The following is a 115,343-nucleotide window of genomic DNA, read 5'->3' on the forward strand; positions in this document are numbered from 1 at the left end:
TTGCCCTGCAGAATAAAAAGCGGTTTCCATGCAGTTTTTGACGAAACCGCTGCGGTTATTGCTTTGAACGATGGCGTCTCTAATCGAGTTTCCGATTCCTAAGAGGTCGAGGCTGATGTTGAGATTAATAGCGGAAGTTTTAAACTGTTGTTTTTCCTGGTCCAATGACTGATTGAGAGATGTGGATATAGACATAGAAGGCAAGGTTGTAACAGAACTGTCCGTATGCTTTGATTCTTTCGCTTCTGATAAGTACGGCAAACAAGTCAAACCGAGCATTAAGGCTGTAAAGAAAGCAAACATTTTTTTCATGATTTACCCTCCTAAAATAAATTTGCCATTTTCGAAAAACTGACCGGCTGAATCAGACAAACATCGACAGTTTATTCATTTATTCCCTCCCTTCTTGTAGAATAGCTTAACGAGTTTTGGAATTAGAAGAATGAGGAAAAACGACTATTTTCCAAATAAATCAAAAAATGTTCACATTCCATACTTAAGGCACAAATTTGGGATATATTGATAGACTGTTGAGATTCAGTATTTCATAAAGGGATGATCAAAATAGCAGATTCAGAAGGATGTATGGTTGTGGGGGTTCTCTTCCGACCCCTCCTTGCCAATCTCCGTGTAGCGGCCTTAACAATCCTCAAGAGAAACTGGGATATTTAAACTTTTATTTGTTATCTTATTACAGACGATAGAGGGTTTAAGGGATATAGATACGGTATTGAGAGTGATAAGGTATCGGCACTTTCGCTCGATTCGGCCAGTGTCGACGGCTGCCTGGCGCAGAGAAGAGAAAGGTGCGAGAGGAAAGGCTCGTCCGTTTTTTGAGGCAAGGCTTTGACGGGGAGGCCGATGTCGGGCGCAACTACCGAAACAAAAGAGGACTTCAGTAGTTGAAGTCCCGCCATTGAATTTGAATCAGAAGGGCTCCCATAGAACGCGCTTTGCTGTCGCAAACCGCCTTTCAGGTTCTCTCCAGTCAACGACATTCCACCAATTATCGACGTATTTTGCCCTTTCATTTTTATATTGAAGGTAGTATGCGTGTTCCCATACGTCGAGCGGGAGAAGGGGGATCACATCCCATTGGCTCATCAGCTGATGTTTTTCTGCGATCAGAATTTCCAAGCGGTGCGAGCGAGGCGCCCAGACAAGGATCGCCCAGCCCACGCCTTCCACCTTTTTCGCCGCTTCGGAAAATTGTTCTTTAAAGGCCGAATAGCTGCCGAAAGAACGGTTAATCATTTCCAGCAATTCGCCTGTCGGCCGCCTTTTTCCTTTTGGATGCATCGCGTACCAAAATATCGTGTGCAAATAGTGCCCGGCTCCGTGGAAGGCGAGCTCTCTTTCCCAGTGGTTTACAAGGTCGAATTGTTTGGTTTGCCTTGCTTTCTGCAGTTCTTTTTCAGCTTTGTTCAAGCCGTCGACATAGCTTTGGTGATGTTTTGTATGATGAAGAAACATAATTTCTCTTGAAATATAAGGCTCAAGGGCTGAATAAGAGTAGGGCAGGCTTGGCAGGCGATGGCCTCCGATCGGCACTGTTCTGAATGGCTGCCGACCTGCTTGAGACGCATCACTGCGGGAGATGGCTTGATACACGGCTTCTGCCTGTTCATACCATTCCTGTTCGGTCGCACGAGGATCATCCAGTGATTGAAAAAGTTTTTCTAACTGGCTTTCTATAGAAGGATCATCTTTCATCTGGTCTTTCAGACCTTTGGCCCATGACGCTATTTTTTCTTTGTAAGCATTCAATATGTCTCCCTCATTTCCGCTTTTTTAATAAATGCGCTTGAAGCGAGCAATGAAAACACAAAAGGATAACTGTGATAGCGGATGTAGAATTGTTTCGGCAGCCCGATTCCCGTCGGGTATTCGAGTCGCTCAGGCGAGCTTTCGTGATCATCGGTGAGAAAACGAATCCCTTTTAAGATCTTAGGGTCATCCGGACGCTCATATTGCAAAAGCGCCTCCAGCGCCCATGAAGATTGAACAACTGTTCCAAAGTGAAGAGGGACAAAACGCTTCGCTTCCCAGCTTTTGCAAGATTCTCCCCAGCTTCCGTCTTCAAGCTGGATCGATTTAAGCCAGGAGACCGCTTTTCTGACAGACGAGTGATTGTGGGAAATTCCGACGGCTTTCATTCCGGTGAGTGCGGCCCATGTCCCGTAAATAAAGCAGACGCCCCATCTGCCATACCACGAACCGTCAGCTTCCTGATGGTGATCAAGCCACCTTAGAGCGCGTCTGACTGCGGGATGGTCATCTGTCAACCGCTCTTTAAGTCCGAGCAGATGAAGAATGCGCCCAGTCAAGTCTGCCGTTGACGGATCGACTGCTGCGTCAGCGGCAGATTCGAGCGGCAGATTTCGGATGAGCGGATGGTCAACGTTTTTTTCAAATGCTGAAAACCCCCCATCCTTGTTTTGCATTGATATAAGCCAGGTGAGCCCCCGGTTCCAGGCAGCCGGACGCCTTTGATACGGAATTGCTTTTAATGCCGCAGCGGTATCGTCCAAATCGGGATTGTTTGTATTGATGTGTGAAAAACCCCACCCTCCCGGTGCCGCTTGAGGGTTTGAGACCGCCCAGTCCGCTTTTTTCACATGCTGTCTTTTGAGAAGGTAGTCCGCTGCCGATGAGATGGAAGAATGTTGTTCAGGTATTCCGGATTCCTGCATGGCAAAGCTGATGAGCGCGGTGTCCCAGACAGTGGAAGTTGAGTTTTCCAAATGGAAGCCTTCCTCTCCGCATGAGGAAATAAGGCTTTTGATTCCGCCGACTGCTTTTTTAACAACGGGGGCGTTTTTTGATATTCCCATCGCTAGCAGGCTGTAAATCATGAACATGGTCGCGCTCGCATAGCTGTATAGTGTTCCGTCTTCTTCGATTCTGTCCAGCATATATTTTTTGCCCGCTTCAAATCCGAGCTGATGAACATAAGCCGGCCATTGAAAGAGCTGTTTCCATTGCAGATTGAAAGAATAGAAGGTTCTCTCGTCAAAAGAGCGGATGTTCAGCCATTCGAGAGGATTTTTTGACATGGCTTCATCCAGATGCCGAAGCGAGCCGATTTGGTTGTTTTTTAAAGAGAATCGTCGATTAAACGTAATGGCCATCGGGACAAAATGAATTCTTGCGTATGTGCTGAAATGGTAAAAATGAAGCGGGAAATAGGGCGGGATCAGTAAAAACGAAAGCGGAATATAGGCTCTCGGCCATGGATACAGCCCGTTGGCAGCGAGCATCCACTTCGTCATAAAGTGCACATTCTTCAAACCGCCTGTTGCCTTAATAAACGCCTCGGCTTTCTGCATATGCGCATCTCTCCGGTCATAGAGCCCCGAAGCCAGCATCCCGGTATAGCCCTGGACTGTCGCGGTCAAATTGCCTGCCGTTTCATCCGGATGATTGCGAAACGCACCGTCTCCGCTCTGCTTCGAACGGATTCGTTCAGCAAGACTTGTGATGAGAGAAGAGTCCTGATCGCCAAGTGAGGTCAGCATCAAAATGAAAAAGCTGTCTGTCATCACGGGCCCTTCAAAACAAAACCGCCATGACCCATCAGGTCTCTGTCTATTTTGAAGCTTTGCGAGCGTCTTTTGTCTGAAAGCTTTCACGTCTTCTAGTAAAGAACGCAATCTTCTCATCTCCTTCATTTTACTGTATTCATTTCGGAAATGTGTCATGCCAACCGGATGAAAACAGAAGAACAGCGATTTTGAATATGTGATGAGCATACAGAGGCATTCGTCAGCGCGGGCATGCGTGAGCATGATCAGGAAATCATGAATATCTTCGTTTACCTCTGTTCCATTATCAGGTATTGTAAAAAGAGAGACCTTAGAAACAATGTTTGGGGGATGTTGCTGAATGAATATTGAACAGATGCTGTATGACACCGCAGTCGAATTGATCAAAAAGAGGTATCCGACCGGATGGGGCGGGGCAGCCGCCATGTATACCGAAGACGGGAGAATCTTGACGAGCGTAGCGCCGGAAGTAATCAACGCTTCAACCGATTTATGCATTGAAACGGGTGCCATTCTCGAAGCCCATAAATATCAGGCAAAAATTACGCACTCTGTTTGTGTCGTGAGAGATGATGAACATTCCGAATGCAAGGTATTAACGCCGTGCGGGGTATGCCAGGAAAGACTTTTTTATTGGGGGCCAAATCTTAAAGCAGCTGTAACTGTACCGGATGGGCGTCTGCTTTATAAATCTTTAAAGGAAATACAGCCATACCATTGGTTTGCTGCGTATCAAAAGTAGCAGGGGAGGGGCGTTCGATGTTCGAGTGCCGCAAGGTTTATCTCAGACCTGTTGAAAAAGGCGATATGGAGAGCTTTTACAAAGCTGTTCAAAATGAAGACATCAGATATATGACGGGCACGACGCGCGAATTTACGATGGAAGACCTTTATGAGCACTACGAGAGAATCACAAGCGATGAGACGCGCTATGATTTTGCCGTCTGCTTAAAGGAGGACGATCGTTTGATAGGCGATCTGTCCATCATTGACATCGACCGGACGAATCGAAAAGCAGGGTTTAGAATCGCTTTGCACAGCCCCGCTTATTTGAACAAAGGCTATGGTCCTGAAGCGGTGCGGCTGGCCATGCAGTTTGCATTCGAAAGGCTCGATCTTAACCGCCTTCAGCTCGAAGTCTTTTCACACAATAAGCGCGCGCTGAAAGCATATGAAAAAGCCGGGTTTAAAAGGGAAGGTACGGTCAGGGAGGCTCTTTATATGAATAAACAGTACTCAGATGAAATCATTATGGGGATATTGAAGCGGGAATACGAAGAGCTGATATCCCGCTGAATCAGAGGGCGCGCAGCATGTTATTCTACTGAGCGCCGCTTTGTTCATTCTTATTTTCAATCTTTGCTGAACGGCTGTAAATGCCGCCGGCAATCAGCGCCATTGTCATCGAATATCCACAGCAGCTTCATCGTTCTATTTGCCTTGCAGACTGGCTGTACGTTCTCACATCCCGCACGAAAAATGTGACAGCGGCTGTTCCGGCATATAATACAGCGGCAGCGATAAATACGCTTTGGATCCCGATCAAGTCTGCCAAAGCCCCCATAATGGCGATTGTTAAGACAGACCATGCAGTCAAAATGGTATTTTTGGCGGCGGTGACCGGTGCACGCTCTTCATCTGTCAACGTATCTTGAAGGATAACCGTCTGGCTGACGTCTCTTACTTGATAAAGCGGACCCATCATGATACAGAGGATGACCGAAAGGAGGGGATTTGACGAATAGGCGAATAAAAGCGTTGTGATTCCCATTGAAACAGAACCCAAGACAATCATGAGGCCAAGCCTTTTTTTGAGCTGGTTGGAAAAGAGCACAGCGAGAATGCCGCCCAAAATCGCTCCCAAAAAATAACCGGCATTGATGAATCCCCACCAAGCCTCCCCTTTATTTAGCACCTCTTTCGTAAAAGCCAGCAAAACGGCGGAAGTCCAGACCGCATTTGCTAAACCTTCTGACATGTCCATCATCGTAAGCAGCAAAACGGTTTTCTTCCTGTATACAGTGCGCCAGACTGATTGTGTGCGGGTTTTTTGACGAGGGATAACCGCTGTTTTCAAATCCGGCAATTTGATTAAAAGTCCTGATGCGAAAAAGAGTCCTGCTGTAAACAATGTCAGCGTGTGAGTTTGGGCCAAAACGGTTAAATAGCCGCCGAGCCCCCAGCCTGCTGCCTGAATAAACTGGTTGACCGTTACGATGCTTCCCGATGCCGCCACGTAATCGCGCTTTTTAATCGCTTGATACAGTAAACCTAACTGTGCGGGGGAATACCAGGAACCGACAAAGCTTTGCAAAAACAGCAGCACATAAATGATATAAGAGGGTAAGCCCAGCGATTGGCATAAGCCGATGCATAATGCGCAGACCGCTCTGAACCATGTTGAACAAGCCGCTGTTTGAAGCAGGTCGAGGCGCTGAATAGCAAAAGAAGCCATCGCACCGCCTAATACACTGCCGAACGAGGATAAAGCCAAGACCAGACCCGATCCGAATACAGAGTTCGTTTCCTTAAACACATCGACCATGACGATGATCGTCATCAAAATCGACCCGACAGCCTGTGCTGTTTGTGATGCCCATATGTATCTAAAACTTTTTTGATTCCAGAGGGTTTTGCCAAGAGAGGAAGAAAACACGATTCTATCATTCCATTCGACTTAAACTATCATCCATTTTACCATATGTGTCTATAAATGTTTATTTCTATAAAAAAGAAAACCGCCCTGATCGACAGGGCGGCTGCAGAAACTCATATCGTGCGTTATTCGCCTGTATGAATCCAGACGCTTTTTACTTCTGTATAGTTATCCAGAGCGTATGAGCCCATTTCACGTCCGAGTCCCGACTGTTTGTAGCCGCCGAATGGGGATGCGGCGTCAAAGGCATTATAGCAGTTGACCCAAACGGTACCGGCTTGCAGACGGTCGGCGATATAGTGGGCGTTTTTCAAATTTTCCGTCCATACGCCAGCAGCAAGGCCGTATTCGCTGCGATTGGCCCGTTCGATGACTTCATCTACCGTTTCATAAGGGATCGCCGCCAAAACAGGACCAAAGATTTCTTCTTTTGCTATTGTCATCTCGTCTTCGACATTGGTGAATACAGTCGGAGAAACAAAGTATCCCTGCTCATAAGGGCATGTTCCGCCGGCTGCGATTTTCGCACCTTCCTGACGTCCTTTTTCAATATACGAGAGGACGCGTTCGTGCTGCTCTTTGCTGACAAGCGGTCCCATTTGCGTGTCTTCATGAAGGCCCGCACCCTGGCGGAGCGACTTGGAATATGCGGCCATTTCATCGACGACTTTGTCATATTGGTCTTTATGGATGAACACGCGCGATCCCGCACAGCACACTTGGCCTTGATTGAACATGACGCCGGTTAGTGCGCCTGGAATCGCTTTCTTCAGATCGGCGTCAGGAAGGATGATATTCGGCGACTTTCCGCCGAGTTCAAGGGTCACCCGTTTAACCGATTTGGCCGCTTTCTCCATAATTTTTTTACCGATTTCCGTTGACCCTGTGAATGCCAGTTTGTCGACAAGGGCATGATCGGTCAGAGATTCTCCGGCCGTCTCACCGAAGCCAGGAATGATGTTGATGACGCCTTTCGGGAAGCCTGCTTCATCGATCAGTTCCGCCAAATACAGAGCGGAAAGCGGCGTTTGTTCCGCCGGTTTTAAGACAACCGTACATCCGGCTGCAAGAGCGGCTCCCATTTTCCACATGGCCATCAGAAGCGGGAAGTTCCAAGGGATAATTTGCCCGACAACTCCGACAGGCTCATGTCGTGTATAGTTAAAATAAGGTCCGTTAACAGGAATCGTCTGTCCGGTTATTTTCGTCGCCCAGCCGGCATAATAACGCATATGTTCAATTGACAGCGGAATATCGCCTGCGGTCGTTTCGCTGATCGGCTTCCCGTTATCCAGCGTTTCAAGCTGAGCCAGTTCCGTTTTGTGTTCCTCCATCAGATCGGCGAGTTTGTACATCAGCCGGCTTCTTTCGGCCGGGTTCATCGTCCGCCACTCACCGCGGTCAAAAGCTTCCCGCGCGGCTTTCACCGCTTTGTCCACATCCTCGGGACCTGCTTCATATAAGGTGGCGAGCGTTTCACCAGTCGCCGGGTTTGGGGTCTCAAACGTTTTGTTTGAGGCGCTGGCTACAAATTCCCCGTTAATATAGAGCTTCTTTGTTCCCTGCAAAAATACCTCCAGCTTTTTACTGACCTGCATTGTTAATGAACTCATGTTTGTCAAACAAACCTCCTTTGAAATTTTGGTCTGTCTTCGGGTGAGTTGTCTTGGTGCTGGTTTGTCTTTTGATTTGGTCATTGCGCGGATGAAAGAGGGATATATTTCTGATTTTGGAACTATACACCACCATTCTATAACAGGGAATGAAACCAAATCAATATCCATGCTCTTTAAAATCACATTCGCCTCCAGATCGCATTGCATTTCGGCGAAAAAACGCTACAATGGAAACTATACACGTATGAAAAAGGAGACATCCGCATGATTCACGAAAAATGGCAGAACAATAACACCATTAAAAAAGTAAAGTGCATACATACCGATGCCAAAAAGTACATCGTCAACAGAGCGCTGACCGTAGGCAACGTATACGAGGTCAAAAACGAAACGGAAGAGTTTCTGTTTATCATCGATAATACAAACAAAGTCGGCGGCTATTACAAAGAGTACTTTGAAGAAGTAAAAGCCTGAATCAATTTGCACGGGTCATCAACAGCAATGAATGGTAGTTGAACAAACACCCGCACGCATTCATAAAAAATCGGCTGACTGAATCAGTTGCTTGACCGAAGCAGAAGCAAGTGCCTGATATGTGCATATCAGGCATAATAGTCAGAAGAGAACCGCAGAGGAAGAACATCCTGCTGCGGTTTTTTGTTTTATCCGTTATCCACCTTTTGATTGGTAGCAAACGAAAAATAAGCTGAAAAAACTGATAAAAAGTTGAAACCTCCCGCGTCCGCCGGGCGTATTAATTGATAGTAAAAACAAACATATAGCGTTAAAGAAATGTAATCTGCTCGTAATTGTTTATAAATCAGGGTTATCGTATCCTTATTAGTAACTGACAAGTATACTTTGCCTTGTGCATAAACATAAATTGGATATACAGAAAGAGGGGTTTTGATTGGGCGTTTTTTCAGCAAGCAAGACAGCAGACGGCAAAAAATTTGAACCGCTGCTCATAGAAGGAGAAAAAATTGAATCGGTTTGCAGACTGAGGATAGATCAAATTTGTTTTACGAACAAGCGGATTATTTTTTTTGATAATAAACTGTTTTCCAAAAAGAAAGTCCGCGTCTTTCTGCCATACAGATCGATTGAAGGCTTTGCGATTAGAGAAGTCAGCATGTTCAATCCAGACAGTTCTCTTTCTCTGATGACCAGCAGCAAAATCTTTGACCTGGAATTTACGAAGGATACCGACATGCTTGAAATTCAAGCGCTGTTATCAAAATACTTATGTGCATAAACCGTAAAGGCTGTTCACCGCTTGCCCGCGTCTGAACGGCCTTTTTATTTTGGAAAGGCGGGTTTTTCTCCCACGAAATCGGGAAAGGAAGAAGAAAGGAGGAGGATCAGCCATGCCATTAACACAAAAACAAAAAGACCATCTCTACCATAAATTAATTGACTTAAAACAAAGCCTTTCCCCTGCAGAAGGAACAGATCAGTCGATGGCGGAAGAAACGGGCGAGCTTTCAAACGGAGTTGACAATCATCAGGCTGACCATGCCAGCGTTTATTTTGAACGAATGAGAGAGCAGACCTTCCGGCAGACGGACAGAAATTTATTAAAAGAAGTGGAAGACGCCCTCAAGCGATTGGAAGACGGCACATACGGAATATGTGAAGCAACAGGTCAAGAAATACCATATGAGCGCCTCGAAGCCGTTCCATATGCAAGAAAAACCGCGGAGACTCAAGCTGAAACAGAAAAAAGAAATCAAGAGGGGGAAGGATATGACGAGCAATTTACACGGCAAATGAAGGATTTGACAAACAGAGAAACGATGGATCAAAAGCGTTCATATGCTTACGAACGTCTTGATGAGGAGCAGGATTCAAAATAAGCACCCGCAAAAACAGGGTGCTTTTTTCTATGGCTCTGTTTGTTAAAAGAGATGTCCTACAACTGTCGACGGGGAGTCAAGTACTCGACACAATAAAACATTTATCAGTTATCGGAGGTTTAATTGCAGCTATTGATATTCTAGAGAAAAATCCGGACATCCAGGAAAAGTTACACGAAAACGAAAAGTACTTAAGAGACGGCATTCAACAAATAGGTCTTAATGTATTACATAGTGAATCACCTATTATTCCAATTATTCTTCCAGATCGCGACACAACTTTACGTTTTGCAGACTCACTTCATCAAGAAGGTGTCTACGTTAACCCAATTCTCCTCTTCGCATACCTGTTTCTAAAGCTACTAAGACGAGCACATGAAATTCTTCCTCTGTGTGTGCTAGTAGATATGTTCTTAGCTTTTGGAAGTCCGTAATGGATAACGCTTTGTTTCGTTTCGATAACTCTTTCCCACGAGGTTTGACAAGTTCTGCGAAATCATTCGTGAGATAACCACGAGCGTAAGCGTCACGAAGTGCCATTTTGACTTTTATTAACAAGCTGCGAGTGGTACTGTGAGAACGCTTCTTTGCGTATTCATCAATTTTTCTTTGCACAGCAATGTCATTCATATCTTTTAACTGAATATTTCCGAATAACTTTCTAATAATCCCTGACGCTTCTAGGTATCTTTGAAACATAGCTTTTTGTATATCATTTTTCTTCACAAGATATATCCAGTGTTAGTTGTTTAAAAGAATCTACATGCCTAAGTCAAATCTCTTTGTTTCTTCCATCAATCTGATATAAAAGTCTTTTTTTATCACCTTTTTTATCCAATTCCTTGATATGTCCGCCACAAAATTCCAGCACAGGACATCATTTCCCTTACCGTATCAACGGATTCCATACTATTATTCTCTATTTCCTACCTCCCTGTTAGATATGGAGAGGTAGAATGGTGTCGTTGCTACGCAACGACACGCACACCGCTTCCACTTGCTCGCTTTTGCTGCCGCTTGCGGAAGCGGTGTCACTTCGGCAGTTTTTCATAATTTCTCCATGCACTCACTTCCATTGTGAAAAATGAAGCACTATTTCTATTTATCTCGCTAACCGTTCGTATTCGGTATCTCGGCGCTTATCAATCGCTCTGGAATAGGCTTCCATCATGGCGATATATAGTAGATTGTTTTTACAATCATTAGTCTACATAACAGCTTTTACGGTCAATACTGCTCGCTGTTTTATCAACTACAATGTTTAGAGACTGCTTGTACGTCTCGCTTGAAACAAGTCATCTTAGGTTTCCATTCATGAATGTAGTAGTTTCAAACTTCTGTATTTAGTTGTATGGGAGTATTTTTAAATAATTCCTTTCAAAGACAGCTTATGAAGTGATTTTTCGCATGTAGAAAGGTTTTAGTTTGGCTATTCTCACAAAATAAATATCACGATATGCAATGTTGTTTTTTAAAAAAATAGCTCTTCATACATCGCTCTTTCTCATTTTTATTTTCTCGCTTGCTAAGTTTCTGTCTATATCTTTGTTACGGTTAATATCATATTACGATTTGTATTGGAGTTGTAGGGGGGGGGGGGTGCAAAATAAATCTTTATTTGTTCAATGTTATTATCGCATGATGTGTTGTGATATTGTGTAATATCCTTATCATATCAACTATTAGAGAGGGAGAAAAAAGTATCAAATTCTGCAATGAAATTCTTGCTGCAATAAAATTCTTGCGGACATATTGTCATAGGGGCATAATCGATGTTGAGTGAGAGACAGAACGCCGATAAAGTATAATATCTGGATATAAAACGAAGAAACAATTGCTTGATGGATTGTAGACATGAAAGCATTGAATATACACCTATCAAAATCTTTTACATTAGCAGAAAAATAAGGAGATTTACATATAATCATGTTTAATATGTAAATTTCTCTATTATGTTTATCAAAGATAAGGTAATAGTTTTTACGTACTGCGCCATAACTTAATCTATCTTTTTCCATTTTATTAATCTCATTACATATTCAGAAATAACCTTTTCCCTTGTATAATCGGTATAATGTGTCTGCTTTGAAATGAAAAAATATAGTGGCATCATGATCACAGATAGCGAGTCAATATTTTATTACTGGGGGTGTCTCATGGGAAGTAAGATGATAATTATAACAATAATCACAGTATTTATGTTGTTTGTTGGATTTAACACCTCAGCCTATGCATTGACAGAGGAAGAGTCTGTTGCAATCCAATCATTATTAGAAGATGCTAGGCGTATATCTGGCACACCGGGCATGTCAGTTTCAATACAATCAAGGGATGATACCTATTTCTTTTCATCCGGCTATGCAAACTCTGAGGAAGGGATTTTGACCAATGAAAACACCATATGGGAGTTAGCCTCCGTCAGCAAAGCTTTTACTGCTTTAGGAATTTTACTTTTGGAAGAGCAGGGATTTTTGTCTATGGACGATTCGGTTGTAGAGTATTTACCTTGGTTCTCATTGCGATATCAGGGACAGCCCGTTGACATGCAGAGTGTTACTTTGAATCATTTCCTTCATCATACTACAGGGTTAATCAATAGGTATCATACTCAGCATATCCCAGAGGGAAATACACCAGATATGTTGCAAAAGACCGTTGAAATGTTAATAGATGCCGAAGTGGTATTTCCACCTGGCGAAAGATATGAATATGGGACGGTAAATTATGATGTGCTGGGCTTGGTGATAGAAACCGTATCGGGGCAAAGCTTTGAGGATTTTATGGAAGAACAAGTATTTCGACCACTGGGGTTGTATGAAACTTATGCGAATAGAGGTAAGGTACAAGCGACAGGTCAGTTGGCACAGGGCTATCGTTCCGCTTTTTTCATGACGCTGCCATATGATGCACCGGAATTTAGAGGAAACACACCTGCTGGGTATCTGTTTTCGTCCTCTCAAGACATAGCCCGTTGGATGGGAATTCAATTGGGAATTGTTGAAGATATTCCGGAAATCTTTCAAGGGCTGATTGCAAAATCACATGAGGGCAATAGGTCTGTTGCGGCTGTGGATGAACTGTACTATGGGGCGGGGTGGGTCGTGAATGCAGATCAGACATTCATCCAACACGCAGGTGGTAATCCAACGTTTGCAACAAATATATTCTTATTCCCAGAAGAACAGCTAGGTATCTCTCTATTATCCAATAGTGCCAGTACAAATATTGATATGTTATATAATATTAAGGATATTTTAGACGGAAACATCTCCCAAAGCTATCAAATGAGTTTGATGCAGATTTCCGATATCGCCCTATCTTCCGCTACAATTGCTCTAACATTACTAGCAATTCTATTTTTCTTTTTAGGGGTGCGTAGAAAGAAACAGAATAGGAAATTACCGTTAACGAAAAAGAGATTGATACTCATAGCTTTTTGGCTTGTGACTACAATTTTTATAGGTATCCTATGCCTAATCCTCCCCACAATATTTGGGGCTAGTTGGAGGTCATTTCTAGTTTGGCAAACGTATAGTTATCTAACCGCACTGATTGCGTTGTCTTTACTAAGTGCAAGTATCACTTGGTTTGTATATTGTTATCGATATAAATGTTCCTAATGAGATGTGCCATTGTAACCTAAACGAAAACTTTTTTATTTGCTTCGCAGCATATTCCTACCACGCATAAATATGCTACATAATATAATATTTTATGCTTGAACTTAAATAATGTTGTATTATCCGAACGAAAGTTCTTGCTGATATGAGCAATCGTTTGTTTTTTATCAAATATGAACAGGGCTTTTTTGATAGAAACATCTTTTGGCATCAAAATAAATGAGTTGACTTTCTATTTAAAAGAAAGTAACATACTATTTGTAAGTAAATATTGAAACGTTAGCACGGGAGGAAAATAGAATGTCTAAAGTATTGTTTGTTAAAGCTAATGACCGTACTGCTGAAGAAGCTGTATCTGTAAAACTTTATGATGCGTTTCTTAACAGCTATAAAGAAAATCATCCAAACGATGAAATTGTAGAGCTTGATCTTTACAAAGAAAACCCGCCGTACCTGGGCAGAAATGCTATTAACGGGACATTTAAAGCAGGAAAAGGCATGGAATTGAACGAGGAAGAAAAAGCAGCTGCAGCTGTAGCGGACCGTTACTTGGACGAATTCGTCAAAGCCGATAAAGTTGTTTTTGCTTTCCCATTGTGGAACTTTGCTGTTCCAGCTGTACTTCACACTTATGTGGACTACTTGTCCCGCGCAGGAGTGACGTTTACATACACTCCTGAAGGACCTAAAGGCCTGATGGGAGACAAGAAGGTTGCTCTGTTAAATGCCAGAGGCGGCTTCTATTCTGAAGGACCGATGGCTGCAATGGAAATGTCATTGAACTACATGAAAACCGTCATGGGCTTCTTCGGTGTTCAAGACCTGCATACCGTTGTCATCGAAGGACACAACGCTGTTCCTGACGACGCTCAAAAAATCATTGAAAACGGCTTAGCAGAAGCTAAAAAACTTGCAGCATCATTTTAATTGTGAAACCCTTGTTCCAAAAGCGGAACAAGGGTTTTTTATTTATGTCGGCTGCTTCATGCTTAATAAATAATAAACATAGTCAGTCGGCACACCCGCTTCACCCATTTGCCTCAGCATCGCTGAAATGTTGCCTCTGTGGTACGTGCCGTGATTGACCACGTGATGAAGGAGTTCGCTAACAGGCGTTTTGATTTCGCCGAATGCCGGATGTGCAATCGTGATTTCACCATCGGGGTCTTCAAGATTTTCAAAAAACGTTTCATATTGAAGCGCCGTGTCTTGAAAAATGGAGACGAAGTCATCAATCTTTTTTCCCTTTAACATTTCTTTCAGCCGCATGCCGGTTTCCTTTGCTTCCTCGTAAGCGGCTCCGGATATTACTTTCAGCCACAAGGCGTCGGCCACGCACATATGGGTAACGACCTCAGATACAGATTGAAAAACGCTTTGGATTTCCCGGGTGAACAGCTCTTCAGGCAGGCTTTTCAGGTGGCTGAGCACCCTTTGATTCGCCCAGTTGTGATAATCTAAATGCTTTAGTGCGCGATGTGTCATATTTTTAGCCCTCCTCACTTTTTTATTATCAATTCGTGAAAAAGATCGATATTCCTTTAAATGAGGAAAAAATACCTCGGGGCATAAAAAGTAAAAAACCTGCCGATCGGCAGGTTTTTGTGCTTAGTCTTCGTCCTGTTTTTTAGATGGGGTAACCGGGTAAAGTTCTTCCGATGCTTCACTTTGATACTGCAATGAGCCTGGCTTTTCCCGTTTTTCGTTTTCCGTTTCGCCCAAAACGTTGGCTTCCATATAGCGGTGGAAGAAATATTCGAACACTGTGACGCCGATTGCTGACACGATTGAAGCTGCAGCAAGCGAACCATACGGCGGATTATTTTGCATGGCGAGAATCGCCCAGATCAATACGAGGGAAAGGCCAAAGTCTCCCATTGTTGCAGTTGTATTGTTTGTTCTCGGCAGAAGAAGAAGATCTCCGATCAGATAGGAGATCACACCTAAAAACAATGTCAAAACAAACATTTCGCCAAATGGAACGCCAAAAAACAGAGTTAGCACCACATATAAGAGGACAAGGCTCACAATAAATTTTAAACACAATGCTCTTACATGCTTCATTTCGTTTCCACACCTTTCAGCTTATTTTAAAGCATTCCTGTTTTGTTGCTGTTTATTGCTTTTGTTATCCTGCTGGAATGCGCTTTCTGTTTCGTGGTCGTTTTTCAGCTGCTCGAGGCTGCTGTTTTGAATGCCTTTCTTCTGCATGGTCTCACCACCTTTTTCACTATATTTTGGATTATTTTTGATTTCTTATACATACCACGAAAAAAGCAAAAAAGAGGGTTATCCCTCTTCCTGAAAGCCTGTCATTTTTTTCTCAGTCCTGCCGCGTATGCAGGGCCCATCCCAGTTATTTTTGATAAAATGAGCGCCATATCATGCGGCGTCTCTTTCATGCCGTTTTCCAGCCATTGCTGCATGACGCTGATATGAGCGCCGGTTATATAGGAAATCAAGTAGTCCTCCGGTACGATCGGATCCGCCTTGATCGCTTTTTTCAGCCGTTTTAAATTGATGCTCAAAACCGATTTGAATTTCAAACGGAAAGAACCCGGGCCTTTCGGGCCTAAAATTGCCTTCATAAAAACCTCGTTTTCTCTTATATATTGAAAAATATCGACGACAAACGTTAGCGGATGATCAATCACATCCTGATTTAATATGTCCATTGAGTGAATCGAGCGTTTAGCAATGTTACTGATCTCTTGGATAATTTCCTCCTCGCTTTGTTCCAGCAAATCGTATTTATCTTCGTAATGCAAGTAAAACGTGCTGCGGTTAATATCGGCTTTCGTTGTAATGTCCGTGACGGATATCTCTTCAAACGTTTTATTTTTCATCAGTTCAGAAAGTGCGTCTCTAATCATTTTTTTCGTGCGCTTTACCCTGCGGTCTTTTTTTTGTCCAGTCATACAAATCCTCCTGAGGTCCATGAAAATCAACAATGTCCATGTTTGTGTTGAGAACTTAACATTTGCTGATTGATTGTTCATTGCATTCGCCTTTTGTGCAATTATAATAAACATGATGAATATTAATCAACACAGTGTTCAATATTTGTGTATGAAAAAGCATGCCTCATAAGACAAAGTGTGTTGAAAGTCCGGCCAGGGCAAAATCAATCGTCCAAAATGAGGCGTGGAATTTCAAAAAGCGGCTCTAAGGAGAGGATAGAATGGAGAAATATGTGCTGTATTTCAATGAAATCGATCAATTTGCTTTGCCCTATGTCGGCGGAAAGGGGGCGAACCTCGGGGAAATGACAAAAGCGGGTTTTCCCGTTCCCGAGGGGTTTTGCATATCAACTGCCGCCTATCGCGCGTTCATACAAACAAGCGGCATCATCGACAGCCTGCTCGACCAGCTTGGACAGCTCAAGCATGATGATCTGGAACAGATTCGGATTGCGGGGAAGCAGATTCGCGAGCATCTTGCCCAGATTCCCATACCTGACGAGATCAAATCGGCGATACTGGAAGGCGTTGATACGACCGGCAAAGATAAAGCCTATGCTGTCCGCTCCAGTGCTACGGCAGAAGACCTGCCGACAGCTTCATTTGCGGGGCAGCAGGATACCTTTTTGAATGTCTGCGGAAAAGATCAGCTTCTTGATGCGGTAAAACAATGCTGGTCCTCTCTGTTTACGGACAGGGCGATTTCCTACCGCGCGAAAAACGGTTTCGATCACCGCTCTGTTTTTCTTGCAGTTGTCGTGCAAGAGATGGTTTTTCCCGAGGTGTCCGGTATTATGTTCACTGCGGACCCGATCACGGGGCACCGCAAAACGGTTTCCATCGATGCCAGCTTCGGCTTGGGTGAAGCGTTGGTGTCCGGAATTGTGAGCGCTGATCTGTATCAGGTTCAGTCAGGTGAAATCGTCAAAAAACAACTTTCGAAGAAGGAATCGGCCATTTACTCCGTTCCAGAAGGAGGAACCGTTCAGAAAACCCTCTCTCCGGAAGAACAACAAACACAGGCTTTGCCGGATCCAAAAATCGTCGAATTGGCAGAACTGGGGCGCAGAATCGAGGCTCACTACGGTAAGGAACAGGATATAGAATGGGCTTTTGCCGGCGGCAGCTTTTACATTCTTCAAAGCCGGCCGATCACATCCCTATACCCGGCCGTACACGTTTTTGATGATAAGCCGCATGTATTGATTAATTTTGGCTATATCCAAATGATGACCGATCCAATGAAACCATTGGGTGTATCGGTGATCAGCCAAGTTCTCCGATTTTTAAAAAAAGACCCTTCGGCACAGCCGATTCTTCGCGAAGCGGGAGGAAGAGTGTTCGCCGATATTACGGGTGCTCTTTCCCTCAGATCCGCCCGAAGCCGGCTGCTTAAAGTATTAAATGGTATGGATCAGCTGATGGCATCTGCTGTATCGGAGGCAGTCAAGCGCAAAGAACAACAGTTTAATTCCATTTCGATAAAAGGCATGTTTCATATTGCCGGGAGATTGATGCCGATTTTGATTCCGGCAGCATTAAAGGTTGTCGGAATCCTGCTGATGAAAAACCCCGATAAAGCCGAGAAAAAAGCGGAATTGATCATTGAAGCGATCGTGACGGACACCGAGGAGAAGCTTAGCCGGACTTCCGGTGCTGAGACGATCCGCGTCATCCAAAAAGGAATGGAAAGGATGTTCCAAGACGTGCTTTCAAAAGTCGCTGTATATGTCTTCAGCGGAATGATTGCAGCCGGAGCGCTCGAAAAAAAGCTGAAAAAAAAGCTGGGGGACGAAAAAAGCGCTATTTTACTGGGGAAATTGTATAAATCCCTGCCTCATAATGTCACAACGGAAATGGGTCTTGAGTTGGGGGATCTTTCCGATCAAGCAAGGAAGTATCCTGAAGTCATTGACTATTTCAAGCGTGCAGACAGCGAAAACTTTATGGAAGAATTGCTCAAAATCCCCGGCGGCGCCGAATTGAAGGCGAGTTTAGATGGTTATCTCAAAAAGTACGGGATGCGGTGCGTGGGAGAAATCGATATGACAAGGCCAAGATGGGCAGAGGCTCCGGTTCAGCTCGTTCCGTCCATACTCAGCCATATTCGGACGACTGCCCAAGGGGAACACAGGAGGAAATTTAAACAAGGCGAAATGGAAGCGGAAGAAGCAAAAAAGGAAATCATCTCTCAATTTCGTTTCACGGAAAAAAAGAGAATCTCCCGGCTCGTTCATATGTATCGAAGCCTGATGGGAATGCGGGAGCATCATAAATTTACACTTGTAAAATTGATGTTTTTATACAAAAAAGCCATTCTTAAAGAAGCCCGCCACCTCGTTGAAAAAGGAATCCTCAATTGTGAAGACGATGTTTTTTACTTGACGCTTGAAGAGCTTATCGCGCTATTGGAGAATCGCAGCATCGGGAATATTCCGGAATGGTTAACAGACAGAAAACGGCAGCATATGTCCAATCAAAAGCTCACATCCCCCCGCGTGATGACAAGTGAAGGGGAGATCATCACAGGGAGGCTGCGAAATGCAAAAAGTCCCGAAGGAGCTCTCACAGGGACACCGGTTTCTGCGGGCATCATTGAAGGGACCGCCAGAGTTGTGAAGAGCCCTGAAGACGCGAAGCTGAATCAAGGGGACATCTTAGTGGCGCCGTATACTGATCCGGGCTGGACTCCGCTTTTTACTTCAGCGGTTGGACTGATTACGGAGGTGGGCGGCATGATGACTCATGGTTCAGTAGTGGCAAGGGAATACGGCATTCCTGCGGTCGTCGGAATTGACAAAGCGACAGACATCATAGAAGACGGCGCCTACATCCGAATCGACGGAACAAACGGGTTTGTTCAAATATTGAACAGTGACGGCTCATGAGCGCTTATATTGATGTTTGATGCTTATACCAGATATAATAAAAACAGAACAAGAGTTCGGTTTGATTCTCAAGGTGAGCAAAGCGTTGAGAGCTTTCAATGAACAAAGCAGATTCATGAAAGAAGAAGCCAGTCAAACCAATGAAAATGAAGGAGAAATGGATGTCGCAAAATGGAATTGTTTTAGTAGCCAGTGTATCAATCTTACGGGATGATAAAGTCTTGATGATAAAAGAGAATAAGCCTACCGCCGTTCATAAGTGGAACTTTCCGGGTGGACGTATCGAATATGGAGAGGACATTCTCCATTCAGCTCGAAGAGAAGTTAAAGAGGAAACTGGATTGGACATAAAACTGATTGCGGCTGCTGGTGTATATAATTTTATCAGCAGGACGAAGAATCAAGTTATTTTATTTCATTTTATTGGTGAAGTTACCGGAGGTTCTATCAAGCTCGAAGAAGATGAAATTTCAGACTGCAAGTGGATAAAAGTAAGTGACCTTGTAACATTTGAGAACGAAGACTTACGAGAACCAAATGTAATAAAGCAAATCATTGATAACCTATTAAAAGAGAATGTACACTCAATGAGTGTGTATAATGAGCAACTGATTCAATAGTTCTTATCCAGCTAACAGAGACGTTAGTTGAACAAGTATAGAGGAAACCCTAATCATAGGATTTCCTCTATTTTCATGCAATATCAACATTAAAATTCAACAGAGCCTAAATCAAAAAAGCCAGCCTCTTAAAAAGGCTGACGAAGTCGTTCTTACCAGCTTGCTTTTTTAACGCCGGGGATATGCCCTTTGTAAGCAAGCTCACGGAAGCAGATGCGGCACAATTTAAACTTCCGAATCACGGAATGCGGTCTGCCGCAGCGTTCACAGCGGGTGTACTCTCTGACTTTGAACTTTTGTTCCCGTTTTTGTTTGACAATCATTGAAGTCTTGGCCATCTTTTTACCTCCTTCATTTTAAATTCATCGATTTATATAAATAAAAATAGAATTTATTTCTGTAAACAATTTATTATAACATTTAAAATATCATTTGTAAATAAATTCAAAAGACTCGCTTTGCAGATAAAAAGCGAAAATGAATCTCATTGATTAAAGCAATTAAACGATCCCGTTTCTCCTTAAAAAGCGGCATGTTCTATCAAAAAAGACCCACGCCCATCGATTGACTGATCTGCCATCCCTAAGATCGATGTGTCCGCTTTGCTCGATCTGATGATTTGGATTGAGCGGAAAATAACCGATTTGCATCATTACGAAGCAGCGGGAAATTTGTATACTGGCTTCAAAGAAAGGGGGGAAGGATAGAGAACAACGGTATTTAGATTTTTGTCTCATTGTCTGACACTCCACTATACAATGAAACGAAGGAAGAATCTAACACAGCAAGAAAGCGCTGCAGAATTTGACAGTCTTGTGATTCGACTCCAGCCAAAGAAACAAATCACTTCGATTCCGCAACACCAGCTCCCGCTCCAGATCAAGCTTGAAAACGAATCACGGAATGCAGGGCTGTTCATTTTCACATGAACCTCGATGTTCTAGGGATGACATTGCCGCTGTGTCCTTTATAAGCGGTAAAATCGGGAAAAGGTGTGCCGGCTGCACACCTTTTTTTCAGCGGCTACCTTTGGCTGACCGCTATTTTAAGCCCGATCAAAGCGAATAAAGACCCTTCCAGCAAATGAACTTTTTTGCGGCTTGCGGACTTCTGCGCAGCCGGTCTCCGACTTTTTCCGCAAACAGGCTGATCATCACAAAGATCACAAACGCTTGAATTAAAAATAACATGCCGTAAACGAGCATTTGCGTTGTCACGCTGAAGGTGCCGGGATGAATAAATTGCGGAAGAAAGGCAAGGAAGAACAAAGAGACCTTCGGGTTTAATAGATTCATCACAACGCCTTTTTGGTATAAAGCTCTGCGGTTCAATGAATCTTTAGCTTCAAGATTGAAACCAGCACTTTTTCGCCGGAAAGACTGGTAAGCTAAAAACAACAGATAGGCTGCACCTGCATATTTCACGATCGAGAAGGCGACAGCTGATTGATAGATCGCAGCAGAAATACCTGCTGCAGCAGCTGTGATATGGACGACTAACCCTGTGCATAGCCCGCATGCGGTTGCTGTACCTGCCGATTTTCCCTTTGAGATGCTCTGTGCCAAAACGAACAAGTTGTCAGGGCCCGGCATAAGTGTAAGCAGTACAGCCGCACCTAAAAAAGAAACGATCGATATCACATCCATCTGTCCAACTCCATTTTCATTAGTATTTTTTTATTATACTATCAGAGAAACTCTTTTTTGAGTGAAAAGGCGGGGAAAATGGACGGTTTTTTAGTTTCTTGTATTAGTACAAGTTTGTGCTAATCAACATATTTTGATAATGAAGAATGAAACTCAAGGAAGGGAGAAGTGCTTATGTCTTACTGCAAACCGCGCGTTCTGCCGCCAGTTGTGCATCCAACCAGGTACTGTGAGGATCACAGATACTCTAAAACGATCGTTCCTCACATCCATCCGCAGCATATTAAAAAAGTGGATCATCAGAAATACGAGCATGTTCACTATTATCCGCATTCTTATTCAAACTATAAGCCGGTTTATCATGATCACTCTTACTGCGGTAAACCTTGTAATCGCTACGAAAAATACTAACCTTTCCGGAAGAAAAAGTTCTTCTCATGAAAAAAAGGCCGTAAGAAGCGTCCTAATGGTGCTTCTGCGGCCTTTTTTTCATTTAGTTCCTGCAACCTTGCAAAGTCCCCTGCAAAACAGCTCGGCCGGCCTTTTTCGTCTTCGAATTGAAAGGACGCACTTCGACTCGGGTATTCACAGTCAGCTCTGACGATATTTCGTCAAATTTGCCCGCCCAAGGACTTCCGCCAAACCAGCTTGGCGCGTCTTCCCGGACGAGATGCATGGTGAAGCGCCAGCTGATCTGGTCCGGTATCCGGGCCATTCCTTCATATTGATCATAATCTCCAAATGAAGCAGGGGCCGGAAGCCAATCGGCGTAGATGCCGACGCTTCGCCGTTCCCTGACTGGACTGTCAGGTGCTTCGGTATACGGTTTTTTCACTTTTGCAATTAAAGCCGTTCCACGGGCATTGGGAATATCCTGGGCTGGATGAAGAACGACGCTGCATGGATAAGGTATTGGTGCGGCAGGCTGCGCTTGGATCGCCGCCGCAGGCAGCATGAGGACAAGCGACAGAGCAAGACTTCCCAAGCGTTTCATCATTGAACCACCTCCGTATCTTGAAATAGTCTAACCAGTCACACCTTTTCAAATTCTTCACCTTCAGCCGCCAGGACATTCACCTATTGACATTTTGGGAGTACCTTATGGTAAAAGACACCATGATTGGGGGCGACGGCATGGGATACTTTGTTCAGGCAGAATCAGGCGTTAACCTGTACGTAGAAGACATCAATCCTCAAAGCCGCAAAACAATTGTATTTTTGCACGGCTGGCCATTAAGCCATCTGCAGTTTGAATATCAATTTGACGATCTTTCACAAAAGGGATACCGCTGTATCGGCATTGACTGGCGGGGATTCGGGCGTTCGGATAAGCCGGCGACGGGCTACAATTACAACCGTTTGGCTGACGATATCCGCGCTGTCGTTGAGACGCTTCAACTAAACCGCTTCACGCTTGCTGGTCATTCAACCGGCGGCGCCATAGCACTTCGCTATATGTCGCGATACAGGGGTTCCGGGGTCTCAAAGCTGGTTTTGATCGATGCAGCGGCACCTGTGGGATTTACAGAAGAGACGGCAGCCAAATTGCTTCAGCAAGCGTCTCACGATCGTCCTAAGATGATGCGTGAAGTGACCGACACATTTTTCTTTCAATATATTACACAACCGTTCTCGGACTGGTTTTTTCAATTGGGATTGCAGGCGGCAGGCTGGTCAACAAAAGCGGTCATCGACATGCTGAGAGATGAGAAACTGTATGATGATCTTGGAAAAGTCGCTGCTCAGACCTTGATCATTCACGGTGTTCAAGACAAGGTGATTCCGTTTGCACAAGCAAAGGAACTCAACCGCAAAATAAGAAATTCATATCTTGTTCCGTTTCAATACAGCGGACACGGTCCGTTCTGGGAGGAACGCGAAATGTTCAACCGTATTTTAACGCAGTTTATCGGTTGATTCTATACCGAGGAGCTGCCGCCACATAATGTTCAAAAAGCAGAAAGGAATATTTTGGATAACGTGTTATGATGATAATCACCGAGACTGCTTCTACAGTTTGTAGCGTAAAAATACCCGAATAATTTTGCATTCCAGGGAAGAGAAGAATCGCAATTTTTACTAGGGTGAATCTCCGTTTTGCGCAGAAGCAGAAGGAAGCATGACGTTTCTTGAGGGGGAATGGAATTTAATGAAGTCAATTCAAGCAATCACCGTTCATTCAAAGCAATATATTGTAGGTGAGCCATGCCATCCGCCAGGATTTAAAGACGAAGCGACCGTTATGAAAATTACAGAAAAAAACAAGTTCTATGGATTAATCAGAGGCTTTGTTGTTCATTTCGATACAAAAACAGAGCTGCATATTCATACAGAGCCCGTCAAGGTATATTGGAGATGAAGGACTTTAAGCGAACATTTAAAGTATTCGTTTAGTGTGTTTTTTAACTCCGGAAGCAAGGGGTATTCAACCGGCGGATGCTTCAGGGTAATCAAGCAGATTTTCCAAACACGATCTTCAGAAAATGAACGGGCAAAAATAGGGACAAAGTATAGGTACTTATGCAGTCAGGCTTTAGCTTTTCAGCATAATGTACTAGTGAATCTATAAAATGAAAGGAGCGTGTACACATGTACTGCAAAAAACATCATGAGCCGCATGTTTACCCTACGAAATATTGTGAGGATCATAAGTATTCAAAGTCTGTCGTTCCTCATATTCATCCGCAGCATACTAAAAAAATTGACCATCACAAATATGAACATGTTCATTACTATCCGCACACTTATTCACATCATAAAGACGTTTCGCATGAACACTATCATTGCGGAAAACCTTGCAAAGGCTATGAAAAAAAGTCGGACTATGGCCATTGCTATTAATAAAAGCTTGATTATACCATATTTTGATCGCAGTTAAATATACGTTCACTCATTTCACAGACCATAGCTTTTTTATGGTCTGTTTCCATTTGGGAGGTAGTAACCGTATATCGTGATTGCGAGCAGTATGAAAGCAGAATTTACGATAAATACACAACGCATCATTGCAATTTAAACAACCGCTGTTTCCTGCAATTCACCTTTCTTCTTTTTCTAACGTGATCGTGTACTGCATCTCTTCCATCTAGCTCAGAAGGCGGATTTTCAAGTCGCACAATACATATTAATATCATTTATACCTTTTTTATTTTAAAATGGTACATATAGGATGTTGTTTTTTCTAGTTGGCTGGGAAGAAAGGAGAACCGTTATGAAAAAAACACTTTTTCAAAATGCAACGATTGTAACTCTTGATCCGCAGCTTCATACGATCGAAAAAGGGGACATGCTGATTGAAGGCTCCTTCATTCTAGACGTTGCCGAGTCGATTGCACCGGGAGACGCTGAGATTGTTGATGCCTCCAACATGCTGATCATGCCTGGATTTGTCGATACACACCGCCACGTATGGGAATCTGTGATCCGCGGAATCGGAGCCGACTGGTCCCTGCAAACCTATTTAAACCGGATTTATTATGGCAATTATGGATCAATGAGAAGGCCTGAGGATGATTGGGTCGCGAACTATTTAGGAGCGCTTGAGGCGCTTGAGGCAGGGGTCACAACTTTGCTGGACTGGACGATGATTGAATCGCCTGATCATACGGACCAGCTGATTGCGGGACTGAAAGACGCCGGCATTCGCGCAGTATTCGCTTTCGGAACATCCGGTGATGCCGAATATTGGGACAGAGACAGTGATCTTTCGAATATGAACGAAGCGAAACGGGTAAAAAAAGCATATTTTCAATCGAAGGATCAGCTTTTGACGATGGGGCTTGCCATTCGCGGTCCGGAGTTTTCTTCATGGAAGACATCTGTGTTTGAAATCGAAACGGCCCGGGAACTTGATGCCTTATGCAGCATGCATATTGCGTTTGGCAACTGGGGAGCGAAAGATCGTTCGATTGAGAAGCTGAATCAAGCCGGGCTGCTCGGTCCCGATTTAAATATGGTGCATGCCAATGCGATGAGTGAAGAAGAAATGAAAATGCTTGCGGCTCACGGAAGCTCGATTTCTGTGACACCAGAAATTGAGATGATGATGGGGCACGGCTATCCTGTTACAGGGCTCGCCCTAAAAAACAGGGTTCTTACTGCACTTGGGGTTGATGTTGTGACATCGACGGGAGGTGACCTTTTCGCACAGATGAAATTTGCCCTTCAAGCAGAGCGTGCAAAGCGCAATGAAGAGCTGTTGAAAGAAGGGATCATGCCTGGTCCCGAATTGAGCATATCGGCCGAACAAATCTTGAAAGCAGCGACCATTGACGGGGCGAGGGCATTAAGGCTCGATCATAAAATCGGCTCGCTTTCCCCCGGCAAAGAAGCTGACTTTATCATGGTGAAAACGGACAGCGTCAATTTGCTCCCTTTGACTGATGCGGTGGGGGCCATCGTCCAAAGCGCGCACACCGGAAATGTAGATTCCGTATATGTCGCAGGAAAAGCAGTGAAACGAAACGGTCGATTGGTTGATGCAGATCTTGAAAAGGTGAGACAAAAAGCGCTGGAAGCTAGAGACCATATCTTATCCCGATCCCCTGAAGGCGCCTATTGATCTTTCCTTTGAAATTCAGTGATAAACTTACCTTGCTTGACTTCAGAAGGCCGCTCTTCGGGAATTTTGTCTGTTTGAAGACCAGCTTTTTGGTTTAGTTTTCAGAGAAGAGTATGTATGGAAAAGGTTATGATGATGTTATAACCTTTTCCTGTCGCTTATAAGTTTTGATTAAAAGGGGATATAATTCACGCCATTAAGCATTTCTCTCCACAGATGATCATTAGACTGCCAGATTTCACGATCTGGAAGTGTAACCGCGCATATTCTTTTTAATGGCCAATTCTGCTCGACAATTCCTTTAACTTTTGAGTGATTGATAAGGAGTACCCTGAAGTCGTTTTGTACTAAATCCGATAATACGGACTCCAGTTCTTGAGCCTCCTTGTAGGTTCCGTTAGTTCTGACAAAAAGGATCCGATTAGCGGTTGACATCTTTTCATAAAATCTGTTGATTCTTCTATTGAATTTTTCCATCACTTCATTGTATGTGGCAAGATGTTCGAGTGTATTTTTATCTGCTTTAAAATCATGAGCTGAATCGACATGATAATAATCATCTGTTAAAGAGATATAACGGTCAGTAGTATAAACACCTGTTGAGTAGCCTGTTACCCTTAGATTTTGGGGTGCCATAAAATTTGAAAAGCGATTCTTTAAAAGACGGTTCAGTTCGGTCAGGGAAGAGGTACCGACCCAGTCTAAAGGACCTGCATACGGCCTTAAATTGTTTTTCCTAAGCTGAAGAGCAGTTAAACAGAGGTGGCCTAATCCGAAAATGGCATTATAGTCTCCTTTTATATCATTCAAATTCATAATCTTAACTCCTTTTGTGGATTAATTTCCAACAATCTATTTAGTATTCTATGTTTTATAAAAGGGTTGAGTAACAACAGTTGCCTACATTGAGGTCTCGGAACAGGAGAGTTTAAAGAATGGGGCGGAAACATAAATAAAAAACAACGTAAAAGTTGTTTTTTAAAGGGAATCTTTTATCTGTAATAAAAGGATGTCTATAACAGAGTCATTCAAATTCTTTAGAATAGCTGAAATGTCTAAAACCAGCCTTCTTGTTTGTTCGTTATCAAGGATTAAATCTTTATGATGTGAAATAATAGATTCCAAAACAACGGCAAGTTCGACACCATTGTCAATATTTGCTATCAATGAACTTTCTTTTATTTTTGTCAGAAGCCAATTTAAATCATCTAAACCTTCAATAGGGTAGTAATGAATCTGATACAGATCGGCTGCCGAATTTTCAGTCAGAATCTGTTCCGCTTTTTCTTTTGTGATGGCATCTTCCGAATAGACATAGGGAATATCTGCATTCCCAGAATGTATGCCTCCCGTATGTCCGTAGCGGTCATCGTCAATGGAGTCATCTGTATAAAGTTTAGAGAGAAATTCTCCAAATGAGCCGGCTAATCTAAAATTCTCTTCAAATTCTGAGTCAAAATAGTGAACGGGCGGATTTTCTTTCGTCTCCCTGTAGTCAAGCGCTATCCACGTATGGCCGTCTCCATGAATAAGGACCAGGTTGTCAGGCAGTCCCCATTCTTTAATAAAGGCTTTACTCTCGAGAATTCCATCCTTTTTCCCTATGCCTAATAAGTAGTCAAACTGGACATGATCTTTAGCCCAGGAGGTGGGCCGTTCAGAAGGGAAGGCGTTAAAATTGATATAGCCACCATTTTGTTCAAGAATAAGCGCTTTATATTCCTCCGGAAGTCTCACACCTAACTTTTTTTCAGCTTTCAGAATGCCTCTCTCTGATATGCTTTTTAAAGTGTACGGATCTTCGTCTTCGTATATCCAAAAGTTTTTCAAATGATACCCCCACATTCGTTTATATCAGTATCTATCATGCAAAATGCTGCTCGGGCCTTTATGCTTGTATTGCCTTCCTGCAGTCTGTTATAACGGCTATCTTTGGCTGAAGACCGAGAAATTATCATACGTTTGCGGAATAGCTCCGTATGTTCCTTTAATACGAATATCTTTACATTCACCTTCGGTATTCTCAAAATAAAGCCTGTAAGTCCTAGGCATCAATGTGATGACATCCTGAGCAGTTCGATCAGGCCAGTTCCCTTCAAAATCTTTAATGCTTAAACTCATAAACCTGCCGGAAAGATGCATCATCTGAATTTTAATCGTTGTTTTGCAGTTTTCTGCATTAAAAATCGTAAACTTGTAGCCAATATGCCAGTGAGAAACGTTAGAGTCGCTATAGGGAATGTCCTCCACATGAGTTCCCGTAAACGTAAGATTCAGCTTGTGCGGGAACGAATAAGCTTCAGCACTGCTCCCAAAACTGAAAAATCCACAAAATAACACCATGACCAGCAAAAAGCGTTTCATTCAAAACCCCCTCCTTTTTCCATTTTATTGTAGCATAGATGAGTTGAAAAAGATGGAAGTTTTTTGAGGGAGAAGCACAAAACCAAAAATCGCGTATGGCTTTGATAGGGTGTAAAAGCCTCTCCAACTTTTTTTAACCGGATGGTCGAGCAGCCATGAAATTGAAGATCTTGGTTTGACTTTTGCTGTAGGGGTTGATGAAGGCCGAGAGACTCCCCTTGAAAAAATTTATTTAAATGGGCGTCAATGATCCAAAGAAAGATCGAATTACCTTGACATACCAATATGTTAATCCGTACACAGCAGGAGCCCAGATTGCCGGGCATGATGAATGCTGGAACGAGCTATTTGCTTCAAACGTTATCGGTGTCAATAGGGAAATCAAATATGCAGGAGCTGCAGCCATTAACGGAAAAACAAATAGGCTCCTTGGTTTACTAGATGAAAAAGATGTAGACGGGATCATGTGGATCAAAGGGAAAGGGATAGGCGGTACTGTCAAAAACTATGAAAAACAAAAAACTGACGGTCATGGCAGTCAGTGAAAGGGATAGAAGGAATGGGTGGAAAGTTGATCATAAACAGCAAGTGACTGTTCAGAAAATTGATTTGTGGGACTAGGGGGCTGCCGATTTCACCTTTGGCTCCCCCTAGATTGTTGATTGCAAGAAACAGCTTCTTGTCCTACCGACGAAGGAAAAGAAATATGGAACATGAAAAATCAAAGAATTTTAAAAAATGTCGATCCGGCCGTTTATATTATTCTCCTTCAATAGGGAAAAAACGGTTTTACCGTAATTTCAAAATGACCCGCAGGTCTAGATTTTCCGTTTAAATTAGCCTTCCCGTGTTTGGAGAGGCTTATGTTGGCTATGTCCAAATAGTTTATTTAATCTGCCATTCTTTAATGACAAGTGTTGAAGAGCCGCTGTCAACAATCGGATCAGAATTTCCGATCTCTGTTGCTTCCTTGAGAGACTCTGCGCTGATAAGATAAGCGCCCCCGGAAGCATCGCTGAAAGGGCCAAACATTTCCAAGCGGTTCTCGGCTTTAAGCCTGTCCAAAAATTGATAATGGGCTGGCACATATTGATCTTTAAAATTCTCGGTTCTGGTTGTTATGAGTAAATATTTTTTCATCGTAGCACGCCTTTCTGTCAAAAGATGACTTTATCTTAGCACAAATATATAGAAGATTCATATAAAAGTTCGATCGGCGGAAGGCGTAGCTGCTTTCCTTTCGATTGCGCCACATTGGCAATGATTGAAAGTGATTTTGAAGTAAAGGAGCGGAAGACCAAGGAGACGGGATTTGAATTTCATAAAAAGAGTGGCACGGATAATAATAGGGAAACAGGGAATAAAAAAATAGATATTTTGTTATTCGGCCATCACTTTTGATGTTACTGAATGATTAATTTGGGACTTGAGAACATCGATACTTTGTTAATCTAAGCGGAACTAACTTACTTTTTAAGTTAGTTCCGCCGTTCAAATGACTAATCCAGATTTTGATCGATCGTTCCTTCAAAATAGTCATCACTGACTTGTTCATGAGTTTCAGCCAATCCTTTTTCCAACTGCGTGGCTCCTTCATAATCCGAGGGGTCAAAATATTCTCCTGCCACATCCGTGCTGTCATTCATGTTTTCTTTGTTATCAGTTTCAGTATTAACGTTCTCTGTCTTAGCATTGCTGTCTAACGATTGCTGAGAATCGTATTCCTTGTCTGCTGAAGAAAATCTTTTGTAGTCATCGGGTCTGTCTGCTCCATGTTTTTGCGTCACGTTTATCACTCCATATTATTGAATTTTATGTTTCCTTTAAAATAGAAAGGGGCATTTTCAGTCTGATGATCATTCAATACAATGGTTTCACTCCTTTGCGAATTGTGCTGAAATATCAACTCTTTTTATTGTGTCTGTTGAGGTGGTATTCATTCGCTTTTTCGGGAAATCAATCTTCAACCCTAGGGGAAAGAGAACAGGCGCAAAAAAATCATAAAGCAAAACCGGGCGTGCAGGAACGACGCCGATCCTTTCAATGGCAGACATCAAACAGGATAACTTCTCATTCGATATTTAAGACTTATGTATTTAAGAACATGTGAACTTGCTTTTATTCGTTGGGCGCCTTCACTGGGGGATATATTTTCCTGCCTGTTTATGTTTTTTTGTTTCTATATGATGAAATGGTTGTTTTCAATGATGCATATGAACCAATAGCTGCGTAACCATAGAATCCGCCCATAAATACTCCAGCTATGAGGCTGTGTCGATGGCTTATGCAAACAGATATGATTAAGCCTAGTGCGATCGCAATTGATGGGACATACTTTTTGGGAACCTTGAGAAAAATTTTAATTATCTGTGTGACGATCAAAATAATTGGCACTGCTATAACAGCATCCCAAAAGTTTGTATGAATGATTGGAAAATTCAAAAAAGACACCACCTTTTTCATCAGTATTTCTTGATTTGCTGAAAAATATTTAACCCAAGCAGCAGAAAAGCTCACGCAGTATACCAGCTTCAAGAAACATCACAACCCGCTCTCAGTCATGGTGTTGTTGTTTAGCTTAGAAATAAGTTTTGAATTATCTTTTTGCAGCCGTTTCATTAGCGGCATTTTTTATGCGCTTGAAATTCTTGATTAAAGAATAGTTGAAAGGATTTATTCACCAATTCCTTTCCGTATAGTGGTAAACTCTTAGTTGGTCATTACTTTTGTCATACATTTTTCGGGAAGCGAGGTATTGCATATGATCGGTTCAATACTTGGAGAAACGCTGGCTTTAGATATCATGAAAGTTGATTTATCGATGAAGAAAGAATTTTTGACAGAGCTGAAAGCTTGCCGCAAAGAGTTAGAAAAAGACAAAACGGAGTTCTCTGATTCTAAAAAGACGATCACCGAACCACAGTTGTCGTCTCATTCGTGGCAAGGCAGTCTTGCTGACTCCTTTAACCGTATTCGAGGCCTGATGAAGACTGCCTACAATGACATCAGCGGAAAACAGCTTTCTGATGTTTTAAGCAAAATCGATGAACGAATCAAATCTTTAGAAGAGGATATTCACTCGCTCAGCCATAAAGTTCGTTCTTTAGAGAAAAAGATTGAGAACGCGAAGCGAGAAGCGCGAAACAAGGAGTAAATGAAAAATGGGTCAAGAAATAAAAGTAAATACCGGGGAAGTCAAACAAGCGCTTTCTAAAAAAATTCCCTAATGAACTAAGAGAGTTTTATTTAAGAGTAGGGTATGGTTTTATTTGTAATCTTGATAAAACCCATAGAGATAGAGTAATGGATCCCCATGAACATGTTAGTCTTTTTTGAAGGGTGAGGGGACATATCTTACTCTAGATTTAGAACGGGAAGAAGAGAACGGTATTTGTCCAGTATATTATTTTGACAAGAAAATAGCGGCCATCACTCGAAGAGTTTTTGAAGAAAATGGATGAAGAACCAGACTATTATATTCGTGCTTAAATTGACTTGAGAATTGATTAACTTTGAAGGATTACCTTGATTGGCTATTGCCTTTCAAGGTTTTTTATATTTACTCCGAAAAAAATCGAAAAAAGGGGCATAGAATGGGAGACACACCTATCCCTGATCAAATGATGTATTGAATGATAATGAAGTCGTCATCTTCACAGAGCAGCGAATGGAGTCTATGCAGTATTGCGCGTGATCGTCATTACAAAGCGTTACGGTCCCATGGGTATGATAAGTCTTTCAATTTCTTCAATGCTTTCTTCTTTCTTTTTTAAAAATTATATGTCATAGTACCGATATAATGATTAAGTAGAATTGAAAGAGTGATGTCCATTGTTATCTTTAGGAAATATTATAACAATAGAATTTGAAAACGAAATTCAAGAATATGTCCTTGCGAAAAGCAAAGTACTATCAATTGAAGACAATGTTTTAAGAGTGCATTATCCTGTTGATGAAGAAACGGGGAGAACTGTTATTATTCCAACAAATACAGCGGCAACAGTTCATTTTATAAATGAGCAACAAGTCCCATATAAATTTAATAGTGTAATAAAAGGCCGGGAAATTTATCAGGATATACCTGTACTAAATATGTATTTACCTGAAGAAGTTCAAATGAAAAAAGTTCAAAGACGGCAATTTTTTAGAGTCAATACAACGCTTCCCGTCACTGTTCGCTCATATGGATCTGGCTCAATGTTTAAAACATATACAGCAAATATCAGTGCTGGAGGCGCTGCGTTAATCATTGAAGAAACGCAAAAACACGAACCGGAAGAAGATTTGAATCTAAGTATCCATCTGCCAAATGAGGGACATGATGAAGATGTGATTGACGTCCATGCTCAAGTTAAACGCACTTACATTGATCGCAGAACAAACAAACAGCTCATGACAGTTGAATTTATCAAGATGAATGAACATGATGAGCAAACCCTTGTACATTATTGCATAAAATTGCAATTGACAGAAAGAAGGAAATTGAAAACTGAATGAATGGAAGTTTAGGAATACAGTGATCTGCCTGATATCCCTCAATTAATTCAGAGGAGATGTTTCGTCCCCGCCATATACATTTATGGAAACCTGTTGGCAAGTTGGCGTCCAACTCTGCCAACAGAAGTCATCAACTGCACTGAAGTGTAGTGATCCTTCATATGTAACAGATATTCTGCATGAAAACGGCAGATCGACAAGCAACACCGTCGGTGAAGCAGTGGAATCCTAGGCTGCGCCGGCCGATTTCAAGGTCAAAAAAGAAGCTTGAGTTCTCGTCGCATAAGCTTGGAATGCGTTATCAAAAAAGGTGACATAACCGGGATTTAATGGTCGCGACCGCTGAACCAACGAAAAAAAGAGAAGCCTTTTTTCTTCTGCCAATGAAGAAAAAGGGCTTTTTAATTTGCTGAAAAACTTCTTTTTTTGAAGCAAAAGTACCAAACACCAGTAGAAAAAGGCGGTCGTAAGATTTCTGTGAGCTCTCGTCTGGCAGAATCGAATACGAATTGAAAAAAGGTTGAGAAATTGCTTGATGACAAATTAAAACCGATCAAGACTTAATTAAAAAAGGCCGTTTGGGATGGCTTATTTTAAAAGGAAGATTACGATGAGAAACCAGGAGATTATCAAAAAGGCAGAAATAACGTTTGCTATTCTTAAAAGCGGTGGACTGGTGATTCCAGCTTAAGTATCAACGTGATGATGGCCGTGTCATTCGGATGGACCATGATGCCCAGAAATCCTGAGAAGAACGGTTTCTGGACTGCGTACCATAAGAGCTGGTGTGAAGGAAATTGAAACCTAACATTATTTAATTCGTATCTATAGTAATTTGAACATTATAGGGAGTGTTAAATTGAAGATTGCACTATTGATTATTGCAGGTATAATAATTTCTCTTGGTTTAGTAATAGCAATCGGTATTCTTATGTTTCGGAGGGAAATAAAAAAGTTAAATCCAGAGTATATTGTACAGTTTGTTAAAGCAAAATCAGGAAGCGGGAATGTCTCATTATCCATAAAGCACAACGATGAGAATTGGGTTGATGTTAACGTAAACGAGCAACTCCCTCTGGCAAGTACTGTGAAAATCATCTTAGCCATTGAATATGCACAACAAGCAGCAGCAGGAAAAATCGATCCGCAAAAAGAAGTAAGATTAAAGGAATTAGAGAATTTCTATATCCCAAAAACAGACGGCGGTGCGCATGAGGCTTGGATTATTCAATTGAAAAAAGACAAAGAGATAGATCGTGTTCCATTATGTGAGGTAGTCAACGGGATGATTGCTTACAGTTCTAATGCAAATACTGAATACTTAATTGAGGTGCTGGGGCTTCAAAACATCAATCATGTTCCAAAGAGCTTAGATATGTTAAAGCATGAGCCTATGTATCCCATTGTAAGTGCACTTTATATACCTACCCAACTGATGAATGAAAAGAACTTATCGAAAAAAGAAGTCCTAGAAGTAATGAAAAACATGGATATGCATGAATACCGTAATAAAGCGATTGAAATTCATAATAGATGGCTGAGCCAACCACTAACTGATCAAGAAAAAAAACAATTAAGAAAAACTTTGGACAATGATTTTCAAAAAATTTGGTCCGACCGTTTGCCCCGGTCAACGACTAGAGATTATGTATCTATTATGAAAAAGCTAAATAGCAAAGTATATTTTAGTGAAAGTGTATATCAATATCTTGATCCAGTAATGGAACAAATAATGAGAAATCCAAACAATTGTGAATGGCTTGTTCATGCGGGACAAAAGGGAGGATCTACCGCGTTTATTCTTACAATTGCAATGTATGCGACAGATAAAGATGGAAACCAGACAGATATTGCATTTTTTGCAAATGATTTAACTCCAGTCGAGAAAGCAAAACTTTCTCGAAATATGAATGGGTTCCTGCTGAAATTTTTAAAAGACTCTAAATTCCGCGCCCATATCAAAAAAGAATTATCTATTTTAGATTTGCCTGGTTCACTTTCATGACTATCCCCCATCGGAAACCACGCTCGCGGTCTTTACCGTATTTGGCCAAAATATAATTTCAATTCTTGGTTTCTCGAAATCAATAATCTTAGCTGTTTACTCTCAGCTTAATAGAGACACGCAGCGTAAAGAGTTTATCAATGTTGAAGTGCTACTTCCTTCGTTCAGATTTGATCAATTTTACGCTACTGAAGAATTCAACATCAAATTGCAATCGGTATTTGTGAATGCGGGCTGAGACTCATGTTAAAGGTCGTTGGAAATATCAAAGAGGAAGAGGTCAATTCCGTTGGGGATGATAGTGTGTTTCAACAAGTTGTTGCAAAAACAGGAGTTGCTTCAGTGGCAAACGTACAAGTGCCAAATCCAGTCGTCTTGGCTCCATCATATAGAACGTTCGCCCAAGTTGAGCAAGCCAGAGTCAGAATTTATATTCAGAATGAAGAATGGTCCAATCTGTGCACTTTTTGAGGCTGATGGTGATACATGAAAGATCAAAGCGATGGACTCAATCAAATATTATGTCGCAACTGCTTTGAGTGAAGAAATCAAACAAAAGAAGTCCAAGTCATCGCGTAATGGGCAAGAGAAAAAAGCGGTGGTACGGAACAGCTTACGAAGCTAAGGCACCGGAACATGGAAAAACGATCATTGAAACGGTGAAGGGTGAATTTCCTCGTGTTGATTACAGAATGGGTTACAAGATTAAGTAGGAAATTTATAAAAGGATTTAAATTCTTCTTTTGTCATACCAAAATAGATTTCATCAAAATATGAACCATTTGTATAAATCATATTTCGTAACCTACCTTCTTCAACAAAATTAAGATTTTTGTGAAGAGTTATAGATTCATTGTTAAACGAGTAAACACAAATGGTTGCCTTTTGATATCTAAGTTCAAAGAAATAGTATCTCAACACAGTTAAAATCATATCTTTACTAAACCCTTTCCCTCTATAGCTAGGGAAAACAGATAAGGCATAAGAAAATGTACCATTTTTAATATCACAATCAAATGTTTCAATCGTGCCGATTACATTTTCATTTTCATCTTCAGCAATAAAATAAAAATCGTCACTTTCATTTAGGGGAGTTTTTGAAATAGTATCAATCCATTCTTGAATTTGTATTCTGGTTCGAGGAAAAGAAATTGAATTCAGATTCTTTAATATGTCACGATCCAAAGTATCAAATATATGTATGTCTTCTTTTAAAGGTGCTCTTAACTTAATTGTATTACCGAGCCAATAAGCTGATTTCATTAAGTCTCATACCCTTCCATAAAAAAATGAATCAATCAAATTATACCATTTTAAAATTTATTGGAAAGGATTAAAAGAATTATATAAAGACAATCATCGTTAATTCAAATACCTTATTGTGGGCGAACCATGCCCCCAAATGGGATTTAAAGATGGGGCTACTGCTTTGAGGATTACAGAAAAAATTCTTTGGTTTGTTCAATGGCTTTGTGGTTCACTTTGACACGAAAACAGAGCTGCATATTCCAATCGTATGATGTCATTGTTCATTAAAGATGATTATTTATTATATTAATTAAATTTTGGAGGTAATATTTTGAGACTAAAAGAATTGAAACTACATTTTAGTTCAGAAGGTCTAAAAGTTGATATAATGGGGGGAGAGGAAAACTTTGCGATTTTGTTACATGCAATAACCATTTGACACGTTGCTGCTCTATTGGAATACATACCGTTTGCTTTAAAACTCTCTAATGCTCTTTCAGCATGATTTAAGGAAAAATAATTTTGCCGAATTTCATAGTATGCAATGGCAACTTGATAATTAAACTCTGCCCTTTCGATTTCATCAGGGATTTTATGTAGATGACTTTCAGCAATTCTATAAAAATTAATAGTTTGGGTGAATCTTTTCTTATAAAACTCATACAACCCGGAAAAGAAATAGTACTGAATCATATCATCAGTACAGGATTCTAAAGCTATTGATTTGATATCGTTTAACAGATCTCCAGATTCTTTGTAATTCTCGGTCATCAGTTTAAAACGGAATCTATAAGGTTAAAATATAACAGCACATTTTGATTTTTTTTCATATTAGGCAGTATATTTTTAATTTCTTCCCGCAGTTTAGTAGCATTTTGAATATTGTTTTGTCTAATAAAGCAATACCAATCATTAAGCATTTTACCGACTTTCTCAAACGCAACTTAGCTTCCAATGCCCCCAGCATCCTTTCATATAGTTGATTTTAAATATTCGAAAAATTAAACCTTGTCTTTTTCTGCATATGATTCATTTTACATAAAGGATCATTTTTTTACAATGATTTTCCTTTTTTGGAATCTGAAAAAGGTTATGCCGAACGTGTCAGGGTATAAGACCTGCTCAATAAGATTCATTTTCATGGATTGGCAGGATTTATTCACCAATTCTTTTCTATAAAGTGGTAAAATATTTTGTGGTATGTCACTTTAGTATTAGAGGAGAATGCTATGAAGACTCTTGATGTTCAGGCGTTGCACAAAGCTATTGATCAAACGTTGGAACAATTAAAACATCAATCAGACGAATTCGACAAAGTCCAAAAAAGCGTTGAGGAAATCGCATCACTAGATGATGCTTTAAAAGGAAAAGGTGGCGACGCGATCCGTGCCTTTTACAAAGAGTGCCACACCCCTTTTCTACAGTTCTATGATACTTTCATAGAGGAATACAGTTCCACGCTGAAGAAAATGAAAACCGCATTGAATTCGCTGGAACCAAACCATAACGGGTTTATTTCGCAAACCTTTCTTGAGCACGAGCTAGAACAAGGATTGAATGCGGCCAATCGAACAACCAAACACCTGGTGTCTAAATCGAACGCCACGATCGCGAAGGTCAGTCATATTGTCGATTTCCCTGATTTGAATGACACCGATTTTCATGAACAGAATCAGAAATCCTTAAAGGAAATCAATCAGACAATTGAAAAGCTGCATACGTTCGACAGGGAACAGACAAGCGCTCTAAAAACCGCAGAAAACGACCTGGAAACGATGCAGAGATACATAAGTAGGCTTGAAAAGATGTACACAGGCCCTAAAATTGAAATCACCGGTTACCAAAAGGGCTCGATTTTAAAGCCAGATGAGATGGATGCTTTACGTGGTGGCCAAGACACAGCGATGGGCGTCATGTTGGATAAGCTGGATAAGAGATCAAAGCTTGAAAAAGAAGTTAGCGAGGTTAGCAAACAGGATAATAAAATTTCTGAACTCAAGAAGAAGCTTGATGATTTCAATTTTTCAACGGCTTCAGAGTTTTATGAGATGGCTGCGGAAATAGGGTACGAAAACCTTTCCCCTTGGCAACAGCGATATTTCAATCAAATTGAAGGCGCTCGTGATTTTGGCAACGCAATTAAAGGAAGTGCTGAAGGACTCAAAAATGCAGTCGTCGATACTGCGGTAGGCCTATGGGACATGGTCGTTCACGCAGACGAAACGATTGAGGGCATTAACTTTACACTTCATCATCCTGATGTCACATTCAATATTATAAAAAAAGGAATTGAAGACTCGTATCAACGAGATGTCGTCAATGGTGATTCTTACACCCAAGCCAGATGGTTTAGCTATGCCGTTGGAATGGTCGGGACATCGATTGTTGGTTCTAAAGGCGTTGACAAAGCAGCAAAAGCCGCCAAAGCGGGGAAGGTAGGGCAGGTCGCTGCCAAAGCAACTAAAGCTTCTAAAAAAGTATCGAAACAAGCTTTGGAAAAAAGCGTAGCGTCTTTCAAGAAATCGATGCAAAGGGTTGCTTCAAACATAAAAGGGATTCAAATACACAACCCTTTTGCGCCGCAAATTCAGCTTGCAGGCGGAGGGAAAGTTCCTTATCATGCACTTAATGGGGAGCATATAAAAGACAGTCTTATTCAGTTTGCGAAGAAAGTCTCTGATATAAGCAGAAAACCGTTTACAGGAAAAAATATAAATCTACCTTGGTTAAATAAAAAACGGTATGAAGCTGTTGAAATAGAAGGACACGTAAAGACAAAAGGAGAGACTAAAAATGTAAGCCGGAGAGTGTATATGTTTAAGGATGTTGATATTAATAGAATTGATCCTAAAAGTGGAAAGACAAATTTACAGTTAATGAAGGAAGGAAGACCACCTTTTGCAAATGATGGTACTCAAATTAACCTACACCACCTAATACAAGAAGAACCTGGCGCTATGGCAGAGATTCCAAATAGCTGGCATACTAAATATAGCAAGGTATTACACGGGCTAAAAGGAAATGGAGAGAGTTTTCGAAATGATCCTGTTTTAGAAAGTCAGTATGATAGGTTTCGGGATAGGTACTGGAAATGGAGAGCTAAACAATATTTAAAATGATTAGAGGTGTTGTAATTGTTAACCGAAAAAGTAGAAAAATTAATTGATGAGAACAAAGACCATGCGACAATTACAGGAGGAGTTTCTGAAGAAAAGGTTAAATTTATTGAAAATGAACTTAATGTTAATCTTCCGGAGAGCTATAGATGGTTTTTAAAAAAATATGGTTCTGGAGGGATCTACGCTGCTAACATTTTAGGCTACGATCTGGTAAGTGCATCTGTAGTTGAAAAAACTAAAGAGTATAGAGAGCTTTACAACCTAAATGAAGGATTAGTAGTGATAGAGGATATCGATATCTTTGCCTACTGCCTAGATACGAATAAAATGATTGATGGAGAATGTCCTGTAGTTGTTTGGGCAACTCAAGGAGGTTATGGAAGAACTGTTGAACAAGATTTCTTAACTTTTCTTTTTGAAAGACTAAAAGAGAAAAAAGAAATTTGGGAAGAAGACGAAGATTGGGACGATGAAGAATAATTTAATATATTCAAGCACTTAATCTCTGATTGAGTGCTTTTTTTTATTGTTCAATTTCCGAGAAAAATCCGACAAAAAGGGGGATAAAATGGGGGACTTTTTCTATTCCACTTTGTCATACGATAGAGACAAGAAAAATGAACGTATACCTGAGTCCAAGAAGGAGAGCCTGCGGACACTGATCTTTTGCACACGGATGTTGTGCAGCTGATTGGTGGCCGCTTTTTTATTGGCCAGAATGGGAGACGCACCTTTCCCTTATCAAGGGTGAACTCGGATGTATCGAATGATGATGAAGGTCGTCAGCTTCACAGGAGGAGCGGCTGGAGTCTATGCAGGATTGCGCGCCTTCAGTTACGGTGTTTGTCGGTGTTGAAAAGGACGGCGCCCCAAAGCCGGAAAGAGAGCCTGTCAGTGCTGCTGCCACGGTTAGAACAGACATTGTTTTTTTCATGCTGATCCCTCTTTTTCATCTACCCTCTCGTTTCCCGGTGAGGATGCAATAAAACATGTGAGTGCGCTTTGTATGTTTTATTGATCCCTTGCAAGGGAAGAGAAATGGGTAATTCGGTATATACACAAGCAAGAAAGGGGAATGGAGATGGCTGACAAGAAAAAAATCACAATAAACGGCGTTGAAATGGAAGCGTCCGAGGAACAGACGGTGCTGCAGCTTTTGAATAACAGCTCGATTGAAGTGCCGCAAGTTTGCTATCATCCTAGCTTAGGGCCGATTGAAACATGCGATACGTGCATCGTCAGCATCAATGGCGAGCTGAAGAGGTCGTGCTCCGCTGAATTAAAGGATGGCGACGTCATTGATACGCTTTCGTCTGATGTGAAAAAAGCGCAGGTTATCGGGATGGACAAGATTTTATATAATCATGAGCTTTATTGTACAGTTTGCGATTACAACAATGGGGGATGTGAAATACATAATACGGTGAAAGAAATGAAAGTCAATCACCAAAGCATCCCGTTTGATCAGAAGCCTTACCATAAGGATGAATCAAATCCGTTTTACCGGTACGATCCGGATCAATGTATTTTGTGCGGACGCTGTGTCGAAGCGTGTCAGGATGTTCAGGTAACTGAAACACTGACCATAGACTGGGAGCGGAAACGCCCGCGCGTCATTTGGGATAATGATGTGCCGATCAATGAGTCATCTTGTGTATCATGCGGACACTGTTCTACCGTCTGTCCATGTAATGCGATGATGGAAAAAGGAATGGAGGGGGAAGCCGGATATTTAACAGGAATCGATGACGAAACGCTGCGTCCGATGATCGAGATCACAAAAGGCGTAGAAACAGGGTACGGCTCGATTCTCGCCATTTCCGATATGGAATCTGCCATGCGTGATGAACGAATCAAAAAAACGAAAACCGTCTGCACATACTGCGGCGTCGGCTGCAGCTTTGATGTCTGGACAAAGGGCAGAGACATTCTGAAAGTCGAGCCGCAGGAGGAAGCGCCGGCCAACGGCATTTCTACTTGTGTAAAAGGAAAGTTCGGCTGGGATTTCGTCAACAGCGAGGAACGCCTGACAAAGCCGCTGATCCGAGAAGGCGACCATTTCCGCGAAGCTGAATGGGAAGAGGCGTTATCGCTGATCGCCAGTAAGTTCACGGATTTAAAAGAGGAGTTTGGCCCGGATTCGCTTGCCTTTATTACATCTTCTAAATGTACAAACGAAGAATCCTACCTCATGCAAAAGCTGGCCAGAGGGATCATCGGCACAAATAATGTCGACAACTGTTCGCGCTATTGCCAATCTCCTGCGACTGCCGGCCTGTTCCGGACAGTCGGCTATGGCGGTGACTCAGGGTCGATTACAGATATCGCGGAAGCGGACCTTGTGTTGATTATCGGTTCGAACACGTCTGAATCGCATCCGGTCTTGTCCACTCGCATTAAACGGGCTCATAAGCTGAGGGGACAGAAAGTGATCGTAGCGGATATCAGAAAACACGAAATGGCAGAGCGCTCTGATTTATTTGTCCAGCCGCGTGCCGGATCAGATATCGTCTGGCTGAATGCCATCGCCAAATATTTAATTGAAAACGGCAAGGCAGATGAACGCTTTTTGCAGGAAAGAGTGAACGGACGGGACGAATATGTGAAAAGCCTAACGCCGTATACCCTTGAATATGCCGAGGAGAAAACCGGAATTGATCAAGAAACCCTCATCCAAATGGCGGAGATGATTGGTCAGGCTGACAGTGTGTGCGCATTGTGGGCAATGGGCGTGACACAGCATATTGGCGGAAGCGACACGAGCACGGCAATTTCTAATCTGCTGCTGGTGACAGGAAACTACGGTAAACCGGGAGCAGGCTCTTACCCATTGCGCGGCCATAACAACGTGCAGGGGGCAAGTGATTTCGGAAGCATGCCTGACAGAATGCCGGGGTATGAAAAAGTGACGGACGAACAAGTCCGCCAAAAATACGAGCGGGCGTGGGGTGTGCCGCTGCCGAAGGATCCGGGCATGACCAACCACGAAATGATCGAAAAAATCCATTCCGGCCAGCTGAAAGCGATGTATGTAAAAGGTGAAGAAATGGGTCTGGTCGATTCCAATATCAATCATGTACACGCCGCATATGAAAAGCTTGATTTCTTTGTGGTGCAGGACATTTTCTTTTCACGAACAGCCGAGTTTGCTGATGTTGTTCTTCCTGCGAGCCCGAGCCTTGAAAAAGAAGGAACCTTTACAAACACAGAACGCCGTATTCAGCGGCTGTATCAGGTGTTTGAACCGCTGGGCGAATCAAAGCCTGATTGGCAGATTATTATGGAGGTAGCCAATAAGCTTGGCGCCGGCTGGCACTATGAGCACCCTGGAGAGATTATGGAGGAAGCAGCCATGCTGTCGCCGATTTATGCCGGCGTCACCTATGAACGCCTTGAAGGCTATAATTCCCTGCAATGGCCTGTAAGCGCTGATGGAAAGGATTCGCCTTTACTCTTTACAGAGCGCTTCCCTTTCCCGGACGGCAAGGCCAAACTCTACCCTGTTCAGTGGACAGAGCCTGAAGAGTTCGGTGAGGAATATGACATCCACGTCAACAATGGGCGGCTCTTAGAGCATTTCCACGAAGGGAACCTGACCTACAAATCAAAAGGGATTTCGAAAAAAACGCCGGAAGTGTTCTTAGAAATTTCTCCTGAACTGGCGTCAGAGCGGGGAATTCAGGACGGAACCCTTGTCAGACTCACATCGCCTTTCGGAAATGTCAAAGTGAAGTGCTTGATCACTGATCGTGTCAAAGGGAAGGAAGTGTATCTGCCAATGAACGATTCAGGGGAAGCAGCGATCAACCTGTTAACAGGCAGCCATGCTGATAAGGATACCGATACGCCTGCATACAAAGAAACATCGGCCAAATTGGAAATTTTGAAGCGCGATGGAACCAATCCGCTGCCTAAGATCAATCACCGCAACGGCAATCCGCAGCCGCAAATCGGTGTGCAGGTACAAAAGAAATGGGCGCGGAACGATTATATTTTCCCTGGCGACGCTGTGAAAAGGGGGATTGGGCATAATGGCTAAAGCGATTAAACGAATTCAGAAAATCGAGATAACCGAAGAGGATCAGAGAAAGCGTGATATGAAAGAAATAGAAGATGCATTAGTCGAAAATAAGGAAGCCATTCTTGAAACGCTGCATATGATTGGGCACATGAACGAGCGCGGTGTTTTGCCAATGCTCCGCGGCCTTTTTGGCCAAGGAGATAAAGTTCTGGACATCTTAGTGAAAAAGGCAGATACAGAGGAAACGGCCAACACGCTTAAAAATCTGCTTCTTCTGTTTGGGACGCTCGGCATGTTAGACGTGAAACAGCTGGAACCTCTCATTTTGAAAGTGAATGCGGGGGTGGCAAACGCGGTGGAACAAAAGGACAGCGAAGAGAAAACAGGTTATTTTGATGTCATCCGCTCACTCAAAGACCCGGAAATCAACAAAGCAGTTACACTGCTATTCTCCTTTTTAAAAGGAATGGGACAAGATACAGAGGAGCTGGAACGCGCGACTCAGCCTCCGGAGCACCAAAAACATCATCAGGAACCCCGAGAGAAAAGAGGAATGAATAAGAGGGATTGACCCCGCCCGAGCCGGCTGTTGCCAGCTCGGGTTTTTGGTGAAAAGATCTCATGAACTAGTTATAAATGATCAAATACGAGGCAGCCGGCTAATCAATATGAAATCGAAGCAAAAAGAGCTCACTCAAAAAACAGGAAGATCTTGCGAGCGGGAGTGGTATGAAAAAGTGTTGGATGCAGGCAGCACATTTGCAGGAAACATCACCGGATATTATGATTACAAGAAAGCCACTGAGGGTGTTAATCCCGTTACAGGAGAAACATGTCTCCTTCACATCATGACTTCAAAAAATTCACCATTGTTCCATCTGGATCGGCAAATGCCGAAAATCTATTTAAGTTGTTGGAGGAATGATTCAGTATGTTAACAAGAGAAGATATCTTTAAGCATGTCAAAGAAAAATTCGGTACATCGCCAGATTACCCATTTCAAAAATTTCCAAACTATGCCGCTTTAAGACATGAATCTAACGAAAAATGGTATGGTCTTGTAATGAATGTTCTCCCAGAAAAGTTAGGCTTAGATGGAAATGACGAAATAGATATTCTGAATTTAAAATGCCCTCCCGAAATAAGCGGCAGTTTAAGAAATGGAAAGAGCATTTTACCTGGATATCATATGGATAAGGAAAATTGGATATCACTTGTTTTAGAACGTATAGATTCAGAAGAAGAAGTTTATAACTTAATTGAGCAAAGCTTTAATTTAACCAAGTAAATCATGAAATGATCGTTTCGCAAAAGGAACCAGAAAATGTTCAAACTTTTTTATAAAACCGAAACTTAAATTCGTTGGATAAGAATCCGTTTTGATCAATCTTTTTTTCAAAACGGGTTCTTTCTATAATATATGGGTTCTCATGATGTTTTTAATCAACTTTATTTTAAAGCAACAACAACACGGCCATTAACAAAAGAGGCAAACCCTTACGTACCAAGGGTTTGCCTCTTCTCATTTAAAACGTCCCAGGAGAGATTCGAACTCCCGACACACAGCTTAGGAGGCTGTTGCTCTATCCACCTGAGCTACTGGGACACAGAACAATATTATAGTGCAAAAATCAGAAAAAATAAAGAGGTTGCAGCGGTTTTTTTAAAAATTTCTTCGGGAAAACATACATCCGGCAGACTTTGCAGCCTGCTGAATGTATGTTTTGGCCTTAACCTTTCAGGTCAATATGATGTCCTGAAACGGGATGTGGCGCCTGAACCATGTCAACGAGCTGCTGTGCGCTTTGTTCGGCGGTGTCCAAAGCCGTCTTTGTCAGCGACATTTGCACGTTTTGATAAAGAGCGGCCTGACTCATGGCCATTGATAAAACAGCAATATCCAACATAACCACCTCCTTAACATGTGTATCGGTTAGAGAGGTGAGGACTTTACTCATATTTACTAATCTGAATATTCAATTTAATATAGTGGTAAACCGATCCCAGCGGCTCTTAAACACCATGAAAAGAAGCCGTCTCTCACCGCCACTGACCGGTTCCTTGTTTGTCTTCGAATAAGAAGAGCTGTTTTGTATCTTCCGCGATTCTTCACTTCCTGAGCATTTGTCTAATGTCCTTTGTTGATTTCATTCTCGAAGAGGCTGATGATTCTATCATTCTGCTTGACAATCGTTCGCAACATGGCAACAATGTTTCCTGCAAATCCGATCAATATGATCATTAATATGATGATGATCCACATGGTAAACCACACCCTTTTGCACAAAATTTTCCTTTCGATTCAACATTACCACCTGGTCTTTCACAAAACAACTTTCCTTTTGAAACGGAGGCTGATTTTATGGATTGGCTTGAATTTGTTTCTGCGACGGTTCAATCATTGGCATGGCCAGCTACTTTGATGATGTGCGTTTTGCTGTTAAAGGAACCTTTGTCTGAACGGATGAAGGAATTGATCAAACTGAAATACAAGGACTTTGAATTGGAGTTTGACAAAAGGCTTCAGAAGCTCGTCTCCGTACGGGAAAAAAGGTTATCGGGACTGACATCTGTACGGTCAGCGCCGGCAGGGGAGAACATGATCGAAAGCGCTTGGTCTGATGTTCACAATGTTCTGCGGGAAACAGCCTCGACATTTGATCAAAATGCGATCCGCCTTGAAGGCGATGAATTGATTCAAATGCTGCATGACCGCGGAATGATACAAGACGACGCGGCATCTGTGCTTTCAGAGCTTTCCGCTCTGCGTCGGGATGCATCGGACAGAGCGAGCATTACCGGAGCCCTGGCATACAAAACACTTTGCTTGGAGGAAGCGAAGCGTTTGCAATTATTAGCTGAACAACAAACTGCGATTAAATGAAAGGCGAAACGATTCATTTGATACTCTGACGCTTTACATCATCGCCGGAGTTTTTTGTATTTGAGCTAAAAATGAATTTTCTTTATCGAGTAGACGATTTTACGGAGAGAGGCTGATTGCCGGTTTAAATATGATATCATGGTGGACAGGAAGAAGTTTATGATAAGAGAGGGTTTCATTTATATGCTAGAGAAAGCTGAAGCTTTATTGCAGCACTATTATGGCTATCCTTCACTGCGTCCGGGTCAGAAGAAAGCCATTCAATCGGTTGTTTCTGAAAAACGGGATACAGCATGCATTATGCCTACGGGCGGAGGGAAATCAATCTGCTACCAAATTCCCGCGCTCCTTATGGAGGGGACAACCATTGTGATCTCTCCTTTAATTTCCTTGATGAAGGACCAGGTGGATGCGTTAAATCAGCTTGGAATTCAAGCTGCGTACGTGAACAGTTCTTTAGGCCATGGCGAAATCGCTGAGCGGCTTTCCGTTTTAAAGGAAGGCGGCTACAAGCTGTTTTATGTCACACCTGAGCGGCTGACGTCTCCCGATTTTATTCGCGTGCTTTCCCGCATTCATATCCCGCTGACAGCGATTGATGAAGCTCACTGCATTTCACAGTGGGGCCACGATTTCAGGCCGAGCTACAGACATATTGAAAGCTTTTTAAATAGCCTCGGCACCCGTCCGGTCGTATTGGCATTGACGGCTACCGCAACGCCCGAGGTTCATGAGGATATTTGTACACAGCTCGGGATCGAAAAAGAGAGCACGGTTTTCACCGGTTTTTCACGGGATAATTTGACGTTTAAAATTTTAAAAGGCGAAAACAAGGATCGTTTTATCGAATCATATGTGGAGAAAAACCGCTCAGAGGCGGGAATTATTTATACAGCGACAAGAAAGGAAGCCGAAAGAATATCAAGCCGCCTGTCTCAAAAAGGAATTGCGGCCGGGTGCTATCACGGCGGGATGAATGATGAAGAAAGGGACCGGCAGCAGGATCTCTTTTTAAATGACGAGATCAGTGTGATGACAGCGACCTCAGCATTCGGAATGGGCATCGATAAATCCAATATCCGCTATGTGATTCATGCTCAAATTCCAAAGAACATGGAGAGCTATTATCAAGAAGCAGGACGAGCCGGACGCGACGGTCTTGACAGCGAGTGTATCCTGCTATTTTCTCCTCAGGACATCCGGCTTCAGCGGTTTTTAATCGAACAGTCGACAGAAGATGAAGACATTCGGGCGCAAGACGTGAAAAAGCTGAGGCAAATGGTTGATTTTTGCCATACTGAAGGCTGTCTTGAGCGGTTTATTCTTTCTTATTTTGGCGAAGTTTCGACTGAAGACTGCGGCAGGTGCAGCAGCTGTCTCGACACCCGAAGCATCACCGATGTGACGAAGGAAGCACAGATGGTACTGTCCTGCATCATCCGCATGGGAGAAAGGTTCGGAAAAACCATGGTGGCGCAAGTTCTGGCAGGTTCGAAAAATAAGAAAGTGGCCGAAAACGGCTTCCAGCAATTATCGACTTACGGAATTTTAAAGAACCGGTCTATTGCAGACATCAGCGATTTTATAGAGTTTTTAATCGCAGATGAGTACATCCAGATGTCCGACGGAACATATCCCGTTCTCTTTGTCGCCAACAAGGGGCGAAACGTTTTGCTCGGCCGGGAAGCGGTGATGCGCAAAGAAAAAATGCAGACAAGTCAAATTGTTAAAGATGACGAATTGTTTGAACGGTTAAGAGCGCTGCGCAGAAAGCTTGCCCAGGAACAAGGCGTGCCTCCTTTTGTCATATTCTCTGACGAAACGCTGCGGGAAATGAGCGGGAAAGTTCCCCTGACAGACGAAGAACTTTTGTCAGTCAAAGGAGTGGGAGAACAAAAAAGAGTAAAATACGGCGCTGTATTTCTACAGGAGCTTCAAGCCTATAAAACTGAGAAAGAAGCATAAAAACCCAAAAACATCATATGTAAAAAGTTTTTTTAGTAAATCTCCTATTGCAGATAAAAAAAGATTGGAACCCTTGATCCACCTGAATTTATGCCGATTTTTGGACGGCTGAAAATCCTCCTCGTAAAATAACTGTAATCAAAAACAAATTGTTTTGTTATTGATTTGACATTTTCATATGTTACGATTGCTCCTGTTAGCCGGACAATAAAAAGCTAACAAGGGAGGATTTACTTATGAAGAAGACGTTTATGTCCTTTGTTGCAGTTGCAGCACTATCTTCAACTGCATTCGGAGCGAGTGCCTCTGCAAAAGAAGTAACAGTCCAAAAAGGTGACACCCTTTGGGGAATCTCGCAAAAACAAGGGGTAAATCTGCAGGACTTAAAAGAATGGAATCAGCTTTCCTCAGACCTGATTATTCCAGGACAAAAGCTGAACGTTTCTGAAAAACAGACAGAAGAAAAGAAACAATATACCATTAAAAAGGGAGACACTCTCTGGAAAATCGCTCAACAATTCGGCGTTTCCGTGAACGACCTTAAAAATTGGAACAACATAAAATCAGATATCATTTACCCGAATACATCCATAACTGTTGACGGACAGGCGACGGTTCAAGCTGCTGCGGCGCAGCCTGCGGAAACAAAGCCTGCCGTACAAAAAGAAGCGAAAGTTGAGAAAGCTGCGCCTGCACCTAAGCAGGAAAAAGAAACGGCTTCCCGTTCAAACGAATCTCAAAGCTCTCAAAGCGCTGCAAAAGAACTGACGGTTACCGCAACGGCATACACTGCCAATGACGGCGGAATGACAGGCGTGACAGCTACGGGTTTTGATCTGAATGCCAATAAAAACGCCAAGATTATTGCGGTGGATCCAAACGTGATCCCGCTTGGATCCAAGGTGTATGTTGAAGGCTACGGAGAAGCGACTGCTGCCGACACCGGCGGTGCGATCAAAGGGAACAAAATCGACGTATTTGTTCCAAGCAAATCCGCGGCAAAAAACTGGGGCGTTAAAACGGTTAAAGTAAAAGTTTTAAAATAAGAAGTTTTACCATTGATGGACACTGACCATGGAGATGATCAGTGTCTTTTTTCTGTTTTCTGCATCTTTTTTTCGATTTAGATGTTTTTTTAGATTGGCAAATGGGTAGTTCAATAGATATGTACATATCAGCTGATTTAGAAAAGGAGATGTAAGAGTATTGCTGTGGATTATCATGACATTTTTATTGATTAATGCAGGGATTTTTATTTTTTCTTATCTGAGGACAAAAGATATTAATTTGAAGACGTCAGACGGTTATTTTCTCGGCGGGCGCAGTCTCACTGCTCTCTATATTGGAAGTTCGCTGCTTTTAACCAATTTGTCAACAGAACAAATGGTAGGGTTAAACGGTCAAAGCTATTCGGGAACGATGAGTGCGATGGCTTGGGAGGTTACAGCACCGCTTGCGCTCATTATGCTGGCATTCGTTTTTTTACCGAGGTATCTCAGTTCTGGGGTTACGACGATACCTGACTTTCTTGAAAAACGCTATGATCAAAGAACGCGGCAAATCGTCTCGATTCTCCTGCTTCTGGGATATGCGACCTCGTTTCTGCCAACCGTATTGTACTCCGGGGCGCTCGTTCTCGATCAAGTGTTTAATATTTCCTCTGCGCTTGGAATCAGTACGTTTGCGACTGTTTTTTTCATCTCGCTTGTGATCGGGGCCGCAAGCTGCTGCTACATATTTTTTGGGGGACTAAAAGCTGCGGCATCGGCTGATGCCATTTATGGCGCCGGTTTAATTCTTGGCGGTCTGTTTATTTTTGTGCTTGGAATCATGGCAATCGGCGACGGCAGTCTCTTAAACGGCTATACTGAGCTGACGAGTGTACATAAGGAAAAGCTGAATGCCATTACAGCCGACAACGCTGCAGAAGTCCCGTGGCCGACGATTTTTACGGGACTGCTTGTGAACAACTTATTTTATTGGGCTGTTAATCAGTCGATCGTTCAGCGGGCGCTCGGGGCGAAAAACTTGGCTGAAGGGCAGAAAGGCGCGTTGCTGGCCGGTGTATTTAAGACAATCGGTGTGTTTTATCTCGTTCTTCCCGGGGTTATTGCTTACCATCTTTACGGAGGTCATATTGAAAATGCTGACACCGTTTACCCTAAGCTGATCGTTGATTTGCTGCCGACTGCACTTATCGGTGTCTTTGCCGCGATTTTATTCGGAGCGATTCTCAGCTCGTTTAACGGTTCGCTGAACAGCACGATCACGTTGTTTACATTGGATTTGTACAAACCGATCTTCAAGCCTGAGGCAAAAGAAGAAGAGCTTGTGAAAACGGGAAGGATCTTTGTGGTGATCCTTGCCGCGGTGTCGATTATCATCGCGCCTTTTATTCTGTTTGCGCCGTCCGGACTTTACAATTATTTGCAGGAAATGTTCGGATTTTTCAATGTCCCTGTATTGGCTGCCGTCGTTGTTGGATTCTTTACGAAAAAAGTGCCGGCGCTTGCCGTGAAATGGGCGATATTCGCACACATTGTTTTGTATACCATCTCAAAAATCTATTTTGGCCATATTCATTTTCTCTATATATTGGCCGTTTTGTTTCCGTTTTCCGTCCTCTTGATGCTTTTCATCGGAAAATTGAAGCCAAGGCCGTCAGAATTCAAGCTTGAGAAAAATGCAAAGGTTGACTTGCGGCCATGGAAGCATGCCAAACTTGCTTCTATTCTTGTGATTTGTCTGATGGCCTGCATTTATCTGTTATTTTCGCCTTGGGGTCTTGCCAAATAAAAAAAGGCAGAGGATGTGTTCACCCTCTGCCTTAATGTTTTGTGATACAAAGTGATACATGTTCTTTCTGTGCGTCGATCCGGCACCGTCCGCCAATCGGAAATGTAAAGAAAGGGGTTGTATGGCCGAAATCTATATTTGCGATAACGGGTATTTGAGAAAGCTCTTTTTTTGTTTGCACAATTTGTTTAAGGCGCTCAAGCGTTACGGCTGATGCTGTCTGAAAACGACCAATGAGAACGGCTTTGACACCGGAAAAATCGGGCAGATGAAGCAAGGACTGCAGATCGCGGTCAAAAAACGCTGCCGGCGATTCCCAATCATCCTCAAGAAACAATACGGCGTTCTTGATGTCAGGGAAATATTCCGTACCTTGCAATAGGTTCAATGTGCACAAATTCCCTCCTATGATCTTTCCGTCTGCTGAGCCTTCGTTGATCACAACAGGGCCGCTGTTTTGTTTGGGACATTCTTCAGTTTCGATTTCTTCACACCACATCGATGATGGTTCAACATCGTAGACACCGCTTGCGCAACAGCACTTCAAAAAGTAATCTGTCATATAGTTTAGTCCATACCCCATTGAAAAGCTTGAAAAATGAGGTCCCGAATAGGTGACAAGCCCGGTTTTTGCATAGATCGCCGCTGAAAGAGCGGTAATATCTGAAAAGCCGCAGAACACTTTTGGGTTGGCTTTTATGAGTTCATAATTCAAATGTGATAACAGCTGATTGCTGTTATACCCGCCGAGCACAGTGAGTATTCCTTTGACGCGTTGATCGGAAAAGGAATCATGGAGATCGCTTACTCTCGATTGAATGCTGGAGGAAGAACATTCATCAATTTCATTAGCATGTGCGGAAAAAGAGATTCGAAATCCGAGATTGTTTAAAACCGTTCTCGCTTTTTCGATCTTATCGGTGTTGAGAAGTGACAGGCTTCTCGATGGGGCAATCACCCTGATTTCGTCACCGGGCTGTAGTTTTTCTGGAAACATGAACGGGCACACCTTTCATTGTTTCTATCTATTTCACCATACTTTTAAAGATCCTGCCACTGAATTTCACCGGATTTTAAACCGGGGTCGATCGTTACTTCAAAATGATGCTTTTCATAAAAATGGATTAGCCGGTCCACATGGTCCCAATCCCTTTCAGCAATGTCCCCCGTGATGACCGGTATGTTGTGCTCGCGGGCTTTTTCTTTTAAATATTTCATGCAGATGGAACCATAACCGTAGCCTGCCGGCCCTTTAATATCCCCGATATGGATCGCGCATTTTTCTTCTTTGTAGGAAGCGACAAGAGAAAAATCACATCTTCCGCGGTACGGCGACTGGCAATCGCTTAACATAATCTTGCATGTCCGGCCATCATCAATCGAATGGACAATCATCCATTCATCGTCTTTCGATTGATCAATACCGAGCACTCGCGAATCTTTGGAGATATCCTTCATATTTTCACGCATCCGAAACAGTTGAAATTGCAATTCGTTCAATTCCTTCTGCAAGCCGGAGCTGTCTTTTTGCAGTTCTTCATCCGTTATCATAAAACTTGCTCCTTTCCATTAAAACATACAGTTTTCGATTATAGTAAAAAGAACGGCAATTTGCAAATGGGTTGCTAGAATTAAATTTTAATGTAATTTTAAACAAAAATTTCACATTCTACGATTTTTTTGTGATAGAATTCATATGACTTCTGGTATATTTACCTAGGATACGAGACAATGGATCCTCCTAATCCCAGAAAAACCATGACAAAAGGAGCGTACGATTTTGAAGAAAAGAATTTTTTCTCTATTGATGCTGATGTCAGCTTTTGTTCTTGTATTAGCTGCATGTCAGCAGGCTGATCCAAAAGGATCTTACGCAACGGCTTATAAAAAGCTGATTTCTGCGAAATCATACGAATTTTCAAGTGATATCGGCTTGAAAGTTGACGCATCCAACCTTGGAGCGGAAGATAAGCAAGTTGCTGATATGCTGAACGATGCAACATTAACGATCAGCGGAAAAACGAATGCTGAAACGAAACAGTCTGAGGCTGTGATTAAAGCGAAGCTGAAAGTCCAAAACATGTCGCTTGATTTCGATATTCCGGTTTATATGGACGAAAAGAAACAAGTCGGCTACATCAAAATTGACAGCGTTCTTGACAGCTTCGGCTTCTTCCTTGGAACAGCCGGCATGAATTTTGACAGCGTCAAAGGCAAGTACCTTGAATTCCCGCTTGAAGATGACAAAACTTCATCTCAAGACACGGATGAACTTCAAAAACAATTGATGGAATCCATCAAAGAAGCTGCAGACAATCTGCCTGCAGATAAGTTTGAAAAAGCGGATCTGACAGATAAAGAAAAAGAGCAGGGTGCTGCTCAAAAAGTCGCTTTCAGCTTTAGTGACAAAGAAATTAAAGCTGCGGTCGTCAAGTTCATCGAAATCGCCGGAAAAGCGAGCGGAGAAGCTGTTCCGAAGAGCGAGCTGAACAAGATTAAAGACGGACTGAAAGACGTCACATTCAAAAAGTTCGATGTGACATCAACAATCGATGACAAAGAAAATCTTCTGACTGAAAATGCGGATATCTCTTTGTCTGTTGACAGCAAAAAAGCACCTCAATCTTTAGGCATCACGGCATCTACAACTTACAAAAATATCGATGGTGACGTAAAGTTTGAGCATAAACCGAATAAAGAAGATATCGTAACTGAAGAAGAATTCGAAAAATTAATGGCTAAAGATGCTATGAATTTCTAAGGCATCCGCCTTGGTTCCCTTCCTCGTTCTAGAGGAGGGGAATTTTTGTATATTCTGTGACTAAATTCTGACGAAAAGCCGAAAACGTTGACATTCCTCCTGAATTTGAATACGATTTTGATAGCTTGCACAAATAGGAGAGATTGCCCGATATGACACATACACAAAAAAATAAAAACTATACAGGCATTGTTGTTGCTCTGACGATTATCATAAACGGTGTCATTGCCCTCTTGTTTTTCATGCCGAAAAGCGACAAATTCGCTCATTTGGATTTGACTTTTCTGCCGCTTTTGAACGCAGTCTGCAACAGCTTCACATTCATTTTCTTAGTGGCTGCACTGATCATGATTAAACAGAAAAACATTAAGGCGCACAAGCGGTTTATTTTTGCCGCTTTTACGACAACGTTCATCTTTCTTGTTTCATACTTAACTTACCATTCATTAATGCCTGACACTCATTTTGGCGGGGAAGGGATTATAAGACCGATCTACTATTTTATTTTGATCACACACATTGTCTTGTCCGCTTTAATCGTTCCCTTGGCCTTGTTTACGTTGTTCAGAGGCCTGAGCATGCAGGTGGAACGCCACCGCAAAATCGCCCGCTGGACGATGCCGCTTTGGCTGTATGTCAGCCTGACAGGTGTTCTCGTCTATATGATGATTTCCCCATACTATTAAAAGCCGGAGAATCCGGCTTTTTTTTGTTCTCGCAACATTCTTCTCTTTTAAAAGCGATTTTCCTCTGGTACAAAAATATATCCTGAAATAGATGATCGTCTACACAAGATATGGAAATAGGAATATAAATAATTAGAGCTTTTTATAGAAATGAAAAAGGGAGATGGATATGAAAATTTTGCTTGCCACTTATTGGAGCATACCCCATGTAGGTGGTGTATGGACATATATGGTCCAATTAAAAGAAAAGCTGGAGTCATTAGGACATGAAGTAGATTTGCTCGGATACGGAGAAGAGAACAGCATCATTCATATTGTAAATGAAAACCGGAGTATCGCGAAAGATCAGCTGCTTCCATTAGTGAAAGCAATGATGAGCGAAGAGGATTTTCCGGAAATATACGCAAATCAATTGGTCAGCTATACTGAGCTTCAGCGGAATGCCTATGAGCTGGGCGCTGCCTATTTGGGGCTTGACAAATATGATATTATTCACGCGCAGGATGTCATATCAAGTGCGTGCATCAAGCGTATTATGCCGAAAGATAAGGTGCTTGTCACGTCAATTCACGGCAGTGTCACATATGAAATCAGAGATCAGCTCAACAATATTCACAGATCACCGACCTCCTATATTGCCAAGGAATATTTTGACCACCTTGAACATACGGGGGCGATGTCTGCAGAAACAGTGATTGTTGCAAACAATTGGTTGAAAGACATTTTGACAGAAGAATTTGCGGTACCAGACGGAAAGATTCACGTTTCCCAGTACGGCTATGATATTGACGGATTCCTTGCGCGGATGAACACAAAGACTGCCGATACGCCTGAGACAGACAAGAAAGTGATCCTTTTTACCAGCAGAATGATCGGGAATAAAGGCATCCATTACCTAATCGAAGCACTCTCCCAATTAAAGGACACCCGCAATGACTGGGTTTGCTGGATGGCAGGAGAAGGGGAGAAGCTGGCTGGACTCAAAATTCAAAGCGAGCAGCTAGGCCTTGTTGATGACGTAGTCTTTCTGAAAAACCGGGAGGATGTTCCTTATTTGCTGTCGCTTGCTGATATATACGTTCTTCCAAGCCTTTTGGATAATCAGCCGTTATCTTTAATTGAAGCCCAAATAGCCGGAGTTCCTGCAGTTGTCAGTGATGCCGGGGGATTGCCGGAAATGGTGGAGCATGAAGAGACCGGCCTTATCGTTCCAAAAGGGGATGCAGCTGCACTGTCAAGCAGTTTGGAACGATTGTTGAAAGACGATGATTTCAGAAATAAATTAGGAATTAACGCCAAGGAGTTTGCTAAGAAACATTGGGATATGGATCAAGCGGTTACGAGAATTCTTGATATCTATCAAAATACGAATGGGAAAGAGGAGTGAGATCATATGAAATCTTTAATTGTTAATCATTTGTTTGACAGCTTGAATAAAGAAATGGATGCCGACTGGTGGGCAAAATATTTGGATCTGCTCGTCGAGTTTGCCGAGGAGCGGGCTCTGCAGGAGCAGGATAGCTCTTCAGATTCAGCGGAAGAATCCATCGATGAAAGTCTGAAGCCTTTAATATCGGAGCTGAAATCTATTTTTGAGAGTATAAACAATAATATTTTAGAAAACAATAATAAGGTTTTAAAAGATATTTTAGGAGCTGCTGCTCAAGGAATGGATCGCCAAGTTTTAGAAGAAATTATCGAGTCGGTGCGTTCAGAAGCTCAATTATCCAACACCGAAACGGCAGAGTCTTTGGGAACGCTAAAAGAATCGCTGTCTGATAGTGGGACGGCCGCCGGCTCTACGAAAAGTGTCGAGCGGTCAGTTGTAGAAACGCTAAAAGAATCGCTGCCTGAAGACCACACGATCCCGAGAACTGAAACGGTAGAGGTCCTTAGAGCGGTTCAAGAGAAACATGAGGAAAACGAAAACAATTAATACTGAAATCTTGTCAGCCTTCGCAACTCGAAGGCTTTTTATTTTGGAAAAGAATCCTGCATCGTGCCAAGCGTTTGTTTCTTGCTGGCTTTTCGGCGGACGCGGAGACCCCTATTACACATTGATCCAGCTGCTGCAAGGGAAAATATAAGCAAGACAAAGCAGAAAGAGTTTGCAAGACGGCTCACGCACAGCTAGGTTAATAGCAAAACGGGAAACAAAACGCCGCCATCTTTTTTCTCTGATTCAAATTAAAAAGGAGTAGGTGGTTGTCTTTTACCTTTCTTTGTAATGCGGCATACAATACTAAAAAACAGCGGATTCTTAACTATAACTATTAATGAACAAAACCGGGAACAATGGGGTGTTAGATAGGTGAATTTAAAGGAGATTAAAGGACAATATAATGCCGTGTTTAGTTTAGGGCATCTTTGTTTGACAGCTATACAGCTGAAAAACAATGACCTAAGACCGTTTTCAGGCCCTCTTGACTGGGTGACTATTCATTCCTTGACAGACCTCAACCTCCTTCTTCGAAATCGGTTTACCGGCTTTATGGAACCAAAAAACCTCAGGGTAATCGGATATAATACCGGTAAAAAAAAAGAAGAAGGATCTACTATCTATGTTTCAGATGATTTTTATAACATTGGCTCTGTTCATGATTTTGATGCAAATCAAAATACGCTCGACCATTTGGCTACCTATCCTGAGGTAATAGAAAAATACAATAGAAGAATCGATCGCTTTATAGAAAAAATGTCAACTAGTAAACGCATCCTATTTGTCAGGACAGAAGGAGAAGGCAGCTTTAAAGAAGCACAGGAACTTGAACTTGTATTATCAGATTTGGTTCAGCACGACTTTAGCGTTCTTCTGGTGAAGCACTCGAAGGTGAATGGGATTGTAGAGAAAAATTGGCCATTAGAAAAGACTTGCACTGTTGAACTGCCGGACAAAGAGATATGGGAGTCAAACAATGATCTATGGGCATCGTTGTTTAAAGGAATCACTCTCGTTTAAACCGGATTTTTTTGGAGTTTACCAGAGGAGGAAAAGAAATGTTTGAAAATAAAACGATATTCATTACTGGAGGAACAGGCTCATGGGGCCAGGAACTCATTCTTCAGCTGCTATCCTTAAATCCTAAAAAGCTCATTGTATTTTCCAGAAATGAAGAAAGACAAGTTCAAATGAGAAGGCAGATTGAAGATCCGAGGCTGACGTTTTTCATCGGGGATATCAGAGATCGGAAAGCGCTGAATACAGGATTAAAAGGTGTCGACTATGTCTTTCATTTAGCTGCGCTGAAGCATGTGCCGGTTTGTGAAGAACAGCCGCTTGAAGCATTAAAAACGAATGTCACAGGGACGGAAAACGTTATTGAAGCAGCGATCGAAAACGGGGTTAAAAAAGTCATCAACGTCTCGACTGACAAAGCGGCTGACCCTGCCAACTTTTACGGAATGACGAAAGCGATCGGCGAGAAGTTGATCGTATATGCGAACCATCTCTATTCAGACACGGATTTTATTTGTGTAAGGGGAGGAAATGTGCTCGGAAGCAGCGGAAGTGTTCTTCAGCTTTTTAAAGACCAGATCAGGAAAAAGAACCAGGTCTCCATCACAGACAAAAGAATGACCCGTTTCTTCCTCACGAAGGAAAAAACGATCCGGCTTTTATTAAAAGCGGCTGAAAGCGGTCAAGGCGGGGAAATTTTCATTATGAATTCGCCGGCCTGCAGAATTTTAGACATGGCTGAAGTGCTGATCGAAGCTTACGGAAACGAAAAAACGTCCATTGCAGAAACGGGGGCAAGGCCGGGGGAGAAGCTTCATGAACTGCTGATTTCACCTCATGAACGGCAGCATGCTGTTTCATTTACAAATGACCTCGCGGTGGTGCTTCCTGCAATCAAAATGCCTGAACTTCATAAAAAGTATGCGGATTGTCAGCCTTTAGAAACTGATCATTTGAGCTCAAAAGACTTTTTAATCTCAAAAAAGGAAGTAAAAGAAATGCTGAAAGAAGGCGGTTTTTTGGAGTAGAAGGATGGACCGAAGCGTTCACGGAGAATACGCGAACTGATGACAGGCATGGCATGCGGCTGCAGGCGATGCTTCTGTTCGCTCCTCGAAAACAAGACAAGCCGGACGAAAATTCACCCGGCTTGCCGTTTTGTCAATGTTCAAGTGTTAACCCTTCGATATGTTCTTCGACTTTTTTTGTGCGTTCCATTACTTTTTCCGTGTAAGAATAATCCCCGTAGCAATAAGGGTAGCGGAAATTGTTTGTATCTCCGCCGCAATTATACAGATCGGGGTTCTTTTTGACTTGTTCCTCGGAAAATGCCTTTGCCAGCTTCTCTGAGTGCTTTCCGCCGTGTTTTGAGACGTAATCGATATAACCCGATCCCATATTATAGCTTTGGATAATCGTTTCAATATCGACGCCTTTTTTCTGTCCCTTTTTATACATTGCTGTAAAGTGGCGCACACCCTGCTTAATGCTTGCTTTTGGATCGTCAATCTCATTTCGCTTCATACCGAGAGATTCCGACGACTGCATCGGATCACCGCCTCTGCCTTTCGACTCCTGATACATCATGCCCAATAAAAGAGCGGTGTATTGTGAAAGATCCTGTTCATCGAGTTCTTCTTCAACAAGAGGTTTGTAATCTTTTAATCTCTCAAGAATGTTAGATTCAGTGTCAAGAGGAAGCCATTTTAATTGTTCCAGACCGGAGATGGCAAAGAAAATGATCAAGGGAACAAACACAAAAAAAGACAAACAGCCAGCTCCGGCTAAACATCCCGATTTCTTTTTCTTCAATGGTTTCACCTCTGTAGCGCCCTGATGCAAAACAGTATACAGCCTCATTTATTATGACATATATCTTCAAGAAGACCAAGCGATATCCTTCTATCTTGGATCGCGGTCAAAGCCGAATGTGACGTTCGGAAGAGTACGGATTCTGAACAAAAAGTATATAAAACCGGCAATCAGCCAGCCGGCTCCAATCATGAGCGCATTTTTGCTGATGCTAAGCAGCAGCCAGCCGCAGAAAGAGGCCCCCAAAAAGGGCAGAACCAAATAGCGAAGCGTTTTTAAAAAGCCTCTTTCCTGTTTTCGAATGTAGTAATGGCCGATGACAGACAGGTGGACAAAAATGAATCCGATCAGCGCGCCGAAACTGATGAATGAATAGATGACCTCGAGTTCCCCGATCATGGCCGTCAATGAAATCAGCCCGATGAACATAATGTTAAACACCGGCGTCTTTAAAGTCGGATGCACATAGCCGAAAAAGCGTTTCGGAAGAGAGCTGTCCCGCCCCATCGCATACAAAAGCCTCGAAGCGCTCGCATGCGAAGAAAGCGAGGATGAAACGACAGCGACCATCGTGCCCGCCAAAAAGAAGGACTTTAAAAAAGCGCCTCCTGTATATAGGGCTATTTCCAGCGATGCCGAATCGGCATGCTGGAAGCTATCATAGGACGGATAGATTTGCTGCATCAAGTAAGAAATCGCCGTAAACAGCGTTCCGCCGATCGCTACTGTTAAAAAGATGGCTAACGGAATGTTCTTCTTCGGGTTGACCGTTTCTTCAGACATGGTGGAAATCGCATCAAAGCCAAGAAACGAAAAACACAAAATCGTCGCTCCTGATACAATCAGGGAAGGCTCGATATCAGAACGGAAAAACGGATCGGCTGAAACCAGCTCGCCCGTCCCGAGGCCGTCTGCGAGCCCGGCGATCATAAATCCGGCAAAAGTCAGGGCGACGATCACTTGAAAAGCGACGAACAGCCCTGTAATATTTGCGGTTAGTCTAATGCCTAAAATATTGACAACGGTAATCGATAAAGCGAGCAGAACGACCCAAAAGCCATGCGGCACTTCAGGAAAAGCCGCCGTCAAATAAGCGCTGCCGATCGCAAAATTGACCATCGGCAAAAATAAATAGTCTAGCATGATCGTCCAGCCGGCTAAAAATCCTGCGTGCGGATGAATGCTTTCATATGCATATGTATAAACCGATCCCGCTTTTGGATAGGCTTTGACCATGCTGCCGTAGCTCAAAGCGGTCAAAAGGAGTGCGGCAACAGTGAATATGTATGCCGCCGGAACGTGCCCCTTTGTCAGTTGTGCGACCACTCCGTATGAATCAAATACGACGAGCGGGTCCATATAAGCAAGGCCGATCACAACGAGCGGGCCGAGTGTAAGGCTTCGTTTAAGCGCAGTTTCGTTTTTCAATGACTTCTAAATCCCCTTATGTGAAAAATACAGAAATTAAGACATATTTTATCTGTTTTTTTGCGCTTGAGCAACTGTATAAAACCTCTTTTTTTCGTATAAAAATAGCAACAGTTGCAAACCCTTTGAAAAAAGGCAAGGAGTATGAAGGTATGGATATATTGAGAGGCTATGTTGAAGCCGTCAAAAGAAATATGGAGACGATGAATGCATCTGATTATGATGGAAAAGAAGAGGATCTAAGAAGACAGCAGGAAGAGCTCGAACGCTATGAACAACGGTTAAAAGAGAAAAGCGCTTCGGCCGATCGCTTTGATCAGGTAGTCGATGCCGCTGTAGATTGTGCGGCCGGCGATATTTCATTTTCACAGCTTGAACATATGTATCAGCAAGAAGGCAGCTAGCGTCCGGATCAGCGGACGCTTTTTTCGCGTTTCAGGATGATGCGGACAGATCAGCCTGGATAGCGAAATATATAGAAGCGAAAAAATCATGTACATGTGAAGGAGATGGTAAAATATAGTTTGAAAGGGGAGGAGCAATTTTGACTAACTATATTTGCACGACGTGCGGTGTTCTATATGACGCTGCTCCGAAAGAGCCGGCGGAATGCATTATTTGCAATGAAGAAAGACAGTATGTCAATCATTCAGGGCAAGCTTGGACAACGCTGGAAGAAATGAAGCAAAGCGGAAGGTTTCAAAACGAAATCGCATTGGAAGTAGAGCGATTATACAGTTTGACGACAACCCCCGAATTCGGCATCGGTCAATCGGCATACCTGATACAGGAGCCCGGTTTTAACTTACTGTGGGATTGTATCACATACCTGGATCAGCGGACGATTGAGAATATCGAGCGGATGGGCGGAGTCCAGGCGATCGCTTTATCACATCCGCATTATTATGCTGCACAAACGGAATGGGCTGAAATGTTTGATGCTTCGATCTACATTCATGAAGATGACAAACAATGGGTGCAGCGGCCGAGCAGCCGGATTGTGTTTTGGTCCGGCGATTCCCTCAAGCTGTCAAGCGGGTTGACCTTGCACAGGCTTGGCGGCCATTTTAAAGGGGGAGCGGTCTGCCATTGGGCAAACGGAAACGGAGGCAAGGGAATCCTCCTTTCAGGAGACATTATCCAAGTCGTTCAAGATCGCAGATGGGTGAGTTTTATGTACAGCTATCCAAATTTGATTCCTCTTCCTGCCGGCAAAGTGGAGCAAATAGCTGATCAATTAAAAAATGTTCCATTCAACCGGCTGTACGGCGCTTTTCGCCGCTCTGTGGAAAACCATGCCGGAGAACGTGTACAGCTGTCAGCCGCAAGGTATGCAGAAGCGCTTCTGGGAACGCTGTTTTCGACTTGATCTGTTCCCTGGCTATAAAACTTTTCAACCGGTATGTTTTGGTATATGATATGAAGGTAAAAGTTGCGCGGAAAAGGTGAAAAGCATGAGTGAGCACAATCAGGAAACAACAGAAAAACAGGTGCGGGCCGAGTTAGATGAAGAAACTTTATTTCTCGTTTCACAGACGTTTAAAGCGCTCTCAGACCCTACGAGAATCAAAATTCTTCACCTGCTCTCACAAGGCGAACATTCGGTCAATGAAATAGCAGAGAAGCTGAGTCTGCTGCAGTCAACCGTTTCGCACCAGCTCAGGTTTTTAAAAAATCTTCGTCTCGTTAAATCAAGAAGGGCAGGGACTTCCATTTTTTATTCTCCGGAAGACCAGCATGTCCTCGATGTACTTCAGCAGATGATCGATCATACACAGCATGACTAAAGCTTATGAAAAGGCAAACTCCACATCCCGAGTTTGCCTTTTACGCTGAGCGTTTTTCTTCGTTTCTTCCTTTTTTTAAAACAAAAAAAGAGAAACCGACATAATAAACGGCCAGTACAAAAAAACCGATCATCGTGGCCGGGTCCTGCGCAAAAAGGGCGCCGTACGCTGCTGAACCCCCGTTTGAAACCGCAGTATGGAGCTGGCCGATCTCGGCGATCCGGTAAAGAAACCGGTATAAAAATAACAAAAGTACGATCAATTCAATCCATAAATGCGTTCTGAAATAAAGGATGCCGTCCCGATTTTCGATTGACACATGCTTCAGCGCATAGGCGGTCAAGATGAGTCCGAGCGCGATCCCAATCAGATCATAGAAGTATGATAAAGGGTGAAGTGCGCTCATCGTCAGCAGAAAAACGAAAATTCCCGAAAAGAGGATGATCCGGAACAGCATGCGTGCCGGCTTTAGAGGCTGATAGCCGACTGAGCGTTTGAACTTGATATAGACGAAGGACACAATGGCGAAAAACTGTAAAAAATAATATATGATGTTTTTAAAACCTCCTTTTTTAAGGAGTATATGTCCAAACTGTATAAATCGTAACAGGAAAAGTGATTTTCTAAATAATTGGGTGATGAGATCCCCTTTTTTGTCATGATATTCCAAAATGGTGTGTGCTTTAGAATGAAAATTGACAGCGTAAGATGAATGTGAGGGATCTGCGGTGAAAATTGACCGGCTATTGGCCATCGTGATTTTATTGATTAATAAACGCCAAGTGCAGGCAAAGGAGCTTGCCGGCATGTTCGAAGTCTCTGTCAGAACGATTTACCGGGATATCGAGGCGATCAACCAGGCGGGCATTCCGATTGTTACCTTACAGGGAGCGGGAGGCGGGATCAGCATCATGGAGCGGTTTCGGCTCGAAAATAAACTGCTTTCTGCAGACGAACTGGCTGCCATTACTACGGCTTTGGAAAGCGTTTCTTCGACGTATGAAGTCCTTCATCACGGTTCTGCCCTTGAAAAAATCCGGTTTCTCGTTTCCGAAGAAGAAATGCCGGAATTCCGCAAGAAAACGGAAAAATGGTTTGTTGACATCTCTTCCTGGGGAGAAAGTCCTGTCATCAAAGAAAAGATCCGTTTGTTGGATGAAGCGGCAGACAGCACGCGGGCGGTCTCCTTTACATACGTGAACAGAGAGGGGCAAACCGGAACAAGGAAAGCTGAGCCGCATACCCTCGTCCTAAAGGGAAGGCACTGGTATTTATATGCGTTTTGCCTGAAGAGACAGGCGTTTCGCTTCTTTAAACTGTTGCGTATGAAAGACGTGCAGATGCTTGAAGAAAAGTTTGAAAGAAAGGAAGTTGATCTGTCTTCACTTCCTTGGGAAACATCATGGTACAAACCGGACAATATGACCGAGTTGACCCTTCTCATTAAACCGTCGGGAGAGCCTTTGGCGAGAGAATGGTTTGGCTCAGAAGCTCTCACTTATGAAAACGGACAATGCGTGGCAACCGTTTCTTATCCGGAAGATCAATGGCTGTACGGATTTCTCCTCCAATTTGGAACACATATTGAAGTTCTCACACCTCCCCGCATCCGTCAAAAAATAAAAAATTTGGCTAATCAAATTGTACATTTATACGAAACCTGACACGATGCTGTCAGGTTTCTTTTTGTATGATGAAGAAAAAGGAGGAATGAAACATGGAACATCATATTTGCCAAAGCTGCGGCATGCCGATGACAAGCGAACTTTTCGGCACAGAAAAAGACGGGGGGAAGAATCGCGACTACTGTATGTACTGCTATGAAAACGGAGCATATACACATCCGGATGCGACATTGAAAGAGATGATCGACATCTGTGTTCCTTATATAAAAGAAGAGGGAAAAACCGAGGCCGAAGCGAGATCGCTCATGGAGCGGACGCTCCCTCATTTAAAACGGTGGGCGTCGGATACGCAAACGAAAGGCGGGCAGAGAAGATGAGCTTTTCTCATTTCGAAAAACAGAAGGCAAAGTTATTCAGCGGGATATCGACCGTGACAAGCAACCGGGATGAAGTATCTGAAAAAGGTAAAATTCCTTCCATGTGGAGTTTATATCGCGAAAAATTTCCGCATACTGAACGCCAGGACATTAGGAGAGACACGATCGCACTTTATTCAGATTATGAGACGGACGAACACGGGACATATACATTTTCAATCGGAACGTTCGTTGATCAGCAAGAAAAAACGGCCAATCTCATTTCGCTCCCTGCATCCGAATATGCCGTTTTTGTTTCAAAGCGGGGGAGGATCGCGGAGGTCGTGTTTGAAACTTGGCAAGAGATTTGGACATGGGATGAAAAAAATCTTCGTACTTATACCGGAGATTTTGAAGTTTATGATGAACAAGCAGAAAATCCCGAAAATGCCCAAGTTGCCATCTATGTTGCTGTCGATCGAAAAAAATAATGCTTGCAAAACTAATGCCATTAGTTTTAAAATGAAAACTAACGGTATTAGTTTTTTATTTTGATCGAAGAGGTGAAAGCGATGAGGATTACCCGATTTGAATCGGTCTACCAGCTGACTTTTTTTCCGCGCCTATTTCCTGTCAACTGTTATTTAGCAGATGAAGAAGACGGCCTTACATTAATTGATACAGGGATTCCGATCAGCAAAACAGGGATTTTAAAGGCTGCGGATCATCTCCGTAAGCCGATTAAACGGATTTTGCTGACCCATGCCCACAGCGACCATGTCGGTTCGCTTGACGCGCTGTACTACAGCCTTCCCGGTGTGAAAGTGTCCATATCTGAACGGGATGCGCGTCTGTTAAAAGGTGATACAAAGATGCTGGAAGGGGAGCGCGGAACAATCAAAGGAGGCGTTCCGAAAAACATCAAGACAAATCCTGATATCCTTTTAAAGGAAGGAGACAGGATCGGTTCATTGCTGACTGTTTCATCACCCGGGCATACGCCTGGCAGCATTTCGTTTTTGGATGAAAGAAGCGGTCTTCTCATAGTCGGTGACGCGTACCATACGCGAAGCGGCATGACGGTATCAGGGCATTTAAAGCTTTCATTTCCTTTTCCGGCTTTGGCCACGTGGGACAAAGAAACCGCTTTAGAAAGCGCGCAAAAGCTGTTAGATTTAAAACCGCAGGCGCTTGCCGCCGGCCACGGCAATCTTGTCCATGATCCGGTTCAAGCGATGACAAAAGCGGTGAACGAAGCACATATCAAATTGAACAGGAAAGGATGAAGAAATCGTGTCTCCACGAATCGGTTTGAATAAAGAAGCAGTATTGGAAGCTGCGGCATTTCTGGCTGATGAGGAAGGCATTCATGAAGTGACGCTTGCTTCTCTTTCCAAAAGGCTGAATGTCAAATCTCCGTCTCTGTACAATCATATAAAAGGATTGAACGACTTACGGAAAGAACTCGCACTTTACGGCTTGACGATACTTTATGAAAACATGGCTTCTGCTGTCCAGGGAGCCGAAGAGGATCAGGCTGTCAGCAGAATGGCTCACGCCTATGTCACTTTTGCCAAAAACAGGCCGGGGCTTTATGAAGCAACTTTTATTGCAATGCCTGATGAAGATGAACGGCTTGACGAAGCAGGAGACAGAATCCTCGCCTTGGTGCTTTCCGTTCTGAAAGACTATCATTTAGACAATGACTCCGCGATCCATGCGGTCAGAGGCTTGAGAAGCATCATGCATGGATTTGCAACACTCAGGCAACAAGATGCGTTCGGTCTTCCTTATGATGTGGAAGAAAGTTTTGATCTGACAATCCGTGCCTTCCTAAAAGGCATCGCTATCTATCAGACCGAATAAACAAGGGAATTTTTCCTTAATTGTTTACATTTTTTCGAAAATTTAGTATGATTGTCGTATGGCTCTTCCATTTTTTGAGTCATAGGTATGAGAAGGCTTAACCAGCCATTAATTGCCTTGGCCTAACAGCCGAGGATTTTTTTATGTCGGCAAAGAGAGACTGGATATGCAAAAATTGGTTCACACATGATGTGTTCCATGTTATGCTGTTATTGTGAATATATTCACAAAAGGGCGTGCGCAATGAAAAAAACTCCGATTTACGTAGAAATATCTATCCAGACAGATATGGAGCGGCTATGGCGCTATACTCAAGATCCTGCCCTCCATCGGCAATGGGACTTGCGATTTACGGACATTACCTATTTAAAGCGCAGACCGGGTGAACCGCAAAGGTTTTTATACGAAACGAGAATCGGCTTCGGTTTAAAAATTTCCGGTACAGGAGTGTCTGTCGGAAACGTATATCAAGACACGGGAGACAGAGTCTCGTCACTCAAGTTCGCTACAAACCACCCGCTTTCTGTCATTCGCGAAGGCCGAGGATATTGGAAATACAGCGAAAGCGAAACCGGGATCACGTTTATGACACAATACGATTATGACACCCGTTACGGGAGGCTGGGCCGGCTTGCAGATAAGGCATTCAGGCCGCTCATCGGCTGGGCGACGGCCTGGAGCTTTGCTGCGCTGAAGATCTGGCTTGAAAAAGGACACCATCCAAGGCTGCTTTTTCAAAAAACATTGATCTATTGGCTCGTTTGTCTGCTGTTTTCTTTCGTCTGGATTTACCAGGGGCTTGTGCCAAAGCTCATGATGGTTCATCCTGAGGAAATCAGCATGCTTTCGACTTTCACGGGCGGCCGTTTTCATCCCGAAATGCTCCTGAAACTGATCGGCATGGCCGAGGTGATGGTCGGCGTGTTATGGCTTTATCCAGGTCGGAAAAGGAAGTGGTTTCTTTTGCATATCGCCCTGCTTGTGCTGCTTTCGGTATCTGCAGGAATGGCTGATCTCGCATCTTTTGCCCAACCTTTTAACCCGGTCGTGCTTAATGCCGCGCTTATCATCTTGTCCGTTGTCGGCTATGTGAGCGCTTGCGGCATTCCAAACGCGGGTAATACGATCAGAAAGAGGCGTTGATTTGGTTTCGATGTATGAACGGGTGATCGAGGATTTTCATCTTCTTCACCCAAAACTCAAGGAACGGTATCACCTCACCCAAGAAAGCGCGTTCAGAGGAAAAGGAGTGATGACGGAAATATCCGGCGGTTCGTACTGGATCAGGCTGTTGTTTAAAGCGGGAACGGTCTTCCGCTGTTTTTTTCCCGAAAGAGGGAGGAACATTCCGTTCACGATTGAAAATCACATTCGGCTGACGAAAAATGATACACCGGCAGCCGTTTGGAACAGGACTTTCTTTTTTCGTGATAAACAAAGGTATTTTGATGCTGTCATGATCTATGATGAAAGCCGGGGAGAAATCATCGACTATTTCGGACATCCGCCAATCTTAATTTCAAGCCTGCGGTTTAAGGCGGAAGCTGACGGATCACTGTCGATTACTTCTGTCAGACAATGGCTGCCTTTATTCAGTAAAAAGCTGCCCCTTACAAAGTGTTTATACGGTATTTCCAGGGTGAATGAATCGTATGACGAAGAAAAAGGCTGTTTTACGATTGATGTTCATGTGAAAAATCCGCTGTTCGGAACGCTGTTTGCCTACAGAGGAACGTTTAACAGGGAGGAGGAGATGGCATGAAATTCCGCCGCTTTTTTGTAAGCGTTCTTTGCTATGCGGTTTTTTTCGCCGGCAAAGCGCCGGACATCCCGCCAGCAGAGGCGCTGCTTTTATTAGCGCTGCTATTTTTTGTTCCGGCCGCACTCGATCTTACTCAGCATGAAAACGGAATGTTTCGGCTGATCAGCGCGTGCTTTCCTTATGCGGCTTGTGCGGCTTCGTTATCCCTGTTGTTCCATTCCCCGCTTTTTTCAGCGATTTGGCTATGCTATACGGGGATGATCGCCTTATACGGCGTCCTTCGTCTCTGGGAAAGAGGAGGAAAGGGCCTTGAAGAGGCATCGATTGACAGCGGTCTGCTTTACCTTCCTTTCGGAGGGGGTTGGCTTTTTGCTTATACGCTGAATCTCCAGGTCATGGATTTCAGCCCGCTGATCGTGCTGCTGACAGCGGTGCATTTTCATTATTCTGCATTTCTCATTCCGATTTTTAATGGAATGCTCGGAAGGAAGCTGAAAAAGAAAGGCCTTTTTTATACAGCGGTGACATGGCTCATCATGCTGTCTCCGCTTTTCATTGCGGTCGGCATATCGTTTTCGAAAACCATTGATGTCTTCGCCGTTGCGCTGTATTTGGCGGCCATATACGGCAGCGGCTTTCTCGTCTCGATCGCGGCCTTCAAAAACAGCGCGGCTCGCCGCTTTGTGATCTTTTCGTCTTTTACATTGATGATTACCATTGCTTTTTCACTTATTTACTCTTACGGTGTTTATCGCGGCCGGCCGACTTTTACAATTCAGGAAATGATTTGGATTCACGGGCTTGTCAACGCTTTTGGCGTCATTATTCCAGCGCTGACCGGCTGGCGTCTTGAATCTCCTGAGCCGGACTGTGAAAGGAGGCAAGGCGAAATGATGAGCAACATTTACGGGTCATGGAGAATCGGAGCCGATTTTTTACAACGGCACCGATTACAAAGCGATTCGTCTTACCAAGGTCTTGCCGATGATATGAGCGCATTTCAAAGAAACGGATTTCAGCTTGAGACGGTTTCTCCTCTCATTCTCGATTTCTATGAGCATACTGCCGATTATTCATTAACAGCGGAGATCGCCTGGCGTCCATGGTTTAAGCCGCTTGCGCACATGTATCAGATGATTTCAAAAATGACAGGGCAAATTCATTTGGGGACAAAGACCGGGCGGCAAACGATGGAGGGCGAGATTATCGGTGTTGATTCAGCCAAAGACGGCAGGAAGAATGTGCGCGCCTGGGTCAGAACGAACGAGGAAGGCGAGACTGTGTTCGTGGCGCTTTATTCTGCTCATACCCATGATGACATCACATATATGAATATTGCACTGCCATTGCCGTTTTCCAATATGACAGGCATTTTAAAGCCGAAAGCAGAGGACGGCTGCCTGATTTTGACGAGCAGTGACAAACGATCTGACCGGGGGGATGAAGGCATTTTCCTTTCGACCGGAACAGGTACGTTTAAACTGCCGCTTGCCGAACGCTTTATCATCAAAGAGCAGGGACGAAAGAGGCTCTGCGCTCATCACTGCATGTGGCTGTTCGGCATACGGTTTCTCGACATTCAATATCATATTGAAAAAAAGGATTCTGCCGTCAATAGGGCGAAAATAGCAAAAGAAAGCTAGGCAAAAATCGAATCGAACTGGAGGGTATTTATGCTAAAAAACATTTTGCTTGAACAGTTTAAAGCATGCTTTAACGAAACGACTTGGTTTGTTTGTTTTCAAACGGCTTCCGCTGATCTTACGGAAAGCCAGGCAAGGCAAAAAGGGGAAGGTTCGGAAAATTCGATTTTAGAAATTGCCAACCATTTGATTTTTTACAACGAGCGCTATTTAAAGTGGTTTAAAGGAATTCCCGTTCCGGCTTTTGATTATACGATCGATGATACGTTTGTAAACAAAAGCGGACTGGGCTGGGAAGAAAGCCGGCAAGAACTGAATACGATCTATAACGAATGGATCGATGCGCTTTCGGCATGCGAAGAGAAGATGCTGAAGGAGCCGGCCCAGCATGATCCGCATTCCACCTGGGCGGAGATTTTGTCCCTTCTCATTCTTCATAACGCTTACCATCTGGGACAAATCGTCACGATCCGAAAACAGCAGAAATCGTGGGACCCTTCAAAAGGCGTCAACTAACGGTGTTGTCAGGCAAGATGGCGGCTTAAGGCGGTCACCCACCCTAAGCCGCAGTTCATTTTGCCTGGGTCAAGCTTCGATTATTGCTTTCAGGTGATAATAGGCATCTTTTAGCCAGGGATGGACAACTTTCAGTTTATCTTTTTGTTTCCACAAATACTGAATATAAACAAACGCCCCGTGCTCCAGAGAAATTTCAAGCGCTTCACAAAGCTCCTTGATATAAGGCGGAGTCCCTGTCTGATCCCATTCTATTTTGTCCGCTGAAAACAGGACAAGGTCGAGCTGGGAGGGACTTTTTTTAAGCGTTGTATGGCATTCTATTGCATCTAAAATATCTTGATCCGCCACCTGAAACAGGTCCCGCGCCATCACTTTCGACAGTTTTTGATGGATAATCATCGGAAATATCCGTTCTTCGGGCAGAATATCAATACCGAGCGCCTCAGCAGCCGCAATTCTTTTTTCATTAGGGATGACACCGCTGATGTCATGCATAATACCGGCTATTCCCGCTTTTTGTGCAGGAACATGAAAACGCTTTGCCAATTCTTCCGCCGCTTTTTTCACTCTTATCGAATGTTCGGCTGTTTTTTCGTGGTTATGGCGTCTCAAAAATTCAAGGGCATCTGAACATACATCACCTGTGCAACGAACTTCCATCTCTATTCCTTCAATATTCATCAGAGATTCTCCTTTTTGAGGTTGTTTCATGATAAACAAAACACATTTGTTATCTGATTTTACCTTATCATAACATTGACAAATCCTAAAACATACCATTAAAATATTTTGTTAACCGGAAAATAAAAAGAAGGGACTGTCCATTGACTATGTCTGAACTGACAAAACAGCTGATCTATGATATGTATGTTAAACTCCTGCACCTGAACGAACAAAAAGCGGATACTGATCTCAAGGCATTTTTAAAGCAGGCGGCAGAATCTGATGTTAAACGGCTCCCGGGGAATATGACGACCATCCATGTCATCAGCTGTATCGGTGATGATGAACCGATTAATAATACAGGCATCGCCAAAAAAATGAATTTATCAAAAGCAAATATTACAAAAATCAGTTCAAAGCTGCTGCAAGAAGGCCTCATTAAACGGTTTCAATTGACGGACAATAAAAAAGAGATCTACTTCAGGCTGACGCCCAGCGGAAAACAAGTGTATGAACTTCATGAAAAGCTCCATCAGCAAAAAGCGGAACAGTTTCAGAGGTTTCTCGATTCGTTTTCAACAGCAGAACAGGGAGCTATTTTGAAATTTCTTCAAGGTCTGACACTTATGACAGAAACGGATAGGAAACAATAATAATATTATGTTAACTTGAATGAGCGATTGACAAGAAACCCCTTCCAGATTATAGTTGAATTAATGAGTTAGTTATTCAGATAACTAAGAGGTGAAGTGAATGGCGAGGCCGAATGTGACTTCAAAAGAAACGTTGATTGAGGCAGCTAAGCGCCGCATTGCCGGACAGGGTCTGGACAAACTGACGTTAAAGGCGGTTGCTGAAGAAGCAAAGGTGACACAGGGAACGGTTTACTATCATTTCCGGACAAAAGAGCAGCTTGTGTTTGAAGTGGTCCGCGACCTTTGCCGCGCGTCGTGGGAACGGTTGAAAGCAAATGATAGACCCGCTGCCGAAAGGATAAAAGACGGATTGTCATCGGCGAAATCAAGAACACGAAAAGATGCGTATTACCATCAGCTTTTTTTAGAATTGGCCGTTTTAGGTTTTCGAAATGAAAAGATAAACGAGCAGCTTGGAGAACTTCTCGAAGAGGAAAATGCGGTGTTGGCAGAACAGCTTTCCGAGATGTGGAAGCGTTCTCCTGTTGACGGGGTTTCTTTCAGCACGTGGGGCATTCTTTTAAACGCACTAATCGACGGTCTTGCTCTTCAGTCGCTGATGTCTTCGGGATTTTCCTCTGAAAAAGTCTACGGGGAATTAGAGGCGGTTCTGCAGATGCTGACGGAAACCGCCGTAAAACAGCATGGAGGGGAGTAAAGGGAGATGGAGATGTTAACTGAAAAACTCGGTTTGGCTCTTGTTTTTTCGTTCGTTGTCTGGCTTGGCGCCACCGTGTTTTTTATGCTGTTCGGCAGTGCGGTTCTTGCCGAACCCGGCCAAGATTCTTTTATGCTCCGCTTTTTGCTTCTTGAAGCCGGAACTTTTGCCCTACTATATGCCGTGATCCTCGCTTACCGGCGAGTTGACAAATCGAGGTTTGCTGCGGTTAAGTTTGGCATTGTAGGGTCGGCAGTCGGTTTGTTTCTCGACACATTTTCTTTATGGCATCATTCATTGATCTTCCCGGCGCTTTCACAGGGCCAGGTGATTGGATTTGCGGTTTGGATGGTCTTCGCGTATGCCATGTATTTGACGATACCGCTCATACTTGAAAAAAGAAGGTCTGCGGTTTAAATCTTTTATGTAAGATTCGCCCGCTTTATGCTAAAACGGGCGAACGGTCTTTAATCTTGCGGAACCGATTGTTCTGCATTGATGTATCCAGCACCGTAAACATTTGGATCGCGATCTTTCCATAAATCGGTTCCGTCTATTAACAGTTGTTTGATTTCATCAGGTCCTGTCCCTGGGGCTTGCTGAAGAATAAGGGCTGCAATGCCTGCGCAGATCGGCGTGGCCATCGAGGTTCCGGATAATATCATATAATCTGTGCCGACTCTGTTTGCTTTTTGCATCTTATCGAGGAAAGATCCAGGTGAACGAAGCGATGTAATATTTGTGCCCGGTCCCAGCAAGTCCGGTTTAACTTGACCGTAGATCGTCGGCCCTCTGCTTGAATAAGAGGCAACATCATCATCCTCCCGGCTGACTGTATCCCGGTCATCCAAAGCTCCGACTGTAATAATCTTGCTGCTGACGCCCGGGCTGGCAATCGTTTGCGCATCAGGACCGGAATTTCCGGCTGCCGCACATACAACAATGCCTGCGTCCCATGCTGCATGAACAGCTTTAACGACCGGATCTTCTTCCTCATTCTCGTAGCGTAACGCATCTGCCCCCAATGACATTGAAAGAATGTCGATCGGATCATCAGGGTTTTCCTCATTGAATTGAATGCACCAATCGATCCCTTGAATGACAGTTTCCAGCGTGCCGGATCCCATTTTGTCCAATACTTTTACACCGACAAGTTCCGCTTCAGGAGCAGGCCCCCGGTACTGACCCGATGAGGCAGCTCCGTTTCCACAAGCATCGCCGGCGCAGTGTGTGCCATGGCCATTGTCATCATACGGTTCTGTCCTTTGGTTGACAAAGTCTTGAAAAGCCCTGATCCTGCCTTCAAGATCTTTGTGAGGGTATATGCCCGTATCAATGACAGCGATTGTAACACCTTTGCCTGTCAGCGTCTGGTTGTTTCTGATCACCTCTTTGGCACGGCTTGATTCAACCGCTACGTCGAGGAGCGCTTTCACTTTGCGATTTAAATAAATTTTGCGAATGTCACCGCATTGAGATAGAAGCGATTGCAAAGATGAAGGGGTGACTTCCGCGCTGCAGCAGCTAATGTTGGAAAAGCGATGCTTGATTTTGTTTCTTCTCTTGCTGCCGATCATTTCATTGACTAATTGATAGCCTTTATGGTGGCTGTCTTTTTCAAATTCAATAATGACCGGTATTTTTTTGTTCTTCATTAATATTTTTTCGAAAAATCCGTGTAAAAAGCAAGGTGTCCATTTAAAAGGTTTATAGAGTTTCAGCACGCTTTCTCTCAGCGGCCGGTCCAGTTTATGGGCGTTGGACCTTACCATTTGAACCATATAGGAACCGAACATCCTAGTTCCACCTCATCTCTTATAGTTTATTCTTCCTCTTAATCTATGAATGAAAGGGGGGTCCCGTAAAGTTGGCTGTCCTAAAACGGCGGCAAAAGAGGCCTGTTTCCCATTCGCTTCTGAAAGTGGCAACAGAAGTCCAGGGTTTAAACGAACCAAAATACATGATATTCTAGTCATGTCAATATCACCCTCTAGAAAGCGGCCGAAGGAGCTGAATTCATGGCAACAATCGAAGATTTTTTAGAGCTGGATATTCGGATTGGGACAATTTTAAAAGCGGAAGAGTTTCCTGAAGCGAAAGTGCCGGCTATTAAGCTTGAGATCGATTTTGGAGAAGAGATTGGCGTCAAACGTTCGAGCGCTCAAATCACAAAGCGTTATACACCTGAAAAACTTATAGGCCGGCAGGTGACGGCAGTCGTTAATTTTCCGCCGCGGCGGATTGCCGGGTTTAAATCGGAAGTTCTCGTTCTTGGCGGCGTGCCGGAAAAAGGCGACGTTATTTTGCTGGCGCCTGATCAAGAAGCGCCCAATGGAACGAAGATCAGCTGATACATAAAAGAGAGGCTCCCTCTACCAGAAGGAAGCCTCTTTTTTTATTTCACCTTGAATTTTTTCGTTAAATCTCGCAGATCTTCCGCCATTTGTTCAAGTGTGGCAGAAGACGTACTGATTTCTTCCATTGAAGCCAGCTGTTCTTCCGCTGATGCCGCAATATCTTGTATTCCAGCTGTGCTTTCCCTTGAAACATCGGCGATTTCCTGAACGGCACCGGAGACTTCCTCTGAGCCTTTAGACAATTGTTCGACCGCTGCATTTAGCGTTTGCAGCTTGCCGGCAATCTCATTCGTCATGCCGCTGATTTCGTGAAAGCTTGTTTCTGTTTTCTCGGTAATTTTGAGTCCGGATTGGACTTCATGGTTGACCGATTGAAACATCTTGAGAGAATGTTCGATTTCTTTGACGATTTCCTGAATCAGCGCTTCGATTTCTTTTGCCGATTCCGCTGATTGGGCAGCAAGCTTTCGAACTTCTTCGGCGACGACGGAAAAGCCTCTGCCTGACTCGCCGGCGCGGGCCGCTTCAATCGCAGCGTTCAATGCCAATAGATTCGTTTGATCGGCAATTCCATTAATGACCCTGAGAATTGATGTGATATCTTTCGATTTGCCTTCGAGACCTTTGACGACGCTCTCAGCTTGTTTGACAGATCGATCGATGGAGTTCATCTGACCGACCGTTTTCTGAACGAGTTCTCCTCCGGTTTCGGCGATTTCTGTCGATTTGATCGATGATTCAGTAATCGATTCCGACACTTCGGTCATTTCGCTCAGATGTTCATTCATTTGGCTGAGCTGCTGTGAGCTGGTTTCGACTTTTTCATTCTGGCTTTCGGCCCCGTTAGAGAACTGTTCGATCGCAGAAGTAATATGTTCTGTCGCTTGGCTCGTCTGTTCCGCGCTTGCTGTCAGCTGCTCTGAAGATGAGGCGACATTCTCAACCGATTCCTGAATGGTGCCGATTAGTGTGCGGAGCGATTCCGCCATATCATTGAAGCTTGTGCCGAGCTGCCCGAATTCGTCATTTGAACGCACTTTAATTTGCTGTGTCAAGTCGCCGCTGCTGATGTTTTTTGCAGATTGAACGAGCTGATTCAATGGTTTGCTGATCGCGCGGATGATAAAGAAAATGAGAATTCCGCCTAGCACCAAAGCCACTGAAAAGACGATAAGAGCCATATAAAAGACGGGCTTTGTGGCGTTTGTTATCTCATCGGAAAACATTGTCCCGGCAATTTTCCAGCCTGTCAGTTTGTTTGTTGCAAACGCCATTTGCTTTTCTTTTCCTTCAAAAGTATATTTGAATTCACCTTTTTCTTTGCCGTAAACTTGGTCAACCCAACTGCCTTCACCTTCAGTTCCGGCTTTAATCTTCGGATGGGCGATATATTTTTTAGATGCACTTGAGATAAAAGCAAAGCCGTCTTTTCCAACTTTGACATCATTTGTCGCTTTAATCAGCTCATCGATATTCAAGCTGAGCGCCGCGACGCCTGACCCGTCTTCATTCTGCTTGGCGATGGTAATGACCGTGTTGCCGGTAGCGGCAGAGGTGTATGGATCAGTGACGATGATTTCGCCTTTTTTCTCAACCGCTTCTTGGAACCATGGCCTTTCCGCGGGATTATAGCCGTCAGGCATTTTCGTATAAGGATGCTGCACGTAGACACCGTCTGCAGAGCCTGTGAACACGGCTTCTACATCTTTATTTTGTCTGGCGTATTGTTCAAACTGTTGTCTTAACGAAGTCTGGCCTTTATCCTTGTATGTTTTTCCTTTGATCACTTCACTGAAATATGTAATAGCATCCGCTTTTTTTTCGATATTTTGATCGATCGTTTCGTTTAATTGATCCACGCTGTTTCTTGCGCTTCTCATGATTTCATCTTCAATCGAACTTCCCGCCGTATAATAGGAAACACCTGAAAGGATTAAAACAGGGAGTGTTAAAATCAATAAAAATGAGACCGCTAATCTTTTGGAAAGAGATGGATGCTTGATCCAATTTACTATTTTTTTCATTCGCCAAAACTCCTTTTTATAGGTTACGAGATTAATATCGGACAATTTTCACACTTTTGCATCAAATTTTAAAATTTAGACTTCAAAATAAAATGCTCAACTAAGGCGAAGGCAACAGTTTTCGGGATTGGCTGAAAAAAGGGCTGCATAACTGTTGACAAAGTTTACCTTCGTTTATATACTAATCGGTAAATACAGTGAAAGGAATAGGTATAGGGGACATGAAGCAGTAATCTTATTTTCCATCGTTTTTTTTAATATGAAAAAACGGAAACTTGGAGAATAGGATGAGTATGCCCTTTTATACCTTGCATCAATTTCTGAAATTTGCATGTTTTTTGTCGTGCAAAGAAATGGGATCGGTTCATACCGCTTTCACGGTGCATATTTTGGCATGATATCCTCTCCGGGTTTCCGCGAGAGGTTTTTTGTTGTCAGCCAAAATAAAAACAGAGGTGAACGGTATGACGATCTTAATGAAAATAAGAGGTTTGCAAAAAAGCTTTGGAGAGCAAACGATTTTAAAAAACATCGATTTTGACATTTCCAATCAAGAGCGGATTGGGTTGGTCGGATACAATGGAGCGGGGAAAACAACGCTCGCAAATATATTGAGCGGTCATATAAAAGCTGACAAAGGCACTGTTCAAACAGACCGGACGCTTAAAATCGGCTATCTGCTCCAGTCGATTGAGTACTCCGTTCATGACTTCAACAGCATATTAACAGACGATGAGGGCGGGAAATTATATCAGTTGACCAGCCGTCTTGGCTTATCAAAGGTCCAAAGCTGGAATTCCGAGCGGCTCAGTCATTTGAGCGGGGGAGAAAAACTAAAGCTTGCGCTTGCGCACGTCTGGAAAACGATGCCTGACCTCCTCATCTTAGATGAGCCCACCAATCACTTGGATTTAAAAGGAATCAGCTGGCTCCTTGAAGAACTGCAACAATATCGAGGGGCTGTATTGATTATTTCTCATGACCGTTATTTCTTGGATCAATCCGTTTCCAAAATACTTGAGCTGGAAGATGGGAAGTTGCACACTTATCAAGGAAACTATAGTGCATACCGGCAGGAGAAAAAACGGTTATATGAAGAACGTCTGCACCAATATGAAGTCCAGCAAAAGCAAAAAGAAAGAATCGAGTCACAGATTGCAACGCTCCAAAATTGGTCACAGAAAGCCCACCGTGACTCAACAAAACAGGGATCACGGTCAGAACGAAGGCAGCTGGGCTTTAAAGAATACCACCGGGTAAAAGCCAAAAAGCTCGATAACCAAGTCAAATCAAAGCTTAAACGCCTTGAACAGGAACTTGAAAAAAACAAAGCGGAAAAGCCACAAGAAGCAGAATCTGTCAATTTTCAATTTTCATCGGGAGAAAAAAGGGGCAAGCGGATTATCGAAGCGAAAGGCCTGACAAAAGCGTTTGACGGACGCACCTTATTCAAAGACAGCCATTTTTATGTCAAACATGGCGAGAGAATAGGGCTTATCGGAGACAATGGCTGCGGCAAAACGACCCTTGTGAAGATGATGTTGGATGCTGAACCTGCAACAGCCGGAACGCTATGGAAGAGCCGATCTGTAAAGGCCGCATATTTAAGCCAGGATGTCAGTGATTTAAGCGTTGATCAAACAGTGGCTGAAGTACTGAATTTGTCTGACAGAGCCGAAATCGCAAATGCGCGGACCATTTTGGCCAATATGGGAATCAAAGAAAACCGCTTTCATAATGAAATCGGGACATTCAGCCTCGGGGAGCGGACCCGGATTAAACTGGCAGGTATGATTTTAAAGGATTATGATCTGCTGATTCTGGATGAACCGACCAACCACCTTGATTTGCCAAGCAGAGAGCAGCTTGAACAGACATTGCTTGAGTTTCAAGGCACGATCATCATTGTGTCGCATGACCTGTATTTTACAGATCAATTGTGTAACAAACTTCTCGTATTTGAAAATGGGCGCATCACCCGCGTCGAAACCGGATTGAAAGATTATCGGAGCAGAAAGAAACAGCGACATGCAAAACGCGATGAAGAGGAACGGCTTCGCATCGAAAATCGGATGACCGCCGTTCTCGGAGAATTAGCCGGACTCACCCCCCAAGACCCGAGATATCATGAATTGGATCAGGAATTTTCAGAGCTGGCCAAACGCAAACGGGCGTTTTTAGAAAAAGAATAAATGAACAGAACCATTTGTGTTTTTTAACACAGATGGTTCTTTTTTGTTTGACGTGGTTTAAATTACCACCCATTAGAGATGGCACCCAAGGTAATAATAGGATAAAAATGATGGACTTACTACAGCAATAAAAAAGGGTGATCAACATGTGGAAAACGATTGTTTCCTATTTTCCGGACTGGATGGTCCTGATGCAGGCTTTTTTTGTTTTTTTCGTCCCGTTTGCCATATCAAAAGTATTTCTGTGGCTTCGTACGGCAGGGGATGATTGATATGAGATGGTGGAAAGCAAAAACGCGCAGATTGATACAATCGTCCAACAAGCCGGAAAAACCTAAAAATGAAGTGCCGGCTTTGGAATCAACGGGGTATTTGACCGGCGATTTTGATCACGACCTGCAAGCGGTCAAAACAGCCTTGGAGAATAACTCAGACGTTCATTTCCGAGAATTCAACTTAGGGCGCACCGGCATTCGGGCGGCGATTGTTTTTGTTGAAATGCTTGCAGATCAAGACCTGATTGACAAACATATTATGAAATCCCTTATGGATGATTTCTCCAAAGAATATAACATTGAGCTTTCTTCATTAAACAGCAATATACCGGACTTAATCCAAAAGCAGATTTTATCAATCAGCGGAGTATCAGTGGCAAAGCATGTCAGCGAAGTGGTGCCGGAAGTGTTGATGGGTACGGCCATACTGCTGATCGACGGTTCAGCGGAAGTTTTATTGCTGGGAACCGTTAAAAAAAATACAAGGAACATTGAAGAGCCCGTATCTGAATCCTTGGTCAGAGGGGCGCGCATCGGCTTTACGGAAACGATTGGCACAAATACAGCCCTTTTGAGGCAGCACGGCAAAAATCAAAATTTGTCTATGGTTCAATTTCAAGTTGGGAAGCGAGCTGTCAAAAATCTTGTCGTCGCCTATATTAAAGACGTGGCTGAACCAGGACTGGTGGAAGAAGTCAAAAAAAGAATCGAAAAGATTGATATCGATGATGTGCTCGAATCAGGTTTTGTCGAACAGCTGATCGAAGACAATTATCTCAGTCCATTTCCGCAGGTGCAAAGCACTGAACGTCTTGACAGGGTGATGAGTGCGTTAATGGAGGGCAGAGTGGCCATCTTATTGGACGGGACGCCTTTTGTTTTAATCGTTCCGGTTACATTCAGTATGCTCCTGCAATCGCCCGAGGATTATTATGAACGCTGGCTCCCGAGTTCACTGATCCGCATCATGCGAATTGGCGCAGCGATGATCTCGCTTCTTGGACCCGCTTTATATATTTCCTTTATTTCGTTTCATCCCGGGCTGATTCCGAGTGAACTTGCGATTTCCATTACCGGAACGAGGGTGGGTGTACCTTTTCCATCGCTGATCGAAGCGCTCATTATGGAAGTGGCGATCGAAATTTTGCGCGAAGCCGGCCTCCGGCTGCCAAAACCAATCGGTCCGGCGATGGGAATCGTCGGCGGTATCATCATCGGGGAGGCTGCCGTGCAGGCAGGCATTGTCAGCCCGATTATGGTCATCGTTGTCGCCGTTACCGCGATTTCTTCATTCGCCATTCCGCAATACAGCGCCGGTATTTCGCTGCGCATGTTGAGATTTGTGGCGATGTTTTGTGCAGCCACGTTCGGTTTGTACGGGGTGATTATGTTTTTCCTCATGCTTGCCAGCCACGCGGTGAAGCTGAAAAGCTTTGGTGTTCCATACGCAAGCCCGGCTGTCCCTTATCGTTTGCAAGATTGGAAAGATTTCATCGTTCGCATGCCGATACAGATGATGAAAAAGCGGCCGAAAATGCTAAAAACAGACGATTCGACACGTCAGTAGCAGAGAAAGGAGAAAACGCTTATGATGGTCAGGCACGAAGAGTGCATTACCACTTCGCAAACAGCTGTTATCATCACCAATTTCCTGCTTGGGACAGGGATCCTGACGCTCCCGCGAACGTCTGTTGACGAGGTCGGAACCCCTGATGTTTGGATCACGCTTATATTAGGCGGCTTAGTCGCTCTCTTGGCCGCGGTCATCATGGTAAAGCTCAACCATCAATATCCTGATAAAACCTTTTATGAATACAGTCAGGACATCATCGGCAAATGGATCGGCAGCCTGATCAGCTTGTTTTTCGTATCTTATCTATTGGCCCATTCCGGTTTTCAGGTCCGCTCGATGCTTGAAATCATCCGCTTTTTTTTACTGGAAGGAACCCCCCGCTGGGCCATTGTCATGATTTTTTTATGGGTGGGATTATACTTGATCGTTGGCGGTTTAAGTTCGATCGCAAGGTTGTTCCAAATCGTGCTCCCCATTACATTTATTCTTTTTCTGCTGGTCGTGTTTATGGGTATCGGAATTTTTGACGTGGACAACTTGCGTCCTGTACTTGGCAAGGGAATAGGGCCTGTCTTAAAAGGAATAAAGGTGACCGCATTGTCTTTTTCAGGTATTGAAATCATTTTGATCCTGATGCCCTTCATGTATCAGCCTCGCAAGGCCATTCATACGGTTGTGATCGGGATCGCCATCCCTTTGCTTTTCTATATGATCACCGTCGTTATGGTAATCGGCGCCCTGTCTATAGACGGGGTGGTATCACGAACCTGGCCGACGATTGATTTGATGAGAAGCTTTGAAATACCCGGTCTGATATTTGAACGGTTTGAGTCTTTGCTGCTGGTCATCTGGATCATGCAGCTGTTCTCCACCTTTGTCATTTCTTTTTATGGTGCAGCATTAGGCCTGGCCCAGCTCTTTAAAACAAATATTCGGCCGATGCTGTTTGCTTTACTTCCGGTGATTTATCTCATGGCCATGATCCCGAAAAATATCAACAACATGTTTGCATTCGGAGATTTTATTGGAAACAGCGGCGTTTATTTAGGCGGCATGACACCGCTCGTCCTGCTGGTGATTTCAAAAATAAAAAGGAGGAAACAAGGAACTGACAGAGGCTGATGATTGAAAAAGGAAAGGGGGGATTTCTCCATGATGGTGAGTCAGCAAGACAAAATTACCGTTTCGCAAACCGTCATCGTCATCACGAATTTTCTGCTGGGAACTGGTATCTTGACACTGCCGCGGACATCTGTGGAAGCGGTTAAGACGCCGGATGTCTGGCTGTCTGTTGTATTTGGAGGATTGATTGCTCTATTGGCAGGTTTCATCATGGTGAAATTAAGCATGGAATACCCCGAAAAAACGTTATATCAATACAGCCGCGATATTATTGGCAAGTGGCCGGGAGGGCTTTTCAGCCTGCTTTTGATTTGCTATTTTCTCGCAACGTCGAGTTTCCAAGTCCGTTCTGTTACAGAGGTTATGGGATTTTACTTACTGGAAGACACGCCGCTTTGGGCGATGGCGATGGTTTTTTTATGGAGCGGGATCTATTTAATAACCGGCGGTATCAATCCGGTTGCCCGACTTTATGAAATCATTTTTCCGATTACAGTTCTTATTTTTCTTGTCGTCATATTTATGAGTGCAAGCATATTCGAGACCGACAATTTGCGTCCGGTTCTCGGGAAAGGGATCGTGCCGGTGATGCAAGGAGTCAAGACAACGTCTTTTGCTTATACAGGCATAGAAGTTCTGCTGATCATCGTTCCTTTTATGAGAAAGCCCGAGCAAGCGTTAAAAGCTACTTTAATAGGTATTTCTTTCCCGATTGTCTTTTATATGATCACCGTTATTATGGTCATCGGTGCACTGTCGATCGATGGAGTGACATCCCGGACCTGGCCGACGATTGATTTAATGAGAAGCTTTGAAATACGAGGGCTGATTTTTGAACGATTTGAGTCCTTGCTGCTGGTCATCTGGATCATGCAAATATTCTCCAATTTTACGATCAGCTATTTTGCTGCTGCTATAGGTCTGTCACAACTCTTGAAGAGGAGGATGGAACCGATATTATTCGGCTTGCTTCCTGTTATTTATCTCATTGCGATGACGCCTAAAAATATCGACCAGCTCTTTCAAATGGGAGATCTGATCGGCAACAGCGCCATCTTTTTAGTCGGGCTCATTCCGCTCATGTTTTTGGTGATATCGAAAGTAAGGAGGAGAAAGTTTGAAAAAAATTAACACCATTCGCTACTTAACGATTGCTTTACTTTTGTTTTTATTAACCGGATGCTGGAGCAGCCACGAAATTGAAGAGCTGGGTCTCACATTTGCGATGGGGATTGACAAAGGCAAAGAAACCGAACTTGAAAAAAAATTTGACGAAATGGGAGGTGATTACCCGAAAAAAGATCGGATCACGATGATCTATCAATACGTGAACGAACAGGCGGCCGGTTCAAAATCGACTGGAGGAAGCACTGATCAAAAATCGTATATTAACGTTTATGAAACGGGGGACTCGCTTCAGCAAATTAACTCTGAAGTAGCATTGAGACAGGACAGGCCTGTATTCAGTCCTCATTTAAAGGTGATTGTCATCGCCGCTGAGCTTCTCCGCACCTATTCGCTGGCAGAACTGCTTGATCAGCCTCTCCGCGATAATGAAATCAGGCCGAGCAGTATGGTGATCGTCACAAGAGGGCGGGCGAGAGACACGCTTGAGCTGAAGGAAACCGGTGAAATGCCGGCGTTTCGACTGCGCAAAATCGTCGAAAATGAATATAAAGCGAAAAAAATTCTTCCTCCTGTGACACTTGCCAAACTGACAGGCAAAATGAGGTCAGGAACGAGCTATCTGCTTCAAAATGTTATTGGTACCGATGGGGAAGTCAAATATGCAGGAGCAGCCGCGATCAACGGAAAAACCAATAAGCTGATCGGTTATTTGGATGAACATGACTTAGAAGGGGTAATGTGGATCACCGGAATGGGAATTGGAGGCACGGTTAAAAGTTATGATCCGGAAGAAAAAAAAGTGACTGCATTTGGTGTCGAAACGATTAAAAGCGACATCAAGCCCATTGTCAAAGGAAACCGTCTTTCTTTTGAAGTGAACGTAAAGTCAGATGGGTATCTTGCGGAAAACTGGAGCACGAATGAAAAAGCTTTTGATAACAAATTTTTAGAAAAAGTCGAAAAAACAACCGCGAAAACCGTAAAAAAAACGATGGAGGACATTACAAAAAAAATGAAAACCGAATACAAAGCAGATCTTGCCGGATTCGGAAACGAGATGAGGATCAAGCATCCGAGGCTTTGGGAAAAACTAAAGAAAAATTGGGATGAGACCTTTACCGATATACCGATTACATTTCATGTGCAAATCACGATTAAAGAATACGGTACCGTTGGGGATCAGTAACAGAAGCACTTCTAATCACGAAAGGCGGAGAAATACGCAATGATCCGTTCCGAAGATAAAATTACGACTTCTCAGGCCATTGTTGTCTTAGTCAGTTATATTATGGCTGCCGGGATTCTCACCTTGCCAAGAACCGCTGCAGAAGAAGCCGGTACGCCGGATGTATGGATTTCCGTCCTATTAGGCGGACTTGTCACAATGGCAGCCGGAGTGGTGATGACAAAATTAAGCCAGGATTACCCCGGGCAAACATTTTTTCAATATGGGGAAGACATTGTCGGAAAGTGGCTCAGTATTGTAATCAGCCTGCTGTTTATTGAGCATTTTGTAGCGATTGCGGCTTTTGAAGCAAGAATTATGGCAGAAGTCATCACCTTTTTTTTGCTGCAGCAAACACCGATTTGGGCGATCGTCATGTCGACGATGTGGGTCGGATTTTATTCGATAAAAGACGGTATGGGGTCGCTTGCCCGTTTATTTGAAATCATTTTTCCGATTACAATCCTTTTCTTTTTAACCGTCGTATTTATGAGTTTTGGCATATTCGAACTGGATAACCTGCGGCCAGTCCTCGGGAAAGGCATCATGCCGGCATTAAAGGGGGCAAAAGCGACAGCAATTTCGTTTATCAGCGCAGAGGTGATGTTGTTCCTTTTGGCGTTCATGAAAAAGCCGAAAAATGGTGTCAAAGTCGTTGTCATGGGAATCGGCATCGCAATGCTCTTTTACTTAACAACGGTCGTATTTGTGATTGGAGGGCTGTCGGTTGAAGGGGTGACCGCGACGACATGGCCGACGCTTAATCTCATCCGCAGTTTTGAAATGCCCGGCTTGATATTTGAACGCTTTGAATCGCTGCTCCTTGTCATCTGGATTATGCAGCTGTTTGCGACTTTTTCCGTCTCATTTTACGCTGCGTCACTGGGGCTGTCGCAAATTTTCAAAAAAAAGAGCAGACCGATCATGTTCGGTCTGCTTCCGGTGATGTATTTGCTCGCAATGACGCCAAAAAATATCGATAATGTATTTTCTCTCGGCGACATGGTCGGCTATCAAGCGGCTGTTTTATTCGGTATTGTGCCGATTCCGCTTTTATTGATTTCGAAAATGAGGAAAAAGAAACCTTTGCAAAGCTAGATGTTCAGCCCGCTTTGTTCACTTGCTTCTTAGCTCTCGGTTTCACCACCCTGTCATTCGGCATGAAAAACACGAGCAAAAAGGCGGCCGCTGCGGGGAAAATTGCCCAAGTAAACGTATGAACAATCGAATGTGACAGCGCCTCGGTGATGTGATTTAAAATATCCGGCGGCATTGATGCCCGGGCACTAGACAAAATCTGGTTGGCATCATTCGGTGAGGCGAGATTTGAAGCGCCTGTGCTTTTAAACATATCTTCCATCTGTTCTAAAAATTGGTTTTTTTGAATCATGCCGAACATACTGGCGCCGATCGTCATGCCGAGAGAGCGCATAAAGTTGCTCGTAGAAGTCGCTGAGCCGCGCTGTTCCGGGCCGAAATGATGGATAGCCGCCATGCTTAATACAGAGAAAGAAAAACCGACTCCCAAGCCGACAACAATCATATAAATGGTTAATAATAAACGCGGAGTGTCAATGTTAAGCGTGCTTAATAAAGAAAACCCGCTGACGAGAACCAGTCCGGAGATGAGCATAATGTTCCGGTAGCTCATTTTTGTCGTTAAGAATCCGCCAAGCTGGGCTGATACGACAGAGCCGAGCATCATCGGCAAAAGAACAAGCCCGGAGTTTGTCGCAGAATCTCCGTAAACACCCTGAACAAAGATCGGAATCTGGATGGTAGCTGAAATAAATGTCCCGCCGTAAAATAAAGCGACAAGCGTGCTGCCGGCAAACAGCCGGTTTTTAAACATATGAAACGAAATGATCGGTTCACTGGCCTTACGTTCGATCATGAGGAAGCAAACCAATAAGACGGCTGCACTTCCGAAAAGAGTAAGGATGACATTCGAATCCCAGGCGTATTTCTCGCCGCCGAGCTCCAACGCAAACATGAGGCAGACGACCGCTCCTACGAGCGTGATCGCCCCTAGCCAATCAATGCGATGCTTTTCATGCTGTTTCGTTTCTTTGTAAAATAGAAGAATGAAAACAAAAGAAACCATACCGAGCGGCAGATTCATATAAAAAATCCAGTGCCAGCTGATGTAGTCAGTGACATAGGCGCCGATGAGCGGTCCGAAAATGCTCGAAAGGCCAAAAACAGCGCCGAAAAGTCCAGTGATCTTACCGCGTTTTTCCAGCGGGAAAATATCAAAAATGATGGTAAAAGCAATCGGAATGAGCGCGCCTCCGCCAATTCCTTGGATCGCGCGGTAAATGCTGAGCTGCTCAATGGTTGTAGCCGTTCCGCACAATGCTGATCCCGCCATGAACACGATGCTGCCAAAAAGAAAAAAACGTTTTCTTCCATACATATCCGACAGCTTGCCGAATATCGGCATGCCGGCCATTTCAGCGACCATAAAGGCAGATACAACCCAGACAAAGCTGTCGAGTCCGCCAAGATCGCCGACAATTGTTCCCATTGCCGTGACAACGATGGTATTGTCCATCGAAGCCATCAAAATAGCAAGCAAAAGCCCTGCTACAACAAATCCTAATTTTCGATTTTGAGTTTGTGACAAATCAATCTATTCTCCTTTAAATAAATTCGTTCTAAAGCAGCGTTTGGCATGGACGCTTCATCCTGTTATGATCATTTATATCAGGAAATAAATATCTTAGCTGCTAAGACATAATGATTTTATAGAAGGGTGTTACCGATGTCAAGAACAAATCATATTGAAGGAGAAGGGCTGCTCAACGAGCTGATACAGCAGTTGAGATTTCACAGCACCGCAACCATTTTTCTGCACGAGGCGATCGGCGAGAAAATCGGACTGAACGCCACGGATCATAAATGCCTTGAGATTATCGCGCGGGAAGGGAAAGTAACAGCGGGGGAGCTTGCCGCAAAAAGCGGGCTGACAACGGGAGCGATCACAGGCGTGATCGACCGCCTTGAGAAAACGGGCTATGTCAGACGCATCAGGGATTCGTCCGACAGAAGGCGTCTTTTAGTCGAGCTGATCCCGGAAAACATGGAGAAGATCTCTCATATCTTTCAAGACTTGGCGCAAGAATCTGCCGGATTTTTAAGCCGATATTCAGAGGGGGAACTGCAAACCATTATCAAATTTTTGAAAAACAGCACGGCGTTCGCCGCCGATTATGCCAAAACTTTAAAGAAGACAAAGTGACAAAAGACCGGTTTTGTTTCAACCGGTCTTTTGTACACGTTCATATTTTTTCAATTTGAACTCTTCCGGAAAAGAAAGTTGCTCCACCGCCCATATCAGCTAATCGATCAGGCGTCAGCGCATTGACGAGATAATGCTTCCCATCTGCATCCGCCCATAATCCTTGGCTGACGGCCACACCCGGAAGGACGTGTTCTCCGACCGCAGCGGGCAGGATACATGATCCGCGGTCATTCCAAACCTTCACCAAATCTCCGTTTTCGATGCCTTTTTCTTCGGCATCCTTTCTATTTAAGTGAAGTTTCGGCTCCTTTTCTAGTTTGATATGCTTTTCATTGTTTGAAAAGGTCGAATTTAAAAAATTATGATTCGGTCCGGGTACAAATAAAAACGGATACTTGTCAGTTTCAACAAGCGGGGTATGAGTCGGCAGGCCCGGATAGCCGTGCTGTTCCATCAGTTTTGAGTACAATTCAATTTTTCCGCTGGGCGTTGGCAGTTTATCAGGAAAAATCGTTTTCCGATTGGCTTTGACAAAATGCTTTTCAGTCAGGCTGTCGTAGTCAATGCCGTCGAGCCACGGATTATCAGGGTAGTCAAGCGCCTGTCTGATCATCTCTTCGTCGGAATCTTTCAGCGGTTCATCATCAAAGCCCAGCGCCTCAGCCAAAAGTCTGAATACTTCTGTATTTGACTTGCTCTCACCGTATTTTTCAATAACAGGCTGCTGAATTTGCGCATAATGGTGCCAATATGATGTATAGAAATCCGTATTTTCAAAAGCGGAAGAAGCCGGCAGGACGATATCGGCATACCGTGCCGTTTCCGTCAGGAATAAATCGTGAACAACCGTGAATAAATCTTCGCGCTCAAGCCCTTTCCTGACTTTGTTCGCCTCCGGCGCGACGACGGCCGGATTGCTGCTGTACACAAACAGCGAACGGATCGGAGGCTCGGTTTCTAGGAGAGCTTTGCCGAGCTGATTCATGTTGATGACTCTCGGCGTTCTGCCTTTTAGTAAATCGGGACGCTGCAAAGCTTTTGTATTATAGGCCAAAAATGCCGTGTTGCCTTTGATCGCTCCGCCTCCTTTTTTCGTCCATTGGCCCGTGATCGCGGGCAGGCACGCGATGGTGCGAACAATCATTCCTCCATTGTCATGATGCTGAAGACCGTTGCCGATCCGGATCAGGGAAGGGGAGGTGCGGCCGTACAAGCGGGCGAGCTCGATAATATCATTCCGGGATACGCCGGTGATTGCCTCTACAGTGGCGGGATCGTATTGCAGTACATGGCGACGGAGCTCTTCATGGCCGACTGTAAATTCTTTCAGAAATGGTTCATCAGCCAAATTTTCCTCGAATAAGACATGCATAATGCCAAGCGCAAGCGCGCTGTCCGTGCCGGGACGAATCGGAATAAACCAATCCGCCATCCGCCCTGTCTGATTTTTATGAACGTCGATCACAACGATTTTTGCACCGTTTTTCCGGGCTTTTTGAGCAATAGTGATTTGATGCATGTTGGTTGAGACTGCATTGATTCCCCAAAAGATAAACAGTTTTGTTTCCGTTGTATCTTCAGGGTCTGTGCCGATGCTTCCGCCCATCGTGTATTTATAGCCGACAGAACCGGCAGGAGTGCAAATCGCCCGGTCAAGCTGGCTCGACCCGAGGCGGTGAAAAAAGCGCCTGTCCATTCCTTCAGCCGTCAAATTCCCCATATTGCCGTAAAAGCTGTAGGGCAGAATGCTTTCGGGGCCTTCCTGTTCAATGAGCGACTGCCAGCGGGAGCGAATCGTTTCAATTGCTTCATCCCAGCTGATCGGTTCAAAAATCCCGTCACCTTTTGGACCCGTCCGTTTCAGCGGAGTTTTCAGCCGTTTGGGATCATAAATACGCTCCGTCATATTGCGGACTTTATTGCAAATATTGCCCTGTGTGACCGGATGATCCGGGTCGCCTTGTATTTTAACGATTTTTCCGTCTTTTTTATGAACGAGCAGCCCGCATTGATCCGGGCAGTCGAGCGAACATACGGATTTGAAAATCCCGTCTTTTTGATCAACAAATGACTCCATGGAATCCGTTCCTTTCCGATAAAATGAATATGATTCTAGCATTATATCACAAAATCTCGTCAATTCTGAAAATAAGAGCCGAAAGAATCGCGGCAGAACAACGATAAAAAAGGATGCCCCTGGAAGGACATCCTTTAAGTTTTTGTTTATTCTTTATCAAAATCAGGCGCGACCGCTTTTTTAATAAATAAAGCGGTAAAGAAAGCGATACAGCATAAAGCAAGCGCAAACCAGTAGGCATGGTGAACACCGTGTGTCATCGCTTCATGCACGATTTGTGGGCTTGCGGCTTCTTGTCCGGCAAGATAGCTTTTCTGGCCTTGGCTCATGATGCTGACGAACACCGAAACACCGAGTGCGCCTGCAACAGGCTGAAGCGTGTTGGCGATTGCCGTTCCATGAGGATATAAATGTTTCGGCAATTCGTTTAATGCATTCGTCTGCGCAGGCATCATGATGGCTGAGATCGACAGCATCAAGATGATGTACACAATAATAAACGCCCAGACCGGCACAGAAGGATTGATCCTGCTGAAGAAAAACATCACGCCGACGAGAACGATCGTACCCGGAATGATGAGTTTTCTCGGCCCGAACTTATCGAATAAAGCGCCCATGGCCGGTGACATGAGACCGTTTAGCAAGGCCCCGGGCAAAAGTAAAAGCCCTGCTGCTTTGGCTGTAAAACCAAGCGGTCCTTGCAAATACATCGGCATCACGATTTCGGAAGCGAACATCGCCATAATGACAATCACAAATAGGCAGACCCCGCGCGTGTAATTTTTATAGGCGAACACACGCACATCGAGCAACGGTTGTTCAAGCTTCAGCTGACGAAGCACGAACAACACGATACTGATCAGGCTGACGATGATTACACCGATGATCAGAGGGGACTGAAACCCTTCCGGAGCCTCTCCGGCACTGCTGAATCCGTATACGATTCCGCCGATCCCGATGGTTGAGAGAACGATCGATAAAAAATCAGCCCGCGGGCGCGTCGCTTCTCCGACATTTTGCAAATACTTCACCGCAAACAAGATTGAAAATACTGCAAAAGGGATGACGATAATAAACAGCCAGCGCCAGCCGAGGATGTCAACAATGACGCCCGAAAGAGTGGGGCCGATCGCCGGAGCAAACATGATGACCAAACCGAACGTCCCCATGATTTTCCCGCGGACTTCAGGCCGATAAATGAGCAAGAGCGCGTTCATAATAATAGGGATCAAGAGACCTGTACCGACCGCCTGAATCATGCGCCCCGTCAAGAGCATCGGAAAATTCACTGCACAAGCGGCGATGATGGTTCCGACTAAAAAAATCGACATGACGCCGATAAACATCTGTCTTGTCGTGAACCATTGAATCAGTAAAGCGGAAATAGGCATTAAAACACCCATGACAAGCATAAATCCGGTTGCCAGCCATTGAACAGTCGGGGCATCAACGTGAAAGACTTCCATCAGCTCTGTTAATGCGATGTTCAACAGCGTTTCATTTAATATTGCAAAAAATGCACCAATCATGAAGGTGACTAATATTGCTTTGGAATTAAACTTTTTCTCCATATCAAACCTCCTGTAATACAATTTACCCAAAAACATGACGACAAATGATATGTAGGATTCCCAGATATCCGGAGTCCCAATTTGTTTCTTTCGTTTTTCATCTTATATAATAACGTGTCTCCACCGCCGTTCATTGTTTTTCTTCATGATTGGCAACTATATGAGTATACTCGGTTTCACCCATATTTACAATAAAATTGTCAGGTTCATCTTTTGAAGTTAACGTATGGATGATTATGAAAAGACAGGGAGGGAAGGACATAGATCATCTTTTCAGTCAAATCAGCCGATTATTACAGGTATAATTTACCTGTATTGCTGGCAGCTGTTCTGACTGAAGAAAATTATCTCCGGATCCTTTCCCTGATAGATACTAAATCTGAAGAGTTCTTTTAAATGCACTGTCGACTCCCGTATTTATTTGGGCAACAGACACCATTACAATATTTCGATATATCCCTCTGTGCCATGCACGCGAATTTGTTGCCCATCTTTTATCAGCCCAGTCGCATTCTCCACTCCGACGACTGCCGGCAGGCCATATTCGCGTGCGATCACTGCTCCGTGGGTCATCAATCCGCCGACTTCGGTGACCAGGCCTTTTATGGATACAAATAATGGTGTCCAGCCTGGGTCGGTAAAGGAGGTGACTAATATATCTCCATCTTCCAGATCGGCATTTTCCATGTTTAAAATGACACGTGCTCTTCCTTCTATCACTCCGGAAGAAACAGGCAGGCCTGCAATCGCATTAGGCGGCAAATTTTCTCGTTTGTACGCACTTGTAATGATTTCGCCATCAGACGTGATCACACGCGGTGGAGTTAGTTTTTCATATAATTTGTACTCGTCTTTCCGTTTGCTGATGATCTGGTTATCTATTTTTTTTGTGCGTGCGACTTCGTGAAGCTCTTCAAAAGTGAGGTAGTATATATCTTCTTTTTCATGAATAACGCCCGCTTGTACGAGTTGTTCGGCTTTTTTCAGCAATGCCTGCTTATATACGAAGTAGCGACTGACTATGCCGTATTTTGGATATTCCCGGTAGCCGATGAAATTCCGGATGAGGTTGATCATTCGTTTTGTTTCTTTCGCTTTTTGTTCACCATCCGGCAATTGCTTCAATCGATCAATTAACTCTTGTTCTTTTTCCAAAGCAGCCCGCCGCCCTTGCTCAAACTTTCGATTGCCGGCGTTAGGCTCGAAGTTTTTGATATGACTAAGAATCATGGGGACAAGTGTAATTGGTTTTTCACTCCAGCGAGGTCTTGTAATATCAATTTCTCCAGGACAACGCATTCCGTATTTGCTGAGATAATCATAAATAGCGTCTTGGATTTCCTTTCCACCATTAAACTTAACCAGTTCATCGAGAAAGTGATCTTCTTTTGCATGCTGCAAATAATCAATCACTTCTGGATAAGGGCGAATCACATCCGCGACATCCATCAGCGCCAGACCCATTTCCGAAGTAATATTGCCCGGTACAGATTGAGAAAGGGTATCAGCGGCGTTTTTTTCGCCTAGCCACTTGTTCATGTTTTCATTGATCCATGTTGTCGCATTTATAGCAGCCATAAACACAGCCGTACTTTGCGGGTCAAATACGATCTTCTTTAATTGCTGGATATCTTCCAGTATAAAATCAAACAAATCCGATCCCGATTTCGCTTGGATGTTTTGCTTTAACTCTTCGATCGATGTTTGATTGCGCTTCATCAAATCAGAAACGATTGTCGGATCGTTCTCGAATTGCACCGGCATATCTGTTTGACCGTTGCCCGGAATCGGTGCTGTTTGATCATTTGGCATCAATTTTATAAAATCTCGCTCGATTACGGTCATGAGTGCGTCTTTTGTAAGCGGATCTGCTCCCACGGTGTTTAATAAAGCTTCCCGGCCGGCACGTGTCGTCAGCCTAGGCGCAACATCAACAAACAATCTCCCGCCGGCTTTACGCATAGGTGCAGGAGTAATTAACAGATAAAAAGACAAGCCCAACGGTTTAATGGGATCAGTCATCATTTGCTGATGACCAACAGATAGATAGACGTGATTTTCTTGATCATTCGCTTCAGGGATCGGGAATAAAGTCGTGATCGGCCGGCTCTGAACAATATAAAATGTATCATCAGCCAAACACCATTCGATATCTTGCGGCTGGCCGAAATGAGCTTCGATCTGTCTTCCGATACGTGCCAGCTGTAAAATTTGCCCGTCAGTGAGTGCTTGAGACATCTGCTGATCAGGATCGATCTGCTTTGTCTCTGTTCCGCCTTGTGCTCGTCCATAAATCGCCAATTTCTTGGCTGCTATTCTCTTATCGGCGATTTGTCCGTTTTGCACTTTATAACAATCGGCAGAGACCAAGCCGGAGACCAGAGCTTCTCCAAGTCCAAAACCGGCATCGATTGAAAGCAGTTTCCGGTTGGAAGTCATCGGATCAGCGGTAAATAAAATTCCTGAAGCATGCGGGAAAACCATCTTTTGAATGATAACGGATAAATAAACTTGCCTGTGATCGAATCCATTCTGCATACGGTAGATGACCGCGCGCTCCGTGAACAGGGAAGCCCAGCATTTGCTGATATGCTGCAAGATCGCATCCTTGCCGATAACATTTAAATAGGTATCTTGTTGACCTGCAAAAGAAGCATGCGGCAAATCCTCGGCAGTCGCGCTAGAACGCACTACATAAGCATGTTTCTCGCCAAATTGAGAGAGATAGTGAGCAACTGCTTTCACAACATCAGCAGGAATTTCTGCTTCCATAATGATTTGCCGAATCTTCCTGCTGATGTCACTAATTTGATTCCGATCCTCAACTTTTAGCATGGCCAGTTGAGCCAGCAACGCTTGGAACGTTTCGTTTCCTTTGACGGCTTTTTGAAATCCTGCTGTCGTGACGCAAAAGCCTTCTGGTACTTGTATTCCTTGAATTTTTGATAATTCCCCTAAATTTAACCCTTTTCCCCCGACAAGCAAAAGCTGTGTTTTTTCCATTTCATGAAAACCGAGAACGAAATGACTCATTCTGCATCTCTCCTTCGAAAAAAAATTTGACAAGAGCTTTCCGATATGGTAGACTTAAAATGTAAGATGGGATATCTATGACATTTAATTTTAAACGTGCGTGATCTGATTATATCATCGCGTCTGTTTTTATGCAATATTAAAAGAACCTGGTAAAACCATGGTTCTTTTTTTGTTTCTTCATGCAATCGAATATAACGATGGCCGATTTAATCCGGTCGGTTCGCGGAAGATGCCAGCTGCGCAGGCGGTTTATTCTTCACAAGTCGTCATATTTGCAAAAACGTAGTTTGTTTTCCTATAATTTAAACGTGTGATACATATAGAAAGGAAGTTTTTCATATGCAATCTTTACAAAACAAAACCGCTCTGATTACAGGAGGGGGAAGAGGGATCGGCCGCGCCACAGCGATTGCCCTTGCAAAAGAAGGTGTACATATCGGCCTTATCGGCCGTACAGCTGCGAATCTTGAAAAAGCAGCAGAGGAATTAAAGGCGTTCGGCGTAAAAGTATCTGTAGCCGCAGCTGACGTAAAGGATTTAACAGCTGTAGAACGTGCAGTCCAATCCGTAAAAGGAGAGCTTGGACAAATCGACATTCTCATTAACAATGCCGGGATCGGCGGGTTTGCAGGATTTCTTGAGCAATCCCCCGAGGAGTGGGAAAATATTGTCCAGGTGAATCTGATGGGAGTTTATAATGTAACACGCGCCGTTCTGCCTGAAATGATCGAAAGAAAAGCCGGCGATATTATTAATATTTCTTCTACAGCAGGCCAAAGGGGAGCAGCCGGGACAAGCGCCTACAGCGCGTCTAAGTTCGCGGTACTCGGACTGACCGAATCGCTGATGCAGGAAGTCAGAAAGCACAATATCCGCGTGAGTGCTCTTACACCGAGCACGGTTGCGACGGACTTGGCAATCGACTCCAAATTAACAGACGGCAATCCGGAACGCGTCATGCAGCCTGAAGATCTGGCGGAATACATGGTTGCCCAACTTAAACTGCATCCGCGCATTTTTATTAAATCAGCGGGCATGTGGTCTACAAACCCTTAAACAATCAGGAAAGGACAGGCTTGAAACAGCCTGTCCTTTTTTCGTGCTATTTTTGCGAAAGGCGTACGGGGAGATGACGGACGCCGAAGACAAACGGACTTTGAATCGTTTCAAGCTCCTCTGAGCTGTCCTTTTCCACGGATGCATGCCGCAGCAAGTAATCGAGTGCGACTTTCGCTTCAAGCCGGGCAAGGGGAGCACCGAGACAAAAGTGGATGCCGAAGCCGAAGCTCATATGAGGGTTTGATTTACGATCAAGCTTAAAGCTGTCAGGGTCGTCAAATTTCAGTTCGTCACGGTTCGCTGAAGCGACCCAGTTGATCACCGTGGAACCTTTTGCAATCCGCACGCCTTTGATGTCAAGGTCTTCAGCCGCCGTGCGGCCGATTGCTTGCACGGGCGGATAATACCGCAGTGTTTCTTCAACAAAAACAGGAACGAGGGACAAATCTTGCCTTACGGCTTCCTGTGTGGCTTTGTCTTCGGTGAGATAGCGGACGCTGTTTGCGATCAGGTTAGTTGTCGTTTCGTTGCCTGCGACCAAAAGAATGATGCAAAAATTCAGCAGTTCTTCTTCTGTCAGCGACTTGCCGTCAACTTCTGCCCGTAGCAAAAGCGAAATCAGGTCGTCTTTTGGCTCTTTTTTGCGCTGCTTGATAATGTTTTTAAAATAATCCGCCAAAAACCGATTGCCTTCTTCACGGCGTTTGTACATCTGTTCAGCGGCTTCAGCCGAGCGGTCTTCCGCACCTGCGACAAGGATGTCTGAATAATGTTTAAACATGAGGCGGTCTTCAGCCGGAACGCCCAAAAGTTCAGCAATGATAATGACGGGAAGGGGAGCAGCCAAGTCATCCACCACATCAAACAAATCCTTCTGTTTCGCTTCGTTAAATAAAAAAGCCGTCACTTCTTCGATATGCGGCTCAAGCTCTTTCACCGCTTTCGGCGTAAAAGCTTTATTAACGATGGCCCTCATTTTTGTGTGTTTCGGCGGGTCCATTGTTAATATGCTTTTTCCTTCCATATTACCGCCGCGTTTTGAAGAGAAAAGCTTCGGGTTTTTTAACACGAATTGAACGTCTTCATACGAAAAGATATCCCAGCATTTTCGCTCATCATCGTAACGCACAGGAGACGTCTTTCTGATCCGGTTATAAATCGGGAACGGAAACAGCCGGTCATTACTGGAGCTGATTTCTTTCATCGGAATCCAATTGGCATAGTGCTTGCTTGATTGAAGTGAATTTGAATTTGCCACGTCAACTCTCTCCTTTAACATGAATCGTTTATACATGATGAACCGGTTCAATCTTTACGTTATCACTATTTTTACAACGGTTTCAACGGACATATCATGAAAAAATTGTCAATTGGCCGAAAGTATCGGATCTAAAAAAGGAAAAAAGGCGAGGTATGCTCACAACACCGGGAACATCAGCTCAGAGATGGATGAAAAAAACGAGGCCGCACCTGATCAGGTACGGCCTCGATCTTTCAGCTTACGGCTTCTTCCCGGGAGAACTGGCTGTTATACAAATCGGCGTAAAAACCGTTCTCGCGGAGAAGCTCTTCATGGCTGCCTTTTTCAATAATATCTCCGTTTTTCATCACAAGAATCAGGTCGGCATCTTTAATGGTAGAAAGACGGTGGGCGATGACAAAACTCGTGCGGTTAGCCATCAGTTTGTTCATCGCTTTTTGAATATTCATTTCCGTCCGGGTGTCGACACTGCTAGTCGCTTCATCCAATATTAAAATCTTCGGATCGGCTAAAATGGCTCTCGCGATCGTGAGGAGCTGCCGCTGCCCTTGCGAGATGTTTTGGGCATCTTCGCCCAGTACCGTATCATAGCCGTCCGGCAAGGTACGGATAAAATCGTCGGCATAGGCGGCTTTTGCCGCCCTGATGATGTCTTCATCTGTTGCGCCATCACGTCCGTAGGCGATGTTTTCGCGGATGGTGCCGTTGAACAGCCATGTGTCCTGCAAAACCATCGCAAACATGCTTCTGGCCTGTTCGCGCGACAGTTCGCTGATGTCAGTGCCGCCGACCTTGATGCTGCCTTTGTTTAATTCATAAAACCGCATCAGCAAATTGATGATCGTCGTTTTTCCTGCACCAGTCGGTCCGACGATCGCAATTGTCTGGCCTTCTTTGGCATGGAGGCTTAAATCGCGGATGACCGGAACGTTTTTATCATAGCCGAAGGCGACACGTTCAAACGATACATCGCCTTTTAATGCGCCGGTATCGATGGAAGCCGGCGTTTCCTCGGTTTCCTCGTCTTCGTCTAAAAGACTGAACACCCTTTCGGCGGATGCGATTGCCGATTGGATTGTATTCGCGATTCCGGCAGCTTGAACGAGCGGCTGGGAAAATTGCTGCGTGTATTGGATAAAAGCCTGCACGCCTCCGATTAAGAGGGTGCCGTTAAGAACGAAAATACCGCCGGTTATGCTGACAAACACATAGCCGAGGTTGCCGATGAATGTCATGATCGGCATCATCAGACCTGAAATAAACTGCGCTTTCCAGCCTGACTGGTAAAGACGCTCATTCACTTCATCGAATTGCTGAATCGCTTTTTCTTCATGACCGAATGCCTTTACTTCCTGGTGCCCTGTAAACATCTCTTCAACGTGTCCGTTGATGTCGCCGAGTTCTTTCTGCTGCGTGCCGAAGTGTTTCTGCGAAAATGAGGCGATAAATCGGACAGCGAGCATGCTGAGCGGAACCGTGATGAAGACGACGAGTGTCAGCACAGGGCTGATCAGGAGCATCATGACGATGATTCCGACTATCGTAATGACAGACGTAATCATTTGCGTCAGCGCCTGCTGCAGTGACGTATTAATATTGTCAATATCATTGACGGCGCGGCTGAGCGTATCGCCATGCGAATGCTTGTCATAGTACTTTAAAGGGAGCCGCGTCAGCTTTTCATTCACTTCCTGGCTCATTTCGTATATCGTTTTCTGGGCTACGCCGGCCATCAGGTATTGCTGCAAGAACGTAAAGAAAGCAGAAAGCAGATACAGTCCTGCCAGGATCATCGTGATCCGGCCGAGAAAGCCGAATTGAACACCGGTGCCTTCTGTAAAGCTTGCGAAAAGGGAAGAGGTCGCATCTCCGAGAAGTTTTGGACTGATGACATTAAACAACGTCGCCAATATTGCAGCACAGACAACGAGCACCAGCTGGAAGGTCCGCGGTTTTAAATAGCGGGCCAATCTCAAGAGGGTCTTTTTAAATTCTTTCGGTTTTGTCTCGTGCATTCCTTTTGGTATCGAGCCGTGATGCTTTTGTTGTTGGCTCATGCGCTTTCCTCCTCGGCCTGCTGTGATGCCACAATTTCCTGGTAAATTCCATTTTCAGCAAGCAATTGTTGATGGGTGCCGATACCGGCTATTTTTCCTTCATTTAATACGATGATTTGGTCCGCATCTGTAATCGTGCTTACCCTTTGGGCAACAATAATGACGGCGGCATCAGCGGTGGTTTTCTGAAGCGCTTTTCTCAGCTTTTGATCCGTTTTGTAATCAAGCGCCGAAAAGCTGTCGTCAAATAAATAAATTTCCGGTTTTCTGACCAATGCCCGGGCGATGGAAAGCCGCTGTTTCTGGCCGCCTGAAAGGTTGGCTCCGGCCTGCTCGATATCAGATTCAATTCCATTTTCCTTGCCTTCCACAAACTCGGCAGCCTGTGCCGTTTCAAGTGCTTCCAAAATTTCTTCATCTGTTGCATCTTCTTTGCCAAATCGGATATTGTCCTTGATCGTCCCGCTGAATATTGAAGCTTTTTGCGGGACATAGCCGATTTTCGCGCGAAGCTCCTTTTGCGCCATCTTTCTGACATCTGTTCCGTTGACAAGCACAGACCCTTTTTCAATATCGAAAAATCTCGGGATCAATTGAAGAATCGTCGTTTTTCCGGCCCCTGTGCTGCCGATGATCGCAGTCGTTTCACCCGGTTTTGCCTTGAACGTAATATTTTCGAGAACGGGCTTTTCAGCTCCGGCATAACGAAAAGTCACATCTTGAAATTCCACATAACCGCGCAAGCCGCTGTCTTTCTGCGGCTCTTTCGGATCGGTAATCGAAGGCACTGTTAACAGCACTTCGTTAATGCGGTCGGCAGATGCCTGAGCCCTTGGGATCATCACGAATGTCATCGCAAGCATGATCAGCGCGATTAGAATCATGGATGCATATTGAAGGAAAGCCATTAAGTTCCCGACCTGCATGCTGCCTTGATCGATGCGGATGCCTCCGAACCAGATAATCGCGATGTTCGTGAAATTCATCATAATCATCATGACAGGGAATAGAAAAGCCATAATTCTGTTGACGGCGATGCCTGTATCGCGAAACTCTTCGTTTGCCTTTTGAAAACGGGCTTTTTCTTGATCAACTCGGTTAAAGGCGCGAACGACGCGAACTCCAGTCAAACCTTCCCTGAGAACAAGGTTGAGACGATCCGTCTTTTTTTGAAGAACGCCGAATAAGGGAACAGCTTTTCTTGTAATGAGAAAAATCAGCCCCGCAAGGATCGGGAGAGCGGCCAGAAATATAATCGACAGCTTGGCATCTCTGGACACGGCAAGCACAATACCGCCGACCAGCATTAACGGCGCTCTTGTCATCAATGAAAGCATCATGTTGAGTACATCCTGGACTTGCTTGACATCATTTGTGGTACGGGTAATGAGAGAAGCAGAACCGATTTTTCCGAATTCATCCATTGAATAGTGTTCAACTTTGACAAACAGCTTGCGCCTGATATCCCTTCCAAAGCCGAGGGCTGTTTTCGAAGCGAAAAACGCTTTTCCGACAGTCATGATGATGGCCAGAAGGGAGCAGGCGATCATCCAGCCGCCGGTTCTCAATATGAATGGCATGTCGCCGTTCACGATTCCGACATCAACGACATCTGCCATTAACGTCGGCAAATAAAGCTCAAGCACACTGCTCAGCAAAGTAAAAACAGCGACAAGAATCACTTGCAGCTTATAAGGCTTTAAATATTTTAAGAGTGAGATCATTTTTCAACCTTCTTTTCACTTGTTTTTTCTCCGTGTTCGATAAACTCGGATAACTTATGAATCAAATCGGCGAACTGCCTGCTTTCATCCTCGCCCAGAAACCGAGTGAGCTGCACGAACCACCGGTTCAGCCCTTTAAGCGCATCGTCCGCCGCTTTTTTTCCTTCATCGGTTAAAAAAATCCGGACGATCCTCCTGTCATCCTCATCCATGCGCCGAAAAACGAGCCCTTTTTTTTCCATTCTGTTCAACATCTGCGTGACGAAAGGGGAGGTGACATGCAGAGCGCGGCTGATTTCGGATGCCATTTTGCCTTCACCGCTTGCTTCATTTAAAAACATCAGCGCTTTTGCCTCAGTCTTTTTCCATTCAACTGCAGGAAAAGACTGCTTCATTTCCGCATACCGCAGCCGGTTGAAAGCTTCGATCAACTGCACAACGGTCTTGCGGCTGACTTTATCTTGTTTCATAAAAAGCACCTGCTTCTCCATTTTAATTAATTAAGTAAATAAACTAAAACACGGTATTATCATACATAGAACAACAAAAGATTGTCAAAGAAGAAACTTATAAAAAAGAAAAAACCCGATCATTGATGACATGACCGGGTCATTGTACGAGCTTCATAAAAAAATCTTTCATTTCAAGGTGGCGAAGATGTTCCGGAACTTTTTCCGAACCGACGATGATCATCGGAGCCAAGCTATCCGTTTTATAAAGTGAGCCATGGCCGCCTCCGCCAAAATGGAGGGGAGACTTTTCGCCGGCAAATTGGAACCCGGGTTTCGCGTCGGCGATCACAAACTGTCCGCGATGCGAATGCATGGCGCTGTACAGGCGGGCAAGAGCATCCGGGTAATCGCCGTATTGGATCGAGACGCCGTCTGCTTTAATGTCCAATAAAGAAAAATCTCCGCTGATCGTCCATGACTGCCCGTAAGGATCTTGATAGCCGCCTTTTGGACGAAACCGAAGCGGTTTTAAAGAACGCTTCGAATCAACATATATCCAGCCGCTTTTTTTCCACGCTGTGAAAGCGATTCGTTCGTCTTTTTTCAATTCATTGACGGCACCTTGCAGCGGCATGTTTCGATCCGTGACATAAATGTATGCCATTCTGTCGTTTACTGCAAAAAGAAGCTGGGCGTTTCGATCGGGGGCTTCGTTTATTTTAGCGATCCGGTATCCTTTAAAAAGCGAATGAAGCCGGATGGCGGCCTTGTCTTTATCGCGTCCGATCGCTGTCTGCCCGCCATCACCCATGACGACCCATACCGCTTTTTCGGCCGCATCGCGCCAAGAATCATATGCATTCAATATACGCTGCAGCTGCTGGTCCATTTTTTCGAGGCCTTTCATGTCCATCGGGCCTTTTTTGTGTGCATCATGGTCAAAATCGGGCAAGTAGGCGACAGTCAGCGCAGGAAGCTTCCTCTTTTTAATTAAATAGGCCACTTCCTGTGCTGTGAACTTGTCGTTAACGCCATAACTTTGCCAAATATGGTGGTGGGGGTTATCGGGATCGAGCTGGGCAAAGCGGCCGAACGAAAAAAGAGCCGGCCCGTTTACCATCATATGTTCAGGCATCAATTTAAGCTTTTTGAGCGGGGGCGGGATATTTAATTCGTGGCGGTCAGGCCCTCTGTATATGAGCCCGTTGATGGATGCCGACTGTTTTCCTCGCACTTGCAAATCATCATGGACCGTTGTCACCTTCCGGCTTAAATGGCGGTGATTAAGAGAAAATATCCCGTCTTCGATCGTTTGTTTGATGCCGAGTGTGGCGATTTCTTTTTTATCGCTCCCGTAATTCACGATTCTCTGTTCATCCTGATCATACCAGACGAGCCCGGGAACGCGGTGGATATTCGGATAAGTTCCGGTGAGCAGGGTGCTGTCAATCGAGACCGACATGGTCGGATACGCGTTTACCACTTCAGGTTCATAATGACCGTTTTCAAGAAAGAATTTTAATGCCGGGGCGCGGCCTGCTTGAATCGCTTTTTTCAAAGGCTGATCCATCAAAGAGTCGATGATCAGGACAATGACCGGTTTTTTGGAGGATTTGACGGCCTCTGCTTCTTCATCCGGGAGTCCCAATTTTTCATTCCCGGCATTCAGCCATATAATAAATGAAATTAGCGCACATATAAAAATGGCAAGAACAATGCTTAGCTTTTTCAAAATGGCCTCATTCCTTTAATCCCATCATATGCATATTCTGGCATGGGACGCCGGAAGTTATAGCTGGTAATACGTTCTAAATGATTCACGGCAGCTCTGGGGAATCCTATTCAATTAGAAAGGTGGGTCAATGATGAAAAAGCATAAATGGTTAGCCGCATTTGCTATCATCGCGATTTTAGCCGTAATTGGCTATATCACGGTCAGACATCTTGAACCGGAATATGTATATATGCCTCCTAAAGAAAAAGTCATCTCAAAAGAAAAACGAGTGCACGGATACGATCTATGGGGAGCATTTACACCGGACAAGCCCGCCCCCGCAGAGGAGGGAGCTGTAAAGGTTGATGACCGCCTTCTCGACTTGGGACGGGAGACATTTTATAAGGAAACTTTCGGCAACGAAGTGTTTTTGACAGATATCATCGGACTCCTTGACGGTCCCATTACAGCAGCCAACATGACGAAAGCCATTGCCGGATTGAAAGGGAAAGGGACGACGAACTTGCGCATCGAATTAGCTGAAACGGTTAAGGTCGGCGGGAAAATCTTTAAAAAAGGCGAGAAGATCGACACCGGCATTGATGTTCCAAAAGGGGCATACGCACCGCTCGGCATGCCTTTCAAATACGCTGACGGAAAAATCAAAGCCGGCATCAGCTGTGCGGCCTGCCACGCCGCAGTCGATCCGAAAACGATGAAGGTGATGGAAGGCGTGACAAACTCTGATTTAAATACAGGGCTGATGCTGGCGCTGGCGACAAATTCAGCGGCTTATTTTACACATGCCGAAATTGATAACATTCAACAATTTATGAATGATAAAAGCCCTGTGATCACTGCCAGAAACGGCAAAAAAGAACGCCTTCCCGATCCGGACCGCCTCGAAGATGCGGTCGATCGCATTTTCCTGAAGTGGCCAAGAGGTTTTTTCGACTCGACGATCGATATGAAAAGCAATCCCACGCAGATTCCGGATGCCTATACATTGGGCGACCATCCGTACAGCTGGAGCGGTTCGGCAATGGCCGGTCCTTTTAAAGGCTTGACTGTGTTCAGCAATAATGTTCATGCGCAAAATTCGGACAGCCTCTCGCAAGCCCCGGCAAGCCGGGCGCTTTTCGGCATGAGCGAAGATGTTTATATCGGGACGATCCTGCAAAGGGCTCCCGTCTCAACATACAGGTATCAGCCGAAAAAAAAGGAAAGTCCGACTGCGTTTTTCAAAAAAGCCGATCCCACTCCCGGAGTACCGGGCGTCAACCAAATGGTCAAGCCGCCAAACTATCCTAACATCACATTGGCGGCGCCCGACGGCGTACTTGTGAGCTCACCCGGACGAAAAGTGAATGAAGAAAACAACGCTGTATCCGCCTGGCAAAATACACTTAGACCTCCTGATCCGCGGCAAAAAACCGACAGCCAAACCGTCAGGCGCGGCAGACGTGTTTTTGAACAAGCGGGCTGCATATCCTGTCATGCCGGCCGGTATTTGACGAACAACAAGGTCATCTCGGTAGAAAAAATCGGAACCGAGCCGACAAGGGCCCGGTCTTTTAAGAAAACGGAAAACATATTCGGGAAAAGCCTTATTCATTCGCCTGACACACCGGTGCCTCTGCCGCGCAAACCGAAGATCCTGAAAGTCCCGACAGCCGGGTTTGACCCCGAACAGATCAAGCTTTCCTGGGCGCAGGGAGATTCCAAAGGCGGGTACAAAGTGCCGAGTCTGATCGGCGTTTACTGGCGCGCTCCTTATTTGCACGACGGAGGGGTTGCAGTGGGAAGCTCATTAAAAGAGACAGGCTTACCAAAGACGGTCATAAAAGGTAAGCTGGCGGATCCTTATAACAGTTTGCTGGCGATGATCGACAGAGATTTAAGACAGCAGGTCGTCAAAAGCAATTCGGAATCGCCCGACTTAAAAGCGGTCAGGGTAACCGGCAAAGGGCATGAATTCTGGATCGACGCCAAAAGCGGCTTTTCCGAACAAGAGCAAAAAGCGTTGATTCATTATTTAATCCATGCCGATATGCCGAAAAAGTAAGGAATAAAATGAAACGATAAGCCGCCTGAATGGCGGCTTTTTTTAAAACTTCATCACGGGAGCGGCGATGTGATCGCCTTTTCGGTCCTTTGTGACGGCGCGATCCGGCTGACGGAATATGTCATTCACTTCAGCGGTTTTGACGAGTCAAAGGCCGGTTCCAGTCTGCAGCCAGTGCTGGCGAGTCCGTTTCCAGACAGAAAAAACTGGCGTCAGTATGAAAAATCAGCATAAAAAAAGGGGATAAACATACATATATAAGATGCGCTTTTTACAATAGAAGAGATGCGCTGAGAATAAATGGACAGAAAATTCAGACATTAATTGTTGTTTATGATAAAATGAAAACAGCCAAGCTTTTGCGCCCGGCTGAATTCGTTGTCATACTAGCTATTGGTATTGCTGAAGGCGAGAAAAAAACTTCTTTACGAACTGATAAAAGACTTTTGCAGAAGGGGAAAGCTCCCTGTTTTTAGGGGTGATGATTCCGACTGTGCGCTTTACTTGAGGATAATCAATCGGAATCTTCTTTGTAAAACGGGGAGCCGTTTCATTAAAGGCGCTTTCCGGCAAAAGCGTCACACCCATATCAGCAGAAACCAGCCCTTTGATCGCATCCAAATCTTCGCCCTCTGAGGAAATTTTAGGCGTATATCCTACTTGCTTGCATGCATCAACAGCCATTTTTCGAAGGATGTATCCGTCTGGAAACAGCACATACTGATCATTTCTGAGATCGCCGAGATGAAGGCTTTGCTGGCCTGATAGGGGATGATTGATCGGCACGAGTGCCAAAAGGCTTTCCGAAAACAAAATGTCCCCTTTAATCTCAGCGATATTTGACGGAACAGGACCGAGAAAAGCCAAATCGATATCCCTGTTTTTCACCGCTTCGATTAAAAATTTATAAGATCCCTGCCTTAAAAGAAAAGCGACATGAGGATGCTCCTCTTTAAAAGCGGAAATAACCGTCGGGAGGAACTGGCCCGCAAGGCTTGTCGGGAAACCGATTTTAACGGTCCCGCGATTCGGGTCCAAATACTCATCGATTTGTTCCTTCGCGAAATCGATCGCTTTCATCGCTGTTTTAATATGGTCTAAAAACTGTCTCCCGATCGGAGTCAGCTTCACATTGCGGCCTTCGCGCTCAAACAAATCAACACCGAGCTCTTCTTCGAGATTGGCGATCTGCCTGCTGATCGCCGACTGAGCGACATGAAGGTGCATGGCCGCTTCCGATACGTGCTCTCTTTCTGCAACTTCCATAAAATAATGCAATTGGCGTAATTCCATCGTTGTTTCACCTGCTCATCTCAAAATGAGATAGTTTTAATCTAAATTATATATTGTTTGTATAGATTTGAAAACCTACAATAGGATTAGAGTTTGTAAGATTTTATGACCGGGGACAAACGGGAAAAATGAACGGGGGAGAGGAACAATGACTTATAATCAACTACCAAAGGCACAAGGTCTCTACCGTCCTGAATTTGAACATGATGCATGCGGAATCGGCCTTTACGCTCATTTAAAGGGCCTTCCTACTCATGATATTGTCAAAAAAGGATTACAAATGCTTTGCCAATTAGACCACCGGGGCGGTCAGGGCAGTGACCCGCATACCGGAGACGGAGCAGGCATCATGATGCAGATTCCGGATGCTTTTTTCAAAAAAGTCTGCGCCGGTTTCAACTTGCCTGAAAAAGGACGCTACGGCGTCGGGATGATCTTCTTTTCTAAGGATGACAGCGGGCGCGAAAAAACCGAAGCGCGCATTAACGAGCTGATCGAACAGGAAGGACAGACGGTGCTCGGCTGGCGAACTGCACCTGTAAATGTCGGAAAAATCGGAACAGTCGCACAGAAAAGCGCGCCAGTCGTCCGCCAGGTATTCATCGGAGCAAATGAAGCGCTGAAAGACAATCTGGCATTCGAACGGAAGTTGTACATCATTCGCAAACAGGCCGAAAATTGGGCGAAAGAACACGACAAAACGTTCTATTTTGTCAGCCTCTCTAGCAATACCATCGTATATAAAGGACTTTTAACGCCCGAGCAGGTTGATGCTTTCTATGAAGATTTACAGGACGAGGACTTCGTCTCAGCTTTTGCATTGGTTCACTCCCGTTTCAGCACAAACACGTTTCCGAGCTGGGAAAGGGCACATCCAAACCGCTATCTGATCCACAACGGGGAAATCAATACGCTGCGCGGCAATATGAACTGGATGAAAGCGAGGGAGCAGCAGTTTGTTTCCGAAGCGTTCGGCGAAGACTTGCCAAAGGTTTTGCCAATCCTCGATGAAAACGGAAGCGACTCCTCGATCCTGGATAACGCTTTTGAATTCTTTGTTCTGGCTGGAAGGAATCCTGCCCATGCTGCAATGATGCTGATTCCGGAGCCGTGGAACGAGAACCCGTACATGTCAAAAGAAAAGAAGGCATTTTACGAATATCACAGCTCTTTAATGGAGCCATGGGACGGCCCGACTGCGATTTCATTTACAAACGGAAAACAGATCGGAGCCATTTTAGACCGGAACGGGCTCAGACCCGCTCGCTATTATGTCACTAAAGACGACTACCTTATTTTTTCCTCCGAAGTCGGCGTGATTGATGTCGAACAGGAAAACATCTTATATAAAGACCGGCTGGATCCCGGGAAAATGCTTCTTGTTGATCTTGAAGAAGGGCGGATTATCTCCGATGAAGAAGTCAAATCCGAAATCGCCGGGGAGTTTCCGTACCAGGAATGGCTTAGTAAAGAACTGGTTCATGTCTCAAACGATATTGAGGAAACCGAAGAAAAATCTGTGCCTGACCTATTGACCCGCCAAAAAGCATTCGGTTTTACGTACGAAGATATTCACAAATATTTAATTCCTGTCATTACAGAAGGCAAAGACCCGCTCGGTTCAATGGGCCACGATGTCCCGCTGGCGGTGTTGTCAGACCGTCCGCAATCGCTGTTCAACTATTTTAAACAGCTGTTTGCACAAGTTACAAATCCGCCGATTGATGCAATCCGCGAGCAGATCGTCACTTCGACATTGACATGGCTCGGAGCGGAAGGCGATATTCTCCATCCGAATGAAAGCAGCTGCCGCCGGATTAAATTGTATACACCGGTCTTGACAAACGCACAGTTCAATTCTTTAAAAGGACTTGTGCATAAGGATTTCAAAAGCAAGACGATTCATACGCTCTTTACAGACGACTTGAAGAGCGGCCTCGAAGATATGTTTAAAGAAGTGGACAGAGCGATCGCCGAAGGCGTGACTCTCCTTATTTTATCCGACCGCAAAATGGACGGTCAGAAAGCGCCGATTCCTGCGCTGCTAGCCGTCAGTGCCTTGCATCAGTATTTAGTCCGCGCGGGAAAACGTACGAAAGTCAGCATTATCGCCCAATCCGGTGAAGCGCGCGAAGTTCACCATTTTGCCGCCTTGATCGGCTACGGAGCGGATGCCATTCATCCGTACCTCACGTATGCGACATACAAGCAGGCGATTGAAGACGGAGCACTTTCCATCAGCTATGAAGAAGCCGTTACAAAATACAGCAAAAGCGTGACAGAGGGCGTCGTAAAAGTGATGTCCAAAATGGGTATTTCCACTGTTCAAAGCTACAGGGGCGCACAGATTTTTGAAGCGGTTGGGATCAGCAAAGACGTCATAGACAGCTATTTCACAGGAACGGCATCACAGCTCGGCGGAATCGGTCTGGATACGATTGCCGAAGAAGCGAAGCGCCGCCACAGGGAAGCGTATGAAGATACATTCAGCGAAACGCTTGATTCGGGAAGCGATTTTCAATGGAGAAAAGGCGGGGAGCACCACGCTTTTAACCCGAAAACGATTCACACGCTGCAATGGGCATGCCGCAAAGGTGATTACAGCCTGTTTAAACAATATTCGAAAGCAGCTGATGAAGAAAGAATCGGTTTTCTCCGCAATCTCTTCTCATTTGATGAAAACCGGAAGCCGCTGCCGCTTGAAGAGGTCGAATCTTCTGAATCGATTGTGCGCCGCTTTAAAACAGGGGCGATGTCATTCGGCTCTTTAAGCAAGGAAGCCCATGAAGCGCTGGCGATTGCAATGAACCGTCTCGGCGGAAAAAGCAACAGCGGGGAAGGCGGAGAAGATCCGGCGCGCTTTACGCCTGACGCAAATGGCGATAACCGCCGCAGCGCGATCAAGCAAATCGCTTCAGGCCGTTTCGGTGTGAAGAGCCATTATCTCGTCAATGCCGACGAGCTGCAAATTAAGATGGCTCAGGGTGCAAAACCTGGGGAAGGCGGACAGCTTCCTGGCAACAAAGTGTATCCATGGGTTGCCAATGTACGCGGATCTACGCCTGGGGTAGGCTTGATTTCACCGCCGCCGCACCACGACATCTACTCGATTGAAGATTTGGCGCAGTTGATCCACGATTTGAAAAACGCCAACCGCGATGCACGGATCAGTGTAAAGCTTGTCGCTAAAGCCGGGGTCGGCACGATTGCAGCCGGAGTCGCCAAAGCGACTGCCGATGTCATCGTCATCAGCGGCTATGACGGGGGCACTGGAGCCTCACCGAAAACAAGCATTAAGCATACCGGCCTTCCGTGGGAGCTTGGACTCGCAGAAGCACATCAAACACTGATGATGAACGGTTTGCGCGAACGCGTCGTATTGGAAACAGACGGCAAATTAATGACCGGCAGAGACGTTGTCATGGCTGCGCTTTTAGGAGCCGAAGAATTCGGTTTTGCCACAGCGCCGCTCGTTGTTCTCGGCTGCGTTATGATGAGAGCCTGTCATTTGGATACTTGCCCTGTCGGGGTAGCGACGCAAAACCCTGAGCTGCGCAAAAAGTTCATGGGCGATCCGGATCACATCGTGAATTACATGCTCTTTGTCGCAGAGGAAGTTCGCGAATTGATGGCCCGGCTCGGTTTCAGAACAGTTGATGAAATGGTGGGCCGCACGGATGTCCTTCGTGTCAGCGAACAGGCGAAAGCACATTGGAAAGCGGGTCAGCTCGATTTATCAAACCTGCTATATCAGCCGGAAGGCGCACGCACATTCCGTACGCCGCAAAACCACAAAATCGATGAATCACTTGATATTACGCAAATTCTACCCGCCGTCCAGTCAGCTGTTGAAAACGGCACGTCTGCGGAAGCATCCTTTGAAATCCGCAACATCAACCGTGTAACAGGAGCCATAACCGGAAGTGAAATTTCTAAGCGCTACGGCGAAGAAGGCCTCCCTGAAGATACGATTACGCTCAGATTCACAGGTTCAGCGGGGCAAAGCTTTGGCGCGTTCGTACCAAAAGGAATGACAATGTATTTGACAGGAGATGCCAATGATTATATCGGCAAAGGTCTTTCAGGCGGAAAAATCGCCGTCAAAGCGCCTGACGAATTCAACCCTGCATTCCGTGAAAATGTTATTGTCGGAAATGTTGCGTTCTACGGTGCTACAAGCGGAGAAGCTTATATTAACGGACTCGCCGGCGAACGGTTTGCCGTCAGAAACAGCGGAGTCAGCGTTGTCGTTGAAGGCATCGGCGACCATGGCTGCGAATACATGACCGGCGGGCGCGTCGCTATTCTCGGCGACGTCGGCAAAAACTTTGCCGCGGGCATGTCAGGCGGAATCGCCTACGTGTACGCCGAAGACAAAAAAGCCTTTAAACGGAAATGCAATCCTGAAATGATCGAATTTGAAACACTTGAAGCACCTGAGGAAATCGCCGAACTGAAAACGATGATCGAAAACCATTACAGATATACTGAAAGCTCAAAAGCAGCTTCGATACTTGATCATTGGGAAGAGGCCGTCGGCCGGTTTGTGAAAGTGATTCCGAAAGACTTCAAGCAAATGATAGAGCGGATTAAAGAGCAAAAAGAAGCCGGCTTGTCTGATGAAGAAGCGCTGATGTACGCGTTTGAAGCCGGTACGAAGCAAAAGATTGAACCGTCTGCGGCTGCTTCATCAAAAGAAGCGGTGGCACAGTAAGAAAGGGGAGGGGAAAATGGGCAAAGCAACAGGATTTATGGAATTCAAGCGGGAAAAGCCTGCTGAACGCGATCCTCTCACACGGATAAATGACTGGAACGAATATTCGTCTCCATTTTCTGAGGAAGCATCAAAAAGACAGGGAGCGCGCTGCATGGACTGCGGCACCCCCTTTTGCCAAATCGGCATGGATATAGGCGGTTATACGTCAGGATGTCCGATACACAATTTAATCCCTGAATGGAACGACCTCGTTTACAAGGGAAGGTGGAAAGAAGCGCTTGACCGCCTTCTGAAGACAAACAACTTCCCTGAATTCACGGGGCGGGTCTGTCCGGCCCCTTGCGAGGGCTCTTGTACGGTGGCGATTTCCGACCCGGCCGTATCCATCAAAGGGATCGAACGGACGATTATTGACAAAGGATTTGAAAACGGATGGATTCAGCCGCGGATTCCGAAAAAACGGAGCGGCAAAAAAATCGCGATCGTGGGCTCAGGGCCTGCCGGTCTGGCAAGCGCCGATCAATTGAATCAAGCGGGGCATTCGGTCACTGTTTACGAGCGCAGCGACCGCCCGGGCGGCCTGTTAATGTACGGCATTCCAAGCATGAAGCTTGAAAAAAGCGTTGTCGAACGCCGCATCAAACTATTGACGCAGGAAGGCATCGACTTTGTCACCAATACGGAAATCGGCAAAGATATTACAGCCGACGAGCTAAAAGAACAGTACGATGCGGTTATCCTTTGCACAGGAGCCCAAAAACAGCGCGATCTCTTGATTGAAGGCCGGGAAGCAAAAGGTGTCCACTTTGCCATGGACTATTTAACAGGCACTATAAAAAGCATGCTCGATTCGAATTTTAAAGATAAACAGTTTATCAATACGAAAAATAAAGATGTCATCGTCATCGGCGGGGGAGATACCGGAGCAGACTGCGTTGCAACGGCCTTGCGCCAAAAAGCGCGAAGCGTCGTCCAGTTCGGCAAACATCCGAAGCTGCCCGATACAAGAACCGCCGAAAATATGTGGCCTGAACAGCCGCATGTCCATTCACTGGACTATGCTTATGAAGAGGCGCAGGCAGCATTCGGCAGCGATCCGAGACAATATTCGATCCAAACGAAAAAGCTTGTCGCAGACAAAAACGGCCATTTGAAAGAACTGCATACGATTCAAATGAAAAAAGTAAAGAATGATCAAGGAAAATTTGAGTTTCACGAAATTCCGGGCACGGAAAAAGTATGGCCTGCTCAATATGTCTTTATCGCTATCGGCTTTGAAGGAACGGAACAGCCGCTGCTTGAACAATTCGGGGTAAATACGGTGAGAAATAAAGTTGACGCAGCATACGGGGAATTTAAAACGAATGTCGATGGAGTCTTCGCAGCAGGGGATGCGAGAAGAGGACAGAGCCTGATCGTTTGGGCGATTCACGAGGGACGCGAAGTCGCCCGTGAGGTTGACAAATATTTAATGGGAAGTTCTGTACTGCCATAAAACAAAGGGGTTTTCACATCATATAAATAAAGCCTGTCCTGCGACCTTCTTTAGGTTGACAGGGCAGGCTGTTTTTTTGTTTGCTTCACAATATTCACCTGCTGATTCGACTTGCCATATCGTTATTTGTTCGAATTTATACAAAGGCAATGATAAAAAAATTGTGTACGTACTCCATTTAATGGTATATAACATAACCTAAAGTATGCAACGCAATAAAGGAGGCTATAACAGTGGAAGAAACTTATCAATATCAAGATGACTGGACGGATGCGGATAGACAGCAGCCTTTTACTTATGGCGGCTACGGCGGCTACCCCTATCCGCGGCCAAGACCGCGCCCTAGACCGAGACCGCCGTTTTATCCGTATCCATTCTTCTATCCGTTCTTTCCTTTTTATCCATACTACCCTTACTACCCGTACCCTTGGTAATGGGTAAAGCGAAGCTGTCTGGTGAAACAGACAGCTTTTTTCATTTTGATGAATTTTTCAAAACGCTTCCACGAATAATAACAGCGATATGATAAAAGCTCTATATTTCCAAAAGAGAACAAAATTGGATGTGGTATTCGTGTCGTTATTCGTCAAAAAGACCAGCAAGGAAAAGCGATATTTAATTTTCGCATTCAGTGTCATTCTTCTCTATGTCCTTCCGCTTTACATATTAAATGAAGACGCTCATATCCGCGTGCATGACAACCTGGATTCCAACATTGCATGGTATAAGGTGCTGGCGGAAAGCGGTCAACTGCTCGGCGGTGTTAAAGCCGTTATTCCGCAAATCATCAACGGACTGCCGCGGGATGCTTACGGAACGGAATGGAGCGGCATTGTCTGGCTTCATGCCTTGTTTCCCTCAATGACCGCATACGCTATAAGCCAAACGATCACGAGGGTGTTTGCCTTTGTCGGGATGTACCTGCTGCTGAAAAGCCATTTGATTCGCGATGAAAAAGCGTATTTCATCAGAATCGCGGTATCGCTTGCTTTTGCCCTGACACCCTTTTGGCCTTCGGGAATGCTCAGCACGCTTGGCCATCCTTTAGCTTTATGGGCTTTTTTAAACATCAGGGCAGGAAGAGACTCATGGAAAGAATGGGCGACCCTTGCGCTTTTGCCGCTTTACTCAAGCTTTGTGCTCGGTTTCTTCTTTTTCCTAGCAGCCGTTTCACTGATTTGGCTTTATGATTTGGTTTTAAAGCGCAGCTTTAACCTTCGCTTTCTCGGAAGCATCGCTCTCATGACGGGCATTTTTCTGGCGATAGAATACCGGCTTGTTTATTCGGTTTTCGCTTCAGGCGAAACGATGCATCGGGTTGAATTTATTTCATCCAGGCACGACATCCTTCATTCGTTTCGGCTGTCATTTAAAAATTTCGTGCTCGGCCACAATCATGTCATGACCGTCCATACGGCGGTGATCCTGCCTTTGATTGTGCTCACTTTTGGGCTCGTCGTTGCGAGACAACGAAAAAAGCGGCCAAGAGAAGAAAAGCTGTTCATCTTTTTATTCATTTTAAATTATGCGCTTTCTTTATGGTATGCCCTCTGGTTCAACAAGCTGTGGGCGCTTCCCAAGGAAAAGATCAGTCTGCTTTCGGCATTCAATTTCGCGCGTTTTCACTTTTTGCGCCCTCTTGTGATATACGCAAGCTTTGCAGTTGCATGCTACATATTGTGGAAAATGGGGAAGAGATGGCGGCGCTTCGTCCATGCCGCGCTGGTCGCCCAGCTGCTCGTGCTTATACCGTTTCATGAAGAGCTGACTTACGGCGCATACCACCATGCCCCGACCTTTCGGGAATTTTATGCATCAGATCAGTTCAAACAGATCAAACGGTTCATCGGCCGGTCTCCCGATTCCTACCGGGTGGCGAGCATCGGCCTGCATCCCGCGATTGCGCAGTATAACGGTTTTTACACACTTGATACGTATGCCAATATTTATCCGCTGAAGTACAAGTATCAATTCCGGAAAATCATCGCCAAAGAGCTTGAGAAAAATCCGGTCTTGAAACGCTATTTCGATGAGTGGGGGAGCCGCTGCTACTTGTTTGTTGACGAGCTCGGAAAACATTACGCGTTCAAAAAGAGCACGAAGAAAAAAATCACGAACCTCGAATTGAACACTGAAGCGTTCAAAAAAATGGGGGGGCGATATATTTTTTCTTCGGTTCCGATTATGAATGCAGAACAAAACAAGCTGGCGTTTTTAAAGCGGTTCAGCCACCCGCAGTCCGCTTGGAACATCTATGTATATGAAGCGAAATAAGCATCGATAAGGAGGAAGCAAATTGAATCTTCAACAGCCTTTGCTGACAATCGTCATACCCTGCTATAACGAAGAGGACGTGTTTGCCGAAACCGCAAAACAGCTGACTGCGGTATTGGATGATCTCACAGCAGACAAGCTGATCTCTGCAGAGAGCAAGCTTTTATTTGTCGATGACGGATCGACGGACCGCACATGGCCGCTGATTGCTATGGAAAGCACAAAAAACCGCTATGTGACAGGCTTGAAGCTGGCCCGTAATTCGGGACATCAAAAAGCTCTCTTAGCCGGACTAGATAAAGCGAAGCAAAAATCGGATTGCGTTATTTCAATCGATGCCGACCTTCAGGATGACATTTCGGCGATTCGCCGGTTTATCGAAAAATATCATGAAGGCTATGAAATCGTCTACGGCGTACGCCGCAGCCGGAAAACGGATACATGGTTTAAACGAACGACAGCCGCATGGTTCTACCGGATCATGAATAAGCTCGGCATCCAGCTGGTCGATAACCATGCCGACTTTCGGCTTTTGAATAAACGGGCGCTTGAAGAGCTCAGCCGTTATGCAGAAGCAAATGTTTTTCTGCGCGGTCTGGTGCCTTTGATCGGCCTTCGGTCGGCCAAAGTGTTCTATGACAGAAAAGAGCGGCTGGCTGGAGAAACGAAATATCCGCTGAAAAAAATGCTGTCTTTCGCTTTTCACGGGATTACGTCATTCAGTGTCGCTCCGATCCGTTTTTTTACCCTGATTGGCTTCTTCTTATTTTTCCTAAGCTGCATCGCGGGTATATATGCAATGATTCAAAAGCTGCTCGGCTACACGAATGCTGGCTGGGCTTCGTTGATCATTTCGATATGGTTTTTGGGCGGTTTGCAATTGATGGGGATCGGCATTATCGGCGAATATATCGGAACGATTTTCACCGAAGTGAAAAGAAGGCCGAGGTATGCGGTGGATATCGATTTATATACGGAACGGCTCGGCCGGCGCGAACCTGAAAAACGGCCGGAAACGAAGTTCAGTTGATGACGGATCAAACGGATTACTTAACTTTTACAGTTCATTTTGAATAAGGAAGGATGTACAAATTTATGACAGAAAAACAAACCTCTGGCATGACGGTTGTCGCGATCGGGTCGATCCCATTGATTATGACGTTGGGAAATTCGATGCTGATTCCGATTTTGCCGAAGATGAAATCTGAACTCAATTTATCGCAATTTCAAGTCAGCCTTGTCATTACCGTGTTTTCGATTACTGCAGCGCTCTTTATTCCGCTGCTGGGTTACTTGGCGGACCGCTTCTCAAGGAAAGTGGTGA

Annotated in this window: 109 protein-coding genes, 1 tRNA gene and 2 pseudogenes (2 of these 112 running past the window's edge); 70 read left to right on the forward strand and 42 right to left on the reverse strand. The window is 44.3% G+C overall.

From position 1 onward, the window contains the following. From M1E06_RS10330 to M1E06_RS10340, 3 genes are all read right to left on the reverse strand, one after another. Positions 1-312, reverse strand: partial view of a hypothetical protein gene (locus M1E06_RS10330; protein WP_020451816.1) — the 5' portion only. It extends 219 nt beyond the left edge of the window; the window shows 312 of its 531 coding nt (coding positions 1-312); its start codon is at positions 310-312; its stop codon lies beyond the left edge, outside the window. A 615-nt stretch (positions 313-927) separates the two neighbouring features. Continuing rightward, a complete protein-coding gene (locus M1E06_RS10335) occupies positions 928-1,713 on the reverse strand; it encodes a superoxide dismutase (RefSeq protein WP_224067368.1) in 786 nt (261 codons plus the stop codon). 50 nt (positions 1,714-1,763) lie between these two features. Continuing rightward, positions 1,764-3,662 carry a terpene cyclase/mutase family protein gene (locus tag M1E06_RS10340; protein ID WP_373368063.1) on the reverse strand — a complete coding sequence of 633 codons (1,899 nt, stop codon included), beginning with the start codon at positions 3,660-3,662 and terminating at the stop codon, positions 1,764-1,766. Positions 3,663-3,885: 223 nt separating this feature from the next. Here M1E06_RS10340 and M1E06_RS10345 point away from each other — a divergent pair, with 223 nt between their 5' ends. After that, positions 3,886-4,287, forward strand: a complete 402-nt coding sequence (locus tag M1E06_RS10345; RefSeq protein ID WP_020451813.1) for a cytidine deaminase — start codon at positions 3,886-3,888, stop codon at positions 4,285-4,287. A 17-nt stretch (positions 4,288-4,304) separates the two neighbouring features. Next, positions 4,305-4,841 (forward strand): GNAT family N-acetyltransferase, encoded by a 537-nt coding sequence (locus M1E06_RS10350; RefSeq protein ID WP_023857348.1) that lies wholly within the window; start codon positions 4,305-4,307, stop codon positions 4,839-4,841. A 127-nt stretch (positions 4,842-4,968) separates the two neighbouring features. Here M1E06_RS10350 and M1E06_RS10355 read toward each other — a convergent pair whose 3' ends face one another. Both M1E06_RS10355 and M1E06_RS10360 read right to left on the reverse strand, forming a co-directional pair. Next, positions 4,969-6,105, reverse strand: a complete 1,137-nt coding sequence (locus M1E06_RS10355; protein WP_254114968.1) for an MFS transporter — start codon at positions 6,103-6,105, stop codon at positions 4,969-4,971. A 221-nt stretch (positions 6,106-6,326) separates the two neighbouring features. Continuing rightward, a complete protein-coding gene (locus M1E06_RS10360) occupies positions 6,327-7,814 on the reverse strand; it encodes an aldehyde dehydrogenase family protein (RefSeq protein ID WP_216904418.1) in 1,488 nt (495 codons plus the stop codon). 267 nt (positions 7,815-8,081) lie between these two features. Between M1E06_RS10360 and M1E06_RS10365 the strand changes: the two genes are divergently transcribed. From M1E06_RS10365 to M1E06_RS10380, 4 genes are all read left to right on the forward strand, one after another. Next, complete coding sequence (locus tag M1E06_RS10365) at positions 8,082-8,291, forward strand: DUF6501 family protein (RefSeq protein ID WP_020451809.1); 210 nt, start codon at positions 8,082-8,084, stop codon at positions 8,289-8,291. 436 nt (positions 8,292-8,727) lie between these two features. Continuing rightward, positions 8,728-9,072 carry a PH domain-containing protein gene (locus M1E06_RS10370; protein ID WP_020451808.1) on the forward strand — a complete coding sequence of 115 codons (345 nt, stop codon included), beginning with the start codon at positions 8,728-8,730 and terminating at the stop codon, positions 9,070-9,072. A 112-nt stretch (positions 9,073-9,184) separates the two neighbouring features. Continuing rightward, the gene (locus M1E06_RS10375) at positions 9,185-9,673 is read left to right on the forward strand and encodes a TraR/DksA family transcriptional regulator (RefSeq protein WP_020451807.1); all 489 of its coding nucleotides are present in this window, start codon (positions 9,185-9,187) and stop codon (positions 9,671-9,673) included. A gap of 29 nt (positions 9,674-9,702) precedes the next feature. Beyond that, the gene (locus M1E06_RS10380; protein ID WP_043054340.1) at positions 9,703-10,107 is read left to right on the forward strand and encodes an aminotransferase class I/II-fold pyridoxal phosphate-dependent enzyme; all 405 of its coding nucleotides are present in this window, start codon (positions 9,703-9,705) and stop codon (positions 10,105-10,107) included. Here M1E06_RS10380 and M1E06_RS10385 read toward each other — a convergent pair. Then, positions 9,995-10,399 carry a hypothetical protein gene (locus M1E06_RS10385; protein WP_216904428.1) on the reverse strand — a complete coding sequence of 135 codons (405 nt, stop codon included), beginning with the start codon at positions 10,397-10,399 and terminating at the stop codon, positions 9,995-9,997. The genes M1E06_RS10380 and M1E06_RS10385 overlap by 113 nt on opposite strands. A 1,430-nt stretch (positions 10,400-11,829) precedes the next feature. Between M1E06_RS10385 and M1E06_RS10390 the strand changes: the two genes are divergently transcribed. Further along, entirely contained in the window at positions 11,830-13,293 is a 1,464-nt protein-coding gene (locus M1E06_RS10390; protein WP_025811298.1) for a serine hydrolase, read from the forward strand. Between the two features lie 300 nt (positions 13,294-13,593). Continuing rightward, positions 13,594-14,220, forward strand: coding sequence for an FMN-dependent NADH-azoreductase (locus tag M1E06_RS10395; protein ID WP_020451803.1), 627 nt, complete (start codon positions 13,594-13,596; stop codon positions 14,218-14,220). Positions 14,221-14,262: 42 nt separating this feature from the next. On the opposite strand, the gene M1E06_RS10400 is transcribed toward M1E06_RS10395, so the two are convergent. The 4 genes from M1E06_RS10400 to M1E06_RS10415 form a co-directional block, all read right to left on the reverse strand. Continuing rightward, complete coding sequence (locus tag M1E06_RS10400) at positions 14,263-14,778, reverse strand: DinB family protein (protein WP_020451802.1); 516 nt, start codon at positions 14,776-14,778, stop codon at positions 14,263-14,265. Between the two features lie 123 nt (positions 14,779-14,901). Then, on the reverse strand, positions 14,902-15,357 hold the full coding sequence (locus tag M1E06_RS10405; RefSeq protein WP_020451801.1) for a YndM family protein: 456 nt from the start codon (positions 15,355-15,357) through the stop codon (positions 14,902-14,904). A gap of 21 nt (positions 15,358-15,378) precedes the next feature. Then, positions 15,379-15,504 (reverse strand): hypothetical protein, encoded by a 126-nt coding sequence (locus M1E06_RS10410; RefSeq protein WP_020451800.1) that lies wholly within the window; start codon positions 15,502-15,504, stop codon positions 15,379-15,381. A gap of 101 nt (positions 15,505-15,605) precedes the next feature. Beyond that, positions 15,606-16,211, reverse strand: coding sequence for a TetR/AcrR family transcriptional regulator C-terminal domain-containing protein (locus M1E06_RS10415; protein WP_035338566.1), 606 nt, complete (start codon positions 16,209-16,211; stop codon positions 15,606-15,608). Between the two features lie 263 nt (positions 16,212-16,474). Between M1E06_RS10415 and M1E06_RS10420 the strand changes: the two genes are divergently transcribed. Beyond that, the gene (locus tag M1E06_RS10420; protein ID WP_080131428.1) at positions 16,475-19,141 is read left to right on the forward strand and encodes a phosphoenolpyruvate synthase; all 2,667 of its coding nucleotides are present in this window, start codon (positions 16,475-16,477) and stop codon (positions 19,139-19,141) included. Positions 19,142-19,302: 161 nt separating this feature from the next. Then, complete coding sequence (locus tag M1E06_RS10425; protein WP_020451797.1) at positions 19,303-19,761, forward strand: NUDIX hydrolase; 459 nt, start codon at positions 19,303-19,305, stop codon at positions 19,759-19,761. A 152-nt stretch (positions 19,762-19,913) separates the two neighbouring features. On the opposite strand, the gene M1E06_RS10430 is transcribed toward M1E06_RS10425, so the two are convergent. Together M1E06_RS10430 and M1E06_RS10435 are read right to left on the reverse strand one after the other, a co-directional pair. Continuing rightward, positions 19,914-20,099: a type Z 30S ribosomal protein S14 gene (locus M1E06_RS10430; RefSeq protein ID WP_003182651.1), complete on the reverse strand. Its 186-nt coding sequence runs from the start codon at positions 20,097-20,099 to the stop codon at positions 19,914-19,916. 685 nt (positions 20,100-20,784) lie between these two features. Continuing rightward, a pseudogene (locus M1E06_RS10435) lies at positions 20,785-21,407 on the reverse strand (LysE family translocator). 174 nt (positions 21,408-21,581) lie between these two features. On the opposite strand from M1E06_RS10435, the gene M1E06_RS10440 reads away from it, so the two are divergent. After that, positions 21,582-21,818: a CotD family spore coat protein gene (locus tag M1E06_RS10440; RefSeq protein ID WP_023857337.1), complete on the forward strand. Its 237-nt coding sequence runs from the start codon at positions 21,582-21,584 to the stop codon at positions 21,816-21,818. A gap of 82 nt (positions 21,819-21,900) precedes the next feature. Here the strand turns inward: M1E06_RS10440 and M1E06_RS10445 are convergent, their stop codons facing one another. Then, positions 21,901-22,404, reverse strand: a complete 504-nt coding sequence (locus M1E06_RS10445) for a hypothetical protein (RefSeq protein WP_020451795.1) — start codon at positions 22,402-22,404, stop codon at positions 21,901-21,903. Between the two features lie 137 nt (positions 22,405-22,541). Between M1E06_RS10445 and M1E06_RS10450 the strand changes: the two genes are divergently transcribed. From M1E06_RS10450 to M1E06_RS10465, 4 genes are all read left to right on the forward strand, one after another. Beyond that, positions 22,542-23,324, forward strand: a complete 783-nt coding sequence (locus M1E06_RS10450; protein ID WP_039072832.1) for an alpha/beta fold hydrolase — start codon at positions 22,542-22,544, stop codon at positions 23,322-23,324. Between the two features lie 232 nt (positions 23,325-23,556). Further along, positions 23,557-23,766, forward strand: coding sequence for a hypothetical protein (locus M1E06_RS10455; protein ID WP_020451793.1), 210 nt, complete (start codon positions 23,557-23,559; stop codon positions 23,764-23,766). Between the two features lie 230 nt (positions 23,767-23,996). Then, on the forward strand, positions 23,997-24,248 hold the full coding sequence (locus tag M1E06_RS10460) for a CotD family spore coat protein (protein WP_020451792.1): 252 nt from the start codon (positions 23,997-23,999) through the stop codon (positions 24,246-24,248). 370 nt (positions 24,249-24,618) lie between these two features. Continuing rightward, positions 24,619-25,968: an amidohydrolase family protein gene (locus tag M1E06_RS10465; protein WP_020451791.1), complete on the forward strand. Its 1,350-nt coding sequence runs from the start codon at positions 24,619-24,621 to the stop codon at positions 25,966-25,968. A 171-nt stretch (positions 25,969-26,139) separates the two neighbouring features. Here the strand turns inward: M1E06_RS10465 and M1E06_RS10470 are convergent, their stop codons facing one another. From M1E06_RS10470 to M1E06_RS10480, 3 genes are all read right to left on the reverse strand, one after another. After that, positions 26,140-26,784 carry a DUF1796 family putative cysteine peptidase gene (locus M1E06_RS10470; RefSeq protein ID WP_020451790.1) on the reverse strand — a complete coding sequence of 215 codons (645 nt, stop codon included), beginning with the start codon at positions 26,782-26,784 and terminating at the stop codon, positions 26,140-26,142. 162 nt (positions 26,785-26,946) lie between these two features. Continuing rightward, a complete protein-coding gene (locus M1E06_RS10475; protein WP_216904420.1) occupies positions 26,947-27,798 on the reverse strand; it encodes an SMI1/KNR4 family protein in 852 nt (283 codons plus the stop codon). A gap of 96 nt (positions 27,799-27,894) precedes the next feature. Beyond that, positions 27,895-28,332: a hypothetical protein gene (locus M1E06_RS10480; protein WP_020451788.1), complete on the reverse strand. Its 438-nt coding sequence runs from the start codon at positions 28,330-28,332 to the stop codon at positions 27,895-27,897. A gap of 272 nt (positions 28,333-28,604) precedes the next feature. Here M1E06_RS10480 and M1E06_RS10485 point away from each other — a divergent pair, with 272 nt between their 5' ends. Further along, a complete protein-coding gene (locus tag M1E06_RS10485) occupies positions 28,605-28,877 on the forward strand; it encodes a hypothetical protein (RefSeq protein ID WP_254114970.1) in 273 nt (90 codons plus the stop codon). Positions 28,878-29,217: 340 nt separating this feature from the next. On the opposite strand, the gene M1E06_RS10490 is transcribed toward M1E06_RS10485, so the two are convergent. From M1E06_RS10490 to M1E06_RS10500, 3 genes are all read right to left on the reverse strand, one after another. Next, positions 29,218-29,472, reverse strand: coding sequence for a YciI family protein (locus tag M1E06_RS10490; protein ID WP_101560992.1), 255 nt, complete (start codon positions 29,470-29,472; stop codon positions 29,218-29,220). A gap of 359 nt (positions 29,473-29,831) precedes the next feature. Next, positions 29,832-30,119, reverse strand: coding sequence for a YozQ family protein (locus tag M1E06_RS10495; RefSeq protein ID WP_095291987.1), 288 nt, complete (start codon positions 30,117-30,119; stop codon positions 29,832-29,834). A 376-nt stretch (positions 30,120-30,495) separates the two neighbouring features. After that, positions 30,496-30,774, reverse strand: coding sequence for a hypothetical protein (locus M1E06_RS10500; protein WP_095291991.1), 279 nt, complete (start codon positions 30,772-30,774; stop codon positions 30,496-30,498). A gap of 319 nt (positions 30,775-31,093) precedes the next feature. Between M1E06_RS10500 and M1E06_RS10505 the strand changes: the two genes are divergently transcribed. The 5 genes and pseudogenes from M1E06_RS10505 to M1E06_RS10525 form a co-directional block, all read left to right on the forward strand. After that, positions 31,094-31,486, forward strand: coding sequence for a YwqH-like family protein (locus tag M1E06_RS10505; protein WP_216904422.1), 393 nt, complete (start codon positions 31,094-31,096; stop codon positions 31,484-31,486). 677 nt (positions 31,487-32,163) lie between these two features. Then, entirely contained in the window at positions 32,164-32,829 is a 666-nt protein-coding gene (locus M1E06_RS10510; RefSeq protein ID WP_145608441.1) for a flagellar brake protein, read from the forward strand. A gap of 859 nt (positions 32,830-33,688) precedes the next feature. Continuing rightward, a complete protein-coding gene (locus M1E06_RS10515) occupies positions 33,689-34,834 on the forward strand; it encodes a serine hydrolase (RefSeq protein ID WP_216904424.1) in 1,146 nt (381 codons plus the stop codon). 342 nt (positions 34,835-35,176) lie between these two features. Further along, a complete protein-coding gene (locus M1E06_RS10520) occupies positions 35,177-35,305 on the forward strand; it encodes a hypothetical protein (RefSeq protein WP_257007282.1) in 129 nt (42 codons plus the stop codon). Between the two features lie 134 nt (positions 35,306-35,439). Further along, a pseudogene (locus M1E06_RS10525) lies at positions 35,440-35,547 on the forward strand (XtrA/YqaO family protein); the annotation flags it as partial. On the opposite strand, the gene M1E06_RS10530 reads toward M1E06_RS10525, so the two are convergent. After that, positions 35,540-36,097, reverse strand: a complete 558-nt coding sequence (locus tag M1E06_RS10530; protein WP_080131425.1) for a GNAT family N-acetyltransferase — start codon at positions 36,095-36,097, stop codon at positions 35,540-35,542. The pseudogene M1E06_RS10525 and the gene M1E06_RS10530 overlap by 8 nt on opposite strands. Positions 36,098-36,852: 755 nt before the next feature. Then, a complete protein-coding gene (locus M1E06_RS10535) occupies positions 36,853-37,002 on the reverse strand; it encodes a response regulator aspartate phosphatase (protein ID WP_254114972.1) in 150 nt (49 codons plus the stop codon). A 309-nt stretch (positions 37,003-37,311) separates the two neighbouring features. On the opposite strand from M1E06_RS10535, the gene M1E06_RS10540 reads away from it, so the two are divergent. The 6 genes from M1E06_RS10540 to M1E06_RS10565 all read left to right on the forward strand — a co-directional run bounded on the left by M1E06_RS10540 (position 37,312) and on the right by M1E06_RS10565 (position 44,510). Next, positions 37,312-39,201 (forward strand): T7SS effector LXG polymorphic toxin, encoded by a 1,890-nt coding sequence (locus M1E06_RS10540; RefSeq protein WP_080131424.1) that lies wholly within the window; start codon positions 37,312-37,314, stop codon positions 39,199-39,201. 15 nt (positions 39,202-39,216) lie between these two features. Further along, positions 39,217-39,681: an SMI1/KNR4 family protein gene (locus tag M1E06_RS10545; protein WP_080131423.1), complete on the forward strand. Its 465-nt coding sequence runs from the start codon at positions 39,217-39,219 to the stop codon at positions 39,679-39,681. A 601-nt stretch (positions 39,682-40,282) separates the two neighbouring features. Continuing rightward, the gene (fdhF, locus tag M1E06_RS10550) at positions 40,283-43,240 is read left to right on the forward strand and encodes a formate dehydrogenase subunit alpha (RefSeq protein ID WP_035338573.1); all 2,958 of its coding nucleotides are present in this window, start codon (positions 40,283-40,285) and stop codon (positions 43,238-43,240) included. Next, positions 43,233-43,793, forward strand: a complete 561-nt coding sequence (locus tag M1E06_RS10555) for a DUF1641 domain-containing protein (RefSeq protein ID WP_035338574.1) — start codon at positions 43,233-43,235, stop codon at positions 43,791-43,793. The genes fdhF and M1E06_RS10555 overlap by 8 nt, the downstream gene beginning before the upstream one ends. A gap of 97 nt (positions 43,794-43,890) precedes the next feature. Continuing rightward, a complete protein-coding gene (locus tag M1E06_RS10560) occupies positions 43,891-44,160 on the forward strand; it encodes a pre-toxin TG domain-containing protein (RefSeq protein ID WP_025811318.1) in 270 nt (89 codons plus the stop codon). Continuing rightward, the gene (locus tag M1E06_RS10565; RefSeq protein WP_023855693.1) at positions 44,154-44,510 is read left to right on the forward strand and encodes an MmcQ/YjbR family DNA-binding protein; all 357 of its coding nucleotides are present in this window, start codon (positions 44,154-44,156) and stop codon (positions 44,508-44,510) included. The genes M1E06_RS10560 and M1E06_RS10565 overlap by 7 nt, the downstream gene beginning before the upstream one ends. A 244-nt stretch (positions 44,511-44,754) precedes the next feature. Here M1E06_RS10565 and M1E06_RS10570 read toward each other — a convergent pair. The 3 genes from M1E06_RS10570 to M1E06_RS10580 form a co-directional block, all read right to left on the reverse strand. Then, a tRNA-Arg gene (locus M1E06_RS10570) sits at positions 44,755-44,828 on the reverse strand. Between the two features lie 124 nt (positions 44,829-44,952). Further along, positions 44,953-45,129: a YjfB family protein gene (locus M1E06_RS10575; protein ID WP_003182594.1), complete on the reverse strand. Its 177-nt coding sequence runs from the start codon at positions 45,127-45,129 to the stop codon at positions 44,953-44,955. Positions 45,130-45,350: 221 nt separating this feature from the next. Continuing rightward, positions 45,351-45,485 carry a hypothetical protein gene (locus tag M1E06_RS10580; RefSeq protein WP_257878874.1) on the reverse strand — a complete coding sequence of 45 codons (135 nt, stop codon included), beginning with the start codon at positions 45,483-45,485 and terminating at the stop codon, positions 45,351-45,353. A 99-nt stretch (positions 45,486-45,584) separates the two neighbouring features. Between M1E06_RS10580 and M1E06_RS10585 the strand changes: the two genes are divergently transcribed. The 4 genes from M1E06_RS10585 (at position 45,585) to M1E06_RS10600 (ending at position 50,867) form a co-directional block, all read left to right on the forward strand. Next, the gene (locus M1E06_RS10585; RefSeq protein ID WP_020451772.1) at positions 45,585-46,106 is read left to right on the forward strand and encodes a hypothetical protein; all 522 of its coding nucleotides are present in this window, start codon (positions 45,585-45,587) and stop codon (positions 46,104-46,106) included. A 183-nt stretch (positions 46,107-46,289) separates the two neighbouring features. Beyond that, positions 46,290-48,071 (forward strand): DNA helicase RecQ, encoded by a 1,782-nt coding sequence (recQ, locus tag M1E06_RS10590; protein ID WP_080131569.1) that lies wholly within the window; start codon positions 46,290-46,292, stop codon positions 48,069-48,071. 236 nt (positions 48,072-48,307) lie between these two features. Then, on the forward strand, positions 48,308-49,117 hold the full coding sequence (locus M1E06_RS10595) for a 3D domain-containing protein (protein ID WP_023855696.1): 810 nt from the start codon (positions 48,308-48,310) through the stop codon (positions 49,115-49,117). A gap of 160 nt (positions 49,118-49,277) precedes the next feature. Then, positions 49,278-50,867: a solute:sodium symporter family transporter gene (locus M1E06_RS10600; RefSeq protein ID WP_020451769.1), complete on the forward strand. Its 1,590-nt coding sequence runs from the start codon at positions 49,278-49,280 to the stop codon at positions 50,865-50,867. Positions 50,868-50,898: 31 nt separating this feature from the next. Here the strand turns inward: M1E06_RS10600 and M1E06_RS10605 are convergent, their stop codons facing one another. Continuing rightward, complete coding sequence (locus M1E06_RS10605; RefSeq protein ID WP_023855697.1) at positions 50,899-51,864, reverse strand: S66 family peptidase; 966 nt, start codon at positions 51,862-51,864, stop codon at positions 50,899-50,901. A gap of 44 nt (positions 51,865-51,908) precedes the next feature. Next, positions 51,909-52,418 carry a GNAT family protein gene (locus tag M1E06_RS10610; protein WP_023855698.1) on the reverse strand — a complete coding sequence of 170 codons (510 nt, stop codon included), beginning with the start codon at positions 52,416-52,418 and terminating at the stop codon, positions 51,909-51,911. Between the two features lie 229 nt (positions 52,419-52,647). Between M1E06_RS10610 and M1E06_RS10615 the strand changes: the two genes are divergently transcribed. The 6 genes from M1E06_RS10615 (at position 52,648) to M1E06_RS10640 (ending at position 58,298) form a co-directional block, all read left to right on the forward strand. After that, positions 52,648-53,628, forward strand: a complete 981-nt coding sequence (locus M1E06_RS10615; RefSeq protein ID WP_020451766.1) for a hypothetical protein — start codon at positions 52,648-52,650, stop codon at positions 53,626-53,628. 152 nt (positions 53,629-53,780) lie between these two features. Continuing rightward, positions 53,781-54,314, forward strand: a complete 534-nt coding sequence (locus tag M1E06_RS10620; RefSeq protein WP_020451765.1) for a DUF420 domain-containing protein — start codon at positions 53,781-53,783, stop codon at positions 54,312-54,314. Positions 54,315-54,483: 169 nt separating this feature from the next. Further along, positions 54,484-55,701: a glycosyltransferase family 4 protein gene (locus tag M1E06_RS10625; protein WP_020451764.1), complete on the forward strand. Its 1,218-nt coding sequence runs from the start codon at positions 54,484-54,486 to the stop codon at positions 55,699-55,701. 6 nt (positions 55,702-55,707) lie between these two features. Next, the gene (locus M1E06_RS10630) at positions 55,708-56,250 is read left to right on the forward strand and encodes a hypothetical protein (protein ID WP_020451763.1); all 543 of its coding nucleotides are present in this window, start codon (positions 55,708-55,710) and stop codon (positions 56,248-56,250) included. A 375-nt stretch (positions 56,251-56,625) separates the two neighbouring features. Then, positions 56,626-57,273: a DUF1796 family putative cysteine peptidase gene (locus M1E06_RS10635; RefSeq protein ID WP_025811320.1), complete on the forward strand. Its 648-nt coding sequence runs from the start codon at positions 56,626-56,628 to the stop codon at positions 57,271-57,273. A 38-nt stretch (positions 57,274-57,311) separates the two neighbouring features. Beyond that, positions 57,312-58,298 carry a polysaccharide biosynthesis protein gene (locus M1E06_RS10640; protein ID WP_020451761.1) on the forward strand — a complete coding sequence of 329 codons (987 nt, stop codon included), beginning with the start codon at positions 57,312-57,314 and terminating at the stop codon, positions 58,296-58,298. Positions 58,299-58,431: 133 nt separating this feature from the next. Here the strand turns inward: M1E06_RS10640 and M1E06_RS10645 are convergent, their stop codons facing one another. Beyond that, positions 58,432-59,082, reverse strand: coding sequence for a lysozyme family protein (locus tag M1E06_RS10645; RefSeq protein ID WP_023855702.1), 651 nt, complete (start codon positions 59,080-59,082; stop codon positions 58,432-58,434). Positions 59,083-59,172: 90 nt separating this feature from the next. Next, positions 59,173-60,510: an APC family permease gene (locus tag M1E06_RS10650; RefSeq protein WP_023855703.1), complete on the reverse strand. Its 1,338-nt coding sequence runs from the start codon at positions 60,508-60,510 to the stop codon at positions 59,173-59,175. Between the two features lie 152 nt (positions 60,511-60,662). Between M1E06_RS10650 and M1E06_RS10655 the strand changes: the two genes are divergently transcribed. From M1E06_RS10655 to czrA, 3 genes are all read left to right on the forward strand, one after another. Continuing rightward, positions 60,663-60,914, forward strand: a complete 252-nt coding sequence (locus tag M1E06_RS10655; RefSeq protein ID WP_023855704.1) for a YnfE family protein — start codon at positions 60,663-60,665, stop codon at positions 60,912-60,914. A gap of 140 nt (positions 60,915-61,054) precedes the next feature. Then, the gene (locus M1E06_RS10660) at positions 61,055-61,879 is read left to right on the forward strand and encodes an MBL fold metallo-hydrolase (RefSeq protein ID WP_216904501.1); all 825 of its coding nucleotides are present in this window, start codon (positions 61,055-61,057) and stop codon (positions 61,877-61,879) included. Between the two features lie 85 nt (positions 61,880-61,964). Then, on the forward strand, positions 61,965-62,297 hold the full coding sequence (czrA, locus tag M1E06_RS10665) for a Zn(II)-responsive metalloregulatory transcriptional repressor CzrA (protein ID WP_003182557.1): 333 nt from the start codon (positions 61,965-61,967) through the stop codon (positions 62,295-62,297). Between the two features lie 40 nt (positions 62,298-62,337). Here the strand turns inward: czrA and M1E06_RS10670 are convergent, their stop codons facing one another. After that, the gene (locus M1E06_RS10670) at positions 62,338-62,817 is read right to left on the reverse strand and encodes a sporulation protein (RefSeq protein ID WP_229129024.1); all 480 of its coding nucleotides are present in this window, start codon (positions 62,815-62,817) and stop codon (positions 62,338-62,340) included. Positions 62,818-63,025: 208 nt separating this feature from the next. Here M1E06_RS10670 and M1E06_RS10675 point away from each other — a divergent pair, with 208 nt between their 5' ends. From M1E06_RS10675 to M1E06_RS10715, 9 genes are all read left to right on the forward strand, one after another. After that, positions 63,026-63,961 carry a helix-turn-helix transcriptional regulator gene (locus tag M1E06_RS10675; RefSeq protein WP_145654376.1) on the forward strand — a complete coding sequence of 312 codons (936 nt, stop codon included), beginning with the start codon at positions 63,026-63,028 and terminating at the stop codon, positions 63,959-63,961. 53 nt (positions 63,962-64,014) lie between these two features. Beyond that, positions 64,015-64,299 (forward strand): zinc ribbon domain-containing protein, encoded by a 285-nt coding sequence (locus M1E06_RS10680; RefSeq protein WP_020451755.1) that lies wholly within the window; start codon positions 64,015-64,017, stop codon positions 64,297-64,299. Further along, complete coding sequence (locus M1E06_RS10685) at positions 64,296-64,769, forward strand: GyrI-like domain-containing protein (protein ID WP_041817222.1); 474 nt, start codon at positions 64,296-64,298, stop codon at positions 64,767-64,769. The genes M1E06_RS10680 and M1E06_RS10685 overlap by 4 nt, the downstream gene beginning before the upstream one ends. 81 nt (positions 64,770-64,850) lie before the next feature. Then, complete coding sequence (locus tag M1E06_RS10690) at positions 64,851-65,564, forward strand: MBL fold metallo-hydrolase (protein ID WP_020451753.1); 714 nt, start codon at positions 64,851-64,853, stop codon at positions 65,562-65,564. 7 nt (positions 65,565-65,571) lie between these two features. Then, a complete protein-coding gene (locus M1E06_RS10695) occupies positions 65,572-66,144 on the forward strand; it encodes a TetR/AcrR family transcriptional regulator (RefSeq protein ID WP_020451752.1) in 573 nt (190 codons plus the stop codon). Between the two features lie 243 nt (positions 66,145-66,387). Beyond that, positions 66,388-67,287, forward strand: coding sequence for a DoxX-like family protein (locus M1E06_RS10700; RefSeq protein ID WP_020451751.1), 900 nt, complete (start codon positions 66,388-66,390; stop codon positions 67,285-67,287). A gap of 1 nt (position 67,288) precedes the next feature. After that, entirely contained in the window at positions 67,289-67,906 is a 618-nt protein-coding gene (locus tag M1E06_RS10705) for a DUF4166 domain-containing protein (RefSeq protein WP_026579579.1), read from the forward strand. Continuing rightward, entirely contained in the window at positions 67,903-69,549 is a 1,647-nt protein-coding gene (locus tag M1E06_RS10710; protein ID WP_020451749.1) for a YndJ family protein, read from the forward strand. The genes M1E06_RS10705 and M1E06_RS10710 overlap by 4 nt, the downstream gene beginning before the upstream one ends. Positions 69,550-69,579: 30 nt before the next feature. After that, a complete protein-coding gene (locus M1E06_RS10715; RefSeq protein WP_020451748.1) occupies positions 69,580-70,065 on the forward strand; it encodes a DinB family protein in 486 nt (161 codons plus the stop codon). A gap of 69 nt (positions 70,066-70,134) precedes the next feature. Here the strand turns inward: M1E06_RS10715 and yqeK are convergent, their stop codons facing one another. Further along, a complete protein-coding gene (yqeK, locus tag M1E06_RS10720; protein ID WP_020451747.1) occupies positions 70,135-70,749 on the reverse strand; it encodes a bis(5'-nucleosyl)-tetraphosphatase (symmetrical) YqeK in 615 nt (204 codons plus the stop codon). Positions 70,750-70,898: 149 nt separating this feature from the next. On the opposite strand from yqeK, the gene M1E06_RS10725 reads away from it, so the two are divergent. The 3 genes from M1E06_RS10725 (at position 70,899) to M1E06_RS10735 (ending at position 72,501) form a co-directional block, all read left to right on the forward strand. Continuing rightward, a complete protein-coding gene (locus M1E06_RS10725) occupies positions 70,899-71,384 on the forward strand; it encodes a MarR family transcriptional regulator (protein WP_041817221.1) in 486 nt (161 codons plus the stop codon). 100 nt (positions 71,385-71,484) lie between these two features. After that, positions 71,485-72,084 carry a TetR/AcrR family transcriptional regulator gene (locus tag M1E06_RS10730; RefSeq protein WP_020451745.1) on the forward strand — a complete coding sequence of 200 codons (600 nt, stop codon included), beginning with the start codon at positions 71,485-71,487 and terminating at the stop codon, positions 72,082-72,084. A gap of 6 nt (positions 72,085-72,090) precedes the next feature. After that, positions 72,091-72,501, forward strand: coding sequence for a DUF5367 family protein (locus tag M1E06_RS10735; protein WP_020451744.1), 411 nt, complete (start codon positions 72,091-72,093; stop codon positions 72,499-72,501). A 50-nt stretch (positions 72,502-72,551) separates the two neighbouring features. Here M1E06_RS10735 and M1E06_RS10740 read toward each other — a convergent pair whose 3' ends face one another. Further along, positions 72,552-73,880: a S8 family peptidase gene (locus tag M1E06_RS10740; protein ID WP_023855720.1), complete on the reverse strand. Its 1,329-nt coding sequence runs from the start codon at positions 73,878-73,880 to the stop codon at positions 72,552-72,554. A gap of 222 nt (positions 73,881-74,102) precedes the next feature. On the opposite strand from M1E06_RS10740, the gene csaA reads away from it, so the two are divergent. Then, complete coding sequence (csaA, locus tag M1E06_RS10745; protein ID WP_020451742.1) at positions 74,103-74,435, forward strand: chaperone CsaA; 333 nt, start codon at positions 74,103-74,105, stop codon at positions 74,433-74,435. Between the two features lie 44 nt (positions 74,436-74,479). On the opposite strand, the gene tlpB is transcribed toward csaA, so the two are convergent. Further along, on the reverse strand, positions 74,480-76,465 hold the full coding sequence (gene tlpB / locus M1E06_RS10750) for a methyl-accepting chemotaxis protein TlpB (protein WP_035338596.1): 1,986 nt from the start codon (positions 76,463-76,465) through the stop codon (positions 74,480-74,482). Between the two features lie 464 nt (positions 76,466-76,929). Here tlpB and abc-f point away from each other — a divergent pair, with 464 nt between their 5' ends. The 7 genes from abc-f to M1E06_RS10785 all read left to right on the forward strand — a co-directional run bounded on the left by abc-f (position 76,930) and on the right by M1E06_RS10785 (position 85,078). Continuing rightward, a complete protein-coding gene (gene abc-f, locus M1E06_RS10755) occupies positions 76,930-78,657 on the forward strand; it encodes a ribosomal protection-like ABC-F family protein (protein ID WP_026579585.1) in 1,728 nt (575 codons plus the stop codon). Between the two features lie 146 nt (positions 78,658-78,803). Continuing rightward, positions 78,804-78,929: a hypothetical protein gene (locus M1E06_RS10760; protein WP_023855724.1), complete on the forward strand. Its 126-nt coding sequence runs from the start codon at positions 78,804-78,806 to the stop codon at positions 78,927-78,929. A 1-nt stretch (position 78,930) separates the two neighbouring features. Next, positions 78,931-80,499: a spore germination protein gene (locus M1E06_RS10765; RefSeq protein WP_080131422.1), complete on the forward strand. Its 1,569-nt coding sequence runs from the start codon at positions 78,931-78,933 to the stop codon at positions 80,497-80,499. A gap of 21 nt (positions 80,500-80,520) precedes the next feature. Further along, the gene (locus M1E06_RS10770) at positions 80,521-81,627 is read left to right on the forward strand and encodes a spore germination protein (protein ID WP_080131421.1); all 1,107 of its coding nucleotides are present in this window, start codon (positions 80,521-80,523) and stop codon (positions 81,625-81,627) included. 30 nt (positions 81,628-81,657) lie between these two features. After that, the gene (locus tag M1E06_RS10775; RefSeq protein ID WP_023855727.1) at positions 81,658-82,758 is read left to right on the forward strand and encodes a spore germination protein; all 1,101 of its coding nucleotides are present in this window, start codon (positions 81,658-81,660) and stop codon (positions 82,756-82,758) included. Continuing rightward, positions 82,745-83,941, forward strand: coding sequence for a Ger(x)C family spore germination protein (locus M1E06_RS10780; RefSeq protein WP_023855728.1), 1,197 nt, complete (start codon positions 82,745-82,747; stop codon positions 83,939-83,941). The genes M1E06_RS10775 and M1E06_RS10780 overlap by 14 nt, the downstream gene beginning before the upstream one ends. Positions 83,942-83,980: 39 nt before the next feature. After that, positions 83,981-85,078, forward strand: a complete 1,098-nt coding sequence (locus M1E06_RS10785; protein WP_023855729.1) for a spore germination protein — start codon at positions 83,981-83,983, stop codon at positions 85,076-85,078. Positions 85,079-85,082: 4 nt separating this feature from the next. On the opposite strand, the gene M1E06_RS10790 is transcribed toward M1E06_RS10785, so the two are convergent. Then, positions 85,083-86,543 (reverse strand): MDR family MFS transporter, encoded by a 1,461-nt coding sequence (locus tag M1E06_RS10790; protein ID WP_043054587.1) that lies wholly within the window; start codon positions 86,541-86,543, stop codon positions 85,083-85,085. A 201-nt stretch (positions 86,544-86,744) separates the two neighbouring features. Here M1E06_RS10790 and M1E06_RS10795 point away from each other — a divergent pair, with 201 nt between their 5' ends. Continuing rightward, positions 86,745-87,221: a MarR family winged helix-turn-helix transcriptional regulator gene (locus M1E06_RS10795; protein ID WP_023855731.1), complete on the forward strand. Its 477-nt coding sequence runs from the start codon at positions 86,745-86,747 to the stop codon at positions 87,219-87,221. A gap of 40 nt (positions 87,222-87,261) precedes the next feature. Here M1E06_RS10795 and M1E06_RS10800 read toward each other — a convergent pair whose 3' ends face one another. From M1E06_RS10800 to ppsA, 3 genes are all read right to left on the reverse strand, one after another. Next, positions 87,262-89,301, reverse strand: coding sequence for a molybdopterin-containing oxidoreductase family protein (locus tag M1E06_RS10800; RefSeq protein ID WP_023855732.1), 2,040 nt, complete (start codon positions 89,299-89,301; stop codon positions 87,262-87,264). Positions 89,302-89,447: 146 nt separating this feature from the next. Continuing rightward, positions 89,448-90,872, reverse strand: coding sequence for an MDR family MFS transporter (locus M1E06_RS10805; RefSeq protein ID WP_026579590.1), 1,425 nt, complete (start codon positions 90,870-90,872; stop codon positions 89,448-89,450). A gap of 438 nt (positions 90,873-91,310) precedes the next feature. After that, entirely contained in the window at positions 91,311-93,905 is a 2,595-nt protein-coding gene (gene ppsA / locus M1E06_RS10810; protein ID WP_043054338.1) for a phosphoenolpyruvate synthase, read from the reverse strand. A 342-nt stretch (positions 93,906-94,247) separates the two neighbouring features. On the opposite strand from ppsA, the gene M1E06_RS10815 reads away from it, so the two are divergent. Next, positions 94,248-94,964: a 3-ketoacyl-ACP reductase gene (locus M1E06_RS10815; RefSeq protein WP_020451729.1), complete on the forward strand. Its 717-nt coding sequence runs from the start codon at positions 94,248-94,250 to the stop codon at positions 94,962-94,964. A 46-nt stretch (positions 94,965-95,010) separates the two neighbouring features. Here M1E06_RS10815 and M1E06_RS10820 read toward each other — a convergent pair whose 3' ends face one another. The 5 genes from M1E06_RS10820 to M1E06_RS10840 form a co-directional block, all read right to left on the reverse strand. Next, positions 95,011-96,225, reverse strand: coding sequence for a cytochrome P450 (locus tag M1E06_RS10820; RefSeq protein WP_080131420.1), 1,215 nt, complete (start codon positions 96,223-96,225; stop codon positions 95,011-95,013). A 236-nt stretch (positions 96,226-96,461) separates the two neighbouring features. Next, the gene (locus M1E06_RS10825; protein ID WP_456270526.1) at positions 96,462-98,285 is read right to left on the reverse strand and encodes an ABC transporter ATP-binding protein; all 1,824 of its coding nucleotides are present in this window, start codon (positions 98,283-98,285) and stop codon (positions 96,462-96,464) included. Continuing rightward, positions 98,282-100,009 (reverse strand): ABC transporter ATP-binding protein, encoded by a 1,728-nt coding sequence (locus M1E06_RS10830; protein WP_023855736.1) that lies wholly within the window; start codon positions 100,007-100,009, stop codon positions 98,282-98,284. The genes M1E06_RS10825 and M1E06_RS10830 overlap by 4 nt, the downstream gene beginning before the upstream one ends. Beyond that, positions 100,006-100,479, reverse strand: a complete 474-nt coding sequence (locus M1E06_RS10835; protein ID WP_020451725.1) for a MarR family winged helix-turn-helix transcriptional regulator — start codon at positions 100,477-100,479, stop codon at positions 100,006-100,008. The genes M1E06_RS10830 and M1E06_RS10835 overlap by 4 nt, the downstream gene beginning before the upstream one ends. Positions 100,480-100,618: 139 nt before the next feature. After that, positions 100,619-102,193 (reverse strand): alkaline phosphatase family protein, encoded by a 1,575-nt coding sequence (locus M1E06_RS10840; RefSeq protein ID WP_026579594.1) that lies wholly within the window; start codon positions 102,191-102,193, stop codon positions 100,619-100,621. Between the two features lie 130 nt (positions 102,194-102,323). Between M1E06_RS10840 and M1E06_RS10845 the strand changes: the two genes are divergently transcribed. After that, positions 102,324-104,240 carry a di-heme oxidoredictase family protein gene (locus M1E06_RS10845; protein WP_035338606.1) on the forward strand — a complete coding sequence of 639 codons (1,917 nt, stop codon included), beginning with the start codon at positions 102,324-102,326 and terminating at the stop codon, positions 104,238-104,240. 69 nt (positions 104,241-104,309) lie between these two features. Further along, a complete protein-coding gene (locus tag M1E06_RS10850; RefSeq protein WP_155121654.1) occupies positions 104,310-104,474 on the forward strand; it encodes a hypothetical protein in 165 nt (54 codons plus the stop codon). A gap of 156 nt (positions 104,475-104,630) precedes the next feature. On the opposite strand, the gene M1E06_RS10855 is transcribed toward M1E06_RS10850, so the two are convergent. Then, complete coding sequence (locus tag M1E06_RS10855; RefSeq protein WP_020451722.1) at positions 104,631-105,533, reverse strand: LysR family transcriptional regulator; 903 nt, start codon at positions 105,531-105,533, stop codon at positions 104,631-104,633. Positions 105,534-105,681: 148 nt separating this feature from the next. Between M1E06_RS10855 and gltB the strand changes: the two genes are divergently transcribed. The 6 genes from gltB to M1E06_RS10885 all read left to right on the forward strand — a co-directional run. Further along, the gene (gene gltB / locus M1E06_RS10860) at positions 105,682-110,247 is read left to right on the forward strand and encodes a glutamate synthase large subunit (protein WP_035338609.1); all 4,566 of its coding nucleotides are present in this window, start codon (positions 105,682-105,684) and stop codon (positions 110,245-110,247) included. Positions 110,248-110,263: 16 nt separating this feature from the next. Continuing rightward, positions 110,264-111,745, forward strand: coding sequence for a glutamate synthase small subunit (gltD, locus tag M1E06_RS10865; protein WP_020451720.1), 1,482 nt, complete (start codon positions 110,264-110,266; stop codon positions 111,743-111,745). 233 nt (positions 111,746-111,978) lie between these two features. After that, a complete protein-coding gene (locus M1E06_RS10870; RefSeq protein WP_020451719.1) occupies positions 111,979-112,179 on the forward strand; it encodes a hypothetical protein in 201 nt (66 codons plus the stop codon). A 139-nt stretch (positions 112,180-112,318) separates the two neighbouring features. Further along, a complete protein-coding gene (locus tag M1E06_RS10875; RefSeq protein WP_230459177.1) occupies positions 112,319-114,019 on the forward strand; it encodes a DUF6044 family protein in 1,701 nt (566 codons plus the stop codon). A 22-nt stretch (positions 114,020-114,041) separates the two neighbouring features. After that, positions 114,042-115,049 carry a glycosyltransferase family 2 protein gene (locus tag M1E06_RS10880; protein WP_026579598.1) on the forward strand — a complete coding sequence of 336 codons (1,008 nt, stop codon included), beginning with the start codon at positions 114,042-114,044 and terminating at the stop codon, positions 115,047-115,049. Positions 115,050-115,114: 65 nt separating this feature from the next. After that, positions 115,115-115,343 carry the beginning of an MFS transporter gene (locus M1E06_RS10885; protein ID WP_020451716.1) on the forward strand. The gene runs 1,013 nt beyond the window's last position, so the window shows 229 of its 1,242 coding nt (coding positions 1-229); it begins with the start codon at positions 115,115-115,117; the stop codon falls past the right edge of the window.

Source organism: Bacillus sp. AK124, from assembly GCF_053903085.1.

Coding starts and splice junctions, on each gene's coding strand:
- M1E06_RS10335 (WP_224067368.1), bottom strand. CDS start 1,713: ATGAAAGATGATCCTTCTATAGAAAGCCAGTTAGAAAAACTTTTTCAA.
- M1E06_RS10340 (WP_373368063.1), bottom strand. CDS start 3,662: ATGAGAAGATTGCGTTCTTTACTAGAAGACGTGAAAGCTTTCAGACAA.
- M1E06_RS10345 (WP_020451813.1), top strand. CDS start 3,886: ATGAATATTGAACAGATGCTGTATGACACCGCAGTCGAATTGATCAAA.
- M1E06_RS10350 (WP_023857348.1), top strand. CDS start 4,305: ATGTTCGAGTGCCGCAAGGTTTATCTCAGACCTGTTGAAAAAGGCGAT.
- M1E06_RS10355 (WP_254114968.1), bottom strand. CDS start 6,105: ATGACGATCATCGTCATGGTCGATGTGTTTAAGGAAACGAACTCTGTA.
- M1E06_RS10360 (WP_216904418.1), bottom strand. CDS start 7,814: ATGAGTTCATTAACAATGCAGGTCAGTAAAAAGCTGGAGGTATTTTTG.
- M1E06_RS10365 (WP_020451809.1), top strand. CDS start 8,082: ATGATTCACGAAAAATGGCAGAACAATAACACCATTAAAAAAGTAAAG.
- M1E06_RS10375 (WP_020451807.1), top strand. CDS start 9,185: ATGCCATTAACACAAAAACAAAAAGACCATCTCTACCATAAATTAATT.
- M1E06_RS10380 (WP_043054340.1), top strand. CDS start 9,703: ATGGCTCTGTTTGTTAAAAGAGATGTCCTACAACTGTCGACGGGGAGT.
- M1E06_RS10390 (WP_025811298.1), top strand. CDS start 11,830: ATGGGAAGTAAGATGATAATTATAACAATAATCACAGTATTTATGTTG.
- M1E06_RS10395 (WP_020451803.1), top strand. CDS start 13,594: ATGTCTAAAGTATTGTTTGTTAAAGCTAATGACCGTACTGCTGAAGAA.
- M1E06_RS10400 (WP_020451802.1), bottom strand. CDS start 14,778: ATGACACATCGCGCACTAAAGCATTTAGATTATCACAACTGGGCGAAT.
- M1E06_RS10405 (WP_020451801.1), bottom strand. CDS start 15,357: ATGAAGCATGTAAGAGCATTGTGTTTAAAATTTATTGTGAGCCTTGTC.
- M1E06_RS10410 (WP_020451800.1), bottom strand. CDS start 15,504: ATGCAGAAGAAAGGCATTCAAAACAGCAGCCTCGAGCAGCTGAAAAAC.
- M1E06_RS10415 (WP_035338566.1), bottom strand. CDS start 16,211: ATGACTGGACAAAAAAAAGACCGCAGGGTAAAGCGCACGAAAAAAATG.
- M1E06_RS10420 (WP_080131428.1), top strand. CDS start 16,475: ATGGAGAAATATGTGCTGTATTTCAATGAAATCGATCAATTTGCTTTG.
- M1E06_RS10425 (WP_020451797.1), top strand. CDS start 19,303: ATGTCGCAAAATGGAATTGTTTTAGTAGCCAGTGTATCAATCTTACGG.
- M1E06_RS10430 (WP_003182651.1), bottom strand. CDS start 20,099: ATGGCCAAGACTTCAATGATTGTCAAACAAAAACGGGAACAAAAGTTC.
- M1E06_RS10440 (WP_023857337.1), top strand. CDS start 21,582: ATGTCTTACTGCAAACCGCGCGTTCTGCCGCCAGTTGTGCATCCAACC.
- M1E06_RS10445 (WP_020451795.1), bottom strand. CDS start 22,404: ATGATGAAACGCTTGGGAAGTCTTGCTCTGTCGCTTGTCCTCATGCTG.
- M1E06_RS10450 (WP_039072832.1), top strand. CDS start 22,542: ATGGGATACTTTGTTCAGGCAGAATCAGGCGTTAACCTGTACGTAGAA.
- M1E06_RS10455 (WP_020451793.1), top strand. CDS start 23,557: ATGAAGTCAATTCAAGCAATCACCGTTCATTCAAAGCAATATATTGTA.
- M1E06_RS10460 (WP_020451792.1), top strand. CDS start 23,997: ATGTACTGCAAAAAACATCATGAGCCGCATGTTTACCCTACGAAATAT.
- M1E06_RS10465 (WP_020451791.1), top strand. CDS start 24,619: ATGAAAAAAACACTTTTTCAAAATGCAACGATTGTAACTCTTGATCCG.
- M1E06_RS10470 (WP_020451790.1), bottom strand. CDS start 26,784: ATGAATTTGAATGATATAAAAGGAGACTATAATGCCATTTTCGGATTA.
- M1E06_RS10480 (WP_020451788.1), bottom strand. CDS start 28,332: ATGAAACGCTTTTTGCTGGTCATGGTGTTATTTTGTGGATTTTTCAGT.
- M1E06_RS10490 (WP_101560992.1), bottom strand. CDS start 29,472: ATGAAAAAATATTTACTCATAACAACCAGAACCGAGAATTTTAAAGAT.
- M1E06_RS10505 (WP_216904422.1), top strand. CDS start 31,094: ATGATCGGTTCAATACTTGGAGAAACGCTGGCTTTAGATATCATGAAA.
- M1E06_RS10530 (WP_080131425.1), bottom strand. CDS start 36,097: ATGAAATCAGCTTATTGGCTCGGTAATACAATTAAGTTAAGAGCACCT.
- M1E06_RS10535 (WP_254114972.1), bottom strand. CDS start 37,002: ATGCTTAATGATTGGTATTGCTTTATTAGACAAAACAATATTCAAAAT.
- M1E06_RS10540 (WP_080131424.1), top strand. CDS start 37,312: ATGAAGACTCTTGATGTTCAGGCGTTGCACAAAGCTATTGATCAAACG.
- fdhF (WP_035338573.1), top strand. CDS start 40,283: ATGGCTGACAAGAAAAAAATCACAATAAACGGCGTTGAAATGGAAGCG.
- M1E06_RS10555 (WP_035338574.1), top strand. CDS start 43,233: ATGGCTAAAGCGATTAAACGAATTCAGAAAATCGAGATAACCGAAGAG.
- M1E06_RS10560 (WP_025811318.1), top strand. CDS start 43,891: ATGAAATCGAAGCAAAAAGAGCTCACTCAAAAAACAGGAAGATCTTGC.
- M1E06_RS10565 (WP_023855693.1), top strand. CDS start 44,154: ATGTTAACAAGAGAAGATATCTTTAAGCATGTCAAAGAAAAATTCGGT.
- M1E06_RS10575 (WP_003182594.1), bottom strand. CDS start 45,129: ATGTTGGATATTGCTGTTTTATCAATGGCCATGAGTCAGGCCGCTCTT.
- M1E06_RS10580 (WP_257878874.1), bottom strand. CDS start 45,485: ATGTGGATCATCATCATATTAATGATCATATTGATCGGATTTGCAGGA.
- M1E06_RS10585 (WP_020451772.1), top strand. CDS start 45,585: ATGGATTGGCTTGAATTTGTTTCTGCGACGGTTCAATCATTGGCATGG.
- recQ (WP_080131569.1), top strand. CDS start 46,290: ATGCTAGAGAAAGCTGAAGCTTTATTGCAGCACTATTATGGCTATCCT.
- M1E06_RS10595 (WP_023855696.1), top strand. CDS start 48,308: ATGAAGAAGACGTTTATGTCCTTTGTTGCAGTTGCAGCACTATCTTCA.
- M1E06_RS10605 (WP_023855697.1), bottom strand. CDS start 51,864: ATGTTTCCAGAAAAACTACAGCCCGGTGACGAAATCAGGGTGATTGCC.
- M1E06_RS10610 (WP_023855698.1), bottom strand. CDS start 52,418: ATGATAACGGATGAAGAACTGCAAAAAGACAGCTCCGGCTTGCAGAAG.
- M1E06_RS10620 (WP_020451765.1), top strand. CDS start 53,781: ATGACACATACACAAAAAAATAAAAACTATACAGGCATTGTTGTTGCT.
- M1E06_RS10625 (WP_020451764.1), top strand. CDS start 54,484: ATGAAAATTTTGCTTGCCACTTATTGGAGCATACCCCATGTAGGTGGT.
- M1E06_RS10630 (WP_020451763.1), top strand. CDS start 55,708: ATGAAATCTTTAATTGTTAATCATTTGTTTGACAGCTTGAATAAAGAA.
- M1E06_RS10640 (WP_020451761.1), top strand. CDS start 57,312: ATGTTTGAAAATAAAACGATATTCATTACTGGAGGAACAGGCTCATGG.
- M1E06_RS10655 (WP_023855704.1), top strand. CDS start 60,663: ATGGATATATTGAGAGGCTATGTTGAAGCCGTCAAAAGAAATATGGAG.
- czrA (WP_003182557.1), top strand. CDS start 61,965: ATGAGTGAGCACAATCAGGAAACAACAGAAAAACAGGTGCGGGCCGAG.
- M1E06_RS10680 (WP_020451755.1), top strand. CDS start 64,015: ATGGAACATCATATTTGCCAAAGCTGCGGCATGCCGATGACAAGCGAA.
- M1E06_RS10685 (WP_041817222.1), top strand. CDS start 64,296: ATGAGCTTTTCTCATTTCGAAAAACAGAAGGCAAAGTTATTCAGCGGG.
- M1E06_RS10690 (WP_020451753.1), top strand. CDS start 64,851: ATGAGGATTACCCGATTTGAATCGGTCTACCAGCTGACTTTTTTTCCG.
- M1E06_RS10700 (WP_020451751.1), top strand. CDS start 66,388: ATGAAAAAAACTCCGATTTACGTAGAAATATCTATCCAGACAGATATG.
- M1E06_RS10710 (WP_020451749.1), top strand. CDS start 67,903: ATGAAATTCCGCCGCTTTTTTGTAAGCGTTCTTTGCTATGCGGTTTTT.
- M1E06_RS10715 (WP_020451748.1), top strand. CDS start 69,580: ATGCTAAAAAACATTTTGCTTGAACAGTTTAAAGCATGCTTTAACGAA.
- yqeK (WP_020451747.1), bottom strand. CDS start 70,749: ATGAATATTGAAGGAATAGAGATGGAAGTTCGTTGCACAGGTGATGTA.
- M1E06_RS10725 (WP_041817221.1), top strand. CDS start 70,899: ATGTCTGAACTGACAAAACAGCTGATCTATGATATGTATGTTAAACTC.
- M1E06_RS10730 (WP_020451745.1), top strand. CDS start 71,485: ATGGCGAGGCCGAATGTGACTTCAAAAGAAACGTTGATTGAGGCAGCT.
- M1E06_RS10735 (WP_020451744.1), top strand. CDS start 72,091: ATGGAGATGTTAACTGAAAAACTCGGTTTGGCTCTTGTTTTTTCGTTC.
- M1E06_RS10740 (WP_023855720.1), bottom strand. CDS start 73,880: ATGTTCGGTTCCTATATGGTTCAAATGGTAAGGTCCAACGCCCATAAA.
- csaA (WP_020451742.1), top strand. CDS start 74,103: ATGGCAACAATCGAAGATTTTTTAGAGCTGGATATTCGGATTGGGACA.
- tlpB (WP_035338596.1), bottom strand. CDS start 76,465: ATGAAAAAAATAGTAAATTGGATCAAGCATCCATCTCTTTCCAAAAGA.
- abc-f (WP_026579585.1), top strand. CDS start 76,930: ATGACGATCTTAATGAAAATAAGAGGTTTGCAAAAAAGCTTTGGAGAG.
- M1E06_RS10760 (WP_023855724.1), top strand. CDS start 78,804: ATGTGGAAAACGATTGTTTCCTATTTTCCGGACTGGATGGTCCTGATG.
- M1E06_RS10765 (WP_080131422.1), top strand. CDS start 78,931: ATGAGATGGTGGAAAGCAAAAACGCGCAGATTGATACAATCGTCCAAC.
- M1E06_RS10770 (WP_080131421.1), top strand. CDS start 80,521: ATGATGGTCAGGCACGAAGAGTGCATTACCACTTCGCAAACAGCTGTT.
- M1E06_RS10775 (WP_023855727.1), top strand. CDS start 81,658: ATGATGGTGAGTCAGCAAGACAAAATTACCGTTTCGCAAACCGTCATC.
- M1E06_RS10785 (WP_023855729.1), top strand. CDS start 83,981: ATGATCCGTTCCGAAGATAAAATTACGACTTCTCAGGCCATTGTTGTC.
- M1E06_RS10790 (WP_043054587.1), bottom strand. CDS start 86,543: ATGGCTTCGATGGACAATACCATCGTTGTCACGGCAATGGGAACAATT.
- M1E06_RS10795 (WP_023855731.1), top strand. CDS start 86,745: ATGTCAAGAACAAATCATATTGAAGGAGAAGGGCTGCTCAACGAGCTG.
- M1E06_RS10800 (WP_023855732.1), bottom strand. CDS start 89,301: ATGGAGTCATTTGTTGATCAAAAAGACGGGATTTTCAAATCCGTATGT.
- M1E06_RS10805 (WP_026579590.1), bottom strand. CDS start 90,872: ATGGAGAAAAAGTTTAATTCCAAAGCAATATTAGTCACCTTCATGATT.
- ppsA (WP_043054338.1), bottom strand. CDS start 93,905: ATGAGTCATTTCGTTCTCGGTTTTCATGAAATGGAAAAAACACAGCTT.
- M1E06_RS10815 (WP_020451729.1), top strand. CDS start 94,248: ATGCAATCTTTACAAAACAAAACCGCTCTGATTACAGGAGGGGGAAGA.
- M1E06_RS10825 (WP_456270526.1), bottom strand. CDS start 98,285: ATGAGCCAACAACAAAAGCATCACGGCTCGATACCAAAAGGAATGCAC.
- M1E06_RS10830 (WP_023855736.1), bottom strand. CDS start 100,009: ATGATCTCACTCTTAAAATATTTAAAGCCTTATAAGCTGCAAGTGATT.
- M1E06_RS10835 (WP_020451725.1), bottom strand. CDS start 100,479: ATGAAACAAGATAAAGTCAGCCGCAAGACCGTTGTGCAGTTGATCGAA.
- M1E06_RS10845 (WP_035338606.1), top strand. CDS start 102,324: ATGATGAAAAAGCATAAATGGTTAGCCGCATTTGCTATCATCGCGATT.
- M1E06_RS10855 (WP_020451722.1), bottom strand. CDS start 105,533: ATGGAATTACGCCAATTGCATTATTTTATGGAAGTTGCAGAAAGAGAG.
- gltB (WP_035338609.1), top strand. CDS start 105,682: ATGACTTATAATCAACTACCAAAGGCACAAGGTCTCTACCGTCCTGAA.
- gltD (WP_020451720.1), top strand. CDS start 110,264: ATGGGCAAAGCAACAGGATTTATGGAATTCAAGCGGGAAAAGCCTGCT.